This is a genomic window from Amycolatopsis kentuckyensis (assembly GCF_041679295.1).
Classification (GTDB): Bacteria; Actinomycetota; Actinomycetes; order Mycobacteriales; family Pseudonocardiaceae; genus Amycolatopsis; species Amycolatopsis kentuckyensis_A.
The window spans coordinates 56,768-168,256 of record NZ_JBGDMD010000013.1 but is presented as its reverse complement, the minus strand read 5'-3'; the positions used below and the strand labels follow the sequence as shown (position 1 = coordinate 168,256).

Annotated in this window: 111 protein-coding genes, 2 tRNA genes and 1 other RNA gene (1 of these 114 running past the window's edge); 76 read left to right on the top strand and 38 right to left on the bottom strand. The window is 71.0% G+C overall.

Going from position 1 to position 111,489, the window contains the following annotated elements; all coding sequences use genetic code 11:
- The 4 genes in view from ACERZO_RS42735 to ACERZO_RS42720 are tightly spaced (at most 3 nt apart) and all read left to right on the top strand, a layout consistent with a single transcriptional unit that may run on beyond the window.
- Positions 1-511, top strand: partial view of a WXG100 family type VII secretion target gene (locus tag ACERZO_RS42735; RefSeq protein ID WP_372671683.1) — the end only. 692 nt of this gene lie to the left of the window's left edge; 511 of the gene's 1,203 nt are visible here — the last part of the coding sequence; its start codon lies off the left edge, out of view; it ends in the stop codon at positions 509-511.
- Positions 511-1,086 carry a hypothetical protein gene (locus ACERZO_RS42730; protein WP_372671682.1) on the top strand — a complete coding sequence of 192 codons (576 nt, stop codon included), beginning with the start codon at positions 511-513 and terminating at the stop codon, positions 1,084-1,086. The genes ACERZO_RS42735 and ACERZO_RS42730 overlap by 1 nt, the downstream gene beginning before the upstream one ends.
- Positions 1,087-1,089: 3 nt before the next feature.
- Complete coding sequence (locus tag ACERZO_RS42725; protein WP_372671680.1) at positions 1,090-1,419, top strand: hypothetical protein; 330 nt, start codon at positions 1,090-1,092, stop codon at positions 1,417-1,419.
- Positions 1,416-1,730: a YbaB/EbfC family DNA-binding protein gene (locus ACERZO_RS42720; RefSeq protein WP_372671679.1), complete on the top strand. Its 315-nt coding sequence runs from the start codon at positions 1,416-1,418 to the stop codon at positions 1,728-1,730. The genes ACERZO_RS42725 and ACERZO_RS42720 overlap by 4 nt, the downstream gene beginning before the upstream one ends.
- Here the strand turns inward: ACERZO_RS42720 and ACERZO_RS42715 are convergent.
- The 6 genes from ACERZO_RS42715 to ACERZO_RS42690 all read right to left on the bottom strand — a co-directional run bounded on the left by ACERZO_RS42715 (position 1,727) and on the right by ACERZO_RS42690 (position 6,761).
- The gene (locus ACERZO_RS42715) at positions 1,727-2,131 is read right to left on the bottom strand and encodes a hypothetical protein (RefSeq protein WP_372671678.1); all 405 of its coding nucleotides are present in this window, start codon (positions 2,129-2,131) and stop codon (positions 1,727-1,729) included. The two genes, ACERZO_RS42720 and ACERZO_RS42715, sit on opposite strands and share 4 nt — an antisense overlap.
- On the bottom strand, positions 2,128-4,857 hold the full coding sequence (locus tag ACERZO_RS42710; RefSeq protein ID WP_372671676.1) for an FtsK/SpoIIIE domain-containing protein: 2,730 nt from the start codon (positions 4,855-4,857) through the stop codon (positions 2,128-2,130). Before ACERZO_RS42710 ends, ACERZO_RS42715 begins: the two co-directional genes overlap by 4 nt.
- A 33-nt stretch (positions 4,858-4,890) precedes the next feature.
- Positions 4,891-5,136 (bottom strand): hypothetical protein, encoded by a 246-nt coding sequence (locus tag ACERZO_RS42705; RefSeq protein WP_372671675.1) that lies wholly within the window; start codon positions 5,134-5,136, stop codon positions 4,891-4,893.
- Positions 5,137-5,140: 4 nt separating this feature from the next.
- Entirely contained in the window at positions 5,141-5,401 is a 261-nt protein-coding gene (locus ACERZO_RS42700; protein WP_086677306.1) for a hypothetical protein, read from the bottom strand.
- A 487-nt stretch (positions 5,402-5,888) separates the two neighbouring features.
- Positions 5,889-5,973 (bottom strand) — tRNA-Ser (locus ACERZO_RS42695).
- Between the two features lie 44 nt (positions 5,974-6,017).
- A complete protein-coding gene (locus ACERZO_RS42690) occupies positions 6,018-6,761 on the bottom strand; it encodes a PP2C family protein-serine/threonine phosphatase (RefSeq protein WP_372671674.1) in 744 nt (247 codons plus the stop codon).
- Positions 6,762-6,839: 78 nt separating this feature from the next.
- On the opposite strand from ACERZO_RS42690, the gene ACERZO_RS42685 reads away from it, so the two are divergent.
- Positions 6,840-8,525 carry an HsdM family class I SAM-dependent methyltransferase gene (locus tag ACERZO_RS42685; RefSeq protein ID WP_372671673.1) on the top strand — a complete coding sequence of 562 codons (1,686 nt, stop codon included), beginning with the start codon at positions 6,840-6,842 and terminating at the stop codon, positions 8,523-8,525.
- 8 nt (positions 8,526-8,533) lie between these two features.
- Positions 8,534-9,424, top strand: coding sequence for a serine/threonine-protein kinase (locus ACERZO_RS42680; protein WP_372671672.1), 891 nt, complete (start codon positions 8,534-8,536; stop codon positions 9,422-9,424).
- On the opposite strand, the gene ACERZO_RS42675 is transcribed toward ACERZO_RS42680, so the two are convergent.
- A complete protein-coding gene (locus ACERZO_RS42675) occupies positions 9,414-9,923 on the bottom strand; it encodes a hypothetical protein (RefSeq protein WP_372671671.1) in 510 nt (169 codons plus the stop codon). The two genes, ACERZO_RS42680 and ACERZO_RS42675, sit on opposite strands and share 11 nt — an antisense overlap.
- Before the next feature lie 208 nt (positions 9,924-10,131).
- Between ACERZO_RS42675 and ACERZO_RS42670 the strand changes: the two genes are divergently transcribed.
- On the top strand, positions 10,132-10,773 hold the full coding sequence (locus tag ACERZO_RS42670; protein ID WP_372671670.1) for a L,D-transpeptidase: 642 nt from the start codon (positions 10,132-10,134) through the stop codon (positions 10,771-10,773).
- Between the two features lie 111 nt (positions 10,774-10,884).
- Entirely contained in the window at positions 10,885-13,713 is a 2,829-nt protein-coding gene (locus ACERZO_RS42665; RefSeq protein ID WP_372671669.1) for a PQQ-dependent sugar dehydrogenase, read from the top strand.
- A 67-nt stretch (positions 13,714-13,780) separates the two neighbouring features.
- Here ACERZO_RS42665 and ACERZO_RS42660 read toward each other — a convergent pair whose 3' ends face one another.
- Both ACERZO_RS42660 and ACERZO_RS42655 read right to left on the bottom strand, forming a co-directional pair.
- Positions 13,781-15,298 (bottom strand): 3-hydroxyacyl-CoA dehydrogenase, encoded by a 1,518-nt coding sequence (locus tag ACERZO_RS42660; protein WP_372671668.1) that lies wholly within the window; start codon positions 15,296-15,298, stop codon positions 13,781-13,783.
- A gap of 38 nt (positions 15,299-15,336) precedes the next feature.
- Positions 15,337-16,008, bottom strand: coding sequence for a TetR/AcrR family transcriptional regulator (locus ACERZO_RS42655; protein WP_372671667.1), 672 nt, complete (start codon positions 16,006-16,008; stop codon positions 15,337-15,339).
- A 127-nt stretch (positions 16,009-16,135) separates the two neighbouring features.
- Between ACERZO_RS42655 and ACERZO_RS42650 the strand changes: the two genes are divergently transcribed.
- A complete protein-coding gene (locus tag ACERZO_RS42650) occupies positions 16,136-16,582 on the top strand; it encodes a nitroreductase family deazaflavin-dependent oxidoreductase (RefSeq protein ID WP_372671666.1) in 447 nt (148 codons plus the stop codon).
- Here the strand turns inward: ACERZO_RS42650 and ACERZO_RS42645 are convergent.
- The gene (locus ACERZO_RS42645) at positions 16,572-16,769 is read right to left on the bottom strand and encodes a hypothetical protein (RefSeq protein ID WP_372671665.1); all 198 of its coding nucleotides are present in this window, start codon (positions 16,767-16,769) and stop codon (positions 16,572-16,574) included. The two genes, ACERZO_RS42650 and ACERZO_RS42645, sit on opposite strands and share 11 nt — an antisense overlap.
- Positions 16,770-17,381: 612 nt before the next feature.
- On the opposite strand from ACERZO_RS42645, the gene ACERZO_RS42640 reads away from it, so the two are divergent.
- Together ACERZO_RS42640 and ACERZO_RS42635 are read left to right on the top strand one after the other, a co-directional pair.
- Entirely contained in the window at positions 17,382-18,542 is a 1,161-nt protein-coding gene (locus ACERZO_RS42640) for a sensor histidine kinase (RefSeq protein WP_372671664.1), read from the top strand.
- Entirely contained in the window at positions 18,539-19,195 is a 657-nt protein-coding gene (locus ACERZO_RS42635) for a response regulator (RefSeq protein WP_372671663.1), read from the top strand. Before ACERZO_RS42640 ends, ACERZO_RS42635 begins: the two co-directional genes overlap by 4 nt.
- Before the next feature lie 197 nt (positions 19,196-19,392).
- On the opposite strand, the gene ACERZO_RS42630 is transcribed toward ACERZO_RS42635, so the two are convergent.
- Positions 19,393-20,037 (bottom strand): hypothetical protein, encoded by a 645-nt coding sequence (locus ACERZO_RS42630; RefSeq protein WP_372671662.1) that lies wholly within the window; start codon positions 20,035-20,037, stop codon positions 19,393-19,395.
- 175 nt (positions 20,038-20,212) lie between these two features.
- Here ACERZO_RS42630 and ACERZO_RS42625 point away from each other — a divergent pair, with 175 nt between their 5' ends.
- Both ACERZO_RS42625 and ACERZO_RS42620 read left to right on the top strand, forming a co-directional pair.
- Positions 20,213-20,962 carry a response regulator transcription factor gene (locus tag ACERZO_RS42625; protein WP_303246986.1) on the top strand — a complete coding sequence of 250 codons (750 nt, stop codon included), beginning with the start codon at positions 20,213-20,215 and terminating at the stop codon, positions 20,960-20,962.
- Positions 20,940-22,451 carry a sensor histidine kinase gene (locus ACERZO_RS42620; RefSeq protein WP_372671661.1) on the top strand — a complete coding sequence of 504 codons (1,512 nt, stop codon included), beginning with the start codon at positions 20,940-20,942 and terminating at the stop codon, positions 22,449-22,451. Before ACERZO_RS42625 ends, ACERZO_RS42620 begins: the two co-directional genes overlap by 23 nt.
- Here the strand turns inward: ACERZO_RS42620 and ACERZO_RS42615 are convergent.
- Positions 22,420-23,043: an O-methyltransferase gene (locus tag ACERZO_RS42615; RefSeq protein WP_372671660.1), complete on the bottom strand. Its 624-nt coding sequence runs from the start codon at positions 23,041-23,043 to the stop codon at positions 22,420-22,422. The two genes, ACERZO_RS42620 and ACERZO_RS42615, sit on opposite strands and share 32 nt — an antisense overlap.
- Before the next feature lie 89 nt (positions 23,044-23,132).
- On the opposite strand from ACERZO_RS42615, the gene ACERZO_RS42610 reads away from it, so the two are divergent.
- The 9 genes from ACERZO_RS42610 to ffs all read left to right on the top strand — a co-directional run bounded on the left by ACERZO_RS42610 (position 23,133) and on the right by ffs (position 32,532).
- A complete protein-coding gene (locus tag ACERZO_RS42610) occupies positions 23,133-24,992 on the top strand; it encodes a glycosyltransferase family 39 protein (RefSeq protein ID WP_372671659.1) in 1,860 nt (619 codons plus the stop codon).
- Between the two features lie 593 nt (positions 24,993-25,585).
- Positions 25,586-26,554 carry an ABC transporter substrate-binding protein gene (locus ACERZO_RS42605; RefSeq protein ID WP_372671767.1) on the top strand — a complete coding sequence of 323 codons (969 nt, stop codon included), beginning with the start codon at positions 25,586-25,588 and terminating at the stop codon, positions 26,552-26,554.
- Positions 26,551-27,489, top strand: a complete 939-nt coding sequence (locus ACERZO_RS42600) for an ABC transporter permease (protein ID WP_372671658.1) — start codon at positions 26,551-26,553, stop codon at positions 27,487-27,489. The genes ACERZO_RS42605 and ACERZO_RS42600 overlap by 4 nt, the downstream gene beginning before the upstream one ends.
- Positions 27,486-28,274: an ABC transporter ATP-binding protein gene (locus ACERZO_RS42595; RefSeq protein WP_372671657.1), complete on the top strand. Its 789-nt coding sequence runs from the start codon at positions 27,486-27,488 to the stop codon at positions 28,272-28,274. Before ACERZO_RS42600 ends, ACERZO_RS42595 begins: the two co-directional genes overlap by 4 nt.
- 25 nt (positions 28,275-28,299) lie before the next feature.
- Entirely contained in the window at positions 28,300-31,038 is a 2,739-nt protein-coding gene (locus ACERZO_RS42590) for a sensor histidine kinase (protein ID WP_372671656.1), read from the top strand.
- Complete coding sequence (locus tag ACERZO_RS42585; protein ID WP_364378792.1) at positions 31,035-31,469, top strand: roadblock/LC7 domain-containing protein; 435 nt, start codon at positions 31,035-31,037, stop codon at positions 31,467-31,469. Before ACERZO_RS42590 ends, ACERZO_RS42585 begins: the two co-directional genes overlap by 4 nt.
- A complete protein-coding gene (locus tag ACERZO_RS42580) occupies positions 31,469-31,816 on the top strand; it encodes a DUF742 domain-containing protein (RefSeq protein WP_372671655.1) in 348 nt (115 codons plus the stop codon). Before ACERZO_RS42585 ends, ACERZO_RS42580 begins: the two co-directional genes overlap by 1 nt.
- On the top strand, positions 31,794-32,393 hold the full coding sequence (locus ACERZO_RS42575) for a GTP-binding protein (protein ID WP_372671654.1): 600 nt from the start codon (positions 31,794-31,796) through the stop codon (positions 32,391-32,393). Before ACERZO_RS42580 ends, ACERZO_RS42575 begins: the two co-directional genes overlap by 23 nt.
- 44 nt (positions 32,394-32,437) lie before the next feature.
- An RNA gene (gene ffs / locus ACERZO_RS42570) (signal recognition particle sRNA small type) lies at positions 32,438-32,532 on the top strand.
- 180 nt (positions 32,533-32,712) lie between these two features.
- Here ffs and ACERZO_RS42565 read toward each other — a convergent pair.
- Positions 32,713-33,588 carry a spermidine synthase gene (locus tag ACERZO_RS42565; protein ID WP_372671653.1) on the bottom strand — a complete coding sequence of 292 codons (876 nt, stop codon included), beginning with the start codon at positions 33,586-33,588 and terminating at the stop codon, positions 32,713-32,715.
- 55 nt (positions 33,589-33,643) lie between these two features.
- Between ACERZO_RS42565 and ACERZO_RS42560 the strand changes: the two genes are divergently transcribed.
- Positions 33,644-35,194 (top strand): ALF repeat-containing protein, encoded by a 1,551-nt coding sequence (locus tag ACERZO_RS42560; RefSeq protein ID WP_372671652.1) that lies wholly within the window; start codon positions 33,644-33,646, stop codon positions 35,192-35,194.
- 43 nt (positions 35,195-35,237) lie between these two features.
- A complete protein-coding gene (locus tag ACERZO_RS42555) occupies positions 35,238-37,508 on the top strand; it encodes a DNA polymerase III subunit gamma and tau (protein WP_372671651.1) in 2,271 nt (756 codons plus the stop codon).
- Here the strand turns inward: ACERZO_RS42555 and ACERZO_RS42550 are convergent.
- Positions 37,505-37,636, bottom strand: a complete 132-nt coding sequence (locus ACERZO_RS42550) for a hypothetical protein (RefSeq protein ID WP_372671650.1) — start codon at positions 37,634-37,636, stop codon at positions 37,505-37,507. The genes ACERZO_RS42555 and ACERZO_RS42550 overlap by 4 nt on opposite strands.
- A 41-nt stretch (positions 37,637-37,677) precedes the next feature.
- Entirely contained in the window at positions 37,678-38,541 is an 864-nt protein-coding gene (locus tag ACERZO_RS42545) for an N-acetylmuramoyl-L-alanine amidase (RefSeq protein ID WP_372671649.1), read from the bottom strand.
- A 78-nt stretch (positions 38,542-38,619) separates the two neighbouring features.
- Between ACERZO_RS42545 and ACERZO_RS42540 the strand changes: the two genes are divergently transcribed.
- From ACERZO_RS42540 to ACERZO_RS42530, 3 genes are read left to right on the top strand one after another with little or no spacing between them, the layout of a single operon-like run.
- Positions 38,620-38,979 carry a YbaB/EbfC family nucleoid-associated protein gene (locus ACERZO_RS42540; protein ID WP_372671648.1) on the top strand — a complete coding sequence of 120 codons (360 nt, stop codon included), beginning with the start codon at positions 38,620-38,622 and terminating at the stop codon, positions 38,977-38,979.
- 5 nt (positions 38,980-38,984) lie between these two features.
- On the top strand, positions 38,985-39,581 hold the full coding sequence (gene recR, locus ACERZO_RS42535) for a recombination mediator RecR (RefSeq protein ID WP_364014686.1): 597 nt from the start codon (positions 38,985-38,987) through the stop codon (positions 39,579-39,581).
- Positions 39,571-40,083 (top strand): hypothetical protein, encoded by a 513-nt coding sequence (locus tag ACERZO_RS42530; RefSeq protein ID WP_372671647.1) that lies wholly within the window; start codon positions 39,571-39,573, stop codon positions 40,081-40,083. The genes recR and ACERZO_RS42530 overlap by 11 nt, the downstream gene beginning before the upstream one ends.
- On the opposite strand, the gene ACERZO_RS42525 is transcribed toward ACERZO_RS42530, so the two are convergent.
- Together ACERZO_RS42525 and ACERZO_RS42520 are read right to left on the bottom strand one after the other, a co-directional pair.
- The gene (locus tag ACERZO_RS42525; protein WP_372671646.1) at positions 40,040-40,597 is read right to left on the bottom strand and encodes a glucosaminidase domain-containing protein; all 558 of its coding nucleotides are present in this window, start codon (positions 40,595-40,597) and stop codon (positions 40,040-40,042) included. The two genes, ACERZO_RS42530 and ACERZO_RS42525, sit on opposite strands and share 44 nt — an antisense overlap.
- Positions 40,598-40,653: 56 nt before the next feature.
- Entirely contained in the window at positions 40,654-41,751 is a 1,098-nt protein-coding gene (locus tag ACERZO_RS42520) for a UDP-N-acetylglucosamine 2-epimerase (RefSeq protein ID WP_372671645.1), read from the bottom strand.
- 84 nt (positions 41,752-41,835) lie between these two features.
- Here ACERZO_RS42520 and ACERZO_RS42515 point away from each other — a divergent pair, with 84 nt between their 5' ends.
- The 11 genes from ACERZO_RS42515 to ACERZO_RS42465 all read left to right on the top strand — a co-directional run bounded on the left by ACERZO_RS42515 (position 41,836) and on the right by ACERZO_RS42465 (position 54,100).
- The gene (locus ACERZO_RS42515) at positions 41,836-42,858 is read left to right on the top strand and encodes a glycosyltransferase family 2 protein (protein WP_372671644.1); all 1,023 of its coding nucleotides are present in this window, start codon (positions 41,836-41,838) and stop codon (positions 42,856-42,858) included.
- Between the two features lie 8 nt (positions 42,859-42,866).
- Complete coding sequence (locus ACERZO_RS42510; RefSeq protein WP_372671643.1) at positions 42,867-44,180, top strand: lipopolysaccharide biosynthesis protein; 1,314 nt, start codon at positions 42,867-42,869, stop codon at positions 44,178-44,180.
- A 61-nt stretch (positions 44,181-44,241) separates the two neighbouring features.
- Positions 44,242-46,221, top strand: coding sequence for a DUF6541 family protein (locus tag ACERZO_RS42505; RefSeq protein ID WP_372671642.1), 1,980 nt, complete (start codon positions 44,242-44,244; stop codon positions 46,219-46,221).
- A 59-nt stretch (positions 46,222-46,280) separates the two neighbouring features.
- Positions 46,281-46,982, top strand: a complete 702-nt coding sequence (locus tag ACERZO_RS42500; RefSeq protein WP_372671766.1) for a glycosyltransferase family 2 protein — start codon at positions 46,281-46,283, stop codon at positions 46,980-46,982.
- Positions 46,983-46,994: 12 nt separating this feature from the next.
- Positions 46,995-47,429, top strand: a complete 435-nt coding sequence (locus ACERZO_RS42495; RefSeq protein ID WP_372671641.1) for a DUF2304 domain-containing protein — start codon at positions 46,995-46,997, stop codon at positions 47,427-47,429.
- Between the two features lie 4 nt (positions 47,430-47,433).
- Positions 47,434-47,970 carry a uridine kinase family protein gene (locus ACERZO_RS42490; RefSeq protein WP_372671640.1) on the top strand — a complete coding sequence of 179 codons (537 nt, stop codon included), beginning with the start codon at positions 47,434-47,436 and terminating at the stop codon, positions 47,968-47,970.
- 329 nt (positions 47,971-48,299) lie between these two features.
- A complete protein-coding gene (locus ACERZO_RS42485) occupies positions 48,300-49,979 on the top strand; it encodes an ABC transporter substrate-binding protein (RefSeq protein ID WP_372671639.1) in 1,680 nt (559 codons plus the stop codon).
- Positions 49,980-50,061: 82 nt separating this feature from the next.
- Positions 50,062-51,063, top strand: a complete 1,002-nt coding sequence (locus ACERZO_RS42480; RefSeq protein ID WP_372671638.1) for an ABC transporter permease — start codon at positions 50,062-50,064, stop codon at positions 51,061-51,063.
- Positions 51,060-51,989 (top strand): ABC transporter permease, encoded by a 930-nt coding sequence (locus tag ACERZO_RS42475; RefSeq protein ID WP_372671637.1) that lies wholly within the window; start codon positions 51,060-51,062, stop codon positions 51,987-51,989. Before ACERZO_RS42480 ends, ACERZO_RS42475 begins: the two co-directional genes overlap by 4 nt.
- Positions 51,990-51,995: 6 nt before the next feature.
- On the top strand, positions 51,996-52,991 hold the full coding sequence (locus ACERZO_RS42470) for an ABC transporter ATP-binding protein (protein WP_372671636.1): 996 nt from the start codon (positions 51,996-51,998) through the stop codon (positions 52,989-52,991).
- Positions 52,988-54,100 carry an ABC transporter ATP-binding protein gene (locus ACERZO_RS42465; protein WP_372671635.1) on the top strand — a complete coding sequence of 371 codons (1,113 nt, stop codon included), beginning with the start codon at positions 52,988-52,990 and terminating at the stop codon, positions 54,098-54,100. The genes ACERZO_RS42470 and ACERZO_RS42465 overlap by 4 nt, the downstream gene beginning before the upstream one ends.
- 52 nt (positions 54,101-54,152) lie before the next feature.
- On the opposite strand, the gene ACERZO_RS42460 is transcribed toward ACERZO_RS42465, so the two are convergent.
- Positions 54,153-54,575 carry a YybH family protein gene (locus tag ACERZO_RS42460; RefSeq protein ID WP_372671634.1) on the bottom strand — a complete coding sequence of 141 codons (423 nt, stop codon included), beginning with the start codon at positions 54,573-54,575 and terminating at the stop codon, positions 54,153-54,155.
- A gap of 82 nt (positions 54,576-54,657) precedes the next feature.
- On the opposite strand from ACERZO_RS42460, the gene ACERZO_RS42455 reads away from it, so the two are divergent.
- The 3 genes from ACERZO_RS42455 (at position 54,658) to ACERZO_RS42445 (ending at position 58,280) form a co-directional block, all read left to right on the top strand.
- Positions 54,658-55,017 carry a YciI family protein gene (locus ACERZO_RS42455; protein WP_372671633.1) on the top strand — a complete coding sequence of 120 codons (360 nt, stop codon included), beginning with the start codon at positions 54,658-54,660 and terminating at the stop codon, positions 55,015-55,017.
- Positions 55,014-56,192 (top strand): RNA polymerase sigma factor, encoded by a 1,179-nt coding sequence (locus ACERZO_RS42450; protein ID WP_372671632.1) that lies wholly within the window; start codon positions 55,014-55,016, stop codon positions 56,190-56,192. The genes ACERZO_RS42455 and ACERZO_RS42450 overlap by 4 nt, the downstream gene beginning before the upstream one ends.
- Before the next feature lie 1,440 nt (positions 56,193-57,632).
- Positions 57,633-58,280 (top strand): DedA family protein, encoded by a 648-nt coding sequence (locus ACERZO_RS42445; RefSeq protein ID WP_372671631.1) that lies wholly within the window; start codon positions 57,633-57,635, stop codon positions 58,278-58,280.
- Here the strand turns inward: ACERZO_RS42445 and ACERZO_RS42440 are convergent.
- On the bottom strand, positions 58,277-59,176 hold the full coding sequence (locus tag ACERZO_RS42440) for an EamA family transporter (protein ID WP_372671630.1): 900 nt from the start codon (positions 59,174-59,176) through the stop codon (positions 58,277-58,279). The genes ACERZO_RS42445 and ACERZO_RS42440 overlap by 4 nt on opposite strands.
- Positions 59,177-59,381: 205 nt before the next feature.
- On the opposite strand from ACERZO_RS42440, the gene ACERZO_RS42435 reads away from it, so the two are divergent.
- Together ACERZO_RS42435 and ACERZO_RS42430 are read left to right on the top strand one after the other, a co-directional pair.
- On the top strand, positions 59,382-60,314 hold the full coding sequence (locus ACERZO_RS42435) for a DMT family transporter (protein ID WP_372671629.1): 933 nt from the start codon (positions 59,382-59,384) through the stop codon (positions 60,312-60,314).
- Positions 60,315-60,338: 24 nt separating this feature from the next.
- Complete coding sequence (locus ACERZO_RS42430; protein ID WP_372671628.1) at positions 60,339-61,244, top strand: LysR family transcriptional regulator; 906 nt, start codon at positions 60,339-60,341, stop codon at positions 61,242-61,244.
- Here ACERZO_RS42430 and ACERZO_RS42425 read toward each other — a convergent pair.
- Positions 61,234-61,836, bottom strand: a complete 603-nt coding sequence (locus ACERZO_RS42425) for a TetR/AcrR family transcriptional regulator (RefSeq protein WP_372671627.1) — start codon at positions 61,834-61,836, stop codon at positions 61,234-61,236. The two genes, ACERZO_RS42430 and ACERZO_RS42425, sit on opposite strands and share 11 nt — an antisense overlap.
- A 59-nt stretch (positions 61,837-61,895) precedes the next feature.
- Between ACERZO_RS42425 and ACERZO_RS42420 the strand changes: the two genes are divergently transcribed.
- The gene (locus ACERZO_RS42420) at positions 61,896-62,501 is read left to right on the top strand and encodes a peroxiredoxin-like family protein (RefSeq protein WP_372671626.1); all 606 of its coding nucleotides are present in this window, start codon (positions 61,896-61,898) and stop codon (positions 62,499-62,501) included.
- On the opposite strand, the gene ACERZO_RS42415 is transcribed toward ACERZO_RS42420, so the two are convergent.
- Together ACERZO_RS42415 and leuA are read right to left on the bottom strand one after the other, a co-directional pair.
- Positions 62,488-63,039, bottom strand: a complete 552-nt coding sequence (locus ACERZO_RS42415) for a DedA family protein (RefSeq protein ID WP_372671625.1) — start codon at positions 63,037-63,039, stop codon at positions 62,488-62,490. The two genes, ACERZO_RS42420 and ACERZO_RS42415, sit on opposite strands and share 14 nt — an antisense overlap.
- A gap of 80 nt (positions 63,040-63,119) precedes the next feature.
- A complete protein-coding gene (gene leuA / locus ACERZO_RS42410; protein ID WP_372671624.1) occupies positions 63,120-64,880 on the bottom strand; it encodes a 2-isopropylmalate synthase in 1,761 nt (586 codons plus the stop codon).
- Positions 64,881-65,098: 218 nt separating this feature from the next.
- Here leuA and ACERZO_RS42405 point away from each other — a divergent pair, with 218 nt between their 5' ends.
- Together ACERZO_RS42405 and ACERZO_RS42400 are read left to right on the top strand one after the other, a co-directional pair.
- Complete coding sequence (locus tag ACERZO_RS42405) at positions 65,099-65,488, top strand: hypothetical protein (RefSeq protein ID WP_372671623.1); 390 nt, start codon at positions 65,099-65,101, stop codon at positions 65,486-65,488.
- Positions 65,489-65,571: 83 nt separating this feature from the next.
- Positions 65,572-66,267, top strand: a complete 696-nt coding sequence (locus ACERZO_RS42400) for a ComEA family DNA-binding protein (protein ID WP_372671622.1) — start codon at positions 65,572-65,574, stop codon at positions 66,265-66,267.
- Here the strand turns inward: ACERZO_RS42400 and ACERZO_RS42395 are convergent.
- Complete coding sequence (locus tag ACERZO_RS42395) at positions 66,264-66,854, bottom strand: nitroreductase family protein (RefSeq protein WP_372671621.1); 591 nt, start codon at positions 66,852-66,854, stop codon at positions 66,264-66,266. The two genes, ACERZO_RS42400 and ACERZO_RS42395, sit on opposite strands and share 4 nt — an antisense overlap.
- A gap of 228 nt (positions 66,855-67,082) precedes the next feature.
- Between ACERZO_RS42395 and ACERZO_RS42390 the strand changes: the two genes are divergently transcribed.
- The 4 genes from ACERZO_RS42390 (at position 67,083) to ACERZO_RS42375 (ending at position 71,064) form a co-directional block, all read left to right on the top strand.
- Positions 67,083-68,348, top strand: a complete 1,266-nt coding sequence (locus tag ACERZO_RS42390) for an aspartate kinase (RefSeq protein WP_372671620.1) — start codon at positions 67,083-67,085, stop codon at positions 68,346-68,348.
- Positions 68,348-69,388 (top strand): aspartate-semialdehyde dehydrogenase, encoded by a 1,041-nt coding sequence (locus ACERZO_RS42385; protein ID WP_372671619.1) that lies wholly within the window; start codon positions 68,348-68,350, stop codon positions 69,386-69,388. Before ACERZO_RS42390 ends, ACERZO_RS42385 begins: the two co-directional genes overlap by 1 nt.
- Before the next feature lie 88 nt (positions 69,389-69,476).
- On the top strand, positions 69,477-70,667 hold the full coding sequence (locus ACERZO_RS42380; protein ID WP_372671618.1) for an RtcB family protein: 1,191 nt from the start codon (positions 69,477-69,479) through the stop codon (positions 70,665-70,667).
- A 16-nt stretch (positions 70,668-70,683) separates the two neighbouring features.
- Positions 70,684-71,064 (top strand): hypothetical protein, encoded by a 381-nt coding sequence (locus ACERZO_RS42375; RefSeq protein WP_372671617.1) that lies wholly within the window; start codon positions 70,684-70,686, stop codon positions 71,062-71,064.
- Here ACERZO_RS42375 and ACERZO_RS42370 read toward each other — a convergent pair.
- Positions 71,061-71,696, bottom strand: a complete 636-nt coding sequence (locus ACERZO_RS42370; RefSeq protein WP_372671616.1) for an NADPH-dependent F420 reductase — start codon at positions 71,694-71,696, stop codon at positions 71,061-71,063. The two genes, ACERZO_RS42375 and ACERZO_RS42370, sit on opposite strands and share 4 nt — an antisense overlap.
- 90 nt (positions 71,697-71,786) lie before the next feature.
- Between ACERZO_RS42370 and ACERZO_RS42365 the strand changes: the two genes are divergently transcribed.
- The gene (locus tag ACERZO_RS42365) at positions 71,787-72,113 is read left to right on the top strand and encodes a winged helix-turn-helix transcriptional regulator (RefSeq protein ID WP_372671615.1); all 327 of its coding nucleotides are present in this window, start codon (positions 71,787-71,789) and stop codon (positions 72,111-72,113) included.
- 4 nt (positions 72,114-72,117) lie between these two features.
- Here the strand turns inward: ACERZO_RS42365 and ACERZO_RS42360 are convergent, their stop codons facing one another.
- Complete coding sequence (locus tag ACERZO_RS42360) at positions 72,118-73,254, bottom strand: MFS transporter (RefSeq protein ID WP_372671765.1); 1,137 nt, start codon at positions 73,252-73,254, stop codon at positions 72,118-72,120.
- Between the two features lie 172 nt (positions 73,255-73,426).
- On the opposite strand from ACERZO_RS42360, the gene ACERZO_RS42355 reads away from it, so the two are divergent.
- The 3 genes from ACERZO_RS42355 to ACERZO_RS42345 all read left to right on the top strand — a co-directional run bounded on the left by ACERZO_RS42355 (position 73,427) and on the right by ACERZO_RS42345 (position 76,619).
- Positions 73,427-74,953 (top strand): DHA2 family efflux MFS transporter permease subunit, encoded by a 1,527-nt coding sequence (locus tag ACERZO_RS42355; protein WP_372671614.1) that lies wholly within the window; start codon positions 73,427-73,429, stop codon positions 74,951-74,953.
- Positions 74,934-75,533, top strand: coding sequence for an acyl-CoA-like ligand-binding transcription factor (locus tag ACERZO_RS42350; RefSeq protein WP_372671613.1), 600 nt, complete (start codon positions 74,934-74,936; stop codon positions 75,531-75,533). The genes ACERZO_RS42355 and ACERZO_RS42350 overlap by 20 nt, the downstream gene beginning before the upstream one ends.
- A gap of 546 nt (positions 75,534-76,079) precedes the next feature.
- Positions 76,080-76,619, top strand: a complete 540-nt coding sequence (locus ACERZO_RS42345; RefSeq protein WP_372671612.1) for a hypothetical protein — start codon at positions 76,080-76,082, stop codon at positions 76,617-76,619.
- A 121-nt stretch (positions 76,620-76,740) separates the two neighbouring features.
- On the opposite strand, the gene ACERZO_RS42340 is transcribed toward ACERZO_RS42345, so the two are convergent.
- Positions 76,741-77,790 carry an alpha/beta hydrolase gene (locus ACERZO_RS42340; RefSeq protein WP_372671611.1) on the bottom strand — a complete coding sequence of 350 codons (1,050 nt, stop codon included), beginning with the start codon at positions 77,788-77,790 and terminating at the stop codon, positions 76,741-76,743.
- 145 nt (positions 77,791-77,935) lie between these two features.
- Here ACERZO_RS42340 and ACERZO_RS42335 point away from each other — a divergent pair, with 145 nt between their 5' ends.
- From ACERZO_RS42335 to ACERZO_RS42320, 4 genes are all read left to right on the top strand, one after another.
- Complete coding sequence (locus ACERZO_RS42335) at positions 77,936-78,484, top strand: NADPH-dependent FMN reductase (RefSeq protein ID WP_372671764.1); 549 nt, start codon at positions 77,936-77,938, stop codon at positions 78,482-78,484.
- Between the two features lie 134 nt (positions 78,485-78,618).
- Positions 78,619-79,041 (top strand): organic hydroperoxide resistance protein, encoded by a 423-nt coding sequence (locus tag ACERZO_RS42330; protein ID WP_285457651.1) that lies wholly within the window; start codon positions 78,619-78,621, stop codon positions 79,039-79,041.
- Positions 79,042-79,080: 39 nt separating this feature from the next.
- Complete coding sequence (locus ACERZO_RS42325; RefSeq protein ID WP_091319033.1) at positions 79,081-79,557, top strand: Dps family protein; 477 nt, start codon at positions 79,081-79,083, stop codon at positions 79,555-79,557.
- Positions 79,558-79,629: 72 nt separating this feature from the next.
- Positions 79,630-81,018, top strand: a complete 1,389-nt coding sequence (locus tag ACERZO_RS42320) for a glutamate decarboxylase (RefSeq protein ID WP_372671610.1) — start codon at positions 79,630-79,632, stop codon at positions 81,016-81,018.
- Here the strand turns inward: ACERZO_RS42320 and ACERZO_RS42315 are convergent.
- Positions 81,015-82,076, bottom strand: a complete 1,062-nt coding sequence (locus ACERZO_RS42315) for an NADH:flavin oxidoreductase/NADH oxidase (RefSeq protein ID WP_372671609.1) — start codon at positions 82,074-82,076, stop codon at positions 81,015-81,017. The two genes, ACERZO_RS42320 and ACERZO_RS42315, sit on opposite strands and share 4 nt — an antisense overlap.
- 75 nt (positions 82,077-82,151) lie before the next feature.
- On the opposite strand from ACERZO_RS42315, the gene ACERZO_RS42310 reads away from it, so the two are divergent.
- Positions 82,152-82,778: a TIGR03085 family metal-binding protein gene (locus ACERZO_RS42310; RefSeq protein WP_372671608.1), complete on the top strand. Its 627-nt coding sequence runs from the start codon at positions 82,152-82,154 to the stop codon at positions 82,776-82,778.
- Positions 82,779-82,788: 10 nt separating this feature from the next.
- Positions 82,789-82,974, top strand: a complete 186-nt coding sequence (locus tag ACERZO_RS42305; protein WP_086859558.1) for a tautomerase family protein — start codon at positions 82,789-82,791, stop codon at positions 82,972-82,974.
- Between the two features lie 36 nt (positions 82,975-83,010).
- On the opposite strand, the gene ACERZO_RS42300 is transcribed toward ACERZO_RS42305, so the two are convergent.
- Positions 83,011-84,861 carry a prolyl oligopeptidase family serine peptidase gene (locus ACERZO_RS42300; protein WP_372671607.1) on the bottom strand — a complete coding sequence of 617 codons (1,851 nt, stop codon included), beginning with the start codon at positions 84,859-84,861 and terminating at the stop codon, positions 83,011-83,013.
- 39 nt (positions 84,862-84,900) lie between these two features.
- Between ACERZO_RS42300 and ACERZO_RS42295 the strand changes: the two genes are divergently transcribed.
- Complete coding sequence (locus tag ACERZO_RS42295) at positions 84,901-85,665, top strand: class I SAM-dependent methyltransferase (protein WP_372671606.1); 765 nt, start codon at positions 84,901-84,903, stop codon at positions 85,663-85,665.
- A gap of 52 nt (positions 85,666-85,717) precedes the next feature.
- On the opposite strand, the gene ACERZO_RS42290 is transcribed toward ACERZO_RS42295, so the two are convergent.
- Positions 85,718-85,791: transfer RNA gene (locus ACERZO_RS42290), tRNA-Pro, on the bottom strand.
- Between the two features lie 29 nt (positions 85,792-85,820).
- Complete coding sequence (locus ACERZO_RS42285; protein WP_372671605.1) at positions 85,821-86,801, bottom strand: metallophosphoesterase; 981 nt, start codon at positions 86,799-86,801, stop codon at positions 85,821-85,823.
- 117 nt (positions 86,802-86,918) lie between these two features.
- On the opposite strand from ACERZO_RS42285, the gene ACERZO_RS42280 reads away from it, so the two are divergent.
- The 5 genes from ACERZO_RS42280 to ACERZO_RS42260 all read left to right on the top strand — a co-directional run bounded on the left by ACERZO_RS42280 (position 86,919) and on the right by ACERZO_RS42260 (position 94,887).
- The gene (locus ACERZO_RS42280; protein WP_372671604.1) at positions 86,919-88,670 is read left to right on the top strand and encodes a serine/threonine-protein kinase; all 1,752 of its coding nucleotides are present in this window, start codon (positions 86,919-86,921) and stop codon (positions 88,668-88,670) included.
- A gap of 269 nt (positions 88,671-88,939) precedes the next feature.
- On the top strand, positions 88,940-92,896 hold the full coding sequence (locus ACERZO_RS42275) for a golvesin C-terminal-like domain-containing protein (RefSeq protein ID WP_372671603.1): 3,957 nt from the start codon (positions 88,940-88,942) through the stop codon (positions 92,894-92,896).
- Positions 92,897-92,921: 25 nt separating this feature from the next.
- Positions 92,922-93,326, top strand: coding sequence for a hypothetical protein (locus tag ACERZO_RS42270; protein ID WP_372671602.1), 405 nt, complete (start codon positions 92,922-92,924; stop codon positions 93,324-93,326).
- A gap of 657 nt (positions 93,327-93,983) precedes the next feature.
- Entirely contained in the window at positions 93,984-94,376 is a 393-nt protein-coding gene (locus ACERZO_RS42265) for a hypothetical protein (RefSeq protein ID WP_372671601.1), read from the top strand.
- A 28-nt stretch (positions 94,377-94,404) separates the two neighbouring features.
- Positions 94,405-94,887, top strand: coding sequence for a hypothetical protein (locus ACERZO_RS42260; RefSeq protein ID WP_372671600.1), 483 nt, complete (start codon positions 94,405-94,407; stop codon positions 94,885-94,887).
- Positions 94,888-94,938: 51 nt separating this feature from the next.
- On the opposite strand, the gene ACERZO_RS42255 is transcribed toward ACERZO_RS42260, so the two are convergent.
- Positions 94,939-97,125: a transglycosylase domain-containing protein gene (locus tag ACERZO_RS42255; RefSeq protein ID WP_372671599.1), complete on the bottom strand. Its 2,187-nt coding sequence runs from the start codon at positions 97,123-97,125 to the stop codon at positions 94,939-94,941.
- Positions 97,126-97,466: 341 nt separating this feature from the next.
- Here ACERZO_RS42255 and ACERZO_RS42250 point away from each other — a divergent pair, with 341 nt between their 5' ends.
- Complete coding sequence (locus ACERZO_RS42250; RefSeq protein ID WP_329054225.1) at positions 97,467-97,763, top strand: WhiB family transcriptional regulator; 297 nt, start codon at positions 97,467-97,469, stop codon at positions 97,761-97,763.
- A 159-nt stretch (positions 97,764-97,922) separates the two neighbouring features.
- Here ACERZO_RS42250 and ACERZO_RS42245 read toward each other — a convergent pair whose 3' ends face one another.
- Genes ACERZO_RS42245 through ACERZO_RS42235 form a run of 3 tightly spaced genes read right to left on the bottom strand, consistent with a single transcriptional unit; the run spans position 97,923 to position 100,306 of the window.
- A complete protein-coding gene (locus ACERZO_RS42245) occupies positions 97,923-99,032 on the bottom strand; it encodes an ArsA family ATPase (RefSeq protein ID WP_372671598.1) in 1,110 nt (369 codons plus the stop codon).
- On the bottom strand, positions 99,029-100,036 hold the full coding sequence (locus ACERZO_RS42240) for an ArsA-related P-loop ATPase (protein ID WP_372671597.1): 1,008 nt from the start codon (positions 100,034-100,036) through the stop codon (positions 99,029-99,031). The genes ACERZO_RS42245 and ACERZO_RS42240 overlap by 4 nt, the downstream gene beginning before the upstream one ends.
- A 21-nt stretch (positions 100,037-100,057) precedes the next feature.
- Positions 100,058-100,306 (bottom strand): hypothetical protein, encoded by a 249-nt coding sequence (locus tag ACERZO_RS42235; protein ID WP_364465573.1) that lies wholly within the window; start codon positions 100,304-100,306, stop codon positions 100,058-100,060.
- A gap of 105 nt (positions 100,307-100,411) precedes the next feature.
- On the opposite strand from ACERZO_RS42235, the gene ACERZO_RS42230 reads away from it, so the two are divergent.
- The 7 genes from ACERZO_RS42230 (at position 100,412) to ACERZO_RS42200 (ending at position 104,794) form a co-directional block, all read left to right on the top strand.
- The gene (locus ACERZO_RS42230) at positions 100,412-100,573 is read left to right on the top strand and encodes a DUF4177 domain-containing protein (protein ID WP_003068074.1); all 162 of its coding nucleotides are present in this window, start codon (positions 100,412-100,414) and stop codon (positions 100,571-100,573) included.
- A gap of 5 nt (positions 100,574-100,578) precedes the next feature.
- Positions 100,579-101,034 carry a RidA family protein gene (locus tag ACERZO_RS42225; RefSeq protein ID WP_091319010.1) on the top strand — a complete coding sequence of 152 codons (456 nt, stop codon included), beginning with the start codon at positions 100,579-100,581 and terminating at the stop codon, positions 101,032-101,034.
- Entirely contained in the window at positions 101,034-101,660 is a 627-nt protein-coding gene (locus ACERZO_RS42220) for a hypothetical protein (protein WP_086679262.1), read from the top strand. Before ACERZO_RS42225 ends, ACERZO_RS42220 begins: the two co-directional genes overlap by 1 nt.
- Before the next feature lie 36 nt (positions 101,661-101,696).
- Positions 101,697-102,848, top strand: coding sequence for a hypothetical protein (locus ACERZO_RS42215; RefSeq protein ID WP_372671596.1), 1,152 nt, complete (start codon positions 101,697-101,699; stop codon positions 102,846-102,848).
- 109 nt (positions 102,849-102,957) lie between these two features.
- Complete coding sequence (locus tag ACERZO_RS42210) at positions 102,958-103,776, top strand: NUDIX hydrolase (protein ID WP_372671595.1); 819 nt, start codon at positions 102,958-102,960, stop codon at positions 103,774-103,776.
- Positions 103,773-104,543 carry an MBL fold metallo-hydrolase gene (locus ACERZO_RS42205; RefSeq protein ID WP_372671594.1) on the top strand — a complete coding sequence of 257 codons (771 nt, stop codon included), beginning with the start codon at positions 103,773-103,775 and terminating at the stop codon, positions 104,541-104,543. The genes ACERZO_RS42210 and ACERZO_RS42205 overlap by 4 nt, the downstream gene beginning before the upstream one ends.
- Positions 104,540-104,794, top strand: coding sequence for a glutaredoxin domain-containing protein (locus ACERZO_RS42200; RefSeq protein WP_372671593.1), 255 nt, complete (start codon positions 104,540-104,542; stop codon positions 104,792-104,794). The genes ACERZO_RS42205 and ACERZO_RS42200 overlap by 4 nt, the downstream gene beginning before the upstream one ends.
- Here ACERZO_RS42200 and ACERZO_RS42195 read toward each other — a convergent pair.
- Positions 104,772-105,929 (bottom strand): carboxylesterase family protein, encoded by a 1,158-nt coding sequence (locus ACERZO_RS42195; RefSeq protein WP_372671592.1) that lies wholly within the window; start codon positions 105,927-105,929, stop codon positions 104,772-104,774. The genes ACERZO_RS42200 and ACERZO_RS42195 overlap by 23 nt on opposite strands.
- Positions 105,926-106,741 (bottom strand): VOC family protein, encoded by an 816-nt coding sequence (locus ACERZO_RS42190; protein ID WP_372671591.1) that lies wholly within the window; start codon positions 106,739-106,741, stop codon positions 105,926-105,928. The genes ACERZO_RS42195 and ACERZO_RS42190 overlap by 4 nt, the downstream gene beginning before the upstream one ends.
- Before the next feature lie 83 nt (positions 106,742-106,824).
- Between ACERZO_RS42190 and ACERZO_RS42185 the strand changes: the two genes are divergently transcribed.
- Positions 106,825-107,790: an Lrp/AsnC family transcriptional regulator gene (locus tag ACERZO_RS42185; protein WP_372671590.1), complete on the top strand. Its 966-nt coding sequence runs from the start codon at positions 106,825-106,827 to the stop codon at positions 107,788-107,790.
- Positions 107,791-107,821: 31 nt separating this feature from the next.
- Positions 107,822-108,757 carry a hypothetical protein gene (locus ACERZO_RS42180; RefSeq protein ID WP_372671589.1) on the top strand — a complete coding sequence of 312 codons (936 nt, stop codon included), beginning with the start codon at positions 107,822-107,824 and terminating at the stop codon, positions 108,755-108,757.
- Here the strand turns inward: ACERZO_RS42180 and ACERZO_RS42175 are convergent.
- The gene (locus ACERZO_RS42175; protein ID WP_372671588.1) at positions 108,747-109,805 is read right to left on the bottom strand and encodes a DNA polymerase III subunit beta; all 1,059 of its coding nucleotides are present in this window, start codon (positions 109,803-109,805) and stop codon (positions 108,747-108,749) included. The two genes, ACERZO_RS42180 and ACERZO_RS42175, sit on opposite strands and share 11 nt — an antisense overlap.
- A 64-nt stretch (positions 109,806-109,869) precedes the next feature.
- Positions 109,870-111,117: an MFS transporter gene (locus ACERZO_RS42170; protein WP_372671587.1), complete on the bottom strand. Its 1,248-nt coding sequence runs from the start codon at positions 111,115-111,117 to the stop codon at positions 109,870-109,872.
- Positions 111,118-111,489 lie beyond the last annotated feature (372 nt).

Sequence of the window (111,489 nt, the reverse complement as noted above, 5' to 3'; positions counted from 1 at the left end):
CTCGAAGCTCTCGGATGTGATGGGCGACATCGGCAACGGCCTGGGCATCTTGAGCGACTTCACACCGCCCCCGGCCGACAAGATCATGAGCGGGATCGCCACGGGACTGGGGCTCGGCGCGCTCACGGGCCACGCAGTGGCGAAGGCGGCCGGAGCGGACGTCTCGACCGAGACGCTGACCTTCGACGCCCTCGGTGCGGCGACGTCGCTGGCCGGCATCGCGGACGTCCTTCCGGACACCGCGATCAAGGTGGTGTCCTACAGCCTGCTCACCGAGCAGGGGATCGGTGAGGTCCTGGGGGGCAAGAACTTCGAAAGCCCCTGGGACGACTTCCAGAACTACTGGGTGCCGAAGGACGCGGGGCAGGCGGTGATGGCCGGGGGCACGCTCTTCGTCGGTCCCGCGGCGTGGGCGGGAGTGGCGGTCGTGAACGCCGCCGACGCCGGTGTGCAGGCCGACAACGCGCCGGCACGTCGGCGTGAGCGGGCGGAAGACGAGGTGTGGAACTGATGCCGCTGCAGATCGACCTGCCGCCCGGCTTCTCGGGCGTGCCCGTCGGCGCCGACGACCGGCTGAACCGCAGTCACGCCTGGATGGTGGCGGAGAACGTAGCTGCCGGGGCGGGGACGTCCATCGAAGAGTTCGGCAGCTACCTGATGGCGTTGGTGCCGACCATGCAGGCCAACGGCATCCGGGTGTTCGGCAAGTTCGCCGTCGGCACCCGGAAGGGCGAGGTCGCGACCTTGGCGCTGGGCGTCACGCAATGGCCCGGCACCGCCCCCGGCGACCGGAATGCCGTGGTGGCGGCGCTGGCCGAGCAGTACCGCGGCCGGCACAAGCTCGCGGTGGTCCAGCCGGTGCGGCTCCCGATCGGACCGGCGATCGTCGCCATCAGCGGGGGCGAGTTCCACCTTCCCGAGGGCGACGTGCGAGCGCAGATCAAAGCCGAGTACCAGATTCCCCTGCCGGACAACCGGTCCGTGGTGATCCTCTCGGTGGTCGCGGAGTCCGAAGACGCGTGGCCCGCGGTTGCCGAAGCGACGGCGAAGGTGGCCTGGAGCCTACGCAGCGGCGAAGGTGGGTGAGGCGTGGAACTGGTCGTCGCGGCTGGTACCGCTCCGTCTTCGTGGACGGACTGGCTGTCCTTCGGCTTCCTCAGCGGACTGGTCCTCCTGGGGATGACCTTGACCGCCGTTCGCATCGTCCGGTCGCGCCAGCCACGGGAGAAGCAGCTGGCGAGGGTGGCCGCGGAACTGGACGGCCGGCCCGCGGTCTACTTCCGCACGATGGAAATCGGGCTCTCGATCGAAGACCTCGCGTGGGTCGCGGGCAGTCGCGGGTACAGCCTGATCGTCAACCGGCCCGGCAGGCACTACAAGTTCGTCTACACACCGCATTACCCGGGGAGGGTGGCATGAGTGACAACGCGCAGCTCATCGAGGAAATGCGCTGGCAGCTCAAGCAAATCGAAGACCGCAGGGCCGAAAACCAGCGCCTCATCGCGGCGAGCGAGCACACCACGCGGATGGTCACCGTGCTCGCCGGGCCGGATGGGCGGGCCAGCGAGGTGCGGCTCGCGCCCGAAGCCATGCGGCTCGACGCCGACACGCTCGGCCGGACCATCACCGCCGCCATCCGGGAGGCCGCCTCCGGACGGCCTTCCTCCCCGCCGCGCAGGGCGGCGCCCACCGACGAAGACGAGCCCTACGACACCGTCTACGACGTCTAGACCGGCGGCTGGTCCCCCCGCTTCGGCGCTGCCCGCTTGGCGCGCCAGCCCAACGCGAGCACCGCCTGCACCAGCTCCTGGTAGCTCGGCTTGACCTCCTCGAGGTACCGGTCCAGGTACGCCGGACGCGCCGTCATGACCGGGCGGGGTTCGTCGCCCGGGTCGAGCCACAGCAGGCCCTGGATGTTGTGCAGCGCCATCTTCCACCAGCGCGTCGCGCGCGCGGCCGCTTGTGCCTCGCGTTCCGCCGCCGCTTCGATCGCGGTCCGAGCTGCCTCGATCTCCGCTTCCAACGCCTCCGCGCGCTGCAGTTCCCAGTCGCGCAGGTTCTCCGCCGAGCCGCGGGACAGGGCGATGATTTCCTTGTACCGCATGGCCGCGGTGGCACCGTCGTCGGTCACTGGACGTTCTCCGGGCGCTGGAACGGGATGATCACTTCGGGGGCGCCGTGGGTCGTGCGGTCGAAGAACAACGCGCGGCCCGGGCGCGGGGACCAGTGCACCACCTGGCCCGCCGCGAACGGCGCCAGCTCGTTGCCCTGGACGTCGAGCGCCGCCCACGTGCCGATGTCGTCGGTGCCGGCGAAACCCAGCGTGTCCTTCAGCCGCGCGATGCTGCGCCACCAGCCGATCGTGTGGATGCCGTGGCCCGGCCCCTGCTTCAGGATCACCCGCAGGTGGTCGAGACCGCTCTTCAGCTGGCCGACGGCCTTCGCCTCCAACGCCGGCAGCGCCGCGTCGACCCCGTACAGCAGCAAGATCTTCGCCCCGCCCGCCATCCCGCCGGTCATCGACTCCAGCACGCCGGTCAGGTCGTCCACCAGCGTCGCCGCGTGGCCGTCCGTGCGCAGGCGCTCGGTCAGCTCCAGCGCCGCCGGGGCGCACGCCTCGATCGGGCAGCTCAGCAGGAACTCGACCTCGCCGGTTTCGTACTGCCGGGACAGCGACCGCGCCGCCGAGTCCATGATGGACAGTGCCTCGGCCGTCGCCGATCCGAGCACCGCGACGTTGCGGCCCGGCGCCCGCGGCAGGTCCACTCCGCACGCCGTCTCGGTCACGTCGATCGACTGGCCCAGCAGCGCCCGCGGCTTCGAGTTCGTCTTGAGGTCGAGGTACGCCGGGAACTGTTCCAGGATCGGCGAATGCGCGCCGTCGAACAGGCGCGGCCGCGGGAAGTACCCCGCGTACGCCTCCCACAGCCGGTGCTGCAACCGGACGAACACGTTCTTGCTGCTCGCGTCCGGGATGTGCGCGAGCTGGTTGCCGTGCGCGACGCCGGAGTCGTGGTTGATCACGGCGTGCCACTTCGGCGCCGACACCGCCGCGTTGTTCGTCTCGGCCAGCACGCGCCGCGCCTTCGGCATCGCGATGCGCAGCGTGCACTGCTCGAACACCGCCGGCTTGCCCCAGAACGCCTCGATGCCGGCGACGTCCTGGCTGGCCAGCACCAGGTGGATGCCCTGCGACCGGCCGCGCCGCGCGATGTCCTCCAGCAGCTGGGTCGCCGCCGCCGTCACCTGGTCGCGGCCCGCGAAGAGGTACTGGAACTCATCGATCACCGCGACGATCCGCGGCCAGTGTCCACCCGGGTCGGCTTCGCGCAGGTCGGCGAGGTTGGTGACCTCGTGCTCCTTCGCGGCCGCGGACCGGCGCCGCAGCTCGTCGGCCAGGAACCGCAGCAGCGCCAGGCCGAACTCGCGGTCGGTGTTGACGTTGACGCCGACGAGCCGCGCGTGCGGCAGCCAGCTCGCGTCCTTGCGCCCCGGCGCCAGCCCGGCGAACGAGACGCCTTCCTTGAAGTCCAGCAGGTACAGCGCCAGCTCGTCCGGGGTGTACCGCGCCGCGAGACTGCCGAGCAGCGCGTACAGGAAGTTCGTCTTGCCCGAACCGGACGGTCCGCCGATCAGCGCGTGCGGGCTCGCGTCGCCGATGACGACCTCGACCGGCTCGCCCTCGTAGAACCCGACCGGCGCCCGCAGCTCCCGCGCGGAGCTCTCGTGCCCGATTTCGGCCGGCAGCAGGTCGTCGAACGACCGCGGGCCGCCCTGCTTGGCGATCAGCGCTTCGGCGATCTTGGCGACGGCGCGGATCACCTGCCCCGACGGCATCGCCGGGTCGAGGGCGACGGTCAGGTCGGTCCCGGTCATGCTGCTGATCGCGTGCCGGTCGTCGATCAGGCTCAGCGTCTCGACGGGCGCGCTCACCGCCGTCGGCACGTCGACCATGATCAGGCAGATCCCGGCGGCCAGCGCACCGCTCGCGACGCGCTTGAGGTCGCGGGCGCGTTCCGGTTCCAGGGTTTCGCCGTTGCCGTACAGCACGACGACGCGGTAGGGCTCGCTCCGCTGCCCGGTCTTCTGCCGCATCTCCCGCAGCGACGTGAATCCGGCGGACATGCAGCTGGCGTGGATGCGGCGGATGTGCCCGGCCAGCTCGTCGAGGAGGTCCTCGAGCCGGCCCGGGTCGTACAGCGAAAGCGCGCTCGTGCGGCTGAGCGGGTAGAGGTCGGGCAGGATCGCGGTCAGCTGCCCGATGTCCCAGAGGTGCACGCGCACCGCGCCGGCTTCGAACGTCGAAAGCACGCGGAGCAGCAGGTTCTGGACGATGCCGTCGATGACGGGCCGCGTCTTCGGCGCCGACGTGATCGCCAGGTGCGACTCGTCGAGGAGCGGGACGGCGACGTCGAACGTGCGGCTGGGGTCGTTGCCCGCGGCCGTCGCGGATCCGACGCGCCACAGGCCGGGCGAGGTGAGGCCGGCGTTGTGGCCGACGCGCCCGAGCCAGTCGCCCGGCGGCAGCCCGGCGGGGCCCGGCGCGTTCTGCGCGACCAGCTCGCGCAGCGTCGACGGACCTTGGCTCCAGTCGGTGTAGAAAGCGCTTCGCGCGCTGCCGAGCGCACCGAACACCTCGTGTGCGGCGGGGTGTTTGGCCCATTCGTTCTGCTGCTCGGTGGTCGCGTGGTTCATGCCGACGCGGACGATGTCCCGCTCCAGCTCCAGCTTCGCGAGGTCGGCCTCGGCGGCTTGGCGCGCACCGGCCGCCGCGCCCAGCACCAGTCCGATCTGGTGGCGTACCCGGTCGAGCGCGGTTTCGACGCGGTTGCGTTGTTCGGCTGCCCTGTTGGCCATCGGCGTCCCCAAAAACGGTGTCCCCTGCAAGGATTACAAACGCGACCGGTATCCGCTCACCAGATCTTCCGCGGAGGCCAGGCGGCCGAGGAGCTCGTCCAGCCCCTCGCCGGCCTGTGCGTACTGCGAAGGGAGCCAGGGATCGGCCTTGGCCTGGGCGTCCACGAGAGCCTGTCGGGCTTCTCCGAGCAGGCTGGTGGCGCGCTCGGAGTGGGCTCGCGCGTCGGCGAGCCCGGTGACGACAGCGGTGAGCAGCTGGTGGAGTTCGGCTAGCGTCATCCCGCTAGAGACGCGCCGAGTAGGAGTCGGCGGAGGAAATGCTCGCTTGGACGGTGCTCTGCAGACCGTTGATGCCCTGCAGGGCTTCCGCGAGCAGACCGTGGGCCTGGCTCACTTCGTGCTGGCTGCTGCCTTGGGTCGCCTGCGACAGCGACTGCTGCGCTTCTTCGAGAGACTGCGCTGCCTGTTGCAGGGCGGCGATGCTCGCGGACGCCTTTTCGTTGGCGAGTGCGATGCCAGCGCGGATCTCTTCGACTCCGGCCATCGGGCCTCATACTCCTCGGAATCGGGGTGGTTGAGAGGGGGACTTCTATTGAAACAGATCCAACGACTGAGCGTGATCATCTGATTGTGCGGAGTGATCGCGATTGCTAAATCGACAAGGCCCCGGACGTGGGAACGTCCGGGGCCAGGCCGATCACGGTGTGTGCTGGGGGTGGCCCGGCACCGCAACCGCGCGCGTAACGTCGTTGGCCGGCGCTGTCGCAGGTCAGAGCGGTTTTCGTGCCACTGCTGGCCTTTCTGGAAGCGTCGGGCTTGGTTCGGGGTGAGACTAGCGCGACCGGAGTAGCGGCCTGCGATCAGCCCCGCTCGTAACTCCGTGTGGGCGCAAGAAATTTGTCCGTCAGTCTGTCGAAGACATTTCACCTTCCGGCCGGTGGCTTGCTCCGACCGGCGGCACGGCACTAGGCGGTTCGCCCCGCAACGACGAAACGCCGGGCACGGGGCCCGGCGTTCCGACTGTTCAACGGCGGAGGATACAGGATTCGAACCTGCGAGGGCGTGAACCCAACACGCTTTCCAAGCGTGCGCCTTAGGCCGCTCGGCCAATCCTCCGCGGGAGACGATACCGGATGGCTCCGCTCTCCCGTGCAGGTGGGTCAGCTCGTGACGTCGGCCACCACGCAGGTGATGTTGTCCGGCCCGCCGCCTTCGTTGGCGAGGCGGATCAGCTCCGGGATCACGTCCGCCGGCTCGCGGTTCGAGTCGAGGACGTCGCGCAAGGTCGCTTCGGTGACCGGGCCGCTCAGGCCGTCCGAGCACAGCAGGTACCGGTCGCCCGGCTTCGCCTTGAACGTCCAGATGTCGGGCTCGCCGGAGCCGGTCGTCTGCAACGCTTTCATCAGCAGCGACCGCCGCGGGTGGGTCGCCGCGTCCTCGGCCGCGACCCGGCCGTCCTCGACCAGTGCCTGCACCAGCGTGTGGTCGCGGGTCAGCCGGCGCAGGTCGCCGCCCCGCAGCAGGTAGCCGCGGGAGTCGCCGATGTGGGCCGCCGCGAACTCGGCGCCGTCGAACATCAGCACCGTCAGCGTCGTGCCCATGCCTTCGGTCGTCGGCTCGTTCGAAGCGACCTCCGCCAGCCGGTCGTCGATCGACTTGACCACGCCGGCCAGCGTCGCCGCCAGGTCGACGCCCGTGAGGTCCATTCTCCGGAGGTCGACGTCGAGTTCGCGCAGCACGTCGACCGCGGTCGCGCTGGCGACTTCGCCGTGCGGCTGGCCGCCGATGCCGTCGGCGACGGCGAGCAGGCGGGAACTCGCGTACAGCGAGTCCTCGTTGACCTTGCGGCGCCTGCCGACGTCCGACCCCGCGGCGTACCGGAGGACGTACCGATCGTGTGTCATGCCACCCATGAAAGCATTGGTTGACTGAGTTCACAAGCAACTCGGCTGATTGGAGTACTCTCCGATAGAGTGCCCGCCATGGACGACGACGCCACGGTCAGCGCGGCCGACATCGCGCGGCTCGCCGGGGTCGGCCGGGCCGCGGTGAGCAACTGGCGCCGTCGCTACCCGGACTTCCCGGCGCCCGTCGGCGGCACGGCGTCCAGCCCGTTGTTCGGCCTGTCCGCCGTCGCCGGCTGGTTCCGCGCCCGCGGCAAGAAGTTCGAGCTGTCCGCCGGTGAACGCGCGTGGCAGCGCCTGCGCGCGCTGGGCGACGACCTCGACCTGGCCGAGCGCGTGAGCCGCGCCGGCGTCTTCTTCGCCTTCCAGGCCGGGCTCCTCGACACCTTCGACAGCCGGCTCGACGACCCCGAGCTGATCACCCTGCTCAGCGAGATGACGCACCGGGCGGGCCCGCTCGAGTCCTTCGAGCTGTTGTGCCACCGGTACTTCGAGGCGCATTCGCGGCGGCTCTCGGCGACGCCGGAGCCGGTCGCCGAGCTGATGGCCCGGCTCGCCGGTCCGGTGTCGACGATCCTCGACCCCGCCTGCGGCTTCGGCGCGCTCGCGCTGGCGAGCGGCGCGAAAACCGTGCTGGGGCAGGACAGTGACCCGCTGACGGCCTCGATCGCGACGTCGCGGCTGCGGTTGCGCGGCATCGAGGCGGAGGTCCACGCGGTCGACGCGCTGCGCGAAGACGCCTTCGCCGGCCGGACCGCCGAAGCCGTGCTGTGCGATCCGCCGTTCAACGAACGGGCCTGGGGGCACGACGAGCTCGTCGGCGACGCGCGCTGGGAGTACGGCCTGCCGCCGCGGGGCGAACCCGAGCTCGCCTGGGTGCAGCACTGCCTCGCGCACGTCGGACCCGGTGGCACGGTGGCGATCCTGATGCCGGGCGCGGCGGCCGGGCGACGCAGCGGCAAGCGCATCCGCGGCAACCTGCTGCGCGCGGGCGCGGTCCGCGCGGTCGTCACACTGGCGAACTCCGATCTTTGGCTGCTGCGACGGCCGATCCCCGGCGAGCGTCCGCCGTCCACCGTGCTGCTCGCCGAGGCGGGCGACGAGCTGTCCACAGTGGACGCGATGTGGCGGGAGTTCCGTGAGCGCCCAGAATCCGGCGTCCGGATCATCGACCTGCTCGATGACGATGTCGACCTCACGCCGGCCCGGCGCCGCGGTCGCGACGAGGACCTCGGCCGGACCTTCCGGATCGTGCAGGACCGGTTCGCCGAACTGGCCCCGCAGCTGCCACCGCTCGAGACGACCGACAGCGAGCCGGCGTTCACGACGATCGGGGAACTGGTCAAGGCCGGCGTCGTCGAGGTCAAGCACGCGGCCCGCACCGACGGCGAGCACCCGATCGCCGAGGACGGTGATGTCGTCGCGTCCGTGACCGGGATCGCGTACGTCCACAGTGGAGCTTCCGCGCCGGTCGGCGCCGGGCTCACCGTGTACCGCGTCGACCCGGACCGGCTGGACGCGGACTTCCTGGCCGGCTGCCTGCGCGCGGCCGACCTGCCCGCCGCGTCGGCTTCGACGCGGATCGACGGCAGGCGCGTGCGGATCCCGCGGGTGGCCATCGACGTCCAGCGCGAGTACGGCCTGGTCTTCCGCCGTCTGGCCGAGTTCGACACCGTCCTGCGCCAGACGGCGGAAACGGGGCGCGAGCTGGTCCGGCTAGGCTTCGCGGGACTTGTCGAAGGACGGCTCAGGCCGGGCCGTTAGGGGAACGGATGCTGATCGCCGACCGCTACGAGCTCGACGAGCTGCCGCTCGGCCGCGGCGGGATGGGCGCGGTGCACGGCGGGCACGACCGCCGGCTGGGCCGGCGCGTGGCGATCAAGCTGCTCAGGCTGCCGGGCCGCGACGAAGAGCTCGAAGCCCGCTTCGCCCGCGAAGCGCGGATCCTGGCGACGCTCGACCACCCCGGCGTGCCGACGCTCTACGACTACGGCACCCACGACGACCGGTTGTTCCAGGTCATGCAGTTCGTCGACGGCGTGACGGTGGCCGACCTGCTCGCCGAGCACGGGCCGTTGCCGGTGGCGTGGGCCGCGGCGATCGCGGCGCAGGCGTGCGCGGTGCTGGCCGCCGCCCACGCGCTCGCGGTGTGCCACCGGGACCTCAAGCCGTCCAACCTGATGCTCGGTCCGGACGGCGGCGTCAAGGTGATGGACTTCGGGCTCGCGGTGCTGCGCGAGGCGGACGCCGCGCAGTTCACGCGGGCCGGGCAGCTGCTGGGGACGCCGTCGTACATGGCGCCGGAGCAGATCCAGCGCGGCGGCGCCGAACCGCGCAGCGACCTCTACGCGCTGGGTTGCGTGCTGCACGAGATGCTCACCGGGCGGCGGCTCTTCGACGGGCCCACCGCCTACGCCGTGTTCGAGCGGCAGGTCAAGGAGCTGCCACCGCCGGTGCCGGGGGTGCCGAAGCCGCTCAACGCGCTGCTCGCCGAGATGCTGGCGAAGGACCCCGAAGCCCGGCCGCCGGGCGCGGCCGTGCTGTACGAGCGGCTGGGCGCGTTCGTCGGCGCGCTGCCGCCGCTGCCGGGGTTCCTCGTGCCGCCGTCGGTGCCCAGCCCGGGCCGGATGTACGCGCGGATGCTGGGGCGCGTCAGCGGCTGAGCGCCGCCGGTCGCCGGTCGGCGAGCGGCAGGCCACGCCGCTGGATGCGGTAGTAGGTGGTGGCGTTCTGCACGGCGATGCTGACGCCGAGGGTGAGCGCGATCGACGCGGAGGTCAGCGGCCCGGCGACGCCGAGTGCGGTGCCGAGCGCGACGAGCCCGACGCGCACGGCGATGGTCAGCACCCACAACCCGATGGTGACGGCCGAGCCCTTCTGGAAGGTGGTGCCGTTGCGCTCGGTGAGCGTGGTGGTGGTGCTGCGCAGGACCCCGAGCCCGGCGAGGACGACGAGATCGGCGGCCAGCAGGCCCAGTTCGGCGGCCGACGCGCCGGGCAGCGCTTTCGCGGCGACGTACGCGCCGACGGCGACCAGGACCAGCGGCATGACCGTCAGCGTGCGCCGGTCGAGCAGCGTGCCGCGGACCTGCTTGTAGACGACCCGGTAGCAGACGTAGGCGGCGATGGCCACGTAGAGCAGGACGTTCGCGGCGCTGGACATTGCGGGCTCCTTGGTTCTGTCGGTGCTCCCAGCTTCGCCGCGCCGGGCGCCGGTTTCGTCGGCGCGGGGATCGGGGCGGGGTTGATCCCGGGGTCAACCCACGGGTGGAGACTGACCGAATCGTGACCTTCCCGGACGAACCTCGACCGGGTGAACGCCGTCTTTACGGGTGTCCACAAGCGAGGATCGACACTGGGGGTTACGGATCGTGAAGAGGCTCTTGGCGGGAGCGGCCGCGCTGGCCACCGCGTTCGTGCTGGCCGCCTGCTCCGGGGGCGGGGCGGCGACGCCGAACGCGGGCGGCGGGGCCGTCGCCGCGGCCGGTACCGGGGGTGGGACGCCCACCACGTCGAGCACCACCGCGGCCCCCACCACCACGACGACCAGCGCCACCCCGACGCCGTCCACCACCAAGCCGGCGCCGACCACCACCACGACCAAGCCGAAGCCCAAGCCGAAGCCGGCGGCTCCGGCGAGTGACCCGGGCGTCCCGTGCGCCGCCGCGGCGGCCGCGTCCGGCACCGCCGCCTGCGTCGACATCTCCGCGCACAAGGCGTGGATCCTGCAGGGCGGCAAGGTCGTCTACGGGCCGGTGCCGATGCTGCCGGGCCGCAAGGGCTACGCGACGCCGACCGGCACGTTCCACGTGCTGTCGAAGGAGAAGGTGCACCTGTCGAAGGAGTTCGACAATGCGCCGATGCCGAACTCGGTGTTCTTCTACCCGGGCGACGCCTTCCACACGGGCAGCCTCTCGGTCTACTCGCACGGCTGCATCCACCTGTCGGCGAGCGCGTCCCTGAAGTTCTTCAACACTTTGCACGTCGGTGACGTCGTCCAGGTCGTCCCGTAACCGAGTTTGTCCGAATACGGACAGTAGGTCACGAACAGATAAAATCACTCGGCCGAGTGCAACTGGCCCCCCTCTTCAGGCGATAAGTGATCGCTTGGGAAGGGGGGCCAAATGGCCTTGGGAAAGCTCAGAGCACTACGCCACGCCTTCGTGGCGGCAGTACTGACCGGCGCGCTTCTGCCCGTCGTGTCCACTGGGGAAGCGGCAGCGGCGACCACGCTGCCGGCGGGGTTCGTCCTGCGGGACACCTCCACTGGGGTGGGGAACTACCAGCTCACCGACTTCGCGTACCTGCCGGACCAGTCCGTCCTCGCCACGGCGAAGAACGGCCGCGTCCAGTGGGTTCCGACGAGCGGGACACCGCGGACCATCGCGACGCTGCCGACTCGCGAGATCAGTGACATCGGCCTGGTCGGATTAGCCGTCGCGCCGGACTACGCGACGTCGCACACGATCTACACCACGCGTTCGCTGAACGTCGGCAGCGGCTTCGTCATGCGGCTGTCGAAGTTCACCGTGGGCCTGGACGCGGCCGGCGCGCCTGCGTCGCTGGCCGGCGAGCAGACGCTGTTCGAGGTGCCGGGCATCTCGGAAGTCCACGGCATCAACGGCGTCGTCCCCGCCGCCGACGGGACACTTTGGCTGTCCATCGGGGACAACGGCGACTTCACGAAGGTGGACCCGGGCGCGCTGCGCTCGCAGGACATCACCCAGCCGTACGGCAAGATCTTCCACCTGGCCGCCGACGGCAAGGGCGTGCCGGGCAACCCGTACTACGACGCGGCCAACCCGGCGTCGACCGCCAGCAAGGTCTTCGCGCGCGGGTTCCGCAACCCGTTCCGGATGACCGTCGACGCGAACTCCGGCCTGCCGGTCGTCGGTGACGTCGGCTGGAACACCTGGGAAGAGGTCGACGTCGTCCAGCGCGGGTCCAACCAGGGCTGGCCGTGCTGGGAAGGCAACCACGCGACCCCGGGCTACAGCACGCTCGCGGGCTGCGCCGGCGTGCCGAACCAGGCGCCGATCTTCGAGTACCAGCACGGTACCGGCGCCATGCAGGGCAACAGCGTCACCGGCGGGATCGTCTACAACGGATCCAGCTACCCGGCGTCCTACCGCGGCTCGTACTTCTTCGGCGACTACGTGACCAACAAGATCTGGACGTTGCGCTACGACGACCAGGGCAAGCTCACGCAGGCCCCGGAGAACCCGCCGGTCTTCACCGGCATCGGCGGCCCGGTCAAGTTCGCGGCGGCGCCGAACGGCGACATCGTCTTCGCCGACATCCTCAGCGGCAACCTGCGCCGGCTGAGCTACTCGGCGGGCAACACCGCGCCGGTCGCCAAGGCCACGACGACCACCGACCCGGACACCCGCACGGTGTCCTTCGACGGCTCCACGTCCGTCGACTACGACAACGACCTGCTGAAGTACGACTGGGACTTCGGTGACGGAACCACGGCGGCCGACGCCGGGCCCACCACCAGCCACCAGTACGCGGCCGGCACCGAGTCGTTCACCGCGAAGCTGACGGTCCGGGACCCGCTGGGGCTCACCGGCACGGCCGACATCAAGGTCGCGCCCGGCAACCACACCCCGCAGCTCACGCTGACCACGCCGGGCGACACCGCGACGTTCGCGGTCAACCAGCAGGTCGGCCTGAGCGCCACGGCGACCGACACCGAGGACGGCCCGCTCACGGTCACCTGGACCAGCGCGGTCCGGCACTGCCCGAGCGAGGCGACCTGCCACTCGCACCCCGGCGCCGGCGGCACCGGGGCGAGCTTCGCGCAGCCGTTCACCGAGCACCCGGACTCCCGGATGGAGTTCACCGCGGCGGTGACCGACAGCGCGGGCGTCACCACGTCCAAGACGTACACGGCGTGGCCGCGCCAGCACCGGATCACCCTGCTCAGCACGCAGCCCGCGGCGCTGAGCATCCCGGTCGAGGGCGGCGTCAGCACGGCGCTGGTGACCGAGGGCGCCAGCTTCGACGTCGAGGCCTCGCCGCTGGGCACCGACGGCGTCTCGAAGTTCACCGGCTGGCAGGGCGGCCCCACGGACACGACGTGGGTCGTCACGGTCGGCACGAGCGACCTGACGCTGACGGCGAACTACGCGACCCCGATCGACCAGCGCTACAACGCCGACCCGGCGTTGCAGGCGAAGCTCGGGGCGCCGACGGCGGCCGAGGTCACCGACGGCGCGGTCCACTACCGGGCGTACGCGAACGGCCGCCTGTACTGGAGCGCCGTGGGCGGTACGAAGTTCATCACCGGCCCGGTGCTGGACAAGTACGTCGCCATGGGCGGGCTCACCAAGCTCGGCCCGCCGACGACGGACACGGCGTCCACTTCGGACGGTGCGCAGTTCAACGATTTCAACAACGGCGGCAACGTCGGCTCGATCTACTACACGGCCGCGACGGGTGCGCACGCGATCTACGGTGAGATCCGGAAGAAGTGGGCGGCGCTCGGCTACGGCGCGCTGCTGGGCTACCCGACGAACGACGAAGACGGGACGCCCGACGGCATCGGCCGCTTCAACCACTTCATCAAGGGCACCAACGTCGGTTCGATCTACTACACGCCTTCGACGGGCGCGCGGGCGATCTACGGCGAGATCCGCAAGAAGTGGGCGGCGTACGGGTACGAGCGCGGCCTCGGCTACCCGACGAACGACGAGGACGGCACGCCGGACGGCGTCGGCCGGTTCAACCACTTCAGCCTCGGGCACTCGATCTACTTCACGAACGCCACCGGCGCGCACGTGATCAAGGGCGAGATCCGCAAGCGCTGGGCGGCGCTGGGCTGGGAGCGGTCGTACCTGCGCTACCCGACGACGGACGAGTACGTCACGGGCGGGGTGTACCGCAGCGACTTCCAGGGCGGTTACATCACGTACACGCCGCAGACGGGAGCGGTCGACCGTCCTTGGTGACGGGTTGCCCCTCTGCGTGAACGAAAGCGGGCCGTCTCCGGTTTTCCGGAGGCGGCCCGCTGTCCTTTCAGGACCGGAGATCGGCGGGTGCCGTCCCGGCCGACGTCAGCGGCAACCCGAGCGCGACCCGCTCGGTGAGCCACGGGCTCGGCCGGTACCGCGGGTCCCCGGTCGTCGCGGCCAGGCCGCGCAGGATGCGCAGCACGATGTCGCCGCCCACCAGGTCGCCCCACTCCAGCGGCCCGCGCGGGTAGCCGAGGCCCAGCCGGACCGCCGTGTCGATGTCCGACGGCGTCGCCAGGTGCTGGCCCGCGATGAAGCACGCCGTGTTGACGATCGAGGCCAGGAGGCGCTGGGCGATCGGGGCCGGGCCGTCGCGGACCACCGTGACCGGCCGGCCCGTCGCCGCCAGCGCGCCCCACGCCGCGCGGCCCGCCGCCGGGTCGAGTCCCGGGTGGACGGACATCGTCAGGCGCCTTTCGTAGCCGCCCAACGGGTCTACACCCGCGACGCGGTCCAGCGGGAGCCCCGCGCGGGTGCCTGCGTCCACTGTGGACTCGCCGTAGAGCGGCACGAGCAGGACGGCGTCCGGGTACGCGTCCGACACCACCTGCACGCCGGCCGCCGACAGCACGCGGGCGAGGTGCTCGTCCGCCGTGAACACCGGGCTCGACGGCTTCGGCGGCGCGGCCGGCTCGTCGGGGACCTGCTGCTTCCCGTCGGCGTAGGTGTAGAAGCCTTCGCCGCTCTTGCGGCCGAACAGCCCGGCGGCCACCCGCGGCCGGGTCAGCCACGACGGCCGCAGCCGCGGGTCGCCGTGGAAGCCGCTCCAGATGCTCTCGAGCACGGCGTGGGAGACGTCGAGGCCGGTCAGGTCCAGCAGCTCGAACGGCCCGATCTTGAGGCCGAGCGTTTCCCGCGCGACGCGGTCGACGTCGGCGGGCTCGGCCAGCGCCTCGGCGAGGATCTGCAGCGCTTCGGTGTTCAGGCCGCGGCCCGCGTGGTTGACCAGGAAACCCGGCGCGTCCTTGGCCAGCACCGGCTCGTGGCCCCAGCTCCGGACCAGCTCGAGCGCCTCGGCGGGCAGCCAGTCGTGCGTGCGCGTGCCCGGGACGACCTCGACCAGGCGCATCAGCGGCACCGGGTTGAAGAAGTGCAGGCCGATCAGGCGGCCGGGGTCGGCCAGCTCCGCGGCGATCTCGGTGACCGACAGCGAACTGGTGTTCGTCGCGAAGACCGTCTCCTGTGGACAGACGCGCTCGAGCTCGGCGAACAAGGCTCGCTTCGTCGCCAGGTCCTCCCGCACGGCCTCGATGACGAGGTCGACGCCGTCCGCGGGCGCGTCGGGCGCGTCCACCGGCACGAGCCGCGCGCGCACCGCCGCCGGGTCGTCGAGCTTGCCCTTCGAGGCCAGCTTGTCCACCATCGCGCCGACGTGGTCGATCGCCTCGGTGACGGCCTCGCGCCGGACGTCGGCCAGCTCGACGGTCACCCCCGCGGTCGCGGCCAGCTGGACGATCCCGCGGCCCATCACCCCGGTCCCGATCACCCGGATCCTGTCGACCTTCCCGGCCCACCCCGTCACGTCGTGCCGCCTTCCGCCGTTGGACTCCCGCCCCCAGCCTAGAGGCCGACGAACTCCGCCATCCGCTTCGCCGAATGGGCGAAGAACGCGTCGGCCGGGTCGACGCTGCCGACGTACTGGCCGAACAGGTCGAAGCTGATCGCGCCGAACAGCTGGGTCCACGCCATGAGCAGCCGGCTCACGGTTTCGGGGCCGGCGACGATCCCGAGGGCCTTGGTGAGCACCTCGGCCTGGGCGCGCAGCTCGGGCGGGACTTCGCCGTCGATGTTCCGCAGTTCGGTGTGCGTGAGGACCTTGACCAGGGCGAGCGCGACGCGGGCGGCCGGCACGACGGTGTCCTGCGGCGCCGCGTACCCGGGGATCGGCGAGCCGTAGATCAGCGCGTACTCGTGGGGGTGCGCGCGCGCCCAGTCGCGGGTTCCCTGCCAGATGGCCAGCCATCGGTCGCGGGGTTCGCCCTGGCCCGGGTCCGCCTTCTCGGCCGCTTCGCCGATCGCGTTGTAGGCGTCGACGATCAGGTCGGTCAGCAGCCGGTCGCGGCTGGGGAAGTACCGGTACAGCGCGGACGACACCATGCCCAGCTCCCGCGCCACCGCGCGCAGCGAAAGCCCGTGCGCGCCGACCTCGGCGAGCTGGCGGCGGGCTTCGTCCTTGATCTCCTGGGTGAGCTCGGCGCGGGCTCGTTCGCGCGCGGTGCGGGTCGCGGTCATGCGGATCAGTGTGCCATGACGAGAGCGGCGCACAAAACCGAGAGCACTGCTCTTGACAGCGGCGCTCTCATGGGTGTTCACTGCTCTTAACCGAGAGCACTGCTCTCCCAAACTTCCGGAGGACATCATGACCGCCGCCCGCTACATCGAGCCGAAGAAGGCCACCAACGCGTTCAACGAGGTCGTCGCGAAGCTGACCAGGATGGGCGTGAGCGTCTGGGGCAGCCGGGTGCTGACCGTCGTCGGGCGCAAGAGCGGGGAGCCGCGTTCGGTGCCGGTCAACCTGCTGACCGTCGACGGCGTCCGGTACCTCGTCGCTCCGCGCGGGGAGACGCAGTGGGTGCGCAACCTGCGCGTCGCCGGCGAAGGCACGCTTCGCGTCGGGAAGCGCGTCGAGGCGTTCACCTTCCGCGAGCTGGCCGACGACGAGAAGCCGGGGATCCTCCGCGCGTACCTCAAGCGCTGGAAGTTCGAGGTCGGCGTGTTCTTCGACGGCGTCGACGCCAAGGCGTCGGACGGGAAGCTGCGCGAGATCGCGCCCGGCTACCCGATCTTCGAGATCTTCACGAAGTAGGTTTGCGCCGCGTCAGGTTCGCCGCGACCAGGACCACGCCCACCAGGAACGCGACGAGCCCGATCAGGAACCACAGCTTCTGGCCGGTCATGAAGCTCCCGGTGACAACGCCGATGCCCTGCAGCACCCAGACGGCACCGACCAGCACGAGCACGACCCCGACCGCGAGGGTGATCCACCGCCTCATCACCCCAGCTTAGGCGCGCAGGAAGCCCAACACGAGTCCGAGCGGCGGCGGGCGGGCCGGCTTGGCCGGGTAGGTGTCGCGCGTGGGGGCCTGCTCGGTCGGGCGGCTGCCGCGGGTGGGCTCGGCCGGGCAGCCGCGGTCTGCGGGATCGGCTTGGCCCGGCAGTCGCCGCGCATGGACCGGCTTGGCAGGGCAACTGCCCGCTCGCGGACTCGGCTTGGCCGGGCGGTTGCCGCGGGTGGGGCTCGGCCGGGTAGCCGCGGTCCATGGGATCGGCTTGGCCCGGCAGCCGCCGCGCATGGACTGGCTTGGCAGGGCAACTGCCCGCTCGCGGACTCGGCTTGGCCGGGCGGTTGCCGCGGGTGGGGCTCGGCCGGGTAGCCGCGGTCCGCGGGATCGGCTTGGCCCGGCAGCCGCCACGCATGGACTGGCTGGGCCGGACAACCGCCCGCCCGCGGACCCGGCCCCGCCGGGCAACTGCCGCGGATGGGCCGGCTGGTCCTCGACCAGCCGGACCTCGCCGGCACCATCGGGCCGGCAGCCGGCCAGTTCTCCCCACGCAGATACCCAACTCCACTCCCTTCGGCCGCGGCTTCGGGCACAGTGGCAGCTGTGCACGACATCCGCGGCTCCCTGCGACGCCAGTCGCTGCTGGTCGCGCTCGTCTGCGTTGTCTGCGATGCCGCCCTCTTCGCCCTTCGCGGCCCGATCGGCGGGGGCGGTGCCGACTGGCGCTCCTGGGTCGTCCTGCTCGGTGGCATTGCCGTCAACGCCGCCCTCGCCGGGCCCGCCCGCTATTCCGGCTGGGTCGCCCTCGCGCACGCCGTTCTCTTCGCCGGCTCCCCTCTTCTCCTCTGCACCTGCACCGGCTACGTCGTCGGCAACAACGCCGGCATCCTCATCGCCGGCTACCGGGCCGGGGCCTGGCTGCGCCCGAAACCCGCCGTCCTCGCGCTTCTCGCCCTGCTCGCCGGGGTCGTCGCCGGGTGCATCGAAGGGGGCGGGCGTACCGCCGCCGACTGGCGGCTGACCGCCATCAGCGTCAGCGTCAGCGCCCTCCTGCCGTGGCTGGTCGGCCGGTACACGACGGCCCGTCGCGCCTACATCGCCGACCTCGAACGGGAAGCCGACGAACGCCGCCAGCACGAGGAAGAAGCCGTCCGGCGAGCCGTCCTCGAGGAGCGCACGACCATCGCGCGCGACCTCCACGACGTCATCTCCCACCACGTCAGCGCCATCGGCGTGCACGCCGGCGCCGCCCGGCTCGGCCTGCCCGACGGCGACGGCCCGGTCCGCAAGTCCCTCGGCGCGGTCGAGTCCGCGAGCCGCTCGGCGATGGCCGACCTGCGCCGGCTCCTCGACCTCCTGCACGCCCAGCCCAACGCCGAACAACCCGGCCTCGACAACCTCGACGAGCTGGTCGAGACCGTCCGCGCGGCCGGCCTGCCGACCCGGCTGACCCTGCGCGGCGAACCCCGAGAGCTGCCCGGCTCGCTTGACGTCGCCCTGTACCGGATCGCCCAGGAAGCCCTGACCAACGCGCTGCGCCACGGCGAAGGCCCGGTCGAGGTCGAGCTGAACCACGGCCGCACCGAGGTCGTGCTCACGGTGACCAACGGCCTGCGCGCCGGCCGCGCCCCGCAGAAGGAGCACGCCCACCGCGGCCTGGCCGGCATCCGCCAGCGCGTCACCCTGTTCGGCGGCCAGGTCTCCTACGGCGAATCCGCCGACCAGTGGCAGCTGCGCACGACCTTCCCGGTGGAGAGCACATGATCCGCGTCCTGCTGGCCGACGACCACGCGATGTTCCGCTCCGGGATGCGCGCGCTCCTCGACACCCAGCCCGACTTCACCTGCGTCGGCGAGGCGTCCGACGGCCGCGAAGCCGTCGCCGAAACCGCGCGCCTGCGCCCGGACGTCGCTGTCCTCGACGTCCGGATGCCCCGCCTCGACGGCCTCGCCGCGACCGAAGCCATTCTTGCCGCGCCGGGCAACGACACCCGCGTCCTCGTGCTCACGACCTACGACGCCGACGAATACGTCTACCGCGCGCTGCGCGCCGGGGCGAGCGGGTTCCTGCTGAAGAGCCTGGCGCCGGAGGAGCTGGTCGCGGCGATGCGGGTGGCCGCGCGCGGGGACGCGCTGATCGACCCGTCGGTGACGCGGCGGCTGGTCGCGAAGTTCGCCGCGGTGCTCGAGCCCGCGGCCGCCGAGCCGCCCGAGCTGGCCCGGCTGACCTCCCGCGAACGCGAAGTCCTGCTGCTCATCGCCAACGCCTGCAGCAACGCGGAGATCGCGCGGCAGCTGCACGTCGGCGAGGAGACGGTCAAGACGCACGTGTCGCGCGTGCTCAGCAAGCTCGGGCTCCCCGACCGCGTGCACGCCGTCGTCTACGCCTACCGCCACAAGCTCGTGCCGGACGGCTGAGGGCGGGAACGCCCCGGTGCGGCGGGAGGGGGACGCGGCACCGGGACGTTCCCTGGCGGTCGGGTGCTCGGAACGAGGTGGCCGGCAGAACCCGCCCGCCCGTCAGCTGATCGGCCGAGCCGGAACCCGCCGCGGCCGTTCAGCCCGTCAGTTGGCCGGCCGAGCCGGAGCCGGGCCGGCTCCGGCCGCTCAGCCCGTCAGTTCGTCGGCCGGGCCGAGTACTCCCCGCCGCGGCGCTGGCCCGGCTGGCGCTGTCCCTGCCCCGCCTCGAACCCCTGCCCCAGCGACGTCGCCGTGGCCGTGGTGCCCTCGACCTTCGCCACCACCGTCACGTTCGTGTCGCCCTGCTTCACGTCGCCCGTCTTCTGCGTTGACGAACCGATCGTGTACGTCTGCTTGTAGCCGTCCTTGCTCGTCAACGTCACCGATGTCGCGCTCAGCTCCGTCACGTCACCCGTCTGGAGCCGCTCGGTCGTGTAGCCGCCGCTGCCGTTCGACACCACGAAGTCGCCGTGCAGCGCCTCACGCAGCGCTGCCATCCCGCCGCCGAAGCCGCCGCCCGGGAAGCCCTGGCCCTGGCCGCCGCGGGGGAACTGGCCGCCGCCGAAACCGCCCGGGCCCTGCTGGGCCGAATTGTCCGCGCTGCTGGTTCCCGCCCAGATCGCCGCTCCGCCGCCGGCCGCGATCACCACGGCGATGCCCGCCGCGATCGCCGTCTTCTTGCCGGACCAGCCCTTCTTCGGTGCGGCCTGGGCCGGGTCGCCCCAGTTGGCCGGGGCCGGCTCACCCCAGGCCGGGGTGTTCGCGGCGCCTTCGGGCGGCGTGTTCGGCTCGGTCGTCATCGTGTCCTCCGGTGGTGCCCACACTGGTCCCGGCCAGGTTCTCCGCCGTGGCTGTGTTTGAGCTGTGCGGGGCGTCAGCGGGCGCTGTGGCTCCCTTACCCGGGCGAACGACCTTCACAGGAAACGCACAGCGGTGTCACAGTGAGCACTGAAGCACCGCCGAGAAGATGGCACTATGACCGCTATGAACGCCACGTCACCCGGCCCTGGCAAGGCCGACCTGCGCCGCGCCGACGGGAGCCCGGTGCGGGTCCTCGTCGTCGACGACGAGGCGACGCTGGCCGAGCTCGTGTCGATGGCCCTGCGGATGGAGGGCTGGGAGGTGCGCAGCGCGGGCGACGGCACGGAGGCCGTCCGGATCGCGCGCGACTTCCGGCCCGACGCCGTCGTCCTCGACGTCATGCTCCCCGACTTCAGCGGCCTCGAGGTGCTGCGGCGGATGCGGTCCGAGGTGCCGAACCTGCCCGTCCTCTTCCTGACGGCGAAGGACGCGGTCGAAGACCGCATCGCCGGGCTCACCGCGGGCGGCGACGACTACGTCACCAAGCCCTTCAGCCTCGAAGAAGTCGCCCTGCGCCTGCGCGCGCTGCTGCGCCGGGCCGGCGGGGTCACCGGCGCGAGCGGGTCGACGCTGGTCGTCGGCGACCTCACCCTGGACGAGGACAGCCGCGAGGTGCACCGCGGCGGCGACCTGGTGCCGTTGACCGCGACCGAGTTCGAGCTGCTGCGCTACCTCATGCGCAACCCCAAGCGCGTGCTGTCGAAGGCCCAGATCCTGGACCGCGTGTGGAGCTACGACTTCGGCGGCCAGGCCAACATCGTCGAGCTCTACATCTCCTACCTGCGCAAGAAGATCGACGCCGACCGCGAGCCGATGATCCACACCATGCGGGGCGCCGGGTATGTCCTCAAGCCCGCAGGCTGAACCCGAGCGCGCCCGCCGGCCGTGGTCGCTGCGACGACGGCTGATCGTCCAGCTCGCCGCGCTGCTCGCGCTCGTGTGCCTGGTCGTCGGCGTGGTCACGGAGTTCGCGCTGAGCGAGTTCCTCGTCGGCCAGCAGGACAAGCGGCTCGCCGCGGCGAGCGACCGCGCCGCGCACGGCGGGGAACGGCCACCGCCGTGGACGTACGGCGAAACGCCGCCACCGCCGGACGCGCTGCGCGTGCTCGGGCAGGGCGACGGCACGCTCGCCGTCGTGCAGTCCGGCTCGACCGCCTCCGCGGGGGTGCTCGATTCCAGCGTGGGCGCGCCGTCGAAGCGCAAGCCGCCGTTCAAGAGCGTTCCGAAGGAGCAGGTGCTGACCCTGCTCGCGCTGCCGTCCGACGGGAAGCAGCGCAGCGTCGACCTCGGCGGCACCCTCGGCGAATACCGCGTCGTCTCCACGATGTCGCCCAACGGCGAGAAGACGGTCATCGGCCTGCCGCTGAAGGACGTCAACGAGACGCTCTGGCGGCTGGGCTTCATCCTCGGCGGCGTCGCGCTCGCCGGGATCCTGGTCGCGGGCGCGGTCGGCGCGGCCACGATCCGGCGCACGATGAAACCGCTCGACCGGCTGGCCGCGACGGCGACGCGCGTCTCCGAACTGCCGCTTGACCGCGGCGAAGTCGCGTTGTCCGAACGGGTTCCCGAGGCGGACACCGACCCGGGCACCGAGGTCGGCAAGGTCGGCTCGGCGCTGAACCGGATGCTGCAGCACGTCGCGAACGCGCTGTCCGCGCGGCACGCGAGCGAGAACCGCGTCCGCCAGTTCGTCGCGGACGCGAGCCACGAGCTGCGCACGCCGCTGGCGGCGATCCGCGGGTACGCCGAGCTGACCCGGCGCAGCGGCGAGCAGGTGCCGCCGGACGTCGCGTTCGCGATGGGCCGCGTCGAGTCCGAGTCGCGCCGGATGACGACGCTGGTGGAGGACCTGCTGCTGCTCGCGCGCCTGGACTCCGGGCGACCGGTGGTGCACGAGTGGGTGGACCTGTGCCGGCTGGTGGCCGACGCGGTCGCGGACGCGCACGTCGCGGGCCCGGACCACAAGTGGCTGATGGACGTCCCGGGCGAGCCGATCGGCGTCCTCGGCGACGCGGGCCAGCTGCACCAGGTGGTGATCAACGTGCTGGCCAACGCGCGCACGCACACCCCCGCGGGCACGACGGTGACGACCACACTGTCCACATCGGACGGAGTGGTCCGGCTGCGCGTGGCCGACGACGGCCCGGGCATCCCGCCGGACGTGCTCCCGGACGTCTTCGAGCGCTTCGCCCGCGGGGACAACTCGCGCTCCCGCGCGGCGGGCAGCACGGGCCTCGGGCTGGCGATCGTGGCGGCGGTGGCCGGCGCGCACGGCGGCCGCGTCGGGGTGCAGAGCCGGCCGGGGCGGACGGAGTTCGAGATCACCTTCCCGGCGGCGCCGGCGCCCACGTGAGCCGGGCCACGACCGTGGCGGAATCCGGCGCCAGGCGCAGTTCGGTCGCCAGCAGGTCCGGGTGCCGGAGCCAGTGCAGGCGTGCTTCGTCGGCCTCGCCCTCGAACGTCGGCGGCCACGACGTCATCGGCGTGAAGTCGTCGACGACCAGGGTGCCCCGCGGCCGCAACCAGCGGTGCGGGTCCAGTGGTGGCTCCGCGCCTTTGCCCTGCCCGCCGCCGTCGAGGACGAGCAGGTCGAACGGCCCCGCGGCGGCCAGGTCGGTCCAGTCGCCGAGCAGGAGCCGCACGGCGGGCACGTCGGCGAACACTTCCGCCGCGGCCGCGTGCCGCCCGGGGTCCCGTTCGACGCTGACCAGCGTCGTCCCGGGACGCGCTCCGGCGGCGAGCCAGGCGAGGCCGACTCCGCAGCCCGTCCCGGTCTCGCCGATCGCGCCACCCGCGACGCCGCCCGCCAGCAGCTCCAGCAACCGGCCCTGGGCGGGGCGGCAGGACCACCCGAACCCGGTGCGCCCGGCGGCCGCCACGGCCCGGCGCACCACGTCGGGCAGGCCGTCCTCGGCCGCGTACTCCGCGGTGCCGTTCTCCGCCATGACCTCCACCACCCGATCGGGGCCGATGCACAGCCGGCGCACAGCTTCGGCACAAGTTCACCACATGCGGCGCCGACACGGTGAACGCCATGACGACCACGCTGTCGGCGCCCGAACACGCCCAGCCCGCTCCCGAAGCCGTCCGGAAACCGCGGTGGGTCAGGCCTTCCGTGGCCGCGCTGCTGCTCGGGACCGGCCTGCTCTACCTGTGGGACCTGGCCAAGACGGGCTGGGCCAACGACTTCTACGCCATGGCCGCCCAGGCCGGTACGTGGAGCTGGAAGGCGCTGTTCTTCGGTTCGCTCGACCCGGGCAACGTCGTCACCGTCGACAAACCGCCGTTCTCCCTCTGGATCATGGGGTTGTCCGGGCGGATCTTCGGCTTCTCGAGCTGGAGCCTGCTCGTGCCGAACGCGCTCGCCGGGGTCGCGTCGGTCGGGCTGCTCTACCTCGCCGTGCGGCGGCTTTCCGGGCCCGGTGCCGGGCTGCTCGCCGGGGCCGCGCTCGCGTTGACGCCGGTCGCCGCGCTCATGTTCCGTTACGACAACCCCGATGCCTTCCTCGTGCTGCTGCTCGTCGCCGGCGCCTACTGCGTCGTGCGTGCGCTCGAGCGCGGGAGCACGGCGTGGCTGGTGCTCGCCGGGGTCGCGATCGGGTTCGGCTTCCTCGACAAGATGCTGCAGGCCTTCCTCGTCCTGCCCGCGTTCGTGCTGGCCTACGCCGTCGCGGCGCCGACGTCGCTCGGGCGCCGGATCGGGCAGCTCTTCGCCGCGGCCGGGGCCGTGGTCGTCTCGGCGGGCTGGTGGATCGCGGCCGTCGCGCTGTGGCCGGTCGCCGATCGGCCGTACATCAGCGGTTCGACCGACAACACCGTGCTGGAACTGGCTTTCGGCTACAACGGCCTCGGCCGGATCTTCGGTGAAGGCCGAGGGGGCGGCACCTCCGCACCACCGTCTGGAGCCGGCGGTCGCGGCTTCGGGGGCTTCGGCGGCGAAACCGGCCTGACGCGGCTGTTCGGCGGCGAGTTCGGCGGGGAAGCGTCGTGGCTGCTGCCCGCCGCGGTCATCGGCCTGGTGGCCGGTCTGTGGTTCACGCGCCGCGCGCCCCGGACCGACCGGACGCGGGCGGCGCTGCTGCTGTGGGGCGGCTGGCTGGTCGTCACCGCGGTCGTCTTCAGCTACATGAGCGGCATCATCCACCCGTACTACACGGTCGCGCTGGCCCCGGGGATCGCCGGCACGCTGGGCATCTCCGCGCGGGAGCTCTGGCGCGGCCGGGCGAACTTCGCGGCCCGCGCGGTGCTGGCCGTCATGCTCGCGGTCACCGCGGTCTGGGGGTTCGTGCTGCTCGCGCGGACGCCGGAGTGGCAGCCGTGGATCCGCTACGCGCTGCTCGCGCTCGCCGCGGCCGCGGTCCTCGCGCTGCTCTTCGGCGCCGACCGCGTCCGGCGGCTGGGCCCGGCCGTGGCCGCGGTGGGCCTGTGCGGCGCGCTGCTCGGGACGGCGTCCTTCACCGTCGCCACGGCGGCGACCGCGCACTCCGGCGGGACGCCGTCGTCCGGCCCGTCCGTCGCGAGTGGACGCGGGTTCGGCCGCGGCTTCGGCGAGGGGCAGACCGACACCGCGGTGATCGACCTGCTGAAGAGCACGACGACGAAGTGGGCCGCGGCCCAGAGCGGGGCGATGCAGGCGGCCGGGCTCGCGCTCTCGAGCGACCGCCCGGTGCTCGCGATCGGCGGCTTCTCCGGCAGCGACCCGGCGCCGACGCTCGCGCAGTTCCAGGAGTACGTCGCCGCGGGCGACATCCACTACTACGTCGCCGGCGGGCGCGGTGGCTTCGGCGGCGGCCGCGGAACCTCGGGCGAGATCGAGTCGTGGGTCGAACAGAATTTCGCGCCGGTCACCGTCGGGGGGACGACGGTTTACGACCTGACAAAATCGGTCAATTGATCGAAATTAGGCCGATTGTTTCAAACGTGTTAACAGTCGGGGAACCATTCGCGGATCCGGAGCCGGTGCGCTATCGACGGAGGCGCACACCTGTTCGAACGCGGTCCCGGTGACCGGGGAATCGCGAACGATTGTTCGGCGCCGGTCGGTTGCCCTCGGTGATGATCACGGGGCGGCGTAACGACGAGGGACTACGGCCCGTGCAACTGCACGCGCCCGCGGCCGAGATCTTGGCCGGGCGGCCGACAGAAACATCGGTGTCCTTGATCTTCGAAGTTGTCGATGTTGCTGGTTGACACGGTTGACGGTCACTCGTTCGGCGGCATCCGCTGGGCATTGTGGTGATCTTGTGCTCCTCGCTAGGCTCTCCGCCGGGTGAGGGACAAGGGGTGGCTGATCCGGTGCGTTGAGAGGCCGGATCTCACTGGGTGTGGTGATCCCTGTCCGCGTTCTCTCGCTCATGACCCGATCAGGTGCGTCTGGAAGAGAGCAGCGATGACTGTGCGCTTTCGGCGCCGCAACACTCCACTCCCCCCGCCTTTTGGAGTTTCGCTGTGACTTCCCGCCCCCGTCTGCTGACGGTGCTCCTCACCTTGCTGACCCTCGCCGGCGTGACCGCCCTTTCCGGGTGCAGCGACAGCGACGCCTCCGGCACCGGCGGCAAGATCACCCTCGGGTTCAGCGCGTGGCCGGGCTGGTTCCCCTGGCAGGTGGCGCAGGAACAGGGCCTGTTCGCGAAGAACGGCGTGAACGTCGACCTGAAGTACTTCGACAACTACACCGACAGCATCAACGCGCTGTCCAGCGGGGCCATCGACGCGAACAGCCAGACCCTCAACGACACGCTCTCCTCGGCCTCCGGCGGCGCCAAGCTGTCGATCGTGCTGGTGAACGACAACTCCACCGGCAACGACAAGATCATCGCCCGTGAAGGCATCAACGCCGTCGCCGACCTGAAGGGCAAGAAGGTCGCGGTCGAGCAGGGCACGGTCGACCACTACCTGCTGCTGCTCGCGCTGCAGGAGGCGAAGCTGACCGAAAAGGACATCGAGCTGGTCAACCTGCCGACCGACGCCGCCGCGGCCGCGTTCGTCGCCGGCCAGGTCGACGCGGTGGGCGCGTTCGCGCCGTTCACCTCGAAGGCCCTCGAGCGCCCGGGCAGCCGCGCGATCTCGACGTCGGCGGAGTTCCCCGGCGCCATCCCGGACCACCTCGTCACGTCGCAGAAGCTGGTCAAGGAGCGCCCGAAGGACGTCCAGGCGCTGGTCAACACCTGGTTCGAGACGCTGACCTGGATCAAGAACAACAAGGACGCGGCCATCGGGATCATGGCCAAGCGCGGCGGGGTGTCCGACGCGGACTACAAGACCTACGACGCCGGCACCACGATCTTCACGCGCCAGCAGAACATCGACGCGTTCACCCCGGGCGTCACCGCGCAGCACCTCGACTTCCAGGCGAACAAGATCGTCGACTTCATCGTCAGCACCGGGCTCGCGCAGCAGCGGCCGTCGCTGGACGGCCTGTTCGACGACCAGTTCGTGAAGGCCGCGCCGCAGTGACCGGTCCGACCCAGCGGACCACCCCGGCGGACACGGCCGACGAACGCGCCGCCGAGGCGCTGGAGGCCGAGCAGCGGCTCGCCGAGGAGCAGGAGTCCGGCCGGGGCCGTCCGGCCTGGGCGCCGCTGCCGCGCCGGGCCGCGCCCAAGACCGCGTCGCCGCTCTTTTCCTTGCGCACGCCCATTTCCGCGGGGGCGCGCTGGACGCTGGCGGTGCTGTCCTTCGCGATCCCGTTCCTCGCCTGGGTCGTGCTGAGCGTCAGCGGGGCCGTCGACTCGACGTTCCTGCCGTCGCCGGCCGCGGTGGTCAAGGCCGGTGTCGACATGGCCGGCACCGGCGAGCTCTTCGACGACCTCTGGGCGACGACCCAGCGGGTGCTCGAGGGGTTCGGCCTCGCCGTGCTCGTCTCGGTGCCGCTCGGCATCCTGATGGGTACCTTCACGGCCGGGCAGGCGTTCTTCGAACCGCTGATCGGGTTGCTGCGCTACCTGCCGGCGAGCGCGTTCATCCCGCTGCTGATCATCTGGCTCGGCCTCGGCGAGCCGTCGAAGATCGCCATCCTCTTCATCGGGACGGTCTTCTTCAACACGCTGATGACCGCCGACGTCGTCCGCGGCGTGCCCGGCGCGCTCATCGACGTCTCCTACACGCTCGGCGCGCGCCGGGGCGAGGTGCTGCGCAAGGTCGTCGTGCCGCACTCGCTGCCGGGCATGATCGACGCGATCCGCGTCAACGCCGCCGCCGCGTGGAACTTCGTGGTCGTCGCCGAGCTGATCAACTCCTCGGCCGGCCTCGGCTACCGGATCGTCCGCGCGCAGCGGTTCCTGCAGACGGACAAGATCTTCGCCGTGCTCGTGGTCATCGGGATCGCCGGGCTGGTCATCGACGTCCTGCTGCGCCTGCTGCGCACGCGGGTCGGGAAGTGGGCGGCATGACGCTGGAACTGCGGAACGTCGCCAAGGACTACACCGTGCGCGGCAAGGTGACGCGCGCGCTCGACGGCGTCGACCTCGAGGTGCTGCGCGGCGAGTTCGTCTGCGTCGTCGGCGCGAGCGGCTCGGGCAAGTCGACGCTGCTTTCGCTGGTGGCCGGGCTCGGCAAGCCGACCGAGGGCGAGATCGTGCTCGACGGCGTCCCGGTGACCGGCCCCGGCCCGGACCGCGGGCTCGTCTTCCAGGCCGGTGCGCTCTACCCGTGGCGCAGTGTCGAGAAGAACGTCGCGTTCGGACTGGAGCTGCTGCCGGTCGACGCGGCCGAGCGCGCCAAGCGCGTGGACTGGTACCTCGCCGAAACCGGGCTCGACGCCGTGCGCAAGTCGCTGCCGAAGCAGCTTTCGGGCGGCCAGAAGCAGCGCGTCGCGATCGCGCGGGCCTTGGCGTGCGAACCGGACGTGCTGCTGCTGGACGAACCCTTCGGCGCCTTGGACGTCCAGACCAAAGAGGACATGCAGGTGCTCATCCGCCAGGTGTGGGCCGACACCGGCACCACGGTGCTGATGGTCACCCACGACGTCGAGGAAGCGGTGTTCCTGGGCGGCCGGGTGGTGGTGCTCGCCTCCGACCCCGGCCGGATCGCCGCCGACGTCGAGGTGACGCTGCCCGCCGAGCGGGACCTGGCGGTGAAGCGCGAACCGCGGTTCCTCGCGCTGCGCGCCCGGATCGAGGACCTCGTCCGGGAGCAGCACCGCGGGCACGTGAGCCGGGTGGCCGCGGTCGAGTGAGAACGGAAGACGGGAAGGTGGCGGGATGAGGCACGGCGGGGCGACCGCGGAACGGGCCGGCGGCGGGGGAATCCTGGCCCGGCTCGGCATTCGCGGCAAGCTGAACCTGCTGCTCCTGCCCCCGCTCGCCGCGGTGGTGCTGGTGTCGGTGCCGTTCGTGCTGACCCAGGCGAGCAGCGCGACGGCCTCGGCGCAGTCGGCGACGGTGGCGCGCCAGGCCCAGCAGCTCGGCGGGCTGATGTGGCAGCTGCAGCGCGAGCGGCTGCTGACGGCCGCGTTCGTGGCGACGCCGTCGGCGAGCCCCGACCGGATGCTCCAGCAGCAGAAAGCGGTCGACGCGACGATCGCCGACGTCCGCCGGTCGCTCGGCGCCGACGCCCCCGACGAGCTTTCCGCGGCGCTGACCCGGATCGGCTCGCTCGGCGAGCTGCGCGAGAACGCCGTCCGGCGCGGTGTCGCGCTCGACAGCGTGGCCCGCACCTACCACGCCGTGATCGACGCGGTGATCGACTCCCTGCGCCTGGTCCCGCAGCTCACCAGCGACGCCGAGGGCACCCGCGAGCTGACCGCGCTGGACGCGCTGCTGCGGGCGAACGAGGAAAGCTCGCTGCGGGCCATGGCCCTCATCGTGACCGCCGTGTCGCCGGACGCCGGTCAGTCCATCCTGGACGACGCGACCCAGCAGGTGCCGATCTTCATCGACCGGTTCGTCAAGCAGGGCGACGACGGTGACGACAGCGAGCGGGCCGCGCTGGTCGTCCGGGTCGAGCAGAGCGACGCCGGCCGGCGCGTCGACGAACTCGCCGCCCAGGTCGGCAACCCGCGGGACGCGGCGGGCACCACGCAGTACGTCGCCGACGTGCTCACCGCGGCGGAAACCCATGCCGGGCAACGGAAGCTCGTGCAGGAACGCGCCACCGGCGAGATCGCCGACGCGGCGACCGGGCGAGCTGACGCCGGCACCCGGCTGGCCTGGACGGTCGGTGTCGGTGCCGGGCTGCTGTTCCTGCTCGTCGCCTTCCTCGCCGTCGCCGTCTCCCGGTCGATCGCCCGGCCGCTGCGGCGGCTGACCACCGCGGCGACGTCGGTCGCCGACCTCGCCGGCACCGAGCTCGTCCGCGTGACCGACACCGAGGAAGCCGAGGAGCAGATCCCGCGGCTGGCCACCATCGACGTCGTCTCCGACGACGAGCTGGGCAAGCTGGCCGCGGCGTTCAACCGGGTCCAGACCACCGCGGCCGAGCTGGTCGAACGGCAGGCGCTCACCCGGCGCAACACCGGCCTGATGTTCGCGAACGTCGCCAAGCGCACGCAGAACCTCGTCGGCCGCCAGCTCGCGCTGATCGACGAGGTCGAGCGCAACGAGCAGGACACCCGGCTGCTGGCCAGCCTCTACCGGCTCGACCACCTCTCCACCCGCCTGCGCCGCAACGCCGACAACCTGCTCGTGGTGTCCGGCACCCGCGACGAAGCCCGGATCGCCGGCCCGATCGAGCTGTCCACGGCCCTGCGCTCCGCGCTCGCCGAGATCGAGGACTACCAGCGCGTCAAGCTCGGGGTCGTCGCGGAGATCCTGCTGTCCTCGGCCCTCGGCGCCGACCTGGTGCTGGTGTTCGCCGAGCTGCTGGAGAACGCGACGTCGTTCTCGCCGCCGGGGTCGGTGGTCGAGGTCGACACGATGCTCCTCGCCGACGGCTCGTGCCTGGTGAACATCGTCGACCACGGCATCGGCATGACCGCCGAGAAGATGGCCGAGGAGAACCAGCGGCTCGTCGAGCGCGAACGCCTCGAGCTGGCCCCGACCAGCGTGCTCGGCCTGTTCGTCGTCGGCCGCCTCGCGCGGCGCCACGACCTGGGCGTCGAACTGCTCGCGACGCCGACCACCGGCGGCGTGACCGCGCGGCTGACGATCCCGCCGTCGCTGTTCAGCCACCGCTCCGGGCTGCGGCCGCCGAAGGAGGCGCCGTCGATCCCGGCGCAGGCGCCCGCCCCGGTCCACGCGCGGCCCGCGGAGGCCGTCGCGGTGTCCACTTCGGACGGTCCGCGGCCGGTCGAGCCGTTGCCGGCGCCGGCGATCCCGGCGCTGCTCAGCGTCGCGCACGCCAACGGCTTCCGCTGGTTCAACCAGCTCGAACCGGTGTGGCCGGACACCGAACCCGCCGAGCCGCCCGCGGCCGAACCGGACGCCGAGACCCGCGGTGGCCTGCGCCGCCGCGTCCGGGGCGCGCAGCTGCCCAGCCCGGGGACGACCGCGCCGGTGGCCGGGGAGAAGCCGCGGCACGACCCGGACGCCACCCGGGCCGCCATGGACGGGTTCGAGAGCGCCTTCGCGAAGGCCGCCGAGGTCAGCGCGATGGAGCACGACCCGCCGTCCGCGCCGCCGACCGTCGTGACGGCGCCCGTGCCCGCACCGGGCGACGGCGCGTCGCTGCCGGTGCGCGTGCCCGGGGACTCGGCGATGCCCGCGTCGCACCACCTCGCGACCCCGCCGGCCGGCGTCCCGGCCGCCCCGCAGTCCCGGGACGGCCTGGTCCGCCGCGTCCCGGGTGCCCAGCTCGCCCCCGGACTGCGCCAGCAGCCCGCGGGCAGGCCGATCGCCCGCGCCGTCGTGAACCGCACCAGGCGGGACCCGGCGGCCGAGCGAGCGGCGTTCGACGCGTTCGCCGCCGGCCTCGCCAAGGCGGACGTGGTGACGGCAGACAGCCCGCCGCGAGGCGTGGTCGCCGGTCGTGTGACGGAACGAGCAGAAGAGAGCAGGAAATGAGCATCCCCGCAGCTGGCGTCAGTGTCGAAGCCCAGAACTTCAACTGGCTGGTGAGCCGCTTCGCGCAGCACACGGCGGGCGCGATCGCCGCCATCGCGGTTTCGGCCGACGGCTTGCTGATCGCCGTGTCGTCGGAGCTCGAGCGGTCCAACGCCGACCGCCTCGCCGCGATCTCCTCCGCCATGCTCGGCCTCGCCCACGGCGTCTCCGAAAGCCACCCGCTCGGCTCGCCGGACAAGGTGATCATCGAGCTGGAGCACGGGTACCTGCTGGTCTGCACCATCAGCATCGGCTGCTCGCTCGGCGTGCTCGCCAACAAGCAGGCGAGCCTCGGCACGATCGCCTACGAGATGGCGATGTTCGCCAACCGCGCCACCGAAGTCCTCACGCCGGGGCTCATCGAGGAGCTGAAGAACACCGTGGGGTCGTGATGACCGAAGAACCTTCGCTCCTGCGGCCCTACCTGATGACCTCGGGGCGGGCCCAGCCGGTCGACCAGAGCCTGGAGATCGAGGCGCAGGTCATGACGTCCCGCCTGGGGGCGGCGTCGCACCCGAAGCTCACCTTCGAACGGCAGGAGATCGTCTCCCTCTGCCGGAGCACCATGTCGGTCGCCGAGGTGGCGGCCATGCTCGGCCTCCACATCGGCGTCGCCCGCGTGCTGGTGGCCGACCTCGCCGAGCTGGGCTACGTCGTCGTCCGGCGGCCGGCGAACCACACGTCGCAAGACCTCGGCATGATCGAAAGGGTCATTCGTGGACTCGAAGCCATTCACTGAACCGGCGGCCCGCCCACCGGCCCCGGTCAAGATCGTCATCGCGGGCGGCTTCGGCGTCGGCAAGACGACGGCGGTCGGCGCCATTTCGGAGATCAAGCCGCTGACGACGGAGGCGGCGATCACGTCGGTGGCGGCTTCGGTGGACAGGACCGGCCACGTCCCGGCGAAGACCACCACGACGGTGGCCCTGGACTTCGGCTGCATCACGATCGACGACGAGGTGAAGCTGTACCTGTTCGGCACGCCCGGCCAGGACCGCTTCGGCTTCATGTGGCAGGACCTGGTCCACGGCGCCCTGGGGGCGCTGGTGATCGTGGACACCCGCCGCATGGACGACTGCTACCCGGCGGTCGACTACTTCGAGAACGCGGGCCTGCCGTTCGTGGTGGCGGTGAACATGTTCGACGGATCGCTCGGGCACAACCTGGAGGACGTCCGGTGGGCCCTGGCGGTCAGCGAGGACGTCCCGCTGATCACGTTCGACGCGCGGCAGAAGCTGTCGGTGCGGGACGCGCTGCTGGCGGTCCTGCACAACACGTTCAAGAAGGCCCGGGCCCAGGCGGGCGCGGGGGCCTGAGGGGCCCGCCGGGCCACCGAGGGTTCTCGGTGGCTACACTGATCCACGGACCCCGCGCGGCGTCCACCCTGTGAACCTCCCCAGGGCCGGAAGGCAGCAAGGATAAGCAGGCTCTGACGGGTGCGCGGGGTCCCCTTCTTTTCGGGCTCCGGCTCTCGGGGCTTCGCCCCTTCGCCGGACCCCTTCACTCCGTCCTTTCACCCGGGGGCCGAGCCCCCGGACCCCCACGGTGCCTCTCCTGCGGGTCTGCGGGTCTTCCGCGGCCTTCCTTGCGGGTTCGTGGGTCTGCCGTGGCCTTTCTCGCGGGTCTGCTGGTCCTTTAGAACAGGCCCAGTACGTCGTCCGGGGGTTGGGGGGACGGGGGCCGGTCCTCGTCTGTGAGCGGGACCGCCCTGCCTGCCAGCTTCCGCAGCTCCGCGCCCTCCACGCACCTCGTCGGGAACGCCGCCGAGGCCGTGCGGCGGGCGATCTCCGCCGTCGGCAGCGGGGCGGCCGAGGCCGCGAACACCAAGTTGCCGAAGCGGCGCCCCTTCAGCACCGCCGGGTCCGCCAGCAGCAGGACCTCCGGGAACACCTCGCGCAGCGTCGCCAGGAAGCGGCGCGCGAACGGCAGCCCCGAGCCGTCCGTGATGTTGGCCAGGTAGATCCCCGCCGGGCGCAGGATCGTCGCGATCGCGCTCGTCGCCTCCAGGGTCGCCAGGCCGCCCGCCAGCGTTGCCCGCTCGAACGCGTCCACCACCGCCAGGTCCGCCGTGTCCTCGCGGCGGGTCGCCAGGCCGGCCCGGCCGTCCGTGATCCGGACGCGCAGGCCCGGCACCCGCAGCCCGAGCTGGGCGCGGACCAGCTCCACCAGCTCGCCGTCCGCGTCGAACACCAGCTGCCGCGAACCCGGGCGCGTCGCCGCCACGTACCGCGGCAACGTGCACGCCGCTCCGCCGATGTGCAGCGCGTCCACCGGACCCGGCGGCAGCTGGTCCACGACGTCGCCGAAGCGCCGGACGTAGTCGAACTCCAGGTTGGCCGGGTCGTCGAGGTCGACGTACGACTGGGCGACGCCGTCCACCGACACCAGCCAGGCGTTGCCGCGGTCGGCGTCGCGGAGCAGCTCCGCCGTCCCGAACCGGACCGGGTACCGCCCGGGCACCGGACCGGGCTTCCGCGAACGACTCACGAAGCCGCAGCGTATCGGAAACATTCCGACCGGCCCGGCGATAAGGGAGCGGAACGATCATCGATCGAGGGGGTTTTCCTTGCGTGCGAACGCAGTAATCGTCGCCGCGGCGCTCGCCGCCGGTGTCTTCGCGACGCCGGCGGCCGCGGACGTCCTGCCCGACCGGGCCCAGGCCGTGGGGTACCTGGAAACCGGTGGCCCCGGCGTCGCCAGAGCCGCCGAGGCGGCGTTGCTCGGCAGCCCGGCCGACCTGCAGGCCTTCCTGGCGACCGGCCGCCAGCAGGCCAGGGACGACGACGACCGGGTGCTGGTCACCCAGGTCCTGTCGACCGGCGGCCCGGTCACCAAGCGCGCCGCCCAGCAGGCGCTCAGCGGCACCATCGAGGACGTCCGCGCGTTCCTGGCCACCGGGCTGGCCCAGGCCCGGATCGCCGACGACCGCATCGCCGTCGGCCAGGCCATGAGCATCGGCGGCCCGGTGGTCAACGAGCGCGCCCAGAAGGCGCTCGACGGCACGCCCGCCGACGTCCGGGCGTTCCTCGAGACCGGCCTGCAGCAGGCCCGCGACACCGACGACCGGATCACCACGGACCAGGCGCTCGCCGCCGGCGGTCCCGAGGTCCAGGCCGCCGCGCAGACCGCGCTCGACGGCACCCCGGCCGACGTCAGGTACTTCCTCGCCGTCTGGCGGCAGGTCGCCGCGAACGGGGACGCCGAGCTCGCCGCGGTCCAGGGCCAGCTCGACGGCGCCAAGGCGGGCGCGGCCGCGCACCACCCGCTCATCGTGCGGCTCGCCGGGGAACGGGCCCGGAAGATCGCGTCGGACGCGCGGCAGGCGAACACCGACCGGCTCGCCGCCCAGCAGTCCGCGGCCCAGCACGACGCCCAGGTCGCCGCGGGTGCGGCCGCCGACGCGGCGCAGCAGGCGCGTGACGCCGCCGCCCGCGCGGCGCAGGCGAAGTCCGACAACGACAAGCTGCTCACCGACGCGGCCGACCCGGCGCTGACCGTGTCGAACGGCCGTCGCGCGTCGGTCTACCTGCTGCGCAACGGCGGCGCCGCCGTCAAGAACGCCGCGCGAACCGCGCTGTCCGGTTCCGACGACGACGTCGTCACGTTCGTGCGTAGCGGGTTGGCCGCCGCGCAGGAGTCCGACGACCGAGCCGCCGTCGCGGCGATCGCGGCCGACACGACGGCTCGTCCGGGCCTGCGCCAGGCCGCTCGCGACGCGCTCGCCGGGCCGTACGCCGGGGTCGCCGCGCTGCTGCGCACCGGCGACTACCCGGGCCGCGACACCGACGACCGCGTCGAGGTCGCCCAGATCATGGCGGCCGGCGGCCCGGCGACGAAGTCGTGGGCGCAGAAGGCGCTCGACGGGACCGTCGCCGACGTCCGCGAGTTCCTGGCCCACGGGCAGTACACCGCGCACCTGATCGACCTGCGGGTCAAGGTGACGCAGACGCTGTCGAACGGCCCGGAGGTCAACGCGGTCGCGCAGGGCGTCCTGGACGGCCCGGACTCGTACCTGCAGCCGTACCTGGACGGCGAACTGGGCAAGGCGCGGGCGCGTGACGCCTTCACCGCGGCGCACGTCGCCAAGGTGAATGGCCTCCTGGCCCAGCTGCCCTGACCGCACGGCGAAGGTTGTCGGTGGTGCCCGGTACCCTCGCGACGTGGCTCTCGCGCTGTACCGCAAGTACCGTCCGGCAACCTTCGCCGAGGTCGTCGGGCAGGAGCATGTGACCGAACCCCTCCGCACGGCGCTGTCCGCCGGGCGGATCAACCACGCGTACCTGTTCTCGGGGCCGCGGGGCTGCGGCAAGACGTCCAGCGCGCGCATCATGGCGCGCTCGCTGAACTGCGCCAAGGGCCCGACGCCGGACCCGTGCGGCGAGTGCAACTCGTGCAAGGCGCTGGCGCCCGAGGGGCCGGGCAGCGTCGACGTCACGGAGCTGGACGCGGCGAGCCACGGTGGTGTCGACGACGCCCGCGAGCTGCGGGACAAGGCGTTCTACGCGCCGGCCGAGTCGCGGTACCGGGTGTTCATCATCGACGAGGCGCACATGGTCACCACGCAGGGCTTCAACGCCCTGCTGAAGATCGTGGAAGAGCCGCCCGAGCACGTCATCTTCATCTTCGCGACGACCGAGCCGGACAAGGTGCTGACCACCATCCGCTCGCGCACGCACCACTACCCGTTCCGGCTGATCCCGCCGAGCTCGATGCGCGCGCTGCTGGAGCGCAACATCGCCGCGGAGGGCGTCGAGGTCGAGCCGTCGGTGTACCCGCTGGTCATCCGCGCGGGCGGCGGTTCGGCGCGCGACACGCAGTCGGTGCTGGACCAGCTGCTGGCGGGCGCGGGCCCGGACGGCGTTTCGTACTCGCGCGCGGTCGCGCTGCTGGGCGTCACGGACGTCGCGCTGATCGACGACATGGTCGACGCGTTGTCGACGGAGGACGCCGCGACGGTGTTCTCGACGGTGGAGAAGCTCGCGGAAGCAGGCCACGACCCGCGCCGCTTCGCGACGGACCTGCTGGATCGCCTGCGGGACTTGGTGCTGCTGCGCGCGGTGCCGGACTCCGCGGGCGGGCTGGTGTCGGCGCCGGAGGAAGAGCTGACCCGGATGGTGGCGCAGGCGGAACGCATCGGCCTGGCGACGCTGTCCCGCTACGCGGACATCGTCCACAATGGACTTTTGGAGATGCGCGGCGCGACTTCGCCGCGGCTGGTGCTCGAGCTGTTGTGCGCGCGGATGCTGCTGCCGTCGGTGACGGAGGCGGAGAAGGCACTGCTGGCGCGCATCGAGCGGTTGGAGCGCAGGGCGACGCTGGCGGGTGGGGGTGGCGCGCCCGCGGAGGGTGGTGTGGAGCCTCCCGTGCGGGCGATGCAGGAGAGCAAGTTCTCGCGGCCTTCGCAGCGCGCGGGTTCGGCTGGGCCGGCGCCGGTGGCGGCTCCGGAACCCGCGCCCGTACCGGCTGCGGCGAGCGCCGGTGCTTCGGCTCCGGCCGCCGGCCCTGACACCGCGCCGGGGCAGCTCGCCGATGGCGGAGCTTCCCGCCCGTCCGCTCCCACGGCTCAGCCGCGCACGCCGGCCGGCGGCACGCCGGCGGCCGCAAGCGCCGGTGCCTCGGCTCCGGCGGCGGGGGCACCCGCTGCCGAGTCCGGCGATGGTGGTTGGGGTACTCCGCGTACCCCGGGCGGCGGCACTCCCGCCCCTGCGGCGGGGCAGCCCGCTCCCGCGGCCCAGTCCGGCGATGGCGGTTGGGGAACCCCGCGCACGCCAGGCGGCGGCACTCCGGCCCAGCCAGCGCCCCCAGCTCCGGCCGCGCCCGAACCCAGCACGCCGGCCGCTTCCGGTGCGCTCGATGCCGCCGGGATCCGGAACGTCTGGCCGCAGCTCATGACCGCCCTGCGCAAGTTCACCGGCGGGCGGAGCCTCGAGGCGATGCTGACCCAGGCCACCGTCGCGAGCGTCGAGGGCAACTCCCTCACCCTCACCCACAAGTCCGAACCCCTGGCCCGCCGCCTGTCCGACCAGGACAACGCCCGCAAGATCGCCGGCGCGCTGTCCGACGTCCTCGGGGGCGACTGGCAGGTCCGCTGCGTCCACGGCAACGCCCCGGCCGCGCCCGCCGCCCGTGCGCAGCAGGCCGCGCCCGCCCCGGAACGGTCGTTCACCCGGCAGTCCGCGGCCGCTCCCGCGCCGGCTGTCGAACGGCCCGCGCCCGCTCCGGCCCCCGTCGCGCCGGCGCGGCCGAAGGTGACCACCAGCGAGCCGGACATCCCGCTGCCCCCGGAACCCTCCGACGAGGACGACGAAGACCTCTACAACGAGGACGCCAGCCCCGCCCCGCCGCCGCCCCCACCGCCGCCGGACCAGGACCCCGATGAGGTCGCCCGCAAGCTGATCTCCGACCACCTCGGCGCCCGCCCGCTGGACTAGCCCGAGGGGCCGACGCCCGTCACCCGGTCCGCGGTGACCCGCACGATCACCGCGGTCGGCGAGCCCTGGTTGCCCCGCGGGTCGCGGCGGATGTTGTGCACCTCGGGCCGCGGCCCCTCCACGCCCATCACGAGCTCATTGACCTCATCGGCGACGCCGTCGTCGCGGCTCAGGAAGCCAGGTATGCCTCGATCGCCGCCGCGATCGCGGACGCGTACTGCTGGCGCCCCTCCGCGCTCGTCATCCGGGCCGCCTCCGCCGCGTTGCGCATGTTGCCGCACTCCACCAGGACCGCCGGGCGCGTCGACAAGTTCAGCCCGGCCAAGTCCGCGCGCGCCGACAGGCCGTTGCCGCCGATGTAGTTCGACGTGCTGAAGCCGCCCGTGCGCAGCGTGTCCCGGACCACCTGCGCCAGCCTCGTCGACGGCTCGCCCTGCGCCGCGTTCAACGGCGGTGACGAATACGCGACGTGGAAGCCGTTCGCGCCCGCCGCGGTCGAGCCGTCCGCGTGGATGGAGACGACGGCGTCCGCGTTCGCCTCGTTGCCGATCGCCGCCCGGCGGTCGACGCAGGGGCCGACGCCGGTGTCGTTCTGTCGCGTGTAGACAACGCGGATTCCCTTGGCGGCCAACGCCTTCCCGACGCGCTGCGCGACGTCCCAGGTGAACGCGTGCTCGGGGTAGCCGGCGTTGGTCGCGGTGCCGGTGGTGTTGCACGGCTTGGTCTGCCCGCGGCCGGCGGGCACCTGCCGGTTGATCTCGGCCGGGTGCGAGCCGTTCCCGCCGTTGTGCCCGGGGTCCAGCACGACGACCTTCCCGGCCGCGACCGGTGGCGGGACGGAAGACGGCGAAGCCGACGAAGACGGCGAAGGCAGCGGAGACGAAGAAGCCGCCGGACTGGAGGTCACGGTCGTCGGCGTGACCGTCCTGGTGGTCAAGGAGGCCGGCGCCGCCGGGACGTCGTCGGCGCAGCCGGTGAGCAGCAGGGCACCGGCCAGCAGGAAGGGGACAATCGCGCGTCGCACGGCGACCACGGTGCCACAGCCCGGCACCCCGCGTGGCGCGACTACCCTGGTGGCTGACACAGGCGTGCAGAGAGGACCGAGCGAATCATGGCGCAACCCGGCGGCGGCTTCGACATTTCCCAGCTCATGCAGCAGGCGCAGCAGATGCAGCAGAAGCTCGTCGAGGCCCAGGAAGAGCTCGCCAACACCGAGGTCACCGGCACGGCCGGCGGCGGGCTGGTCACCGCGACCGTCTCCGGTGACAGCCAGCTGAAGAGCCTCCAGATCGACCCGAAGGTCGTCGACCCGGACGACGTCGAGACGTTGTCCGACCTGATCGTCGCGGCGGTGCGCGACGCGTCGGCGAGCGCGCAGAAGCTCACCGAGCAGAAGCTCGGCCCGCTGGCCGGCGGGCTCGGCGGCGGTGGCGGCCTGCCGGACCTCGGCAGCCTCGGCTTCGGCGGCTGACGAACTTGTACGAAGGTGTCGTCCAGGACCTGATCGACGAGCTCGGGCGCCTGCCCGGGGTCGGGCCGAAGAGCGCCCAGCGGATCGCGTTCCACCTGCTGGCCACCGACCCGGCCGACATCGCCCGGCTGCAGGACGTGCTCGGCAAGGTCAAGGAGGGCGTGCAGTTCTGCGAGGTCTGCGGCAACGTCTCGGAGCAGCAGAAGTGCCGCATCTGCCGCGACGAGCGCCGCGACCTCACGGTCATCTGCGTGGTCGAGGAGCCGAAGGACGTCCTGGCGGTCGAGCGGACGCGCGAGTTCAAGGGCCGCTACCACGTCCTGGGCGGCGCGCTCGACCCGCTGTCGGGCATCGGGCCGGAGCAGCTGCGGATGCGCGAGCTGCTCAAGCGCATCGGCGAGGCGGACATCAAGGAGATCATCATCGCCACGGACCCCAACACGGAGGGCGAGGCGACGGCGACGTACTTGGTCCGCATGCTGAGGGACTTCCCGGGCCTGAGCGTGACGCGGTTGGCATCGGGCCTGCCGATGGGCGGCGACCTGGAGTTCGCGGACGAGCTGACCCTGGGCCGCGCCTTGTCGGGCCGCCGTGTCCTATAGCGGGCTCCCGGTCGAGCCGGTCCGGACGTTCCTGTCCGTCGAGCGGCGGCGGAGGGAATGGGAACTCGTCGACATCCGGGACTGCACCGAGCTGCCCGAGGTGCGGTACAGCGCCGATCTGACCGGCGTGATCGAGCTGACCGTCGGCCAGGTTCCCCTCCTGGGACCCACCTGGGAGTCGGACATCGAGCTGCTTTGGCTCTCGCTGGCCGATCTCGTGGCTCAGTACCGCGACCACGGGCACGCCCAGGGTGGCTTCCCCGACCAGCCCGCGGACATCACGCTCGAGCCGGTGCCGCCGGAGCTCATCCGGATCACCGTGGCCGGCGGGGAGTACCGCCAGACCGCGGTCACCGTTGAGGAGAAGCTGCTCTCCGCGCTCGCGGCGGGCGGTGTCGAGTTCTTCGAGAAGTTCGCCGACCTGACCGGCCGGAACTTCGACCGGGGCATCCGGAGGCTCACTGGTCGAAGCGGCGCAGGTCGTACAGGTCCATCAACCTGATCACCTTGTTCGCGTACTCCGGGTCGGTGGCGTACTTCCGCGCCACCGCCCGGACGAACGCGTCGGGGTCGTCCCGCACCGGCAACGCCGCCGCGTAGTTCGACGAAGTCGTCAACAGCCGTCCGTAATCGCGGAACGAGTCGGAAATCGACGCGTACGAGCGGAAAAACGCGTCCACCGGGTGGCACGGCGCCGGAATGCACTCCGTTGTCGGGTACGACGCGCACCGCAACGCGAGAGGCCCCGGGCTCGTCGGCGTCACGCACTTGAAGCCGAAGTAGTTCAGCTCGTTCACCGACAGCCGGCTGCGGCCCCAGTTCGACTCCAGGATCGACTGCGCCACCGTCACCGATGCCGGGATGTCGTACGCCTCGTGGATCGCGCGCGCGATCGGGCCCGCCGAGTCGACGTAAGCCGACTGGTACCCCGAGGAAAGCGCCGCGTCGTGCACCGACGCCTGGTCGATGGGCGGCGGGACCACCGCCAGCAGCGCCGCCAGTCCGATGTGGATCATGGCGACACTTTGCCCGGCTCACCCCCGGAAAAACGCGGGGTCACCCCAAAGAGACCTCAGCAGTAGCCGAGCTGGGCCAGCGTGTCCACGACGATCTCGGACGGGTGGTACTTGTCCATCCAGGACTCACCGCGCCGGTTCTGGTACGTGTCGAGGAAGTTCTGCAGCTTGTCGCCGCGCATCTCCGTCAGCACGACCGTCTCGCCGAGGTGCTGGGGCGTCTCCGTGCGCTCGCGGTGCACCGCGCACGGCAGGCCGAGGTAGTAGCACTCCGCCGAAAGACCACCCGAGTCGGTGACGACGTACTCGGCGCGCGCCACCAGCGGGAGGAACTTCAGGTAGCGCATCTTCGGCTGGACGATGAACTGGTCGTCGAAGATGTTCCCGATGCCCAGCGCGCGGATCTTCTCGCGCTCCGGCGCGCCCGCCATGTACAGGATCGGCATCTTGCGGCTCTGCTCGCGCAGGATCTCCAGCGCCTCGCGGTACTTGTCCGGGCGCGAGACCAGCTCGAAGCGGTGCAGCGTGGCCAGGCCGAACTTCTCCGGCAGGTTCGGCACGTCCAGCGGCCCGTTGATGGCCAGGCGCATCGCGTCGATCGCCGTGTTGGCCTCGGTGTCCACGACCACGCCGCGGGCGTGGCGGAGGTTGTTCACCTCGCGGATGCTCGGCGCGAAGTGGATGTCGACGATCTTCGCCGCGATCTTGCGGTTGAGCTCCTCGGGCAGCGGCGACAGGATGCTGCCCGACCGCGCGCCCGCCTCGACGTGGCCGACGCGGGACTTGAGGATCCGCTTCCCGATCAGCGAGCCGTACGGCGTCGTGAACGTGTCGCCGTGCACCAGCACCAGCGGGGGACGGCCGTCCTCGGTCAGCGCGGCGCGCAGCTCGTGGCGGCGGCTCCACGCGGTGCGCAGCACCTGCGCGGCCCAGCCCGGCACCTGCGCCGGCGACTCGAGGTTGTGGGCCTTCTCCTCCGGCACCAGCCAGACGTCGGGCGCCGGCATGTTCAGGTCCGCGAGGACGTCCGCGACCTCGTCGACGTGCTGCGCGGTGAACCAGATCTTCGGCCGCATCCCGCGCTCGCGGATCCCGTGGTAGACGGGCGCGATTTTGATCAGTTCCGCGGTGGTGCCGAGAATGAAGGAAATCACCAGAGGAGCCCATTTCAGGTCGGGTGCGGTGGCGTAAGGATACTGGCCGACCTCCCGCGGGGGCCGCCGGGTAGCCTCGGCCCGGTGAGTGCGAACCCGCTCCTCCCCTCGCTCAGCGTCGTGATCCCGGTCTACAACGAGCAGGACTGGATCGAACGCAGTGTCGGCGCGCTGCTCGCCTCGGCCGAGACGGCGAACTGGCCGATCGAGGTCGTCGTCGTCGACGACGGCAGCACGGACGCCACGCCGGCGCGGCTCGACGAGCTGCGCGAACGCCACGGCATCACCGTCGTCAGCCAGGCCAACTCAGGCCGCTTCGAAGCCCGGCGGGCGGGCATCGCCAAGGCCGGCGGCAACCAGATCCTGCTGCTCGACAGCCGGGTCGTGGTGGACGAGGGCGCGCTCACCTTCCTGCGCGACCAGCTCGTCGACCACCCCGAGCGCACGGTGTGGAACGGCCACGTCAACGTCGCCTCCGAAAACAACCCGTACGCCGGTTTCATGGCCGGGCTGGTGAAGATTCCCTGGCGCCGCTACTGCGCCGATCCGCGCCTGATGTCCTTCGGCATCGAGGAGTTCGACCTCTTCCCGAAGGGCACCGGATTCTTTTCCGCGCCGCGCGGCGTTCTCGAAGCGGCTTCGGACGCTTTCGTCTCGCTGTTCGACGACGTGCGCTTCGCCAGTGACGACACCGGTGTCCTGCGCTGGATCGCCGAGCGCCACCGCATCTTCCTCGCGCCGGAGCTCTCCGCGACCTACCACGGGCGAGACAGCTTCAAGAAGTTCGCCGCGCAGGCCTACTTCCGCGGGACGACCTTCGTGGACTCCTACCTCGGCTCGCCCGGTCCGGCCCGCAACGGCCTGTTCGCCGCGTTCGGCGTCGGCCTGCTCGGCCTCGGCGTCGCGGTCAAGCGCCCGAAGACGGCCGTGCTGCTCGCGGCCGCCGGTTCGGCCGCGGCCGGGGCCGCCGTGACGCGCTTCGGCGCGACGAACGCGGAGGCCAAGGCCGTCGCCAAGCTCGCCCCGGTGTTCGGGGCCGGCTTCGGCGCCGGTGCGGTCCGCGGCCTGGTCATGGCGCTGCGCGCCCGCCGGCGGCGGGGACGATGAGCTCACCGATGACTCGCGAGCCCCACGAGGCAGACGAGGCGGAAGGGCGCAGTCTGGCGAAGGAGACCGGGCGCTCGGCGGGGAAGATCGGCGTCTCGCTGCTCGTCGCGATTGCGCTCGGCTACGTGCTGACGCTGCTCGCCACCCGCTGGCTCGGCCCGGAGAACAGCAAGGTCTACCTCTCGTTCTGGGGCATCCTGATGGGCCTCGGCAGCGCGCTGTCGCCGCTGGAGCAGGAGCTGTCCCGCCAGTCCGCGGTGGCCGCGCTCGACGGCGGCAAGGCCGGCAAGCCCGCGTTGCGCGCCCTGACCGTCGGCGCCGTGACCGTCGCCGTCGTCGCCGGGCTGACGATGACCGTGCCGGTGCTGTCGGACCGGCTCTACGCCGGGAACACCGCGCTCGGCGTCATCGTGCTGTGCGGCGCCATCTCGTTCGCCTGCCAGTTCGCCGCCCGCGGCCTGCTGGTCGGGCAGCAGCGGATCAAGCCGTACTCCTGGCTGGTCGTGGCCGAGGCCGCGGTCCGCGTGCTCGTGCTGTTCGGCATCGCCGCCGCCGGGCTCACCGGCGTGACGTCGTACGCGATCGCGGCCGCGGCGGGCTCGTTCGCCTGGCTGCTGTTCGTCAAGCCGGTCGCCGGGCTGGTCGACCCGCACGCCGACGGCGACGGCTGGGGACCGGTGACCGGCCGGATCCTGGTCCTGCTGACCGGCGCCGCGCTGACCGCGAGCGTCATCACCGGCTACCCGGCGCTGGTGAGCCTGCTCGCGCCCGGCGGCTCCGAGCGCGACGTCGGCGTCCTCTTCGCGACGCTCACCGTGTCCCGGGTGCCGCTGCTGCTGCTCTCGCCGCTGCAGGCGCTCGCCGTACCGACGGTCGTCCGGCTTTCGGGCACCGAAGACGGGCAGCACCGGCTGCGGAAGCTCCTCGCGGCCGGCGCGCTCGGCACGATCGCCCTCGGCGTGGTCGGCGCGCTGGTCGGCTGGCTGATCGGGCCGTGGCTGGTCTCCCTGCTCTACGGCTCGGGCTTCGTCGCCCAGGGCTGGTGGGTGGCCTGGATGGTGTGGGGTGCGGTGCTGCTCACGGCGCTGCAGCTGATGACCGCCGTGCTGGTGGCCCGCAAGGAGGCGAACAAGGTGCTCGTCACCTGGGCGGTGGTCGCGGTCGCCACCGCCGCGACGCTGCTGCTCGTGCCGGGCGACCCGATCCTCAAGGCGGTCGCCGGGCTGGCCGGGGGCCCCACGCTGGGCCTGGTGGTCGTGTTGGTGTTCGTCCTGCGGCGGCCGGGCAACGTGCGGCCCGTCCCGGACGTCCCAGTAAGGTGACCCGGCCGGAATCGGGACTGGATCGGCGGGGAACGCCGGTGAGGTTGGACAGCGGAAAACCATGAACGTACTTCTGGTCGTGCTCGCCTTCTGGCTGCCGGGCCTCGTCTTCGGGGCCGCGATCCGGCTGCGGGGCTGGCTGCTCGCCGCCGCCGCGCCGATCCTCACGTTCGGCATCGTCAGCCTGGGTGTCCCGGTCCTCGGCGGCCTCGGCATCCGCTGGACCACGCTCGACGTCGCGCTCTGGACGCTCGTGCTGTCGGCCGTCGGCTTCGGGCTCGCTTTCCTGGTGCAGCGGTTCACCGCGCGCCGCCACCCGGACTGGGCCGAGCAGGACGCCGCCGCGGCCGCGCCCGCCCGCTCGCTGCGCGAGCACCTGCTGATCGGCGCCGGCGTCGGGGCCGGCAGCCTCGTCGGGATCGTCACGTTCCTGCGTGGCGCCCGCGGCCTCAACCAGGTCCAGCAGGGCTGGGACGCGCCCTTCCACGCCAACCTCGTCCGCTGGATCGCCGAGCACGGCGACGCCCGGCCCTCGACCGTCGGCACCATCGCGAACCTGCCGAACCAGACGAACTACTTCTACCCCGACACCTACCACGCGCTGCTCGCGCTGGTCTTCGACAAGGCCGGCCTGGCGATGATGCCGACGCTGAACATGGGCGCGCTCACCGTCATCCTGTGCGTGCCGATCGGTGTCGCGGCGATGTGCCACGTGTGGCGGATGCCCACGCTGGCCGTCGCCGCGGCCGCCGCGGTGTCGGCGTCGTTCACCAACTTCCCGTACGACTCGCTGTGGCGCGGCCCGCTCTGGCCGTACGTCGCCGGCGTCGCCCTGATCCCGGCGATGCTCGCGCTCGCGCGCCGGCTGCTGGAGCCGCGCGGGATCGCCGGCCCGGTCGCGATCGGCGTCGGCGTCGCGGGCCTGATCGGCCTGCACACCAGCGTCGCGTTCGTCGTCGTCGTGTACTTCCTGCTGATCCTGCTCGCGGTGCTCTTCAAGTTCGAGCGGATCGACTGGCGCCGGTCGGCGGCCTCGCTCGGGGCCACGGTCGCGCTCGCCGTTGTCTGCGGGCTGCCGCTGGCGCTGCCCTCGCTGTACAACGCGGGCGGTGTGACCAGCGCGTTCTGGGCGTCGGAGGCCACCGTCACCGGCGGCCTCGGGGAGACCCTCACCTTCTCGCCGATGGCCGCGTTCCCGCAGTGGTGGATCGGCGTGCCCGCCTTGATCGGCATCTTCCTGCTGGTGAAGCACCGGCGGATGCTGTGGATGGTCGCCGCCTACGTCGTGTTCGGCGGGCTGTTCGCGGCCACCGTGTCGCTCGAGACGCCGCTCATCCACACCCTCACCGGCATCTTCTACAACGACCACTGGCGGATCGGCGCGCTGGTCCCGCTGGCCGGCGCGGTCGCGTTCGGCGAGTTCACCGACACCGCCGCCCGCTGGATCGCCCGCAAGGCGGGTGGCCGGCTGCCGAACGTCTCGCCGGCGACGCTCACCGCGGTCGGCGTCGTGCTGCTCGTGGTCGTCATCGGCGGCCTGAGCCGCGGCGGCTACATCGGCCGCAACGCCGCCCGCCTGCAGATGAACTACAACGGCGGCCCGACGGTCAGCAACGACGAGCGCTCGGCGTTCGACTGGCTCGCCGGCCACGTCGCGCCGGGCGAGCGGGTGATGAACGGCAAGGCCGACGGCTCGGTCTGGATGTACGCGCTCGACGGCGTCCAGCCGGTCGAGTGGACGTTCTACGGCGCCGAGGGGAACACCCCGGCCGGCTACCTCGGCGTCTACCTCGACGACATCGACAAGTTCCCGCGCGTGCGGGAACTGCTGACCGACCTCAAGGTCCGGTACGTCTTCGTCGGCCAGGGCAAGGTCACCAAGGACACCTACAACGGGCCCGGCCTGAGCCACCTCGACACGACCCCGGGCTTCAAGGTCGTGTTCCGCAACCCCGGCGCGACCGTCTACGAGATCGAGGGCCAGCAGGGCGTCGTCGCAGCTGGTGCGGCTCCAGGGTCCGCGGCCGGTAACGGGCAGTGAAAGGCTAGAGTGATCGCGTGTCCAGCACCTCCGTGACCAGCCGCCGCGTGCTCATCGTGATGCCCGCGCTGAACGAGTCCGCGAGCGTCGCTTCGGTCATCGACCAGGTGAAACGCGCTCTGCCGAGCGGTGACCTGCTCGTCGTCGACGACGGTTCGGTCGACGAAACCGCCAAGCTCGCCCGCGCGGCCGGGGCCGAGGTGGCCCGCCTCGCGGTCAACCTGGGGGTCGGCGGCGCGATGCGCACCGGCTTCCGCTACGCCGCCGCCCGCGGGTACGACGTCGTCGTGCAGGTGGACGCGGACGGCCAGCACGACCCCGACGAGCTCGACGCGCTGCTGCGCGGCCTGGACGACGCCGACATCGTGATCGGCTCCCGGTTCGCGGGCAAGGGCTCCTACAAGGCGAGCGGGCCGCGCAAGTACGCGATGGTCGCGCTCTCGCTCGTGTTCTCGCGGCTGGCGAAGACCAAGCTCACCGACGTCACGTCGGGGTTCAAGGCGATGGGGCCGCGCGCGATCCGGCTGTTCGCCGGCTACTACCCGGCGGAGTACCTCGGCGACACCGTCGAGTCGCTGGTCATGGCCATCCGGGCCAAGCTGACCATCAAGGAAGTTCCGGTCGTCATGCGGGAGCGCGCGGGCGGCACGCCCAGCCACTCGCCCGTCAAGTCCGCCGTCTACCTGAGCCGGGCCGGGCTCGCGCTGCTGCTGGCGCTGGTGCGCCGCCGGCCCGCGGTCGACTCGTCCGACTCGGCGTAAGGGGAAGCAGAAATGCAGGGTTGGCGCATCCTCAGCATCGTCGTCGCCTGTGTCGTGCTGTTCGTCGTCCTCGAGATGATGCGGCGGCGGAAGCTGCGGGAGAAGTACGCGGGCGTGTGGCTCGTCGTCGCGGTCGGCGTGGTCGTCCTCGCGGTGCTGCCGCAGGCGGCCGAGTTCCTCGCCAAGCACACGGGCGTGCAGACGCCGTCGAACTTCGTCTTCCTCCTCGCCGGCGTCGTGCTGGCCCTGGTGTCGCTGCACCTCTCGACCGAGGTCGGGCACCTGGAGGAGGAGGTGCGCACGTCGGTCGAGGAGATCGCGCTGCTGCGCTGCGAGCTCGAGGACGCCAAGCGCGAGCTGGCGGGCCGGATCGGCGAGCTGGAGGCGCGCACGACCGCGCCGGACGACGTCAAAGGGCTCCCCGAGGTCGAGCGCGTCAGCAAGTGACCGCGTGATCGATGCCCTGCTCGCCGCGCCCGCGCGGCTCGGGGCGGTGCGGCTGCTGGCCATCGACGGCCCGTCGGGCGCGGGGAAGTCCACGCTGGCCGCCCAGGTCGTCGCCGACCTGCGTGCGCGCGGCTGCCGGACCGGGCTGGTGAGCACCGATGCCTTCGCGACCTGGGACGACCCCGTTTCCTGGTGGCCACGGCTGGTCGACGGCGTCCTGCGGCCCCTCGCGGCCGGCGTCGAAGGCGCTTACCGGCGGGTGGACTGGACAAGTGGGACGCCCCGGCCGGGTGAAGTCGTCCGGGTGCCCGTGCCGGACGTCCTGGTGCTGGAGGGCGTTTCGAGCGGCCGCACTTCGGTAAGACCCCTGCTTTCGCACCTCTGCTGGCTTTCCGGCGGCCCGGAGGCCGATCGGCTGGCCCGGGTCGTCGAACGCGACGGCACGGCCGCACAGGGCGAACTGGGCCGCTGGCAACGCTTCGAGCGCGGCTGGTTCGCCGTCGACGGCACGGCGGCGGCTGCCGGAACCCGACTTTCGTAGGGGTTCGTTCGGTCACGCTGCGTGCGCGCTTGCCTCCGGATCGATCAAGGTGGAACGGTTGCGCCACCACGACCGGGCTAACGTTGGTACCGCCATCTGAGTTAGTGATCCGGCACCGGGCGCAGTTGCGGGCCACAAACGGTCACATTTTGTCACGATTTACGGACACATTGCGGTCAAATCGGTGCCCACGTAGCGCGATCGTAACCTCACGTACTTAAGCCCAGGCCGACTTCCCGCTAGTGTCGCTGGGCACACCGACCGTCCGTCGAGTTCCTGACCGACCGGACGGTGACTTTGAAACCCGAACATCTCCCAAGGGGTGCCAGATGCAGCAATTGCGGCTGACCCGAACACGCCGCGTGGCCCTGATCGGGCTCGCCGGCGCGCTCGCGGTTTCGCTGTCCGCTTGTGCGGAATCCAAGCGTGAAGAGGGCGCGGGGGGTGGTTCCGGGGGCACGATGATCTTCGGTGCGGCCGGTAACCCGAAGTTGTTCGACCCGATCTTCAACGACGAGGGCGAGACCTTCCGGATCACGCGGCAGATCTTCGACACGCTGATCCAGAACAAGCCGGGCACCGCCGACCTCGAGCCCTCCCTCGCCGAGAAGTGGGAGCCGAGCAACGACGGCAAGACCTGGACCTTCTCCCTCAAGCAGGGTGTGAAGTTCTCCGACGGCACCCCGTTCGACGCGACCGCGGTCTGCTTCAACTTCGACCGCTGGTACAACATGAAGGGCGCCGCCGCCCAGAGCCAGATGATCTACTACGCCGACGTCTTCGGCGGGTTCGCCAAGAACGAGAGCGACGACTACAGCGACCCGGTCTACAAGAGCTGCGAGGCGAAGGACCCGGCGACCGCGGTCGTCAACCTGAACAAGGCCAAGGGCGCGTTCCCGGCCGCGTTCACGCTGCCGTCGTTCTCGATGCAGAGCCCGGCCGCGCTGAAGCAGTACAACGCGGACCAGGTCACCCAGAGTGGTGACTCGTTCACCTACAGCGAGTACGCGAACAAGCACCCGGTCGGCACCGGGCCGTTCAAGTTCGACAGCTGGGACCAGGGCAAGGGTGAGATCACCCTCGTCAAGAACGACACCAGCCCGACGCAGACGGCGAAGCTCGACAAGCTGATCTTCAAGGTCATCCCGGACGAGAACGCCCGCAAGCAGGCCCTCAAGGCCGGCGACATCCAGGGCTACGACTACCCGGCGCCCGCGGACTACAACCTGCTGCGCGGCGACGGCGAGCAGGTGCTCGTGCGGCCGCCGTTCAACGTGCTGTACCTGGGCATCAACCAGTCCGGCCCGGCCGGGGAGAAGCTGAAGGACGTCCGCGTCCGCCAGGCGCTGGCCTACGGCATCAACCGCGAGCAGTTCGTCAAGAGCAAGCTGCCCGAGGGCTCCGAGGTGGCCACCGAGTTCGTCCCGAAGACGATCTCCGGCTACACCGACGACGTCACCAAGTACCCGTACGACCAGCAGAAGGCCAAGGACCTGCTGCAGCAGGCCGGCGCGACGAACCTGACGCTGAAGTTCTACTACCCGACCGAGGTCACGCGTCCGTACATGCCGAACCCGGCGGACGTCTTCACGTCGATCTCCGAGGACCTGAAGGCCATCGGCATCAAGGTCGAGGCCGTCGCCAAGCCGTGGAACGGTGGCTACAAGGACGACGTCCAGAAGTTCGGCAAGCAGGACCTCCACCTGCTCGGCTGGACCGGTGACTACAACGACGCCGGGAACTTCGTCGGCACCTTCTTCGGCCGCAAGAAGCCGGAGTTCGGGTTCGACAACCCGCAGCTGTTCCAGGCGCTGGCCGCCGCGGACGCTTCGCCCGCCGGCGACGCGCACGCCAAGGCGTACCAGGAAGTCAACAAGCAGATCATGGACTACCTGCCCGCGATCCCGATCTCCTACGGCCCGCCCGCCATCGTGGTCGGCCCGAAGGTCAAGGGCCTGGTCGCCAGTCCGCTGACCGACGAGCGGTTCAACACCGTTACCGTCAACTGAGTTCTGCCTAAAGGGCATGGGGTGGGCGCTACCGCGCCCACCCCATGCCCGTACCTCCCGGGCTGGCCCCAAAGGACACCAAGTGCTCCGTTTTCTCGTGCGTCGGCTGCTACAAGCGATACCGACGCTGCTCATCCTGTCCATCCTGGTCTTCGCCTGGCTCCGCTCACTGCCCGGAGGGCCCGCGGCCGCCCTCCTCGGCGACAAGGCAACGCCGGAGAAGATCGCCAACCTCAACCACGTGCTGGGGCTCGACCAGCCGGTCATCATCCAGTACTTCAAGTTCCTCGGCCGCGCGGTCACCGGTGACTTCGGCGCCTCGCTGGTCTCGACCCAGCCGGTGATGTCGGAGATCGGCACGTTCCTGCCGGCCACCATCGAGCTGGGCATCTCCGCCATGATCGTCGCGGTGCTCATCGGCATCCCGGCGGGCTACCTCTCGGCGCGCTACCGCGGTGGCGCCGCCGACAACGTGATCATCGTGCTGACGCTGATCGGCGTCGCGGTGCCGGTGTTCTTCCTCGGCTACATGATGCAGGACCTGCTCGCCGGCCCGCTGGGCCTGCCGTCGCAGGGCCGGCAGACCGCCGGGCTGGACGCCACCGCCATCACGAACTTCGCCGTCCTCGACGGCATCATGACGAGCGAGTGGGACGCCGTCTGGGACGCGATCAAGCACCTGATCCTCCCGGCGTTCGCGCTCGCGACCATCCCGCTCGCGGTGATCACCCGGATCACCCGCGCGTCGGTGCTCGAAGTGCTCAACGAGGACTTCATCCGCACGGCCAACTCGAAGGGCCTCACGCAGCCGGTGGTCCGCCGCCGGCACGTGCTGCGCAACGGCCTGCTCCCGGTGGTCACCACGATCGGCCTGCAGACCGGCGCGCTGCTCGGCGGCGCCGTGCTGACCGAGCGCGTGTTCAACTTCCGCGGCCTCGGGTTCCTGCTGGCCGAAGGCATCGAACGGCGTGACTACCCCCGGCTCCAGGCGCTGCTGCTGTTCGGGGCGCTGGTGTACGTGCTGGTGAACATGCTGGTCGACGTCTCGTACGGGATCATCGACCCGAGGGTGCGTGTGCGATGAACACTCTGCTGAACAAGAAGAAAGAGCCGATCGACAAGCTCGCCGCGGCGAGCGGGCACAGCCTCGGCGGCGAAGCTCTGCGGCGGATGCTGCGCAGCCCGGTCGCCATCACCGGCGCCGCGATCACCGGCTTGTTCGTGCTGCTGGCGGTGTTCGCGCCGCTGATCGCGCCCAAGGACCCGTTCGAGCGGTACCTGCAGGACCAGGTCGCCCTCGGCCAGGGGATCATCCCCGGCGCCCAGCCGGGTTACCCGCTCGGCGTGGACGACTTCGGCCGCGACGAGCTGTCGCGGCTGATCGTCGGCGCGCAGAACACCCTCCTCGTCGGCGTGCTGGCGACGGTGATCGGCGTGCTCCTCGGCGTCGTGATCGGCGGCCTCGCCGGCGCGTTCGGCGGCTGGGTCGACACCGTCCTCATGCGACTGGTCGACGTCATGCTGTCGGTGCCGTCGCTGCTGCTGGCCATCTCGGTCGCGGCGCTGTTCGCCAAGCCCAGCCAGTGGACGGTGATCCTCGCCGTCTCGATGATCGGGGTACCGATCTTCGCGCGGCTGCTGCGCGGCTCGATGCTGGTGCAGCGCAGCAGCGACCACGTCCTCGCGGCGACGTCGCTGGGCGTGAAGCGCGGCGCGATCGTGTTCCGGCACATGCTGCCGAACTCGCTCGGCCCGGTCATCGTGCAGGCGACGCTGACCCTGGCGACCGCCATCCTCGAGGCCGCGGCGCTGTCGTTCCTCGGCCTGGGCGACCCGGACCCGAACCGGGCGGAGTGGGGCATCATGCTGAGCAAGGGTGCCCGGCAGTTCCTCGACGTCCGGCCCGAGCTGGCGTACTACCCCGCGATCGCGATCATCGTCGTCGCGCTCGGGTTCACGCTGCTCGGCGAGTCCCTCCGCGAAGCCCTCGACCCGAAGAACAGGCGGTGAAAACCGATGGCACTCCTTGAAGTCCGTGACCTCACGGTCCAGTTCGTCCGCCGTGGCGAGCAGCCTTTCACCGCGGTGGACAACGTCAGCTTCGACGTCGAACCGGGCCAGACGGTCGGCCTGGTCGGCGAGTCCGGCTGCGGCAAGTCCGTGACGTCGCTGGCGATCATGCGGTTGCTCGCCAAGCGCGGCAACAAGGTCAGCGGTTCGGTGCGCTTCGAAGGCACGGACCTGCTCAAGCTGTCCAACAAGGAAATGAGCGACCGCCGCGGCCGCGACCTCGGCATGGTGTTCCAGGACCCGCTGTCCTCGCTCAACCCGGTCATCCCGATCGGGCTGCAGATCACCGAGGTGCTGGAGCGCCACCGCGGGATGTCGCGCAAGGCGGCGTCCGTCGAAGCGGTGGACCTGCTGGACAAGGTCGGCATCCCCGACCCGTCGCGCCGGCTTTCCGAGTACCCGCACCAGCTTTCCGGCGGGATGCGGCAGCGCGCGCTGATCGCGATCGCGCTGGCGTGCCGGCCGCGGCTGCTCATCGCCGACGAGCCGACCACCGCGCTCGACGTCACCATCCAGGCGCAGATCCTGGCGCTGCTGCGGGAACTGGTGCAGGACACCGGCACCGCGCTGATCATGATCACGCACGACCTCGGCGTCGTCGCCGGGCTCTGCGACGAGGTCAACGTGCTCTACGGCGGCAAGATCGTCGAGCGCGCGCAGCGGCACCAGCTGTTCGCCGAGCCGCGCCACCCGTACACGCATGGCCTGCTCGCCTCGATCCCGCGCCTCGACGCGGGTCGCGGCGAGAAGCTGATCCCCATCCGGGGTTCGGTGGCCGACAACATCCCGTGGGACCACGGGTGCGCGTTCGCGCCGCGGTGCCCCAACGCGCTGCAGGTCTGCCGCGAGGTCCAGCCGCAGCTGGTACCCGACCGGAACGCGCTGCTGCGCTGCCACAACCCCGTGCGGCCCACGGTCGCGGCGGGAGGAGGAGCCCGATGACCCGTCCTGCTGGTGATGTGCTGCTCGAGGTCGACGACCTCAAGGTGCACTTCCCGATCAAGCGCGGCGTCGTGTTCGACCGGACGGTCGGGCACGTGTACGCGGTCGACGGCGTCGACCTGGCCATCCGCCGCGGCGAAACCTACGGCCTGGTGGGCGAATCCGGCTGCGGCAAGTCCACTTTGGGCCGGGCGATCCTGCGGCTGAACGAGCCGACGTCCGGGTCCGTGAAGTTCGACGGCACCGATGTCGCCCAGCTCAAGGGAGAGGAGCTGCGGAAGGCCCGGCGCCGGATGCAGATGATCTTCCAGGACCCGATGTCCAGTTTGGACCCGCGCCAGTCGGTGGAGTCCATCCTGCTCGAGGGCATGCACGCGCACGGCCTCGACAAGGACAAGGAAGCCACCCAGCGGCGGCTGCGGCAGCTGCTGGCCGCGGTCGGCCTGCCGGAGACGTCGCTGCGCAAGTACCCGCACGAGTTCTCGGGCGGGCAGCGCCAGCGCATCGGCATCGCGCGGGCGCTGGCGGTGGAGCCGGACCTGATCGTCGCCGACGAGCCGGTGTCCGCATTGGACGTTTCGGTGCAGGCCCAGGTCGTCAACCTGCTGGAGGACCTGCAGCAGCAGCTCGGCCTGACCTACGTGGTGATCGCGCACGACCTCGCGGTGGTGCGGCACATCTCCGACCGCATCGGCGTGATGTACCTGGGCGCGCTGGTCGAGGAGACCGACGCGGACTCGCTGTACCGGGACCCGCTGCACCCGTACACGCGGGCGCTGCTGTCGGCCATCCCGGTGCCGGACCCGCAGGTCGAGGACACCCGCGAGCAGATCCTGCTCGCCGGTGACCTGCCGTCGCCGGCGAACCCGCCGTCGGGCTGCCGCTTCCACACGCGCTGCCCGTGGCGGCAGGCGAGCCTGTGCGACACCGACCGTCCGCAGCTGCGCGAGATCGGCGGCGGGCACCGGGTGGCGTGCCACTACGCGGAGGACATCCGCGACGGGCGCATCCAGCCGCACGAGGTCGAGCCGGAACTGGTGGAGCTCACCGGGGCGCTGAACCCCGACCTGGGCCCGCCGGACGTCGGCACGGCCGCCGAGATCCTCTGAGTTCCCGTGTCGCGGGGGCCGGCCGGGGTTTTCGCCCCGGCCGGCCCCTTTTTCACGGCTTGAGGTCGAGCGCGGCGCTCATCGAGCCGTCCATGTAGAACGGCGTCGAGTCGTGGACGTGGGTGATCCGCCAGTCGCCGTCCTGCCTGCGGAAGCAGACGGTGGACCGGAACCACAGCTCGAACGGCTGCGGCAGGCCCTTCGGCGTCGTCGACAGCCGGGTGAGCGCGTGGCAGTACGCGATGTCCCCGCCGACGGTGACTTCGAGGTCGCGGGTCTCGTACTCGATCGGGCCGTCGAAGCCCGCGAACCACGCTTCGCGGGCTTCGACGTCTTCGCCGTGGTGCACCAGCGGCGGGGCGAGGGTGAACGCCACGGCGTCCGGTGTGTACTGCGCCGCAAGCGCCTTGGCGTCGCGCGTGGTCATCGCCGTTGCCCGGGCTGTCATCAGTTCGCGAATCCGCTGCTCGGTCATGCCATCCTCCTGGGGTGCGGTGGTCGTTCGGAGGAGACGTAGGCGCCGCCGGGCGGATTTCGACATTCTTGCGGAGGCGATCGTGAAATACGTGGTGCTGATCTACGGCAACCCCGCGTCGCGCCAGGCGTGGGAGGGGATGAGCGAGGAGCAGCGGGCCGCCGGGCTGGCGTACTACCAGCAGCTCAACGACGACCTGGACGAGTCCGGCGAGCGGATCGTCTCCGAGCGCCTGGCGTACCCGGAGCTGGCGACGAGGATCAGCGCCGGCACGACGACCGACGGGCCGTTCGCCGAGGCCAAGGAGTTCCTCGCGGGCTTCTACCTGCTCGACTGCGAGAGCCGGGAGCGCGCGGTGGAGATCGCTTCCCGGATCCCGGAGGCGGCGTTCGGGGTGGTCGAGGTGCGGCCGGTGATGGGGCTGCACGGGCCGGAGCTGTGAACCCGGAACTGCTGCGGACGCTGGCGCCCCAGGTCCTGGCGGCGCTGGTCCGGCGCTACGGCGACTTCGAGGCGTGCGAGGACGCGGTCCAGGAGGCGCTGCTGGCGGCATCGCAGCAGTGGCCGTCGTCGGGGATTCCGGATCACCCGAAGGGGTGGCTGATCACGACGGCGTCCAGGCGGCGCATCGAGCAGTGGCGCAGCGATTCGGCCCGGCAGCGTCGTGAGGAGGCGGTGGCCTTGGCTTCGCCGCCGGACCCTTCGCCGGTGGCGGTGGACGACACGCTGACGTTGCTGCTGTTGTGCTGCCACCCGTCGCTTTCGCGGCCTTCACAGGTGGCGTTGACGTTGCGGGCGGTGGGCGGGTTGACGACGGCGGAGATCGCCCGCGCGTTCCTGGTCCCGGAGGCGACGATCGGCCAGCGGATCAGCCGGGCGAAGCGAGCGCTGCGCGACGAGCGGTTCTCCGTCGATTCTCGAGAAGAGCGGCTGACGGCGGTGCTGCAGGTGCTGTACTTGATCTTCACGGAGGGGCACACGGCCAGTTCGGGCGGTGCGGTGAGCCGAGTCGAGCTGACGGCGGAGGCGATCCGCCTGGTCCGCGCGTTGCACGCGGAGCTCCCGGCCGACGGCGAGGTCACGGGGTTGCTGGCGTTGATGCTGCTGACGGAGGCCCGCCGCCCGGCGCGGGTGTCGGCTTCGGGGGCGTTGGTGCCGTTGGCTGTGCAGGACCGGACGCTGTGGAACGCGGGGTTGATCGCGGAGGGGACGGCTCTGATCACGAAGGCGCTGGTCTCGGCCCCGATCGGGCCATACCAGCTCCAGGCGGCGATCGCGGCGGTCCACGACGAGGCGGCTTCGGCGGAGGCTACGGACTGGGCGCAGATTTTGACGCTGTACGACTTGCTTCGGGTGGTGGCTCCGGGGCCGATGGTGACGTTGAACCGGGTCGTGGCGTTCGCCCAGGTCCATGGGGCTGAAGCGGGGTTGGCGGAGCTGGCGGGCGTGGAGTTGAAGGACCACTATCGGGTGGATGCCGTGCGGGGGCATTTGCTGGAGGAGGTGGGGGACTTCGCCGGGGCCCGGGAGGCGTATCTGGCGGCCGCTCGGCGGACGTTGAGTTTGCCTGAGCAGGGGTACTTGCAGGGGCGCGCGGCGAAGCTGAAGGCCGGTTGACTGGACTGGCCTTGCCTGCCGGTGCGGCTCGCACTCTCGCGGGGTTTCGGCGGAGTCCGCGCTGCCCAAGGCGGCTTCGGTCGCGTTCGCGAGGTTCGGCTGGGTCGGGGACCCGGGCCGGCCCTGGCTGATGTCTTGAATGAGTCATTCAGGTCTTCGGAGGTCCTGAATGACTCATTCAAGACGTTCGACCTCGGTCATCGGCGGCAGCGTGCTCGGTCGCTCGAGGTTGTAGGGGCGGGGTTGCCTGCGGGCGAGGGTTGCGATGCCGAAGTCTTGACCGGCGCCGCCGGGAATCCACTCCGCAGGGATCCGGCTCCGGTTCGGGGCCCGCCCCACGGGGATTCGTGTCCGCTGGACCTCGGCTTCGCCGTTGTTTGCTCCGCCGGTCCAGCTTCGCCAGGTCTTCGCCCTGCAGGGCCTCTGGCTCCGCGGGACCCGCCCGGCCAGGACCCCGCCCGGCCAGGACCCCGCCCGGCCAGGACCCCGCCCGGCCAGGACCCCGCCCGGCCCTGGCAGAGTCCCGGCAAAGTCGGATCGGTGTGGTCGGTCTGGCGGCCGGTGACGTCATGAACGAGTCGTTCATCTCGCCGGATGCGATGAACGAGTCATTGATGACCGTCGAAGCTCGGCATTCTGTCGAAGTGCCTCTTCGGTCCGGCGTTCCGTGGGCGGTGGGGTCGGGCGGAGCATCGCCACGCCCGACTGCCGGAGCCCTGGCGTCAGGTGACATGCATGAATGGGTCATTCATGGTGTTCGGGGCGGCCGAGCGGCGTCGAGTGGGGCGGGGCTGGGACAGCTGCCCTGCCATAGCCCTCCGGCACCCCGAAGCTGTCATTGTGACTACGGCCGGCAACACCGCGTCAAGGCGGGAAAGATGCCTTGACCCGGCGCTGCCGGCCGTGTTGTGGCTTCGGATCGGGGTGCGGGGGAGTCTGGGTTCTCGTCGGTGTCTGTTCTCGGGGGCCTCTCGCCTTTGGCGTCGGCTTTTTGTGGCGTGGCGAGACGGTGGGCAGTCAGTCGTTCAGGTGGCGATTGGCGGCCGGCATGAACGAGTCGTTCACCTCGCCGGATGCGATGAACGAGTCGTTGATGACCACCGAAGCTCGGCGTCCCGCCGAAGCGCCTCTTCGGCCCGGCGTTCCGCGGGCGGTGGTGCCGGGCGGAGCATCGCCCCACCCGACTTTGCCGGAGCCCTGCCCGGCCCTGGGGGCCGTGCCCAAGCCCAGCCTACCGACGCCCCCCGACCAAAACCCCCGCTCGCCCCCAACCATCCACAGGTTGTCCACATGGGGGTGAACCCTGTGGACAACTCCGAACCCACCGGGTGACCCCCGACTGAAGTAGTACCCCTGGCAATACCTGAGTAGGCCGCCCGCACCACCCTGCCCCCGGTACCCTGCGAAAAGCAGATTCCGCGACAGCAGGGGGTACGGGCAGTGCACATCGACCAATGGCTGGAGGCGATCCCGCCGCTTTCGGTGTACCTGATCGTCGGCGCGGTGATCATGATCGAAAGCCTCGGCATTCCGCTGCCCGGCGAGATCGTGCTGGTCAGCGCCGCACTGCTGGCCTCGCAGCACAGCAACCTGAGCCCGCTGTGGATCGGGATCCTCGCCAGCGCCGGCGCCATCATCGGGGACAGCATCGGCTATCTGATCGGAAAGACCGGCGGGCAACGGCTGTTCGCCTGGGCGGGCCGGAAATTCCCGAAGCATTTCGGCCCGACGCACATCGCCAACGCCGAACGGATCTTCAACAAACGCGGTGTCTGGGCCGTCTTCCTCGGCCGCTTCATCGCTTTCCTGCGCATCCTCGCCGGCCCGCTCGCCGGCTCGCTGCGGATGCACTACCCGAAGTTCCTGCTCGCGAACGCCGCCGGTGGCATCGTCTGGGCCGGGGGCACCACCGCCGCGGTCTACTACCTCGGCGTCGTCGCCGAAGAGTGGCTCGGGAACTTCTCCAAGTACGGCCTCGTCGCCGCCATCGTGATCGGCATCGTCGTCTTCTTCGTCATGAAGAAGCGGCTCGGCAAGAAGCACGAGGGCGAAGAAGTGACGCCGAAGCAGGAAGAGAACGCGGCCTAGACCGTCACCAGCTCCGGCGGCGCCGGCTTGCGCACCGGCCGGAGCGACCCCAGCAGCACCCCCGCGATCACGACGACGGCCGCGCCGACCTCCAGCCAGGTCGGCCGCTCGCCGAGGATCGCGAACGACGCCGTCAGCCCGACCACCGGCACCAGCAGCGAAAACGGCGACACCACGCCGGCCGGGTTGCGGCGCATCAGCGTCGTCCACAGGCCCGAGCCGACGACCGTCCCGATCAGCACCACGTAGGTCAGCCCGCCCAGCGCGGTCAGCCCGGTCGGCGTCCCGAGCGTCGTCAACGACCGCCACTGCGCGGCCGGGCCCTCCATGACCAGCGAAAGCGCGAACATCGGCAACGGCGGCACCACCGACATCCACAGCGTGAAGTGCAGCGGGTTGTCCGGCTCGGCCTTGCGCGTGCTCAGGTTGCCGAACGCCCAGCTCAGCGCGGCCAGCAACGTCAGCACCATCGGCAGCAGCGCCGCGTGCCCGGACTGCTGCCACGCGATCGCCGCCATCCCGGCGACGGCCAGCGCGATGCCGGCCAGCTGGTGCGGCGTGACACGTTCGCGCAGGAAGACCGCGCCGAGCAGCACCGTGAACGGCGCCGACGCCTGCAGCACCAGCGACGCGAGCCCGGTCGGCATCCCGGTGTCCATCGCGATGAACAGAAACGCGAACTGCCCGGTGCCGAAACCGAGGCCGTAGCCGAGCAAGTACCGCACCTTCACCTTCGGCCACGGCACGAACAGGATCGTCGGCACGGCGATGACGGCGAACCGCAGCGCGCCCGCGAACACCGGCGGGAACTGGCCAAGCGTGGCGTGGATGGCGAGGAAGTTGAGGCCCCAGAGGACGGCGACGAGCACGGCGAGCAGGCGGTCACGGGTGGGCATGCCTCCACTCTCGCAAGGCCGACAGTGAAGGACCAGCGAGATTATCTGCACGAACCTTGTAGCTCAGCTTCACAAAAACCACCCGTGACCTGGGCCGATCGGTGGACGTCACCTCTCGGGCCTTGCTCACCCCGCCCGGACGCTATTGCCCGGGATGTCCGGATCCGGTGACGATGGGCGTCCGCCGACGACTGGGGAGCTTCCGATGCTGCGAGGCGTACTGCCACTGACCGGGTTCGCGGCGCTGACGGCGGCGCTCGACGTCTTCGCCGGCAACCAGCTGGAACAGCTGCGCCCGGCGACCGTCGCCGCGGTGTCGTTCACCCTCGCCGCCGTGTTCTTCCTGGCGTTCGCGCTGGTGCGCGACGGCGTCGCCGTGACCTTCCGGCCGTTGCGCGACCTGCGCCGCGACGTCGTGATGATCAACGTGACGACGGCCGCGACCTGGCTTTCGATGCTCTTCGCGCTGCGCTACCTCGAACCGGCCGTGGTGAACGTCGTCGGCATCGCGCTCGGCCCGGTGCTGACACTCGCGTTCAACCCGTTGCTGCGCAAGGGAACCGCGATCCTGCGCGCGGAGGCCTGGGTCGCGGTCGGGATCGGCGTGCTGATCGGGCTGCTGGTCTGGGGTTCGTTCACCGGCCACAGTGGACTCGACCGGACGCCCGGCGAGACGCTCATCGGTGTGGTGCTCGTGCTCATCACCGGCGTCGGCTCGGTCACGAACGTCATCTACTCGAAGCGGCTGAGCGACGCCGAGCTGCCGCCGCGGCGGGTGCTCGCCGTGCGGTTCTTCCTCATCCTGGCGATGACCTGGGCGCTCGTCGCCGTCGACGACGCGCCGGCCGTCGGGGCGGCGTTCGGGCCGTCCGCGCTGATCGCCCTGTTCGGCGTCGCGCTGCCGCTCTACCTGCTGCAGGTCGGGATCCGGCGGACCGAGCCGATCACCGCGTCGATCCTGCTGACGCTGTCGCCGCTGTTCGCGTACGTGCTGCAGCTCGCCGACCACCGCCTGACGCCGTCGGTGCTCACCCTCGGCTGCGTGGCCGGGATCGTCGCGCTGGTCAGCGCCGGGACGGTCGCGCGGCTGCGCCACGACCGTGAAGCGAGGGCCACCGAAAGCATCGCCACTGTGTAGCCGCGCTTCAACTACGCTGGGGCCGTGGATCTGGGTCGCCTGCGCACGCTGCGCGAGTTCGCCGACCGCGGCAGCGTGACGGCGGCCGCGCGGGCGCTGCACTGCACGCCGTCGGCGGTTTCGCAGCAGCTGCGCGCGCTCCAGGGCGAGGTCGGCCTGCCGCTCACCGAGCCGGCCGGGCGCGGGCTGCGGCTGACCGACGCCGGCCGGGCGCTGGTCGCCCGCGCCGACGAGGTGCTGGCCGCGCTCGAACGCGCGGAGTCCGAACTGGACACCTACCGCAGCGCGCCGCGCGGGCGCGTGCGGATCGCGATCTTCCAGTCGGCCGGGCTGATGCTGCTGCCGGGCCTGCTGACCCGTGTCGCCGGGTACGACGGCCTGGAGGTCGACGTCCGCGACGTCGACATGACCCCGCCCGAGGTGCCCGGCCTGGTCGCGGACTACGACGTCGTCGTCGCGCACCGGGACGAGCACGCGCCGGAGTTCGACCAGGAACGCCTGGACGTCGTGCCGTTGCTGCGGGAGCCGCTCGACGTCGCGCTCCCGGCCGGGCACCGGCTGGCGGCCAGGCGGCGGGTGGACCTGGCGGAGCTGGCCGACGAACGCTGGATCGGCGTCGACCACGGCTTCCCGGTGGACGACGTGCTGCGCTCGCTGACCGTCCGCACCGGCGTCCGGCCGGTGGTGGTGCAGCGGATCAACGACTTCCGCATCACCGAGCGGCTCGTCGCGGCGGGCCACGGGATCGCGCTGGTCCCGCGCTACACGATCGACACCCGCCGCGGCAGCGGCCTGGTCAGCAGGCCGTTGGCGGGGATCCGCGCGGCCCGGCTGGTGGAGGCGGTCTGCCGCACCGGCGCGCTGCAGCGCCCGGCCGTGGCCCAGGTGATCGACGAGCTGCGCGCGGAGGTCGCCCAGCTCACCGCTTGAAGCCGCGCAGGTAGGCCAGCGCGATGCCCAACGCGTCCTCCAGTGCGGTGAGGTCGTGCCGGATGTGGGCCAGCAGCAGTCCACCGTGGACGGACGTCATCGCCGCCTGGGCCAGCCGCGCCGGGTCGGCGTCCGCGGTGAGTTCACCGTTGTCCCGCAACGTTTTCAGACCACGCTCCAAGTGGGACTCCCACGTCCGGTAAGCCTGGTCGACCAATGGCGCGAGCTGAGCGTTGTCGCCCACCTCGCCGGCGAGGTTGCCCAGCGGGCACGCGATCGGGCCGCCCGCCCGGCGGTGGACGTCCAGCAGCTGCTCGGTCCACGTTTCGAGGTCGGCCCACGAGGACAGCGTGAAGATCGCCGGCTGGTTGCCGAGGATCTGCTCGAGGTACCGGTCGATCACGGCCCCGACCAGCTGTTCCTTGTTCTTGAAGTAGTGGTACATCTGCGATTTCCCGGCCCCGCTCGCGGCGAGCACCTTGTCGACGCTCGTGCCCGCGACGCCGTCGACGTACATCAGCGCGGCCGCCGCGTCGACGATCGCGTCGCGGGTCCGCTTGCCGCGCGGGGTCGAAGCCGCTTGCGCCTCCATGTACTGGATAGTACAGTTCGGCCCACTGTACCGATCAGTACAACAAGCAAGGGGGATCCATGACGCTCAACAACGCCCTGGCCGGGGTGAACGACCACCTTCGCGGCGCCCTGCCGCCGGAGATCTTCGAGGTCCTCGAAGCGGACCGGCGACGTGCCGCCGGGACGAAGTTCGCCGAGGTCGGCGCCAAGATCGAAGACTTCACGCTGCCCGGGGCCGACGGCACGCCGGTGAGCCTGGGCGACCTCGTCGCCGACGGGCCGGCGGTGCTCGTGTTCTACCGCGGCCAGTGGTGCCCGTACTGCAACCTGACCCTGCGCACCTACCAGCAGGAACTCCTGCCCGAGCTGACGACGAGGAACGCGACCCTCGCCGCGATCAGCCCGCAGAAGCCGGACGGCCCGCTCCCGGACCTCGAGTTCCCGGTGCTGTCGGACGCCGGCAGCACCGTCGCCCGCGGACTCGGGCTGAGCTACCCGGTTTCCGCGCCCGTGCGCGAAGCGATGCAGACGCTCGGGACGGACCTCGAGCAGGTCAACGGCACCTGGGAGCTGGTCCACCCGGCGGTCGTCGTGGTGGACCAGGACCGGGTGCTGCGGTTCGTCGACGTCCACCCGGACTTCGTCACGCGCACCGAGCCGGCGGACATCCTCAAAGCGCTCTAGCGGATCGCTTGACGCCGTAGGTGATCACCGAACCCAGGACCAGGGCGACGCCCAGGGAGAGCAGCATGCTGATCCCGGGTTCGGTGATGATCCGGCCGCCCGCGTAGCCGAGGAAGGCCACATAGGACGTCCAGAGCGTGACGCCGACGGCCGAGGCGGTGAAGAACTCCGCCATCGGCCACCGCAGGGACCCGGCGAGCAGGGCGCCGATCGTCCCGCCTGAGGGCAGCCAGCGGGCCACCACCAGCACCGGCCGGGGGTGGCGCTGCAGCCGGCCGTCGAGCCAGCCGATGCCGGCGGCGATCTTCCGCCGCCGGCTCAGCCGGTTCAGCGCCGCCCGGCCACCGAACCGGCCGAGGGCGTAGAGCGCCTGGTCCGAGACCAGGCACCCGGCCGAAGCGACCGCGATCACGACCGCCAGCGACGTCCCGCCCTGCGCCGCCGCGACACCCATGCCGAGGAGCGTCACCTCGGTGGGCAGCAGCGGCACCAGCGAGACGACGAACAGCACCAGCAGTCCGGCCGTAGTCGCGTCCACACCTCCATTAACCGCCCGCCGGGCGCGGAAAACTCCTGATCACGGAGGACTCACAGGAACCCGACAGGCGGCCCACAGGTTCAGCGGTCGGCGCGGTTCACCGCCGAGACGACCGCGCGCAGCGACGCCGTCACGATCGACGGGTCGATGCCGATGCCCCAGAACACCCGGTCCGAGATCGCGCACTCGATGTACGACGCGGCGCGCGCGTCGTCGCCCGGGGAGAGCGTGTGCTCGGAGTAGTCCAGCAGGCGCAGGTCGAAGCCCACGGTCGACAGCGCGTCGAAGAACGCCGCGATCGGGCCGTTGCCGCGGCCGGTGACCTCGTGCTCGTCACCCTCCACGCGCACGGTCGCGGTGATGTCGTACTCGCCGTCGCCGTTGTCGCGGACGTGCTGGCGGACCAGCTCCAGCGGCGTCTTCAGCTCCAGGTACTCGGCCGAGAAGGCGTTGTACATCGTGGTCGGGTCGACCTCGCCGCCCTCGGAGTCGGTGTAGCGCTGGATGACCTTCGAGAACTCGATCTGCAGCCGCCGCGGCAGGTCGAGCTGGTGCTCGGCCTTCATGATGTAGGCGACGCCGCCCTTGCCGGACTGCGAGTTCACCCGGATCACGGCCTCGTACGTGCGGCCGACGTCCTTCGGGTCGATCGGCAGGTACGGGACCTCCCACGGGTACTCGTCGATCGGGACGCCCGCCTTGTCGGCGGCGTCCTTCAGCGCGTCGAGGCCCTTGTTGATCGCGTCCTGGTGGCTGCCCGAGAAGGCCGTGAACACCAGGTCGCCGCCCCACGGCGAGCGCTCGCCGACCGGCAGCTGGTTGCAGTACTCGACGGTCCGCTTGATCTCGTCCATGTCGGAGAAGTCGATCTGCGGGTCGATGCCCTGGCTGTAGAGGTTCATGCCCAGCGCGACCAGGTCGACGTTGCCGGTGCGCTCGCCGTTGCCGAACAGGCAGCCTTCGATGCGGTCGGCGCCGGCCTGGTAGCCCAGCTCGGCGGCGGCGATGCCGGTGCCGCGGTCGTTGTGGGGGTGCAGCGACAGGATCACCGAGTCGCGGCGCTCCAGGTTCCGGCTCATCCACTCGATCGAGTCGGCGTAGACGTTCGGCGTCGCCATCTCGACCGTCGCCGGCAGGTTCAGGATGACCGGCTTCTCCGGCGTCGGCTGCCAGATTTCGGTGACGGCGTTGCAGACCTCGAGCGCGTAGGACAGCTCGGTGCCGGTGTAGGACTCCGGCGAGTACTGGAAGCGGAAGTCGGTGTCCGGCTGCTTCGCGGCCAGCTCGACGACCATTTCCGCGGCCTGCGTCGCGATCTTCTTGATGCCTTCGCGCTCTTCGCGGAAGACGACGCGGCGCTGCAGGATCGAGGTCGAGTTGTAGATGTGCACGATCGCCCGCGGCGCGCCTTCGAGCGACTGGAAGGTCCGCTCGATCAGCTCGGGGCGGCACTGGGTCAGCACCTGGATGCTGACGTCGTCCGGGATCGCGCCCTCTTCGATGATCTCGCGGACGAAGTCGAAGTCGGTCTGGCTCGCGGCCGGGAAGCCGACCTCGATCTCCTTGTAGCCCATGCGTACGAGCAGGTCGAAGAACTTCCGCTTGCGCGCGGGCGACATGGGGTCGATCAGGGCCTGGTTGCCGTCCCGCAGGTCGACGGCGCACCACAGCGGCGCGCGCTCGATGCGCTTTTCGGGCCAGGTGCGGTCGGGCAGGTCGATGTTCTCGACCAGGTCGTACCAGGGGCGGTAGCGGTGCACCGGCATGGAGGTGCCGCGCTGGGTGTTCCAGGCGGGCTGCTCAGCGGGCGCGGGACGCGAAGGCTTGCGGATCTTGCTCATGGGATTGGGGGTGTCTCCAGCTCGACGGGTGCGACCGGCACCACGAAGCCCCGCGACGAGGAGCCGGTCCGATCAGGCCCCGTCGCGGCAGCGAAGCAGGAGAGCACGCGCCACGCCCCCACCATAACCACGGAACGCCGGAGGAGGGAAGCCGGGCGGCCCGTTCCGGGGGTTACCTGTGGGTAGCCATCGGTCGGTCGCCGTGCGAAACTGCGAGCATGGGTGAGCACGCAGAGTCGTCGTCTTCTTCGGCGTCGTCGTCGGAGGAGGAGACGAAGGTCTCCCGCCGGGCCCCGGTCGACTGGCGCGGCGCGAGCGGCCGGGCGGCCTCGGTGCTGGCGTCGATCGTCCGCTGGGTGGGGTTGGTCTTCGCCGCGCTGCTGGTGATCCACGTGATCTTCACGGTCGGCTCAGCGAACCCGGACAACGGCATCGTGTCGTTCGTGAAGTCCTGGGCGGATTCCCTGGCGCTGGGCTTCAGCGACTTGTTCACGCCGAGTGACGAGAAGCTGCGGGTCCTGGTGAACTACGGCATCGCGGCGATCTTCTGGCTTGTGGTGTCCGGGATCCTCGCGAAGATCATCCGCCGGGTGGGCGGCGGGTCCTGATTTCGCGGTGATCACGATCGGCGCGGGCTCGTAACGCACGGTTGTCGCGGGCCGACTTCAGCACACCGGAAGGGGTGCTGATCATGTCCGTTTCACAGCCTGTCGTGACGAAGCCGAACGCGGTCGTCCGCGTGGGCAGCCGCTGGTACTTCGTCGTCACCATCGCCACGGTCGGGCTGTTCGCCTGGGTCCCGTTCGTGCACGCCGCCGTCCGCCTCGGGCGCAAGTCGCTGTACATCCGCGCCGGGGTCTTCGGGGCGATCGCCGCGGTCATGTTCACGCTGCTGTCCCTCGCCCCGAAGGACGCGGCGGGCAACACGGTCGGCACCACGGGGAACTTGCTCACCTCGATCGCCGTGGTCATCGGACTCGTCGTGGTCGTGGTGGCCTGCGTCCAGCAGGTCAAGCTGCGCCGGCAGGTCCTCGGCCTGGCGCCGGTCGAGCAGGGTGACCCGGCTGTCGCCGCCGCGCTCGCCGCGCGGGAACGCCGGGCCGAAGCCCGCAAGCTCGTCGCCACCGACCCGCTCATCGCGCGCGACCTGCGGATCGGCCGTCCCGACCTGCCGCGGAACTACGACGACGGTGGCCTCGTCGACCTCAACAACGCGCCCGCGGCCGTCATCGCGTCGGTGTGCGGGCTGGACCACGAGACGGCCGCCGCCATCGTCGACATCAGGGCGGAAGTCGGTGGGTTCGCCGCTGTGGACGACGTCGGTACCGTCGTCCCCTACGCCGCTTTGGACCGCGTCCGGGACCGGGCGATCGTCCTGCCGAGCTAAAGCGCCGGCTCGCCCCACCGGTCGGTGAACGCGAACTCCGCCAGCGGCAGCCGCACGCGTTCGGCCTTCTCCCGCTCGATCCGCCAGTCCTCTTCCAGAGTCTCCGGGTCGCCGGGCGAGCCCACCGCGATCGCCACCTTCGGGACCGCCTCGTCGGGGAGCGAAAAGGCGGAACGGACCGCGTCCGGCGAAAACCCCGCCATCTGGTGCGCCACCAACCCCAGCTCCACGGCCTGCAGCACGAGGTTCTCCGACGCCAACCCGAGCCCGTACTCGGCGTAGGGCACGTCGCCCTTCGAATTCGTCGTCACCATCACGCCGATCAGCAGCAACCCCGCCCGGTGCGCCCACGCCCGGTTCCCCGAGTTCAGCGTCGCCAGGATCGCGTCGAACGACGGGGTGCCGCGCAGCCCCACCAGGTAGCGGGCCGGCTGGGTGTTGCCGAACGATGGCGCCCAGCGCGCCGCTTCCAAGAGGGCCCGGACCTGCTCCGAAGTGACCACGGCACCGGCGTCCAGAGCCCGCGGGCTCCACCGCTCGGCCATCAAGGAAGCGATCGGGACGCTCGTCACAGCTGGCTTTCGCACGATCTTGACCATACCCACGAGTGCTGTGCGTCACTCGGGAGGAAGGGCTCCGCGCATTTCCTTGGTGTTACGGAAGATTTACTTCCGGGCGGTCCACGCCGGGGGTTCGCCCCACGTCAAGAGGGTGGCGGGCCGTCCCGGCCCCGGTAGGCTCCACTGCAAATCATGGGACGCGGGGGCTCTCCGGTGCCCACCAGGGAGCCGCCCGGCCCGCGAGGAGGTTCGGGCGTGGCCCTCGTGGTCCAGAAGTACGGCGGATCGTCGCTGGAAAGTGCCGACCGGATCAAGCGCGTCGCGGAGCGGATCGTCGCCACGAAGAAGGCGGGCAACGACGTCGTCGTGGTCTGCTCGGCGATGGGTGACACCACCGACGAACTGCTCGACCTGGCGCAGCAGGTCAACCCGGCGCCGCCGGAGCGGGAGATGGACATGCTGCTCACCGCGGGTGAGCGCATCTCGAACTCCCTCGTCGCCATGGCCATCGCGGCCCAGGGCGCCGAGGCCTGGTCGTTCACCGGTTCGCAGGCCGGCGTCGTCACGACGTCGGTGCACGGCAACGCGCGCATCATCGACGTCACCCCGAGCCGCGTCACCGAGGCGCTCGAGCAGGGCTACATCGCGCTGGTGGCGGGCTTCCAGGGCGTCGCGCAGGACACCAAGGACATCACCACGCTCGGCCGCGGCGGCTCGGACACCACCGCCGTCGCGCTGGCCGCCGCGCTGAACGCCGACGTCTGCGAGATCTACTCCGATGTGGACGGTGTGTACTCCGCCGACCCGCGGATCGTGCCGGACGCGAAGAAGCTCGACGTCATCCCCTACGAGGAGATGCTCGAGCTCGCCGCGAGCGGGTCGAAGATCCTGCACCTGCGTTCGGTCGAGTACGCGCGCCGCTACGGCGTCCCGATCCGAGTCCGCTCTTCCTACAGTGACAAGCCGGGCACGACGGTGACCGGTTCTATCGAGGAGATCCCCGTGGAACAAGCCCTGATCACCGGTGTGGCGCACGACCGCTCCGAAGCCAAGATCACGGTCACCGGGGTGCCGGACCACGCCGGCGCCGCGGCCCGGATCTTCCGCGTGATCGCCGACGCCGAGATCGACATCGACATGGTGCTGCAGAACGTGTCCAGCACGGTGTCCGGCCGCACGGACATCACCTTCACGCTGTCGAAGGCCAACGGCGCCAAGGCGGTCAAGGAACTGGAGAAGGTCAAGGCGGAGATCGGCTTCGAGTCGGTGCTCTACGACGACCACGTCGGCAAGGTCTCGCTGGTCGGCGCCGGGATGCGCTCGCACCCGGGCGTCACGGCGACGTTCTGCGAGGCGCTGGCGCAGTCCGGCGTCAACATCGAAATCATCAACACGTCGGAAATCCGGATCTCGGTGCTGATCAGGGACGCGCAGCTGGACGACGCCGTGCGCGCGATCCACGCCGCATTCGAGCTCGGTGGCGACGAGGAAGCTGTGGTCTACGCGGGGAGTGGTCGCTGATGGCGGAAGGTCTGCGGGTCGGGGTGGTCGGCGCGACCGGCCAGGTCGGCGCGGTCATGCGCAAGCTGCTGGCGGAGCGGGAGTTCCCGGTCGCCGAGCTCCGGTACTTCGCGTCGGCGCGCTCGGCGGGTTCGACGCTGCCTTGGCGCGACACCGAAATCACGATCGAAGACGCGTCGACGGCCGATCCGTCCGGTTTGGACATCGCGCTGTTCTCCGCGGGCGGGTCGACGTCCAAGGCGCAGGCACCGCGGTTCGCCGCGGCGGGTGCGACGGTGATCGACAACTCCTCGGCGTTCCGGATGGACCCGGACGTGCCGCTGGTCGTCAGCGAGGTCAACCCGCAGGCGATCAAGGAGGCGCGCAAGGGGATCATCGCGAACCCCAACTGCACCACCATGGCCGCGATGCCGGTGCTGAAGCCGCTGCACGACGAGGCCGGCCTGGTCCGGCTGGTCGCGTCGACGTACCAGGCGGTGTCCGGCAGCGGGCTCGCCGGCGTCGACGAGCTGGCGGGCCAGGTGAAGGCGGCCGCCGAGCACGCTTCGCTGCTGACCCACGACGGCGCGGCGATCGACTTCCCGAAGCCGGAGAAGTACGTCCGCCCGATCGCGTTCAACGTCCTCCCGATGGCCGGGTCCATTGTGGACGACGGCGAGTTCGAGACGGACGAAGAGAAGAAGTTCCGCAACGAGAGCCGCAAGATCCTCAGCATCCCGGGCCTCGGCGTCTCGTGCACCTGCGTGCGCGTGCCGGTGTTCTCGGGCCACTCGATCTCGGTGAACGCCGAATTCGAGCGGGCGCTGACGGTCGAGCGCGCGACGGAGCTGCTGACGCACGCGCCGGGCGTCGAGCTGTCGGAGGTACCGACCCCGCTGCAGGCGGCGGGCAACGACCCGAGCTACGTCGGTCGCATCCGCGTCGACCAGGGCATCGAGGACGGCCGCGGGTTGGCGCTGTTCATCTCGAACGACAACCTCCGCAAGGGCGCGGCGCTCAACGCCGTGCAGATCGCGGAGCTGATCGCCGAGCAGCGCTAGTACACAGTGGACGAATAAACTCGCTTGGCCGTTTCGCGGTGCCCGGGGGATCCTGGGCACCGCGAAACCTTTTCCAGGGGAGGAAACCATGTACACCGCTGTCGACGGCGCGCGCGTCCCGATCCGGATGTGGGCCGATCCCGCGTCGGTCGAAGACCAGGCCATGCGGCAGCTGCAGAACGTCGCGAACCTGCCGTGGGTGCACGGGGTCGCCGTGATGCCCGACGTGCACTACGGCAAGGGCGCCACCGTCGGCAGCGTCATCGCCATGCGCGACGCCGTTTCGCCCGCCGCCGTCGGGGTCGACATCGGGTGCGGGATGAGCGCCGTGCGGACGTCGCTCACCGCCGCCGACCTGCCCGACGACCTCGGCAAGCTGCGTCGCCGGATCGAGAGCGCCGTGCCCGTGGGCTTCGGGCTGCACAAGACGCCCGTGAACCCCGCGAAGGTGCACGGCGTCGGCGGCTGGGACGCCTTCTGGAAGGGCTTCGGCCAGCTGCACGAAGGTGTCCAGGAGCTGCACGACCGGGCCGCGCGGCAGATCGGGAGCCTCGGCGGCGGGAACCACTTCATCGAGGTCTGCCTCGAGCAGGGTGGCGCCGACGAAGGCCGCGTCTGGCTGATGCTGCACTCGGGTTCGCGCAACATCGGCAAGGAGCTCGCCGAGCGGCACATGGCCGTCGCGCGGAAGCTGCCGCACAACGCCGACCTGCCGGACCGGGACCTCGCCGTGTTCGTCGCGGGCACGCCCGAGATGGCGGCGTACCGGCGCGACCTGTTCTGGGCGCAGGACTACGCGGCGCGCAACCGCGCCACGATGGTCGCGCTCGTGAAGCAGGCGCTGAAGGACGTCGTCCCGCAGACGACCTTCGACGACGCCATCTCGTGCCACCACAACTACGTCGCCGAGGAGACCTACGACGGCGTCGAGCTGCTCGTCACCCGGAAGGGCGCGATCCGCGCCGGATCGGGTGACCTCGGGATCATCCCGGGCAGCATGGGGACCGGTTCGTACATCGTCCGCGGCCTCGGGAACGAGTCCTCGTTCCAGTCGGCGTCGCACGGCGCCGGCCGCCGGATGTCGCGTAACAAGGCCAAGAAGCTGTTCACGGCCGAGGACCTCGCGGCGCAGACGGCGGGCGTCGAGTGCCGCAAGGACTCGGGGGTCGTCGACGAGATCCCGGCCGCGTACAAGGACATCGAAACGGTGATCCAGGCCCAGACGGACCTGGTCGAGGTCGTGGCGCACCTCAAGCAGGTGGTCTGCGTCAAGGGCTGAGCGGTACCTTGGCGCCATGACGAGGGGTGGAACGACGGCCGCGCTGCTGGCCGGGGCCGCACTGCTGCTGAGCGGGTGCGACCAGGTCAGCAACGCGGTCGACCAGGGGTCGAAGACGGTGGACAAGGTGGGCGTCTGCACCGAGGCGCTCGGGCTGGCGGACCTGAACCCGCTGGTCGACCCGGACAAGCTCAAGGCGCGGGCCGCGGACAAGGAGAGGCGGCTGCGCGAGCTCGCCTCGGACGTCCAGGACCAGGACGTCAAGAACGCGCTGCTCGGCATGGCCGGGTCGTACGTCGAGGTGCAGAAGGAGCGCATCGAGGACGCCGGCGTCGTGGCCCAGTGGGTTCAGCGCAACGTCAAGAAGCTCGACGCCCTCCGCGCGGCCTGCGGCTAAGCCCTCACGACGTCCGGGACGGCGAAGCGCGGGTTCGCGCCGGCCGCGACCACCCGCATCACGAAACCGGCGGCTTCCTCGGCCTGCCGGGCCGCGGTGAGCCCGCCCAGCACCGCGGTCCGCGCGCCGAGGTCACGGATCAGCTCGGCGGTCCGGCTCAGGGCGTCGGTGTCGTCGCCGCAGAGCGCGACGACCGGCGACGCGGCCGGATCGCCGGTGAACGGCCAGGACGCGCCGGCGAACAGGTGCAGTGCCTTGACCACGTGGGCGCCGGCCGCGACGCCCGCCACCAGTTCGGCAGCCGAGCCGGTCTCCGGGAGCAGTCGCCCGGTCGCGTAGTCCACGGCGTTGGTGCAGTCGACGACGGTCTTTCCCGACAGCAGCCCATCCGCTCCGCCGACGAGCCTCAGCGCCTCTTCCAGCCCGTCCCAGGCGATCGCCACCACGATGGCCTCGGCTCGGCCGGCGAGCTCGCGCGGATCGAGCGGCGTGGCGGCGGCACCGATCCGCTCCGCGGCGGCCTTCGCCCGATCGGGGCGACGGCCGGTGACGACGATCGAGTGCCCGGCGCTCGCCCACGCGCTGCCCAGTGCCACCGCGAGGTTCCCGGTCCCCAGCAGTCCGATCTTCACCTTGGTCTCCTTCGTCTCGTGAGGTCTTACGACGACGCTAAGAGCCCGCCTCCTACCCATCGGTAGGAGCGCGGGTGGAAGGTTGGACAGGTGAACGAACAAGGCTGCGAGACCTTCATCTCGGACTGCCACGTACGAGCCGCGGTCGAGCTCATCAGCCACACGTGGGACCCGGTCGTCGTTTCCGCCCTGCGCATGGGGCCGACCCGGCGCAGCGTTCTGCTGGATCGCATCGCCGGAGTCAGCGACAAGGTGCTGACCGAGTCCCTCCGGCGCCTGGCCTCGCGCGGGCTGGTCGCGCGAACGGGGCGCGACGCCGCCGTCTACGAACTCACCCCGTTGGGGGCGTCCTTCGCCACGGGTCCCTTGGCTCACCTCGCCGAGTGGGCCGCGGAGAACCAGGGCGAACTGTCCTGACCCGCTAGCTTTCGGCCAGCGCCGGGACCGGTTCCGCGGCCGGTTCCGGCGCGCGCCGGCGCAGCAGGCCGGCCGAGGCGATCACCAGGCCGCCGAGCCCGGCCGCGGCGAAGCCCCACGCCGGGTTCGAGTGGTCGATCGCGAAGCCGACCACCGGGCTGCCCAGCGCCAGGCCGAGCCGCGTCGACGCGTCCTGCAGCCCCATCGCCTCGCCGCGGACCTGCGGCGGGGCGATCCGGCTGACCGTCTCGGTGGTCGCCGCGAGCGTCGGCGCGCAGAGCAGGTTCGTCGGGATCAGCACCAGCATCAGCAGCCACCACGGGTGGTCGGCCAGCCCGACCGGCACCACCAGCAGCGCGAGCAGCAGCATCAGCAGGCCCTGCGGCAGCGACTTCTTCACCGCGCCGTGCACGATGCCGCCGATGATCGATGCCACGCACATCACCGCGATCACCAGCCCCGTCACGCCGATGTCGCCGTTCGCGCGCAGGGCCGCGAGCGTCGCCAGCTCGGTGCCGACGAGCACGAACAGCGTGCCGGCGGCGATCAGCAGCGTCGCCACGAGCCGGCCGGTCAGCCAGCTCCGCAGCGGCGGCCGGGTGGTGGACGCGCCGGGCTCGACCGACTCGCGGATCGGCGGGTCGATGAACCAGATCAGGAACGCCGTGCCGCCGAACAGCGCGCCGAGCGCGCTGAGCGTGAAGGTCGGCGAGAGCGTGGTGATCGCCGCGATGCCGATCGCCGGACCGATCATGAACGTCGCTTCGACGGAGATCGTGTCCAGCGAGTACGCGGCGCGGCGCTCCTCGACCGGGACGAGCGCGGCCAGGACCTGCCGCGCCAGCGAGCCCGCGGGCACCGAGAGCATCCCGGCCGGGACCGCGACGGCGGCGAGCACCTCGTAGGGCAGGTGCGGCGCGGCGAACCAGAACACCGTCGTGCCGATCCCGCAGACGGCGACGACCGGACGCAGGCCGTAGCGGTCGAAGCAGCGGCCCAGCAGCGGCGCGCCGAGGGCCATGCCGAGGGTGACGCCGGCGCCGACCAGCCCGGCGGCGCCGTAGCCGCGGCCCAGCCCGGTGACGACGTACAGCGTCATCATGACGCCGTTCATGGTCATCGGCAGCCGCGCCGCGAACATCAGCGCCATCGTCGACGGGACTCGGGGGACGGACAGGACCCGGCGGTACGGCTGGAACGGCACGTCTCGATGAGAACCCAAGGTGGTACGCGCGTGCAAGTTATTTCCGGGTGGACCCCGGAGATTTTGAGAGCTACTCTCATTTAGTAGTCACTATCAAATGGGGGTCGCTATGACTGAACTCCAACCCCGCAGGTGGTGGGCGCTCGGCGCGCTCGCGGTGAGCCTGCTGACCGTCGGGCTCGACCTGACGGTGCTGAACGTCGCCGTGCCGACGCTCGCCGTCGATCTCGGCGCCACGACCACCCAGCTGCAGTGGTTCGGCAACGCGTACACGCTCGCGCTGGCCGCCCTGCTGCTGCCGGCGGGCCTGCTGGGCGACCGGTTCGGCCCGAAGAAGCTGCTGCTCGGCGCGCTCGCGCAGTTCGGGCTGGCCTCGTTGGCCTGCGCCTACGCGAGCACGCCCGGCCAGCTGATCGCCGCCCGCGTGGTGCTCGGCGCGGGTGCCGCGTTCCTCATCCCGCTGTCGCTTTCGCTGCTCAACATCCTGTTCCCGCCGGAGGAGCGGGCGAAGGCGCTGACGACGTGGGTGCTGGCGACGTTCGCCGGCATCCCGCTCGGGCCGCTGCTCGGCGGCTGGCTGCTCGACCACTACGCGTGGGGCTCGGTGTTCCTGATCAACGTCCCGCTGACCGTGGTCGGCCTGGTCGCGGTGCTGGTCCTGGTGCCGCTCACGCCCGGCTCCGGGCGGGGCCGGATCGACTTCCCGGGCATCGCGCTCTCGGCGGCCGGGCTGGTCGCGCTGACCTACGGCTTCGTCCACGCGGGCGAGCACGGCTGGGCCGACCCGGTGACGTACGGCCTGATCGCCCTCGGGGCCGCGGTGCTCGCGGTGTTCGGCTGGACGCAGACGCGGACGGCCGCGCCGCTCACCGACCTGGCGCTGTTCCGCGAGCCGCGGTTCGTCTGGGGCGCGGTGCTCGCGACGATGGCGTCGTTCGCGCTGATGGGCCTGCTCTTCGTGCTGCCGCAGCTGTTCCAGGCGGTGCAGGGGGCCGACGCGCTGCAGACCGGCGTGCGGCTGCTGCCGCTGATCGGCGGGATGCTGGTGTCGGCGAAGATCGCCGAACGGCTGGTCGCCGCGGTGGGCGTGCGGGTGGTCGTCACGGCGGGGTTCGCCCTGCTCGCGGCCGGGCTGGCGTGGGGTTCGGCGACGTCGCCGTCGGACGGCTACGGCGTCACCGTCGCCTGGGAGAGCGTCATCGGCCTGGGGACGGGGTGCACGCTGCCGCCGCTGATGTCGATGGCGATGGGCGCGCTCACCGAGGGGCGGTCGGGGGCCGGGTCGGCGCTGATCCAGGTGCTGCGCCAGGTCGGCGGCACGATCGGGGTCGCGGTGCTGGGCACGGTGCTCAACGGCGTCTACCGCGACGGTGTTGCTGTCGCAGGCCTGCCGGCGCCGGTGGCGGACGCGGTGCGCGGCAGCGCGTCCGGCGCGGTGGCGGTCGCGGAGAAGCTGCACCTGCCGTCGCTGGCCGGCTCGGCGCGGGTGGCGTTCACCGACGGCATGGCGGCGACGCTGTGGGTGTGCGCCGGACTCGGCGTCGCCGGCGCGCTGCTCGCACTGCTGTTCCTGCCCGGGCGGACGGCCCCGGAGGTGCGGCCGCGAGAATCGGAGCATGACGTCGTCGCCAGGTGAGCCCTCGGGGCTGCGGGAACGCAAGAAGGCCAAGACGCGCGCCGCGATCCAGCGGCACGCGTTGCGGCTGTTCCACGAGCAGGGCTACAGCGCGACGACGGTCGACCAGATCGCGGCGGCGGCGGAGATCTCGCCCAGCACGTTCTTCCGCTACTTCCCGACGAAGGAAGAGACGGTGCTGTACGACCCGTTCGACCCGGTGCTGATCGCGGCGGCGCTGGCCCAGCCGGCCGAGCTGAGCCCGATCGGCGCGTTGCGCGCGACGGTGGACGTGATCCGCGAGCAGCTGTCCGGCGAAGCGTGGGAGCAGGAACGCCGGCGGCAGCTGCTGGTGTTCCGCGAGCCGGAGCTGCGCACGGCGGTGATGGACAAGTTCGCCGAGGGCATCGACCTGCTGGCGGGGCTGGCGGCCGAGCGAACGGGCCGCGCGGCCGACGACTTCGAGGTGCGCAACTGGGCGGGAGCGGTGGTCGGGGTGGTACTGGCGGCGTTCGTCGGCGCGGCGGCGGACCCGGAGATGGACACGCTGCTGGTGCTCGATCGCGCGGTGGCGCACTTGGAGGCGGGGTTGCCGCTGTAAGGGGACTGCGGCGGTGCTCAGGGGCGGCGCCTGCCTGCGGCTGGTCGGTGGGCTGGCCTGCTCGGCGATGGTGCAAGCAGATGGCGGCGCCCGGGAAGCCTGCCCGCTCGGCCCACCCACCGCTCCCCAACCGCGGTTTCCCGCCTTTCCCGGCGTCCGATTCCGGAATTGATTTCGCATTCCTGCCCCCACCTCGGGCAACACCGTGTGGGTGGCGGTGCGAGCGTGGGGGACGACCCGTCTGGAGCAGTCGCGACACGCGGTCCGACGGAGTGATGAAGCTAAATGATCACCGTTTACACCCGCGTGAGTGACCCGACTGCTCCACAGTGGACATCCGTTACCAGCAGTGACGGGAAGAATCGATCAGGATGATCTTCAGGGGGACGGGCAAGCTTTCGACGTTAATCAATTGCGGGCCAGTTCGCCTCTCGCGCATCCGGCACGTAAGGGTTAGAAAACGTCCCCAACCGGTGATCGGGTGGCTTATCTCCGATACGGGGGGTATCGATTTACCCCGTCAGGTCTCGACGCCAGGAGGTAGGAATGAAAGGCAAGTTCGGGCGAACCATCGCCCTGGTAGCCGCGAGCAGTCTGCTGGCGGTCGGAATGGCGGGGATCGCTTCGGCGAGCCCGGCGCGCCCGGACGGGGGCAAGGGTTCCTCCAGCACCCAGGCCCTCGCCGCACAGGTGCTGCAGATGCGCGACGACCTCACCAAGGTCGCCTACGCGGGCAACGTCGGCGCCACGCGTGCCGACCTCGGTCAGCTGAGCCCGGTGCTCGCGGACATCGCCGCCGGGAAGCGCTACACCGTCCAGACCGACACCGAGCAGCTCGCCGGCCTGGCCAAGGGCCGGGCGGACGAGTCCAGCAGGCTCCTGACCGACCCCACGGCCAAGGCCCGCCAGCTGCCGCCGCTGCCGGTGCCGATCCCGGCGCTGCCGGACCTGCCGGGCCCGCTGAAGATCGTCAGCGACCTGGTGAAAGCCCTGCTCGCCGCCGTCACCGGGATCCTCGGCGGGATTCTCGGCGGCCTGCCCGTGCCGCCGCTGCCGGTGCCGCCACTGCCGGTTCCCGGCTCGTAGCCACCGAAAACTCGTAGCCCCCGAAAACTCGTAGCCCCCGAAAACTCGTAGCCACCGAAAAACAGGGGGACCCGGAGCCCGGTCGCGGACATTCCTCCGCGCCGGGCTCCGGGTTCGTCCGTCAGGCGAAGGACAGACCCTGCCGCAGCGCGCCCGCCGTCTCGGCCAGCGCCTCGCGGAACCGGGTGCCCACCCCGGTGAAGTTGATGAACCCGTGGATCAGGTCCTCGTGCCGGCGCAACGCCACTTCGACACCCGCTTCGCGCAGCTTCGCCGCGTACGCCTCACCTTCGTCGCGAAGCGGGTCGAAGCCCGCCGTGACGACCAGGGCCGGCGGCAGGCCGCTCAGGTCGTCCGCGTGCAACGGCGACAACCGCGGGTCGGTCAGGTCCGTGCCCTCCGGCACGTAATGGCCCTCGAACCACTTCATGTGCACGTCCGTCAGGAACAGGTCCTCGGCGAACAGGTCCTGCGAGCGGTAGCGCCGCGCGAAGTCCGTCGCCGGGTAGATCAGCAGCTGGAACGCCGGCGCCGGGCCACCCCGCTTCACAGCCTGCTGCGCCGTGACCGCGGCGAGGTTGCCGCCCGCGCTGTCGCCGCCGACGGCGATCCGCGCCGGGTCCGCGCCGAGGTCGCTCGCCTTCGCCACCGCGTACTCGAACGCCGCGAGCGCGTCCTCCGTCGCCGAGGGGAACGGGAACTCCGGGGCCAGCCGGTACTCGATCGACAGCACCCGCACCCCGGCGTGCTTCGCCAGGAACCGGACGGCGTTGTCGTGGCTTGCGCGCGTCCCGATCACCCAGCCGCCGCCGTGGAAGAACACCAGCAGCGGCGACTTCTCGGGCAGTCCGACCGGCGTGTAGAGCGTCGCGGGCAAGTCCCCGTCCGGAGTCGGCACGGCGATCTCACGCACTGAAACCGGCTCGATCGGCTTGCCGCTGACCAGGTGCCGCCCGACGTCCAGCAGGGCGCGTGACTGCTCGACCGACCCCTGCACCAGTTCGGCGCCGGACAGCTTCTGTAGCCGGAGCAGCAGCTGGGCGTCGAGCGCGAGGTCCTGGCCGTCGATGCGCACCGGGCGCCCTGCGACCGCCCGCCGCACCGGCGTGGGCAGCCAGAACGCGAGCTGGGACGCCGCGGCCTGGGCGCGGACCGGGAGCGGGATCGCCATGGTTGCCTCCTGAGGGTCGCCCGGGACGTTACTCGCCAGTAGGTAACAGGTCCAGCTGTGACGCGCCCCTCGGTCCCAAACTCTGGATATCCACTTAAGTGGAGGGGTTAGCCTGAAAGGCGTGACTTCAGCCAGGACGCTCAACGTGCTCGGGATCGGCGGCTCTCTGCGGGAGGGCTCCCAGTCCGAACGCGCGCTGCGGATCGCGCTCGAGGGCGCGGCGGAAGTCGGCGTCCGGACCCGGATGCTCTCCGGGCCGGATCTGGTGCTGCCGTTCTACGACGCCGGCGAGCCGGACCGCGACGACCGCGCCGCCACCCTGATCGAAGCCGTGCGCCAGGCCGACGGGCTCATCGTCGTCTCGCCGGGCTACCACGGCGCGCTGTCCGGCCTGGTCAAGAACGCCCTGGACTACGTCGAGGACCTGCGCGACGACCAGCGTCCGTACCTCGACGGCCGCGCCGTCGGGCTGGCCGCCGTCGCCTACGGCTGGCAGGCCGCCGTCACCACGCTCGAGCAGCTGCGCACGATCACGCACGCGCTGCGCGGCTGGGCCACCCCGCTGGGGGGTTCGATCAACTCGGCCGAGACCAAGTTCGACGAAGGCGGCGGCGCGTCGGACGAGAAGAGTGTCCGCACGCTTCGCCTGATCGGGCGGCAGGTCGCCGAATTCGCGGTGACGCGCGCCGCATGACGTTTCGCCCGGTGGCCGCCGGGTAATCGATCCACGTGATGCCTGCCATGTGGGGGCACTGTTCCGCGGGTGCGGGATGTTGTGCTCAGTGAGACGCTCGCTGTGGAGCGTCCGGGACAGAAGGCAGGCTGAGCATGGGTCAGGCGATCTACACCGCGGTGGCGACGGCACGCGGCGACGGCCGCAACGGCGAGGTGACCTCGTCCGACGGCGTCATCGACGAGTCCCTGGCCATCCCCAAGGAGATGGGCGGCCCCGGCGGGGACAAGACCAACCCCGAGCAGCTCTTCGCCGCCGGCTACTCGGCCTGCTTCCACAGTGCCCTGCAGCTGGTCGCGCGGCAGGCCAAGGTCCCGCTGAACGGCTCGACCGTCACCGCGGAGGTCAGCGTGCTCAAGCAGGAGGTCGGGTTCGGCCTCGGCGTCGCGCTGAACGTCTCGCTGCCGGGTCTCGAGCAGGCCCAGGCCGACCAGCTGGTCGAGCAGGCCCACCAGGTGTGCCCCTACTCCAACGCGACCCGCGGCAACATCGAGGTCGCGCTTTCCGCCACCGTCTGACCACCCCTTTCGCACGAGTCCAGGAAAGGATCACCAGAGATGAGCAAGTCTCCGATCAAGAGCCCGCTTTCCGAGGCCGACAAGGAGATCACCGGTAACGCCCTGCAGGCGACGCTGGTCGACCTGGTCGACCTCTCCCTCATCGCGAAGCAGGCGCACTGGAACGTCGTCGGCGCGAACTTCCGCAGCGCGCACCTGCAGCTCGACGAGCTCGTGAACACCGCGCGCCAGTACGTCGACGAGGTCGCCGAGCGCGCCAACGCCATCGGCATCTCGCCGAACGGCAAGGCGAAGACCGTCGTCGAGAGCTCAGGCGTGCCCGAGTACCCCGACAACTGGCAGTCCGTGGAGTCCACGGTCGCCGCGATCGTCGACATCCTCGCCGCGCTCATCGAGCGGCTGCGCCAGCGCATCGACGAGACCGACAAGAGCGACCTCGTGACGCAGGACCTGCTGATCGAGATCACCCGCGCGCTCGAAGAGGCGCACTGGATGTGGCAGGCCCAGCAGGCTTGATTTTCCCGCCAAAGGGGTCGTTCCGGACGGAGCGGCCCCTTTCGCGTTGCCGGGCTCAGTACGTTCGGTGACATGGTCTTGCATCAGGGGAAAACCGACCGCCCGGACCGCGCCGGCGGCACGAACCCGCTGTACGCCGGGGTGAACCCGGCGCTGGCGGCGACGTTCGTCATGCCGCACGACAAGCTGCGCGACGACCCGCTGCCGCCGGACACCGCGCTGCAGCTGGTGCGCGACGAGCTGATGCTCGACGGCAACGCGCGGCTCAACCTCGCCACGTTCGTCACGACGTGGATGGAGCCGCAGGCGCGCGAGCTGATGGCCGAGTGCGTCGACAAGAACATGATCGACAAGGACGAGTACCCGCAGACGGCCGAGCTGGAGCGCCGCTGCGTGAACATCCTCGCCGACCTGTGGCACGCCCCCGACCCGACGGACATCATGGGCTGCTCGACGACGGGGTCGTCGGAGGCGTGCATGCTCGCGGGGATGGCGTTGAAGCGGCGCTGGTCCAAGCTCGGGCGCGCCGGGAAGCCGAACCTGGTGATGGGCGTGAACGTCCAGGTGTGCTGGGAGAAGTTCTGCGAGTACTGGGAAGTCGAGCCGCGGCTGGTGCCGATGGACGGCGACCGCTACCACCTGACGGCCGACGAAGCCGTCGCGCGCTGCGACGAGAACACGATCGGCGTGGTGGCGATCCTGGGTTCGACGTTCGACGGCAGCTACGAGCCGGTCGCGGAGATCGCCGCGGCGCTGGACGCCCTGGCGTCGCGGACGGGCTGGGACATCCCGGTGCACGTCGACGGCGCGTCGGGCGCGATGATCGCGCCGTTCCTCGACCCGGACCTGGAGTGGGACTTCCGGCTGCCGCGGGTGGCGTCGATCAACACGTCGGGCCACAAGTACGGGCTCGTGTACCCGGGTGTGGGCTGGGTGGTGTGGCGCGACCAGGCCGCGCTGCCGTCGGAGCTGGTGTTCAACGTCAACTACCTCGGCGGCGACATGCCGACGTTCGCGTTGAACTTCTCGCGCCCGGGCGCCGAGGTGGCGGCGCAGTACTACACGTTCGTCCGGCTCGGCCGGGAGGGCTTCCGCGCGGTGCAACAGGCTTCGCGCGACGTCGCCATGCACCTTTCGTCCGGGATCTCCGAGCTGGGCCCCTTCGAGTTGTTGACTCGCGGGGACCAGCTGCCGGTGTTCGCGGTCACGACCCGCGAGGACGCGGGGTTCGACGTCTTCGACGTGTCACGACGGCTGCGCGAACGGGGCTGGCTGGTGCCGGCGTACACGTTCCCGGAGCACCGGACCGATTTGGCGGTGCTGCGGATCGTCGTCCGCAACGGCTTCACGCACGACCTGGCGGACCTGCTGCTGGCGGACTTGAAGCGGGTGCTGCCGGAGCTGGCGAAGGAGGGCGGCCGCCCGAAGGACCCCGCGAAGGCGACCGCCTTCCACCACTAGTGCCAGGACTTGGCGCGGGCGTACTGGTCGGGCCACGGCACGTCCACGCCGAGCGCGTTCGCCGCGCGCAGCGGCCAATGCGGGTCCCGCAGCAGCGCGCGAGCCAGGAACACGACGTCCGCCTGGTCGTTTTCGATGATCTCCTCGGCCTGGTGCGGATCGGTGATCATGCCGACCGCGCCGGTCGGGAGGCCGGCTTCGGTGCGGATCCGCTCGGCGAACGGCACCTGGTAGCCGGGGCCGAGCGGGATGTCCGGGTTCGGGGTGTTGCCGCCGGTCGAGGTGTCGATCAGGTCGATCCCGCGCTCGGCCAGCAGCTTCGCCAGCCGGACGGAGTCGTCGATCGTCCAGCCGCCGTCGGTCCAGTCGGTGGCGCTCAGGCGGGCGAAGAGGGGCAGGTTCGTCGTCGCCCGGACGGCGTCGGCGATCTCCAGCGCGAGCCGGGTGCGGCCCTCGAAGTCGCCGCCGTAGCGGTCGGTGCGGGTGTTCGACAACGGGGACAGGAACTGGTGGACGAGGTAGCCGTGCGCGAAGTGCAGTTCGAGCACGTCGAACCCGGCGCCGACCGCGCGCCGGGCAGCTTCCGCAAACGCTTGCGGCAGGGCTGCCACTTCGTCCGTGGTCAGCTCGCGCGGGGTGGCGTACTGGCCGAACGCCGTCGCGGACGGGCCGACGCTCGGCCAGCCACCCTCCGCGGGCGGGACGCTGCCGGGGCCTTCCCACGGCCGGTGCGCCGAGCCCTTGCGGCCGGCGTGGCCGAGCTGCATGCCGATGGCCGTGCCCTGGCCGTGCACGAAGTCCACGATCCGGCGCCACGCGCCGGCCTGGGTGTCGTTCCAGATGCCGGTGTCCTGGGGACTGATCCGCCCTTCCGGGACGACGGCGGTGGCTTCGGTCATGACGAGCCCGGCGCCACCGGTGGCGAACTGGCCGAGGTGCACGAGGTGCCAGTCGCCGGGAACGCCGTCGGTGGCGGAGTACTGGCACATCGGCGACACCCACGCGCGGTTCGGCAGGGTCAGGCCGCGGACGGTGATCGGGCTGAAGAGTCGGCTCACGTCTTGGATCAACGACACGTGCCCGGCGTCTCTTCCCGTCGCCAGGAGCTTGTACCGACGGGTAACGTCGACCACATGGGTGTCGCTGCTGACGAACGCCAGGCCTTGAGCTCCCTCCTCGCCGAACTCGGGCCCGACGCGCCCACGTTGTGCGAAGGGTGGACCACGCGGGACCTCGCCGCGCACCTCGTCGTGCGCGAGCACCGGCCCGACGCCGCTCCCGGGATCATCGTGCCCGCGCTCGCCGGGTACACGCAGAAGGTCCAGGACCGCTACGCCGCCAAGCCCTGGGACACCCTCGTCGAGCAGGTCCGGAAGGGCCCGGCGAAGTTCTGGCCCACCGCCGTCGGCCCGCTCGACGAGCTGACCAACACCGCCGAGTTCCTCGTCCACCACGAGGACGTCCGGCGCGCGCAGCCCGGCTGGGAGCCCCGGCCCGCCGACGCCACCCGGGACGCCGCCGCCTGGAAGTCCGCGCGGCAGGCTGCCAAGCTCAACCTCCGGAAGGCGCCCGTCGGCGTCACCCTGCGGACGAAGGACGGCCGCGAAGCCGCCGTCAAGACCGGGCCCGACCCGGTCACCGTCGTCGGCGAGCCCGTCGACCTGTTGCTGTTTGTCTTCGGCCGCGACGCCGTCAACCTCGACTTCGAAGGTGACGCGGCCGCGGTCAGCCGTCTTCAGTCGGTGCAGCGCGGCCTCTAGGCTGCGCGTCATGCCGATGATCAGCGTTGCCATGTTCCCCGGCCGCACGCCCGCCCAGAAGAGCGCCCTGGTCCGGGAGCTGACCGACGCGTTCGTCCGCACCTGCGGCGGCAAGCCCGAGGGCGTCCAGGTGACGCTCGTCGAGATCGGCGCCGACCACTGGGCCACCGGCGGGGTCCTGCACTCCGAACGCTGACCCGCCGGGAGACCGTCCGGCCTCCCGGCGAGTGCGTCAGCGCAGGCCGAGCGCTCGCAGCGCGAAGTGGACCTCGATCGACGTCTGCTTGATCGTCTCCGCGATCACCAGCGAGCCGTGGCCCGCGTCGTAGCGGTAGAACTCGTGGTGCAGGTCGCGGCCGCCGAGGCGGTCGAGGTAGTTCTCGATCTGGCGGATCGGGCAGCGCGGGTCGTTGTCGCCGGCCAGCACGAGCACCGGCGCCGTCACCGCGTCGACGTACGTGATCGGCGAGCACTCCCGGTACACCGCCGGCACGTCCTCCGGCGAGCCGCCGAAGAGCGCGCGGTCGAACGAGCGCAGCTGCTCCATCTCGTCCTCGTACGCGGCGACGTAGTCCGCCACCGGCACCCCGGCGACGCCCGCCGCCCACCGCGTCGGCTGCGTGCCGAGCGCGAGCAGGGAGAGGTAGCCACCCCACGAAGCGCCGTTCACGACGCACTTCGCCGGGTCACTCAGTCCACTTTGGACGGCCCAGTCGTGCACCGAGGCGACGTCCTCCAGCTCGGTCAGTCCGGGCCGGCCTTCGATGGCGTCGCGCCAGGCCGAGCCGTAGCCGGTCGAGCCGCGGTAGTTGACCTCGACGACGGCGAACCCGGCGTCGAGCCAAGTCGCCCGGTAAGCGGAGAAACGGTCTTCGTCGGCCGCGTGCGGGCCGCCGTGCAGGGAGAACACCGTCGGCAGCGGGCCTTCCGGTGCGCCGGACGGCCGCGAGACCAGCGCGTGGATCCGGCCGCCGACGCCTTCGACGAACGCGTCGGTCACCGGCTCGGACCCCGGCGCGCGCTCGCCCGGCGGTTCGAGCAGCACCGAGTCGGCGCCGTCGGCGGTGCGCACCCGGACCGCGGCCGGCTCGGCGGCGCTGGACCACGAGTACTCGACCGTCCCGTCCGGACGGACGCCCGCCCCGCCGATGCGCCCGGCCGGGGTGTCCACAGAGGACAGTTCGGCCGAGTGGAGGTCGTAGCGGTACAACGAGCTGCGGCCTTCGTGGAAGTGGACGACGAGCAGGGCGCGCGCGTCCGGGTACCAGCCGGCGACGACTTCGCCGGGCAGGTCGAGCTCGATCTCCGTCTCGGTGTCCGCCCGGACGTCCCAGACGAGCAGCTCTTCGCGCCCCCGGCGTTCGTGCAGCACCAGCAGGCGCTGGTCGCCGGGCAGCGGCGAGAACTCGAGGGCGGTCAGGCCCTTGCCCTCGCCGTCCCACTTCTCCGCGACGGTCCCGAACCCGTCGGTGGCGAGCACCCGCAGGGCGGGGTGGCGCGAGTCGCCGTGCTCGGAGTGGGAGATCGCGATCAGGCTCTCGTCGCGGGACAGCGACGCGATGCCCGCGTCGTCCGCGTGGCTGTAGAAGCGGTGGGTCTCGCCGCCGATCCGGGCGAACAGCTCGCTGCCGTCGTCGGTCGAGACGCCGACCGCGACGAGGTTCGCGCCGATCTCGAGGCCGGCGGGGTAGCCGTCGTGGACGTCCGGCACGGCCTTCTCGGGCTCGCTGCCCTCGGTCGCGGCGAAGGGCTCGCGCACCCACGAGCCGAACTCGTCGCCGTCGGTGTCGTCGAACCACCAGATCCATTCGCCGTCCGGGGACGGCGTCGCGTGCAGGGTGCCGTTCGGCCGGTCGGTGACGCGGCGGTGCTCGCCGGTCGCGCGGTTCCAGGCGTAGACCTCCCAGACACCGCTGGAGTTGGAGACGTAGATGTTGGCGTCGGGGGCGTCGCGGGCCCAGTCGGGGGTGGAGATCCGCGGGGCGTGGAAGCGGGCGCGCCAGCGGTTCTCGGCTTCGGCGTCGTCGAACAGCCGGTCCGGGACCACCGCGGGCGGATATTGGTTCGCTGACTGCGTGCTCACCCCTCGATCCTGCCACCTTCTGGCCGTACTGTGTGCGGGGTGCTGGAGGGTTACGCGCCGGGCTACGGGCGAGACGCGGTTTCGATGATGTCCGCGCGCACGGCGGCGGAGCGCGCGACGTTCGCCCAGCCGCTGTTCGCCCCGGGGATGTGGGTGGTCGACCTCGGCTGCGGCCCGGGCTCGATCACGCTCGGCCTCGCCGCGGAGTCCCGGGTGACGGGCGTCGACCTCGACGCGGGGCAGATCGCGATGGCCCGCGACACCGCGCGCCGGGCCGGCCGGTCCACAGTGGACTTCCTGGTGGCGTCGGCGTACGACCTGCCGTTCGCCGACGGCAGTGTGGACGTGGCGTTTTCCCACGCGCTGTTCGAGCACCTGGCTCATCCGCTGGATGCTTTGGCGGAACTGCGCCGGGTGCTTCGCCCGGGCGGCAGGCTCGCTTTGTCTACATCGGACTGGAGCAAGGCCCGCCTCCGCCCCAAGACGGCGAACGTCGACGCGGCGCTGAGAGGGCACTACTTGCTGCGCCGCCAGGCGGGTGGCAATCCCTTCGCGGGCCGCGTGATCGCCGACCAGTGCGTCACGGCGGGGTTCACGGAGGTCGTGTCGAGAGCCCGCTACCGCTCGGACATGAGCTACCGCGACCTGGCGAAGTACGTGGAGTCGCGGCTGGAGGCGGCGCTCGCGGGCGAGGGCCGCGACCGCGACCAGCTGGCGAGCGCGGCCCGTTCGGCCTGGATGTGGACCCGCGGCGGCGACGGTGATTTCAGCCAATGCTGGGTCGAAGTGACGGCGACCCGCTGAAAGAGCTTCGAAACCAGAAGAGCCGGTGTCCGAAGACACCGGCTCTTACTCGTCGGGGTGGCGGGATTCGAACCCACGACCTCCTCGACCCGAACGAGGCACGCTACCAAGCTGCGCCACACCCCGAGGTACTGCTTAACGGGTCGTGGAGAAGTCTAGCGGACGGTGTCGCGGGCTTTTCGGGGGGCCGACTTACGCGACTTCGGCGACCCCGAACCGCGCGGGACCAGGGTCAACAAGCTGGTCTCGGGCGGGCACGCGAACCTGGCCGGCGCCCACGGCGACGTCCCCAGCCCGGCCGAAACGTGCAGCCACATGTGCGCGCCCCACCGCGAGGCACCACGCGCCCGGCTGCGATCCAGCTCACAGTTCGTTACCAGGGCGCCGTAGCCCGGGAGCCGGAGCTGGCCGCCGTGCGTGTGGCCCGCGAGGACCAGGTCGTAACCGTCCGTGGCGAACGTGTCGAGGACCCGCGGCTCCGGCGAGTGCGTCACGCCGATGCGGACCGCCGCGCCGCTGTCGGCCGGGCCCGCGATGTCGGGGTAGCGGTCGCGGCGCAGGTGGGGGTCGTCGACGCCGGCCGCGAACACCGCCTGGCCGCCGACGTCGATCGTGCGGCGGACGTGCGTCAGGTCGGTCCAGCCGTGCTCGACGAACGCCGCGCGCAGGTCGCGCCACGGCAGCTGGACCCCGTGGATGCGCTTCTTCTTGCCCTTCGGCATCAGGTACCGGGCCGGGTTCTTGGGCTTCGGCGCGTAGTAGTCGTTGCTGCCGAAGACGAACAGCCCGGGCCGGTCCAGCAGCGGGCCCAGCGCGCGCAGCACCGACGGGACCGCGGTCCGGTGCGACAGGTTGTCGCCGGTGTTGACGACGAGGTCGGGGTTCAGCTCGTCGAGCGCGGCGACCCAGCGCTGCTTGCTGCGGTGGCCCGGCAGCATGTGCAGGTCCGAGACGTGCAGGATCGTGAAGGGCCGGGACCCGGGCGCCAGCACCGGGAGCTCGGCGGTGCGCAGGGTCCAGTGGCGCCGTTCGATGCCGACGGCGTAACCGAGGGTCGCGACGCCGAGCGCCACCGTCCCCGCGGCGAGGCGCTTCGCGGTCGCCCCCGACGTGCTTGTGTTACTGAGCGTGCTCACGAAGTCCAGGATACGTGCTCAACGGTTGGGTGAACTCGCCGCCGTTCCGGGGAACCTGCCGCTTAGCATTTGCGTCGGCCCGGAGAAGGGTGACCAACCGGGGGGTTGGGGAGAACGATGGAGCAGTTCGGGCCGTACAAGATCGAAGGCCTGCTCGGCCGAGGGGGAATGGGCGAGGTCCACCGCGCCTACGACACGGCGCACGACCGCGTCGTCGCGTTGAAGCTGCTGTCCGGGCCGAACGCGGGTGACGAAGCCTTCCGGGCCCGGTTCCGCCGCGAGTCGCAGATCGTCGCGCGGCTGCGCGAACCGCACGTGATCCCGATCCACGCCTACGGCGAGATCGACGGCCGCCTGTACCTCGACATGCGGCTCGTCGAAGGCAAGGACCTCAAGGAACTCCTGGAAGACGGCCCGCTCGAGCCCGCGCGGGCCGCCGGGATCGTCGAGCAGGTCGCCGGCGCGCTCGACGCCGCCCACGAGGACGGCCTGGTGCACCGGGACGTCAAGCCGTCCAACGTGCTGGTGACGAGCGCGGACTTCGTGTACCTCGTGGACTTCGGCATCGCGCGGTCGATGACGGCCGAGGGGACGTCGATCACCGGCACGGGCAACGTGATCGGCACCCTCGACTACATGGCGCCCGAACGCTTCGGCGACGCGCCGATCACCGGGCTCGTCGACGTCTACGCGCTCGCGTGCGTGTTCTTCGAGTGCCTCACCGGGCGGCGCCCGTTCCCGGCGGAGGGCGCGGCCGCGCAGATGGGCGCGCACCTGAACGCGCCGCCGCCGGTGCTGTCGCAGGAGCGGCCCGGGCTGCCGCCGGCGCTGGACGCGGTGGTGGCGCGCGGGATGGCGAAGAACCCGGCCGACCGCTACCCGACGGCCCGGGCGTTCGCCGACGCCGTCCGGACGGCCCTCGCCGCGCCGGCGCCGCCGCTGCCGACGTGGCAGAAGACCTTGCCGGGCCCGGTGACCCCGCCGCCGACCCTGGCCGCCCCGCCGCCCACGTTGGCCGGGCCGCCGCCCACCTTCTCCGGGCCGATCCCGCAGCAGCAGGCGCCGAGGACCCCGCCGCGTCCGATGCCCGCCCAGACCGGGGCGTACGCGGGCCCGCGGAGCGCCCCGATCCCGGTCCAGCCGCAGCCGGCACCGCGGGCGAAGTCTCAGCGGAACCGGTGGATCGCGTTGTGCGCCGCGTTGGCGGGAGTCGTGGTGGTCGCGCTGGTTATCACGTACGTGGTGACCAAGGACCGGACGACCCAGACCGGCGGGCCGGGGCCGATCACGCCGGAGACCGTCACGAGCTCCCCGCCGTCGACGACGCCCGAGCCGACCGCACCGTCCACTTCGGAATCAAAACCGGCCCACGACGAGAAGCTCTACGCCGCGCTTCCCGCGGTGTACAAGCAATACACGTGCGAAGACGCGACCGTCCCGGCCGGAGCGGTGGCCGCCGTCGCGTGCGGGGACTCGAACGTCGGCGACGTCAAGGCGGGCAACGTGGTGTTCCCGCAGCCGACGGGAGCGAAGTTCCTGCGGTTCGCCGACGCGGCGGCGATGGACAAGTGGTTCCAGGACATCGTGAAGAGCCAGGGCCTCACCCGCAACGACGCCCAGGGCGCGTGCCGCCCGTTGAAGTTCCCGAAGATCTGGGGAACGTACTACCGGGCGGAGACGCGCGCACCGGTGCCGGGCGACTACCTGACGTGCTTCCTGGGCGACCCGCCCCAGCTGGCGTGGACGGACGCGAAGAAGCTGATGGGCGGGGTCCTGCTGTCCACGACGGTCACGAACAACGACCGGCTGGACCAGCTGTACTACTGGTGGAACATGGAGATCCTGTCCGACATGCCAGGGGGGAGTTGAGCAATTGCCTCGCGAGCCGATCGGAGCATCGCCGCTGGTCCGTACGCTGCTGTTCACCCTGGTGGTCTATTGAACGTTGATCAGCGAACTGGCTGAATACCACTGAGGAGGGGATCACGGACTACCGATGTTCTTCGGTAGCCATTTACGGCGTTCGAATCTGGCCTTTTGGGCGTGGTCTTCCGTGTCCATTCTCGCGGCTGATAATCCAAACGGACGCCATTCGGTCGCGCTCCCTCCTGGTTGGTCAACTCGGCATAGGGGGATCGGTGAAACTCAGTCGCCCACGTTCGCTACGACTCAGATGGACGGCCGCGGTCGCGGTCGCGCTCTCGGTCACCGGTGCCGCCGCCGGGCCGGTCTCGGCCGCGCCGAACACGCCGGGCCCGGACGTCGACACCAAGGTCGCGGCCCCTCCGAAGGTCGCCGCTCGCAGCGTCGCACCCGTCGAGCGGGCCGGCACGCTCGCCGCCGGCTGGGAACGTTCCACCGACCGGGCCTGGACGACCAGCGGTGACGCTGACGGCTTCCACCTCCTGGTCGCCGACGAAGCCAAGGCGTACGAGTGGCGGACGGTCGCCACACTCGCCGAGCCGGGCTTCGACACCGACATGTGGATCGGCAACATCTGCGTGACCGGGTCGGCCCACCGCGCGGTCGTCGCCTACGCGCCGCGCACGTTCACCAACAAGACCGAACTCTTCGACCGCGGCGCCTTCACCGCCGTGGTCGACCTCGACACCGGCTCGGTCCGGAAGCTGCCGATCCGGACCAGCCTCGCCTATTTCAACCCGTCGTGCGGGGTCGGCGATACGGCCGTTCTCACCCAGGCCGGCGACGAAGACCTGGGGAAGACGAGGCTGCTGCGCTTGGACGCGGCCTCCGGCAAGATCGCCGCGCCGGTCGACGTCGCCGGACAGCTGACTTCGGCGGTGCCCACCGCGCACGGCCTGATCGGCGCGACCGCTGACGCTCTCGTCCGCGTCACCGACCAGGGTGTTCTGCAACGGGTCGCGCCGGCTTCCGGCGTGCCCTACGCGCTGGCGGCCGACGCCGACGGCGGTGTCGTCTACCTCGACCACGACGGGACGGAGAACGCCAAGGCGCGGCGAGCCGTGATCAGCGGTGACGGTTCGGTGCGCACGCAGACGCTCGCCACCGGACGGCGGACCGCGCTGGGCGTGACCTCGGGTCGCGGCGGTCGCGTCTACGTGACCGGCGAGAAGAAGGCGACCGGGGCGACGCTGCCCGCCGCCGTCTCGCTGCTCGACGTCACCAAGGACGCGACCGTATCCACCGAAGGCAGGCTGGCGGTGACCGACGTCGCCCGGCCGGAGGTGCCTGATCCCCGGGTGGCGCCGGCCGACCCCGAGGCCGCCCAGGCCGTGAACATCACCGCCACCGTGCTGGCGAACCACAAGCAGATCACCCTCGCGGCCGAAACGGACGCCGCGCCCGCGGCCGGCCGGGAGAGCAGCCCCGGTGCCGGGGTGCCGGCTCGGGTGACCACCAACGGCAGCCCCACCGATCCGTCCGATCTGGACGATCGTTACTGCAGCGTGCCCCGCAACGACCCGCGGAACCAGGCGATGCAGCCGAAACCCCGGCAGGTCGAATGGGCCGTCGACCAGGCTCTGCACGGCACCCTGACCGTCCAGCGACCGGCGAACTGGAAAAACCTCGGTATGCCGGCCTACACGCCTCAGGGCCTGTTCCCGAAGGTCGATCTGGCCGGTGGTGGGTTCGTGCCCGCGCAGGTCATGCTGGGCATCACGGCGCAGGAGTCGAACATGTGGCAGGCCGCGCGGTCCTCGGTGCCGGGGACCACGGGCAATCCTCTGATCGGCAACTACTACGGGATCAACTACTACAACGGCACCGAGACCGACGACTGGACGATCGACTGGGAGAAGGCCGACTGCGGGTACGGCGTCACCCAGGTGACCGACCACATGCGACTGGCCGGCCGGGAGAAGGGGTCGGCCGACACCGCATGGCCGTACCAGACGCAGCGTGCCGTGGCGCTGGACTTCGCCGCCAACATCGCGGCGGGCGCCCAGATCCTGTCGAACAAATGGAATGAGGTCCGCGCCGCGAACCTGATCGTCAACAACGGGGACGTCTCCCACCTCGAGAACTGGTTCTTCGCCATTTGGGCCTACAACTCCGGCTTCCACCCCGCGTCGGGTTCGGCGCCGTGGGGCCTCGGCTGGGGCAACAACCCCGCGAACCCGCGCTTCCCCGCCAGCAGGCAGCCGTTTCTCGAAACCACCTACGCCGACGCGGCACACCCGCAGGACTGGCCGTACCCGGAGAAGGTGCTGGGCTGGGCCGGGCACCCGCCCAACCTGATCGAAACACCGGGCACGATGATCGCCGGGTTCCGACCCTCGTGGTGGCTCAACGACAACCTGCGGGCCTCGGTCAAGCCGCCGGTGAACCAGTTCTGCGACGCCAGCAACGACTGTCACCCGGGTGAGAAGAACCTGCCGGACTACGCCGGCACCGGCCCGGACGACCCGAACAACGTCGTCGGCGAGCCGGCCGGCCCGTGTGCGCACAAGACGGGCACGAAGTTCGACCTGAAGTGCTGGTACCACCAGTCCAACTCGTGGAAGGCGGACTGCAACTCGTCGTGCGGTTTCGAGGTGCTGCGGTTCGATCCCGGCTACGCCTACCAGGAAGACGCCGACAGCTACCCGCCGAACTGCGGCACGGCCGGCCTGCCGTCGAACGCGCTGATCATCGACGACGCCAACGGTGCACCCCCGGTGCGGAACAACTGCGCCCAGACCTGGACCAACGCGGGCACCTTCCAGCTCAGCTATTCCGACGACGGCACCGGGCACTACCCGGGGAAGGTCGACACCCACCAGTTCGGCGGCGGATTCGGCGGCCACTTCTACTTCAGCCACACTCGTAGGTCCGACGTCGAGGGCGGCAGGGTGAAGGCGACCGGAACCTGGTCACTGACGAACCCGCTGAACGCCTGGGCCAGACTGATGGTCCACCTGCCGGACGTCGGCGCGCAGACGCAGCAGGCGCGCTACGACATCAACCTCGGCGACGGGCAGAGCCGGCACCGGTACGTCAACCAGCAGATCCAGCGCAACGGCTGGGTGTCGATCGGGGTGTACCCGTTCGCCGGGCGGCCGAGCGTCACGATGAGCTCGCAGACCGAGGACGGTACCGGCGACCTGGACGTTGCCTGGGACGCGATCGCGTTCCAGCCGTTGCCCGGCAAGCCGGCGAACATCGTCGCGGCGCTGGGTGACTCCTACTCGTCCGGGGAAGGCGCCGGCAACTACGCGAAGGAGAGCGACGCCAACCACGGCAACGCGGAGTGGAACGCCTGCCGCCGCAGCGTCAACGCCTGGCCACGCAAGATGGTCATCCCCGGCTCGGGCGGCGCGCTGGGCACGCTCGCCGACCAGTGGAACACGAACAACGAACTCGGGTTCGTCGCTTGTTCCGGGGCTTGGACGTGGAACGTCTCCGGGAGGTGGAACGGAACGGGGACGGTGCCGACATCCTGGCAACAGCCCGAGAAGTACGAGACGGGTGAGGGGCAGTTCCACGAGATCAACCAGGTCAAGTCTGGTGTTCTCACACCGGAGACAACCCTGGTGACCTTGTCCATCGGCGGCAACGACGAAGGCGCGTTCACGAGCGCCCTCACGGACTGCGCCGGCCTCGGCGACTGCTCCGGTGACAGCGATTACCTGCCGAAGTACAAGACGATCTTCGATCGGACGAAGACGCGGATCGCCGACACCATCCGTGCCATCCACACCGAAGCTCCGAACGCGCGCATCGTGCTGGTGGCATACCCGGAACCGCTCAGCCGTACGGTCAAGTGTGCCGGTTCTCTGTACTTCGACCTGACCGAGGCTCACGCGATCGCGGAGTTGACCGGCTACGTCCGGGACAAGGAAGCCGAGGTCGTCAACCAGTTGCGAGGGGAGGGCATCGCGATCGACACGGCCGATCCGATCAACGATTTCGCCGGGCACAGTGGGTGCGACAACCCCGAGTGGATCAACAAGATCGTCGTGGGCCCCAACGGGGAAGGCGACTTCCACGTCGGCGACAAACCCTCGCAGGCCTGCATCGCGGCCGCCGGAGCCTGTCTGAGCCGCGAGATGTTCCACCCCAATTCAGACGGTACGACGGGCTATGCTCACCTGATGGAGAAGCGGTTTGCCGAGATCCACTACCCGGGCTGATCCGGTGACCACGCCTCGACGGCCGATGAAACCGCTGCTGGTCGCCGCTCTGTGGCTGGGTTTCGCGGTCGTCGTGGGCGGGGTGGTCGGATTCCTGTACCTCTTCGCCGGAGTTTCGGATCGTTCGGAGCAGAGCGTGCAGGACCATCTCCCGGTGGTGTCCGGGGACGGTTCCGAGCCCGCGAAGATCGCGGGGCGGCTCGGCGGGCTGACCGAAGCCGAACGAGCCACCGACGACCCGATTCGCCGTGCGGTGCTGGCCGCCGGTGCGACGGCGTTGCGGATCGGGCGGGCCGGAGCCGGGATCACCGTGACTGTCCAACTGAATCCGCAGGAGCCGAGCCACGTCTGCTATGCCTTCGAATTGCCGACGGCCGGCGCCGCGAGTTCTGTCCCCTACAGTCGTTTGCCTGGTTGCCCAAAGTTCTGAATTGTTCGCGCTCGGCCGGTGTCGACAAGCAGAACCGAAGGAGGGCCCGCGTCTCGCGTGGGCCCTCCTCGCGCCATGGGGTGAGGAGGGCTGCGAGGCGTGTCGCCCACGGTGGTCACCGCACGGTCGGGTGCCCGGCCGCGAGCGCGGAGATCAGGGTGACGGCCTCTGACAGTGGCAGCCATCTCGGCGACCGGGACACAGGTCTGCGAACCTTGCGCATGAATGTGAGCCTTTCCGAGCCGGGTGAGGTCGAAAGTCGTCACGGAAATGAAAAGCGAAGACGGCGCCAGGGTCAGGTGAATGCCGGTTGAAAACGCGTCGCGAGGGCGCGAGTGGGCACGGCCAAAGGCAGTCTTCGAACATATGGTTGGCTCGCGGTTGGGCGCGATTGAAAGTTGCTCACCCCCTCCCCAGGGTTGGTGGCCGCGGACGCCATGACGACGTTGTCGCAGCTCGTGACACTAGCAGTCGATCTGCGTCCCGAGCAGCGGCCTTACGGGTGATCAGCTGGCTGGCTGTGCGTGATCTTCGTGAGGGTTCGACTTCACTCGGATGGTCGATTGAGGGGAAAGGGGTGAGCACCTCAAGCTCTTCATGTTCGGCGATCGGGATTCATCGCCGCATTCCATTTCATTTCCCACGAGGGGGTTTACTGTGAGTTTGCTCAAGCGACTATCGGCCGTGGCGGCAATTATTACCGCTTTTTCCGGATTCGGCGGGGTGGCCATGGCCTCGACCGACTCGGCGGAAAGTGTCGAGGCCTGCCCCGGTGGGATCTACGGCACCTGGTGTGCGCTGACGGTCGCCGCGGTGAACGTGCGGGCGCAGCCGACTTCCCAGTCGCAGTACATCGTCACGCTTCCCTACCAGAGTTGGTTCTCGCTGGACTGCTGGACGACCGGGGAGTCGATTCACGGCGACAACGTCTGGTACCGCGGCACGTACACCGATTACGCGACCAGCGTGCCGGTCGCCATCGACGGGTGGGTGACCGGCTATTACCTGGCAACCGGCCACGACCCGGCTGCGCCGATCGGTCACTGCTGATCCGGACCGTCGATATCAGGAGGTTGCAGTGCGAAAAAAGGCAATGCAGGCCGTGCTCTCCCTGGCTGTGGTCGTGGCGGGACTGGTGCTGCCGGTGGACGCGGCATCCGCGAGCACCAGCGACTGCACCGGAGGCAGGAACGGCTTCGTCGACATCCCTGACAACCAGGACGGCTACTCGGCTGCCTGGAACTCGACCATCACCATCGGGAACGCCGAGGAGCACCTCGACCTCGAGTTCGCGCCCATCGGCGGTAAGACGCGGGGCTTCGCGATCTTGTGGGCGGACGGGACGAACGGCGGCCCGCCGCCCTACGTTGCCTTCGACTCCGTCTGGATGGACTGGACGCAGGACGGCGGCCGGACCTGGATCCAGTGCGGGCCGTTCGGCAATCCCAAGGGCCGGGCGAGCATCACGTCGGCGGCGATGGTGACGAACCCCAGTACGGCCTGGCGGTTCCGTGCCGGCGCCATGGCGCACGGCACGATGTACCTCACCGGCTGGTACTGACCCGAAAGCAGAAGGGCCCCGCGGCGACAGCCGCGGGGCCCTTCTCGGCGGTCAGCGGCCGGGGCCGCCCATGTACTGCGGGTCCGGCTGCGGCAGCGGTGCCTCCGGTTGCCCGGCGAGGATGTTGGACACGGCTCCGAACCACGTCCTGGCCGGGGCGTGCCCACCGAAGATGTTGCCGTCGCGGCCACCGGGGCACAGGCTGACCCGGCCGGGTCCGGCGTCGCAGATACCACCTTGCCCGCCGCCGAACTTGAACGTCATGGCCGCACCGGCGATCTGCGGAGTTCCGCCGACGAAAGCCGCCGAGACGTTCGACTGGGTGGTTCCGGTTTTGCCGATCAGCGGACGCGTCCAGTGCGCCGCGTTGGCCGCCTGGAAAGAAGTCCCACCGCCGGGCTGGTCGTCCTTGCTCATCCCGACCGCGAGCGTGTTCGCGAGACCTTCCGGTACCGCCTGCTCGCACGGCGCTTCCTTGACCGGCACGGGCTTCCCGTTGCGATCGGTCACCGCCCCGATCGGAGTCGGCGGGCACCAGACGCCGCCGGACAGGATGGTTGCGGCCACGTTGCCCATTTCCAGGCCGCTGACCGGGCTCACCCCGAGGGTGAACGAGCCCAGGCCGGGGCTGTTGCCCTGGGGGCCGTAGAACTTGGCCTGCGGATCCCGCAGCTCGGCCTTGGCCGCGTTCGGATCGGGCGTCCGGCCCGCCGCGCTGGTGGCCATCGTGTCGCGCAGCCCCAGGCGGTGCGCCATGTCGATCGCCGGGCCGGTGCTGCCGATCCGGTCTTCGAGTTCGACGAACGCGGTGTTCGGCGATGTCGCCAAGGCCGTCTGGATGTTCGCGCCACTGGCGAGCCTGCTGTAGTCGCCGGCGTTGCCGACGCAGTACCAGAAGGTTCTCGGTTTGCCGGTCGGGCCGCCGCAACCGCCTGGCCCCGTCGTGAAGACGTGCGAGGTGTACCTGTCCGGGATGTTGATGGGCGAGTAGATCCCGACGATCCCCTTTTCCATCGCCGCGGCGGTGGTGAAGATCTTGAACGTCGATCCGGCGCCGCCGGTGTTGTAGACGCCCGCGGGCAGGGTGTAAGTCGTCTGGCCGGCGTCCTGATTGCCCCCGTAGTCGCGGTTCGCCGCCAGTGCCACGACCTCGTGCCGGTCCTTGCCCGGGCGGATCAACGAGAGCGTGTTCGCGATGTATGGCTGGGTTTTGTCCACCTGCGCCTCGGCCGAGACCTTCGCTTCGTGGTTCGCCTTTTCGTCCAGCGTGCTCTTGATCGTGTAGCCGCCGGTGTAGAGCTGGTCCTTCGTCATCCCGCCGGCCTTGAGCAGGTAGTCCTCGACATACTGGCAGAAGAACCCGGACTCCGGCCCGGCGCCGATGCAGTTGGCCGCGGGCTTCGCCGGGAAGTCCGGCACGACGCCCAGTGGCTCGCCCTTGAAGCGGTCGGCGTCGGCCTTGGCCAGCTTCTTGTTCTCCACCATCCGGTCGAGCACCAGGTTGCGGCGCGCGGTCGCCTTGTCCGCGTGCTTCCACGGGTCGTTGTTGATCGGGTTGTTCACCAGGCCGGCCAGCAGTGCGGCCTGCGGCACGGTCAGCTTCTCCGGCGTGGTGTTGAAGTACGCGTGCGCGGCGGCGCCGATGCCGTAGATCTGCCGGGAGAACTCGACGATGTTCAGGTAGCCGGCGAGGATCTGCTGCTTGGTCAGCTTCGTCTCGAGCTGGATCGCGATCCGCGCTTCCTTCAGCTTGCGGGCGATCGACTGCTCCTGAGCCTTCTTCTGGCCGACCTCGTCGTTCCGGTAGACGACGTTGATGAGGTAGTTCTTCACGTACTGCTGGGTCAGCGTCGAGGCGCCCTGCGTGTCGGCGCCCGTGCTGTTGCTGACGGCCGCGCGCAGCGTGCCCTGCCAGTCGACGCCGTGGTGGTCGTAGAACCGCTTGTCCTCGACCGAGACCAGTGCCCACTTCATGGCTTCGTTGATCTGGTTCTCGTTGATCGGGAGCCGGTACTGGTCGTACAGGGTCGCGATCGGCTTGCCGGTGCTGTCGGTGACCGTCGTCACCAGGGGCGGCGGGATGTCGGCGAGGTCGGAGGAGGTCTTCTCCACCGTCTCGCTGGCCTGGTTGGACATGACCCCGGCGGCCCCCACGACGGGGAAGAGCATGCCGGCGACGAGCACCCCCGCGAGCAGACAGAGGCCGATGAGCTTGAACAAACCATCCGCTTTTCGCACGAGGGCCAGGCTACCCGGGACGGGTGGGGTGCCGGTGACGCCGTGTCTCCGAGGGTGTGAATTCAGTGACAAAACCGACCCCCTTCGGTGACATCTGGTAACGGAAGGCATCCTGGGTCTCGACGGGGGGAACCGAGGGCCCCTACAGTCCGTCAACGTCTCACGAAGACAAGCCGACGGATGGATCAACGCGGGTGGGAGCTCGCTTGGTCCGAACGGCGGCACCGGCACCGGGGAGGTGCCCGGAACCGACGTGAGCAGAGGGAGACACGCTCGCGGGGGCAAGGAGCGCAGTGCCTTTCCCCGCTGGTGCGTCATCACCAGGGTAGGGAGCTGGGGGTATGGAAACCAACCAGTCGAGCTGGCGAATCAACGCGTCCTGCCGGGACGCCGACCCGGACGGCCTGTTCGTCCGGGGCGCGGAGCAGAACCGGGCCAAGGCGGTCTGCATGGGCTGCCCGGTCCGGACGGAATGCCTCGCCGAAGCACTCGACGGCCGGATCAACTTCGGCGTGTGGGGAGGCATGACCGAGCGGGAGCGGCGGGCGTTGCTGCGCCGCCGCCCCGACGTGGTGAGCTGGGCGGACCTGCTCGAAGCGGCCAAGAGGGACGCGGAGGAGCGGGTCGAAGTCGGCTGAAGCCGTCGTGGGTGGCGCGGCCCTGCCGCCACGTCACCCACGGCGCTTCTCTCACCGGGCCGGGTCACCTCGGGAGCCGGTTCCGGCTGTCTTGAATGACTCATTCATGTCACCAGACGACATGAATGAGTCATTCAAGTCATCTGGCGCCGTGAAGCGTCAACCGGCGAGCTTCACGCCGATGTCGCGCAAACCCCCGAGGTCGTGCACGTCACCGGCGAGCGCGGGAACCCGGGCCAGCGCCACCTCGGGGTGCGCCCGGGTGAACCGCGCCAGCAACCGCTCCTCGCGCGCCGCCAAGCTGACCCGGTCCGCGTGCAGCCGCAGCACTGCCTCGGCCAACGGGGCGTTCTGCAGCGTCTCGGCCGCGGCCAGCGCCTCCGCGCCCGAGAGCGACGCCAGCACCGGGTGCGTCCGGTTCGCGATCAGCCCCGCCAGCGGCATCGACTCCGACGACAGCCGCTCGACGAAGTAGGACGCCTCGCGCAGCGCGTCCGGCTCCGGTGCCGCCACCACCAGGAACGACGTCCCGGACGAGCGCAGCAGCTCCGCCGTCTTGCGGGCGCGCTCGCGGAAGCCGCCGAACATGCTGTCGAACGCCTGCATGAACGCCGACGCGTCGGTCAGCAGCTGGCCGCCGATGATCGTCGACACGGCCTTCGCGAACATCGAGAACCCCGCGTTGACGACCTTGCGCAGGCCCCAGCCGCCGGCCTTCGCCGGGCCCGTCAGGAGGCGGATCATCCGGCCGTCCAAAGCGGACGACAGCCGGGTCGGCGCGTCCAGGAAGTCCAGCGCGGACCGGCTCGGCGGGGTGTCGACGATGATCAGGTCCCAGTCGCCGGTCGCCGCCAGCTGACCCAGCTTCTCCATCGCCATGTACTCCTGCGTGCCGGAGAACGACGTGGAAATGGTCTGGTAGAAGGGGTTCTTCAGCAGCTGCTCGGCGCGTTCCGGGCCGGCGTGCACGCGCACCATGTCGTCGAACGTGCGGCGCATGTCGAGCATCATCGCCCACAGCTCGCCCTTGGGCTCGAACCCCTCGACCTGCACCTGCTTCGGGTGGTTGCCGAGTTCGCGCAGGCCCAGCGCCTGCGCGAGCCGCCGGGCGGGGTCGATGGTCAGGACCACCGTCTGCCGTCCGCGCTCGGCCGCGCGCAGGGCCAGCGCCGCGGCCGTCGTCGTCTTGCCGACGCCGCCGGAGCCGCAGCAGACGATCACGCGGCTCTCCGGGTCGTCGAGCAGCGCGTCGATGTCGATGGTGGTCACAACCGCACCCCCTGGTCGGTCAGGGCCTCGGCCAGGTCGTAGAGGGCCGCCACGTCGACGCCGTCGGTCAGGTCCGGCAGCTCCAGCGTCGGCAGGTCGGCCTCGGCGAGCTGCTCGCGCGCCCGCTGCTCGGCGGCGACCCGCACGGCGTGCTCGACGGTCTCGTCGACCAGCGCGTCCAGGGTTTCCTGCGGCAGCTTCAGCCCGGCCGTCGCGAGCCCGTCGCGGACGCGGGAGGCGTCGACGCGCCCGTCCGCGGCGGCGGTCACCGACCGCGCGGGCAGCCGCGGCGGTCTGACGCGGTTGACGAGCACCGCGCCCGGGCGCAGGTCGGCGCCGTCCAGCTCGGCGACGGCTTCGACGGTCTCGCGGACCGGCATCTCCTCCAGCAGCGTGGCCAGGTGGATCACCGTCTCGCCGGAGTGCAGCAGCCGCACGACCCCCTCGGCCTGGCCGCGGATGGGGCCGGTCTTCGCGAGGTCGGTGAGGGCCTTGGTGACGTCGAGGAACTTGACGACCCGGCCGGTGGGCGGCGAGTCGACGACGACGGCGTCGTAGGTGTGCCGCCCGTCGGACTCGGTGCGGCCGACGCACTCCTTGATCTTCCCGGTGAGCAGGACGTCCCGCAGGCCCGGCGCGAGCGTGGTCGCGAACTCGATCGCGCCCATCCGCCGCAGCGTCCGGCCGGCGAAGCCCAGGTTGTAGAACATCTCGAAGTACTCGAGCAGCGCGGCTTCGACGTCGATGTGCAGCGCGCGCAGCTCGCCTCCGCCGGGGACGGCGGCGATGCGCTGCTCGGCGTAGGGCAGCGGCTCGGTGTCGAAGAGCTGGGCGATGCCCTGGCGGCCTTCGACCTCGATGAGCAGCACGCGGCGGCCTTCGCGGGCGAGCGCGAGGCCGAGCGCGGCGGCCAGCGTCGTCTTGCCGGTCCCGCCCTTGCCGGTGACGAAGTGCAGCCGGGCGCGGGCAAGCTCGTCGGTCCAGCCGGCATGGGGAATGGTCACTTCTTCACCCTAAATCAGCTCTCAGCTGGCCAGCAGCATGACGCTGACCGCAGCCGCGACCGCCGCGACCAGCACCCAGGCGACGAGCCCGGGCAGCACGGTGAGGGTGAGCACACCCACGACGAGCAGCAGCGTGAAGGTGATCACGCCGCCGAGCGCGACCTGGCCCGAGCTCTGCGTCCGGTCGCGCACCTTCGCCATCACGACGAGCACCAGGGGCAGCCCGGCCGCCGCGAGCAGCGCCGTCGCGATCACGCGCCACGTTTCCACGTGCCCACGCTAGCGACGTGAGATGGACCACACCTCGGCGCGTCGCGGGCCGTTTTCCGGCGGGGGCACCCGGCGGTCTTGCCCGCTTGGCTACGCTCCCGTTTCATGAGCGCCACCAAGTGGGAGTACGCGACCGTCCCCCTCCTGATCCACGCGACGAAGCAGATCCTCGACCAGTGGGGCGAGGACGGCTGGGAGCTGGTCACCGTGCTGCCGAACCCGAGCGGCGAGCAGCACGTCGCGTACCTCAAGCGTCCGAAGGGCTGACCCGCGTGAGCTGGAGCGAACGGCTGAAGGAGCTCGGCATCGAGCTGCCCGGCGTGGCCGCCCCGCTGGCCGCCTACGTGCCCGCCGTGCAGAGCGGCAAGCACGTCTACACCTCCGGCCAGCTGCCCTTCGTCGACGGCGTCCTCGCCGCGACCGGCAAGGTCGGCGCGGAGATCAGCCCCGAAGAGGCGAAGGGCCACGCCCGCACGTCGGCGCTCAACGCCCTCGCGGCCGTGCACGCACTGGTCGGCATTGACAACGTCACGCGGATCGTCAAGGTTGTCGGCTTCGTGGCTTCCGCGGAGGGCTTCACCGGCCAGCCGGCGGTCGTCAACGGCGCGTCCGAGCTGCTCGGCGAGGTCTTCGGCGACGCGGGCATCCACGCCCGCTCGGCCGTCGGCGTCGCGGAGCTGCCCATCGGGTCGCCGGTGGAGGTCGAACTGATCGTGGAGGTGCAGTGATGGACCCGGACATCGAGCAGTCCACCCACGAGCTGCTGCTCCGGCTGGCCGGGCGGCTGCCCGACCAGCTGCTGTGGCGGTTCCGCGACTGGCTCGGCGAGGGCGCCATGGGCACCCTCGCCCGGACCCTGCCGAGGTCTTTGCTTAAGCACAGGATTGACCTCGACCAAACGGAGTACCGCCTGCTCGTGGCGGGTCTCATCCCGCACGGCGCCGACTGGCACCAGGTCAGTTCGACGCTGGGGGTAGACGACGTTGCCGAGAACCGGTACACATTCACGGCGAGTGCGCCCGAATGGGTTAACTCGGTCGACTCCGTGTCCGTGTTGATCCACGCAACGTTGCGAGGACGCCCGGACGTGGGGGAAGTGCGGCAGAGCTGGCGACACGTCGGTGTGGTCGGGCAGGGCACGGCCAAGCGCGTCCTGCTGATCACCGCGCTCAACGGTCTGCCGAGGTTGACCGGCGAACTGCAGCGGGTGCTGCGCGTTCTGGGCGACGAAGAGCCCAGCGTCGAGGTCATCCCGCCGCGCTTCGACCTGCCGGAGTACCACCGGGCCGCGCTGGCCGATTCGGAACTGGTCTGCGTGGGCGCCGCTGCGGGGAACCGGCTAGTAGCCGCATAACGCTCGCCCGCCAGCGAGCTGGGAGGGAGCAAGGCAATGGTGGAGGTCCACGACGGCCCGCCCATGGACGGGTTTTCGGTGCCCCTGCGCCTGCACAACCTGTTGCTGGCCCTGGCGGGCCGGATCGACGACAGCGCGCTCACCGAAGCGCGTGAGCTGATCGCCCGGGCCCACATCGACGAGGCGGTCGAGCTGACCACCGGCACGCTCATCGCGGGCCGGATCCCGGTCAGCTCCGCCGAGCAGCGCGAGCTCGCGCTCGTCCTCGAGATGAGCCGGTCGGACGCGACGCTGGCGAACGACCTGCTGGTCGACGAGGCCGAGCCGGTCAACACGCACCGGTTCAGCGGCGAGAACTCCCCGGAGTTCGGCATCGCCGAGGCGCTCGACCGGACGCTGCAGGTGCTGCCGGACGTCCGGTCGGTGCACGCGGTGTGGCGCAACACGCCGGCCGGCAGCGTGCCGGGCGCGCTGCCGCAGCGCGTGGTGCTCGTCGAGCTGGGACCGGAGGGCAACCCGCCCGCCGTCGCGTTCCGCGTCGACACGGCGCTGCGCCGGGCCGGGATCCACTCCGTCGTCGAGGTCAGCGGTCCGGGCGTCGCGCACTCCGAGTACCACCAGGCCGCTTCGGCGGCCGCGTCGCCGGCGTGGGTGACCGGGAGCACGACGTCGTCCACCTCGGTGTACCGGCCCGAACCGGCCAAGCCGCCGGTGACGGTCAAGGCCGAGCCGGTCGCGGAGTCGTCGGGCAGCAGGCACAGCATCCGGTCGAGCACGGCCACGACGACCCCGCCGGAGCCGGTGGCCCCGGTGGTGCCGATCGTGTCGCCGCCGCCCGCCCCGGAGCCGCCCCGCCAGTCGCGGGCGGACCGGTCGTCCGACCGGTCCGAGACGCGGGCGGAGCGCACCGCCGACCTGACGCCGGCCGAGGTCGCGCAGCTGCGGCAGGCGCTGGCCGAGGACCCGGAGAAGGGCCGCGAGATCGCCGCGGGCAAGCCGTCGATGCACGAGGTCGTCGAGCTGCCCGCGCTGGACCTGGACGACCCGAGCCTGAGCGAGCGCGACCGGGCACTGCTGCGTGAGCTGCACGCCGAGCTGGCCGAGCGAGAGCGGGCCGAGGCGGCGAAGATGCGGCTCAACGGCGCTTCCCGCTCCGGCGGCGACCAGCGCGGCTGGACCGCTCCCTGAGTTCGATTTCGGCGAAGGCGGCACTTTCCCGGGAAAGTGCTGCCTTTCCGCTGTCTGGGATGCCACAACCGCGTGACGGAACGCGGGGGGCCGGAGGTATGTTCCGGTGGTGGAGCAGCCAACGGAGTTTGTCTTCGACCTCCCCGTCGGTGCCGGGGTAGCCACCCGCGCCAACGCCGACGGGCCGCCCGTCGTCCCGAAGGACGCGGCCACCGTGATCCTGGTCCGGGACGGCGCCGACGGCGTCGAGATCTTCCTGCAGCACCGGGTCAAGGGCATGCCGTTCGCGGGCGGCATGACCGTCTTCCCCGGCGGCGGGGTCGACAAGCGCGACGCCGACGCGTCCGTGGCGTGGGCCGGCCCGGAGCCGTCGTGGTGGGCCTCGCGGTTCGGCTGCGACGACGCGCTCGCGCGCGCCCTGACCTGCGCGGCCGTGCGCGAGACGTTCGAGGAGTCCGGCGTGCTGCTCGCGGGCAGCGCGGACGCCGTGCTCACCGACGTCACGCCGTACGCGGCCGCCCGCCAGGCCCTCGAGACGCGCGAGGTGTCGCTGGCCGGCTTCCTCGCCGACGCGGGCCTGACGCTGCGGGCCGACCTGCTGCGCCCGTGGGCGCACTGGATCACGCCCGAGCAGGAGCCGCGCCGGTACGACACCCGCTTCTACGTCGCGAAGCTGCCGGACGGGCAGCAGGCCGACGGCGCGACGTCGGAGGCGTCGAGCTCCGGCTGGCAGCGCCCGGAGGACGCGATCACCGACGCGCGCGAAGGCCGCCGGATGCTGATGCCGCCGACCTGGCTGACGCTCAGCGAGCTGGCGAAGTTCTCGACCGCCGACGACATCCTGAACGAGCAGCGCGAGATCGTCCGCATCGCGCCGACGCTCGTCCGCGAGAACGACCACGTCCGCGTCGTGCTGGAGAAGCGATGACTGCCCCCGCGTACGGCGTGCTGCGCCAGGTCTCCGAGACGGCGTCGGTGCTGCTGGAGAACAACCCGTCGTCGATGACGCTCGAAGGCACCAACAGCTGGGTGCTGCGGGCGACGCCGGACTCGCCGGCCGTTGTCGTCGACCCCGGCTACCGCGATCTCGAGCACCTCGAACTGCTGGCCGGTGTCGGCGACGTCGAGTTGGTGCTGCTCACCCACTTCCACCCCGACCACGCCGAGGGCGCGCCGTGGTTCGCCGAGCGCGTCGGCGCGCCGGTGCGGGCGTTCGACCCGTCGCTCTGCATCGGCGCTTCGTCCTTTGTGGACGGCGACGTGATCACGGCGGGCGGTGTCTCCCTCCGGGTCCTGCACACGCCGGGGCACACCGCCGACTCGGTGTCGCTGGTGCTCGACGGTCAGGTCCTGACCGGCGACACCATCCTCGGCCGCGGCACGACCGTGCTGCACGACCTCGGCGACTACCTGCGCTCGCTGCGGAAGCTGATCGAGCTGCCGGCGGGCACGCTGGGGCTGCCGGGGCACGGTCCAGAGCTCCCCGATCTGCCCGCGACCGCGCGCGAGTACCTTGCCCACCGGGAACAGCGGCTGGACCAGGTGCGTTCGGCTCTGAAGGAGCTGGGTGCGGACGCCACCCCGCGCCAGGTCGTCGAGGTCGTGTACGCCGACGTCGACCGGGCGCTGTGGGCGCCGGCCGAACTGAGCGTGCAGGCGCAGCTGGACTACTTGCGGTCGGAGGAACAGGGATGAGCAACGTCGAGGTCGAGTTCTACTGGCGCCCGGGGTGCGGCTTCTGCGCCGCGCTGGATCGGCCGATGTCGAAGAGCGGCTTCACCGTCCGCAAGATCAACATCTGGGAGGACCCGGCCGCCGCCGCGCGCGTGCGCGAGGTCGCGAACGGCAACGAGACGGTGCCGACCGTGATCGTCGGGTCGACCGCGCTGGTCAACCCGTCCTTCGCCGAGGTCGAAGCCGCGGTCAAGGCAGCTTCGGCGGGCTGAGCGTGTCGGGCCGTTCTCCGTGGAGGAAGGCGGCCCACACTTCGCGCAGCCCGGTCGCGTTCTCCAGGCCCTCCGGGGCGCCTTCGAGCATCGGCGCGTCCCAGACGTCGTGGGTGCCGAAGAGGAACGGGATGTCGATGCAGTGGCAGGCCCCGAACCGGTTGCCCGGGGCCTGCCAGTCGAAGCGGTAGGTGAAGGCGTTGAGTTTCTTCGCCAGCCGGTCGCTGGTGAAGAAGCCGTTCGCTTCGTCGATCACTTCTCGGGGCGCGTCGGGGACGAAGGCGCGCAGTTCTTCGCGCGTCCAGCTGATCAGCGCCGGGCCCTCGGGCGCGGCTTCGATGAGGTCCTCCGCCACGAGGTCGTCGTCGGCGACCAGCTGGAACGGCGGTTCGATCGAGCCGGGCTTGCCGGGTACGGAGAGCTGCGCGGCGAGCAGCTGGTCGATCGGGGCCGTGCGGATGTCGTCTTTCACGGCTTCGGTGAACCGTTCGGCGGACACCGCGGCTTCGTCCGGTGTGGACGGTCGCATTCCCAGCGGCGCACTCTGCAGCGCGATCCGCTTGATGTCGGCGCGCGGCGACGACCACAGGGCGAGCGTCGACTGCGCGCCGGCCGATTGCCCGCTGAGCGTGACCTCGGCCGGGTTCCCGCCGAACGCGGCGATGTTGTCCCGGACCCATTCGAGCGCGGCGAGCTGGTCGGCGATCCCGAGGTTCGGCGGAATCCCGTCGGCGTGCAGGAATCCGAGCACGCCGAGGCGGTAGTTGAGCGTCACGACGACGACGTCCGCCTCGCGGGCCAGGCGCGTGCCGGTGTACCAGACCTGACCGCCCGAGCCGCTGGAGAACCCACCGCCGTGGAGCCACACGAGCACCGGCCGGCTCCCGCGGGTCGACGGCGTGAAGACGTTGAGGCTCAGGCAGTCCTCGCTCTGCGGAAGCGGCATCGGGCCGAGGGCGTGCTCGAGGCGTGACGGCGGTTGCGGCGCCGCCGGGCCGGGCTCCAGCGCGTCGCGGACGCCGGTCCACGGCTTCGGTTTGGCCGGTGATTCAAAGCGTTTCGCAGTGGCGTAAGGGATTCCTTTGAATTCTTGCGCGGTGCCGCGGATCCGGCCGGCGGTGGTTTCGACGATCATCGTGCCTCCGGTTCGAAGTAGACGGCGGCTCCGAGGGCGTCCTTGGCGCCGACGAAGAATCCGTTGTGGTGGGTCGTGGTCGGGACGTGCTGCTCGATCAGTGTCCGCGCTTTCGCCAGATCCGCGACCACGACACCGTGCGCGGCGAAGTAGGGCAGTTCTTTCGGGGTTTCGCCCGGTAGGAGGTCGTTCACGCCGACGATGTCGACGAGGTCCCGGCCGTCGGTGATGAGGTCGTAGCGCTGCCGGTAGGCGGCGATTTCGTCGTCGGGGACGACGAGGACGATCCCGGCGACGGCTTTGGCGCCGTTGGGGTGGTCGAGGTAGCGCGGCTGGTGGACGTACTCGGGAGTGAGGTGCTCGGCGGTGTGGAGGATGCCTTCGGGAGTGCGGTCGCGTCTGATGTGGACACTGCGGAAGCGGGCGGTGCGAGTGCCTTCCGGCAGTTCGACGTCCCGGTGCAGGTTGAGCACTCCCGACGTCGAGAGGCCGGTTTCTTGCAGTCTTCTGGAGGCCTCGTCGGAGTCGTCGACGCCGAAGGAGCAGCCGTGCAGGCCGTCGCCGCGGGCGTCGAGGATCGGCAGGACGCGCCACGGGTCGCCGGCGGCTTCGTCGACGATGCCGATGAGTTCGAGGAAGGAGCCGCCGAAGTAGGCGCAGCGGTTGGCGGTGCAGCTCGGGAGGGGTTCGCTCGTGCCGGTCGGAGCCGCGAAGTGCCGTGACGGCGGGCTGAGCGTGAAGCCGAGCTGCTCGTAGCGTTGCCAGGTGCGTTCGTAGTCCCTGGTCAGGAAGACCGTGTGGTCGATGTGCATTACTCCAGGATTCGGGCTCACGGTCTTTTGTTCCCTCCGCGCTCCTGTTGTGCGCGGAATCCGACACCGAATAGGCTGATTTGGTGGAATCCGGCTTGCTCGACGACCTGGACCGCAGCCTGGCGCACGCGTTGCAGCTGGACGGGCGGGCGTCGTTCAGCACGATCGCGTCGGTGCTGGGGGTGTCGGACCAGACGGTGGCGCGCCGCTACCGGAAGCTGCGCTCGGCCGGCGTGCTGCGGGTGGTGGGCGTCCCGGAGGCGGCGCCGCTGGGGCAGGTGCACTGGCTGGTCCGGTTGCGCTGCGTCCCGGACGCGGCCGGGGCGATCGCCGCGGCCTTGGCCCGGCGGTCGGACACCCAGTGGGTGAGCCTGATGTCGGGCGGCACGGAGATCGTGTGTTTCATCCGGGCGCCGCTGCGCGAGGAGACGGACGGGCTGCTGCTGGGGCAGTTGCCGCGGACCCCGCGAGTGGTGTCGATGACGGCGTACCGGCTGTTGCGGCGCTTCGCCGGCGGGCCGGCGGGCTGGCCGGGCCGGGCCGGCGCGTTGTCTTCCGCTCAGGTCGTCGCTTTGCGGCCGGCTCTGAGGCCGGTTCCGTATGTCCCGGAGCCGGGCGACGTGGGCTTGCTGACGGCACTGGCCCACGACGGCCGTGCCGACATGTCGACATTGTCGGCAGCGTCGGGCCGTTCGGAGTCGACGGTCCGTCGTCGGTTGTCGGCGTTGCGGGGGTCGGGAGCGTTGTACTTCGACGTGGAGGTGGACGCGGCCCTGCTGGGCTACCCGCTGACGGCGACGTTGTGGTTGACGGTGGCCCCATCGGCGCTGGAGCCGACGGGGCGCGCGCTGGCGAAGCACCCCCAGGTGGCCTTCGCGGCGGCGACCACGGGCCCGGCGAACATGGTGGCAAACGTGGGCTGCCGCGACGACGCGGCGTTGTACGCGTATTTGGCGGATGACTTGGGTGGGTTGGCGGGGGTCCAGCGGGTGGAGACGGCCCCGATGATCCGGACGTTGAAGCGCTTCGGCACCCTGCAGCCGGTGTAGCAGGAGAAGCGGCGCGCGCGACTCACAGCCTGTGAACGACGAGCGCGCGATCGACTTCGTACTCAACGGCGAGCAGCACCGGCTGACCCGCGCCGACGTGCTGAGCGCGGCGGCGCGGGGTGGTCCAGAGCCGATCCGCACGCATTGGGTCGTCATCGGAGACCAGCGGTGGCCGCCGAGGCAACTCTTCGAGCGCGCTCTGGGGGTGTCGCGGAACGAGTTCATCTCGCACACGGCGATCCGGCACCTCCGCCGGCTCGGCTTTCCCACCAGTCCGCTGCCCCAGGAGCCCACTGGTCAGGAGTTTTCAGACGCCGGGTCCGACTTGGCGAAGCCGGGGAGAGCCTTTGCTTCCCTCGTCGAGTTTCTGACAGCCGAAGACCTCACCGCTCGCATCGGCCGCATGGAGCAGCAGCTCGACGGAGCCGATCTCGGCAAGGTCGATGACTGGGACGGCGGCATGACTGATGAGCTGCTTGAGGCCGCGTTGTTGGTTCGTCAGCACGCCGGCCGCATCAACGACCTCATCCACGCAGCGGTGATCGTCCGCGCATTGCCGAAGATCCTCGAACCCGGCGAGCGGATCGTTCGCCGTCCCTCCCTAGCTGCTGGGAACGACCCGAGCCGGAAGTTCGACCTCGAAACAGACCGTCGGGTGGCCGAGTTCAAAGCGGGGCAGTGGAAGGGCAAAGACGCGATGCGCAAGCGCGGGCTCGTAGCCGACCTGGTGGGCCTCGTCCTGCATCGGGGGAAGCTCAATGCGGAGCTCTATGTCCTCGGCCAATTGCCGATCGACTACTTGCGGAACAGTAACTCGACCATGGCGTGGACGCTCGGCCGTTCGTCACCCCACCTCCGGGACGCCTATGAACAGCGCTTCGGGAGCGCCAATCTGACCGTCAGCCAGTTCACCCACGGACCGGCCGCGGATGTCGCCCTCAAGGACCTGACCGAGATCATCGGCTGAGCATGGGCATGAGGTAGTACGTCAGCTCCACCTCCCCGGGCTCCGCCGACCGCAGGACGCACGCCCGCATCCCCGGCTGGATCGACAACTCCACCCGCTCGCCCGCGAACGCCTGCAGCGCGTCCAACAGGTACCGAGCCTGGAACGACGGCGACGTCCGACCTCCGCTGACCTCGGCCTTCAGCGTCTCCTCCGCTTCGCCCGTGTCCTGGCGCGCACTCGCCAGGCGGACCTGCGCGTCGCCGACCTCCAACGTCAGTACTCGGCGGTCCTCCGCGTACACCCCTACCCGGCGGACCGCCGCCGCCAACGCGTCCGCCGAAAGCGTCACCCTCGTGTCGACCGCGGAGGACGGGATCGCGTCCTCCGACAGGAACCCCGCGTCGAGGACCGCCGTTCCCACCAAGCCGCCCGGCCAGCTCAGCCCGAACCGGCCCGGGCCCGCGTGCAGGCCGACCACGCCCTTCGCCTGGCGGGCCGCCTCGGTCAGCAGCGTTGCCGGGACCAGGACGTCCAATGCGCCCGGGGAGCGCAGTGGCAGCCGGGCCACCGCCATCCGGTAGCGGTCCGACGCCGTCAACGTCAGCCGGTCGCTCGCCTGCAACCGGACTCCCGTGAACAGCGGGAGCGGGTCGTCCTTCGATGCCGTTCCCGCGACGATCCGCAGCGCCGACGCGAACGCCGTTCCGTCCACTTCGGACACTCGGGGCGGCTCGGCAACCGGTGGGCCGGCCTCGGTGGACAACACCGGCAACGCGAACCGGGCGTTGTCGACCCTCAGGGCCAGCCGGCTGCCTTCGACGACCAAGCGCACGAGGCCGTCGAGCGTGCGAAGCGTCTCGGCCAGCGGGGCCGCCGGGACGGTGACCGAGCCGTCCGTGTGAGCGGTCGCCGGGCAGTCGAACCGGACGGCCAGATCCGGGTCGCTGCCCGCGACCGTCAGCCCGGCCGCGTCCGCCCGCAGCCGCAGCCCGGCGCGGGCGGGCAGCAGCCGCGAAGCAGCGGAAACGGCCGCCGAGAGGCGGTGGGCAGGCGCGGTGACGTCCATGCCGCAAAGCTAGCGGCGACCACCGACAAAAACGCCGCCAGCCGCCGCTGACCTGCGGTAATGCCTAGCTGACGCCGACCAGCTGCCGAGCCTCGGCGGCCGAAGCGGGCTCCCGGACGGTCCCCCGCAGCAGCCAAACCAGCAGTGCGAGCACCAACCCGGCCACGCTCGCCGTCAAGAACGCCGCCGACGGACCGGCGTGCTCCACGACGTACCCGCTGACCGACTGCCCGGCAGCCAGCCCGAGCGTCACCGCCGTCAGCACCCAGCCGAACGCCTCCGCCGCCGTCCCGGACGGCGCGACCAGCTCGATCGCCGACGAGTGCGCCGTCGACTGGGGCGTGATCAACGCGCCCGCCAGCAGCATCATCAGCGCCAGCCCCCACAGCGACGACGGCCACGCGAGCAGCGCCACCAACGCCCCGAAGCCACCGAGCAGCGCCGGCAGCCGCAGGCCCATCCGGCGCGGCCACGGACGCAGGCTGTACGCCACACCGAACGCCACCGAGCTCAGCGACCACGCCGAGAGCAGCAGCCCACCGAATGACGGAGCGCCGGCTTCGGTCGCCGATGCCGGGACCGCCACCTCGACGAACCCGATCACCATGCCGAACCCGAGCGCGGCCAGCGCGAGCGTCCGCATGCCCGGGCTGGCCAGCGCGCCCAGCAGCGAGCCGGACGAACCCGCGGACGGACCCCACGCGCGGACCGCCGGGCTCAGCGCGAACAGCACCGCGCCGGTGAACTGCACCGCGACGCCCAGCACCAGGCCGGTGCCCGCCCACGGGGCCAGCACCAGCAGCCCGGCGACACCGGGGCCGAGGATGAAGAACACCTCCATGCTGATCGCCTCGTACGAGAACGCCGCGTTGCGCGCGCCACCCGGGGGCAGCAGCCGCGTCCACAGGGCGCGGGACGCCGAGCCGACCATCGGCTCCGACAGGCCGGTCGCCGCGGCGAACGCCACCAGCACCGTCGTCGGGGCGTGCGACTCGATGGCCGTGACCAGGGCGGTCATGGACAGCGCGAGGAGCGCCGAGACGATGAGCAGCGGCCGCGTCGGCCCGAACCGGTCGATCAGCCTGCCCTGGATCACCGCGCCCACCGAGACGCCTACGAGCGAACCGGCCGAGACGAGCCCGGCGGCGGCGAAGGACCCGGTCTCGCGCTGGACGTAGAGCAGGGCCGAGATGCCGATCATGGCGATCGGCAGGCGCGCGAGCACGGACGCGACGGCGGGCCACCGGGCGGCGCGGGTCGTCAGCGCGCCGCGGTAGTCGGCCAGAGACGTACGACCTTCGGAGTGGGACACGCGTACCAGTATGCCGCAGAGTGGTACGTGAGTACCAGTTATTTACGGGTCGCGTGCGTCACCGGGTCTCGATCGGGTAACAGTCACGATATTCTCCGTGAACTCGTGCAACGAAACGGCCGGGACGGCGTCCTTGAGAGTGAATGGCCTTGAATTCGTGGGTATGGGCCGTGATGGTTGAACAACAGCACAGAACCCAGCTCCCTCCGGCACTTGGGTCGGGGCCTGATCCCGGAGGGCGGGGAGCGCGGATCGTCGGGGGATGGTCCGCGCGACAAACGAAGAGCCGGTGCGCCACGTCGGGGGTGGCGCCCGGCTCTTTGTTTACATCAAGACACGTCGAAGGCCCCTCGGCAAGCCGAGGGGCCTTCG

Bases quoted from the DNA above. Each gene is read 5' to 3' on its own strand.
- ACERZO_RS42730 (WP_372671682.1), top strand. From the start codon at position 511: ATGCCGCTGCAGATCGACCTGCCGCCCGGCTTCTCGGGCGTGCCCGTC.
- ACERZO_RS42720 (WP_372671679.1), top strand. From the start codon at position 1,416: ATGAGTGACAACGCGCAGCTCATCGAGGAAATGCGCTGGCAGCTCAAG.
- ACERZO_RS42710 (WP_372671676.1), bottom strand. From the start codon at position 4,857: ATGGCCAACAGGGCAGCCGAACAACGCAACCGCGTCGAAACCGCGCTC.
- ACERZO_RS42705 (WP_372671675.1), bottom strand. From the start codon at position 5,136: ATGACGCTAGCCGAACTCCACCAGCTGCTCACCGCTGTCGTCACCGGG.
- ACERZO_RS42700 (WP_086677306.1), bottom strand. From the start codon at position 5,401: ATGGCCGGAGTCGAAGAGATCCGCGCTGGCATCGCACTCGCCAACGAA.
- ACERZO_RS42690 (WP_372671674.1), bottom strand. From the start codon at position 6,761: ATGACACACGATCGGTACGTCCTCCGGTACGCCGCGGGGTCGGACGTC.
- ACERZO_RS42685 (WP_372671673.1), top strand. From the start codon at position 6,840: ATGGACGACGACGCCACGGTCAGCGCGGCCGACATCGCGCGGCTCGCC.
- ACERZO_RS42680 (WP_372671672.1), top strand. From the start codon at position 8,534: ATGCTGATCGCCGACCGCTACGAGCTCGACGAGCTGCCGCTCGGCCGC.
- ACERZO_RS42675 (WP_372671671.1), bottom strand. From the start codon at position 9,923: ATGTCCAGCGCCGCGAACGTCCTGCTCTACGTGGCCATCGCCGCCTAC.
- ACERZO_RS42665 (WP_372671669.1), top strand. From the start codon at position 10,885: ATGGCCTTGGGAAAGCTCAGAGCACTACGCCACGCCTTCGTGGCGGCA.
- ACERZO_RS42655 (WP_372671667.1), bottom strand. From the start codon at position 16,008: ATGACCGCGACCCGCACCGCGCGCGAACGAGCCCGCGCCGAGCTCACC.
- ACERZO_RS42650 (WP_372671666.1), top strand. From the start codon at position 16,136: ATGACCGCCGCCCGCTACATCGAGCCGAAGAAGGCCACCAACGCGTTC.
- ACERZO_RS42645 (WP_372671665.1), bottom strand. From the start codon at position 16,769: ATGAGGCGGTGGATCACCCTCGCGGTCGGGGTCGTGCTCGTGCTGGTC.
- ACERZO_RS42635 (WP_372671663.1), top strand. From the start codon at position 18,539: ATGATCCGCGTCCTGCTGGCCGACGACCACGCGATGTTCCGCTCCGGG.
- ACERZO_RS42630 (WP_372671662.1), bottom strand. From the start codon at position 20,037: ATGACGACCGAGCCGAACACGCCGCCCGAAGGCGCCGCGAACACCCCG.
- ACERZO_RS42625 (WP_303246986.1), top strand. From the start codon at position 20,213: ATGACCGCTATGAACGCCACGTCACCCGGCCCTGGCAAGGCCGACCTG.
- ACERZO_RS42620 (WP_372671661.1), top strand. From the start codon at position 20,940: ATGTCCTCAAGCCCGCAGGCTGAACCCGAGCGCGCCCGCCGGCCGTGG.
- ACERZO_RS42615 (WP_372671660.1), bottom strand. From the start codon at position 23,043: ATGGCGGAGAACGGCACCGCGGAGTACGCGGCCGAGGACGGCCTGCCC.
- ACERZO_RS42610 (WP_372671659.1), top strand. From the start codon at position 23,133: ATGACGACCACGCTGTCGGCGCCCGAACACGCCCAGCCCGCTCCCGAA.
- ACERZO_RS42595 (WP_372671657.1), top strand. From the start codon at position 27,486: ATGACGCTGGAACTGCGGAACGTCGCCAAGGACTACACCGTGCGCGGC.
- ACERZO_RS42590 (WP_372671656.1), top strand. From the start codon at position 28,300: ATGAGGCACGGCGGGGCGACCGCGGAACGGGCCGGCGGCGGGGGAATC.
- ACERZO_RS42585 (WP_364378792.1), top strand. From the start codon at position 31,035: ATGAGCATCCCCGCAGCTGGCGTCAGTGTCGAAGCCCAGAACTTCAAC.
- ACERZO_RS42580 (WP_372671655.1), top strand. From the start codon at position 31,469: ATGACCGAAGAACCTTCGCTCCTGCGGCCCTACCTGATGACCTCGGGG.
- ACERZO_RS42565 (WP_372671653.1), bottom strand. From the start codon at position 33,588: ATGTTTCCGATACGCTGCGGCTTCGTGAGTCGTTCGCGGAAGCCCGGT.
- ACERZO_RS42550 (WP_372671650.1), bottom strand. From the start codon at position 37,636: ATGGGCGTGGAGGGGCCGCGGCCCGAGGTGCACAACATCCGCCGCGAC.
- ACERZO_RS42540 (WP_372671648.1), top strand. From the start codon at position 38,620: ATGGCGCAACCCGGCGGCGGCTTCGACATTTCCCAGCTCATGCAGCAG.
- ACERZO_RS42525 (WP_372671646.1), bottom strand. From the start codon at position 40,597: ATGATCCACATCGGACTGGCGGCGCTGCTGGCGGTGGTCCCGCCGCCC.
- ACERZO_RS42510 (WP_372671643.1), top strand. From the start codon at position 42,867: ATGACTCGCGAGCCCCACGAGGCAGACGAGGCGGAAGGGCGCAGTCTG.
- ACERZO_RS42505 (WP_372671642.1), top strand. From the start codon at position 44,242: ATGAACGTACTTCTGGTCGTGCTCGCCTTCTGGCTGCCGGGCCTCGTC.
- ACERZO_RS42500 (WP_372671766.1), top strand. From the start codon at position 46,281: ATGCCCGCGCTGAACGAGTCCGCGAGCGTCGCTTCGGTCATCGACCAG.
- ACERZO_RS42495 (WP_372671641.1), top strand. From the start codon at position 46,995: ATGCAGGGTTGGCGCATCCTCAGCATCGTCGTCGCCTGTGTCGTGCTG.
- ACERZO_RS42485 (WP_372671639.1), top strand. From the start codon at position 48,300: ATGCAGCAATTGCGGCTGACCCGAACACGCCGCGTGGCCCTGATCGGG.
- ACERZO_RS42475 (WP_372671637.1), top strand. From the start codon at position 51,060: ATGAACACTCTGCTGAACAAGAAGAAAGAGCCGATCGACAAGCTCGCC.
- ACERZO_RS42470 (WP_372671636.1), top strand. From the start codon at position 51,996: ATGGCACTCCTTGAAGTCCGTGACCTCACGGTCCAGTTCGTCCGCCGT.
- ACERZO_RS42465 (WP_372671635.1), top strand. From the start codon at position 52,988: ATGACCCGTCCTGCTGGTGATGTGCTGCTCGAGGTCGACGACCTCAAG.
- ACERZO_RS42460 (WP_372671634.1), bottom strand. From the start codon at position 54,575: ATGACCGAGCAGCGGATTCGCGAACTGATGACAGCCCGGGCAACGGCG.
- ACERZO_RS42440 (WP_372671630.1), bottom strand. From the start codon at position 59,176: ATGCCCACCCGTGACCGCCTGCTCGCCGTGCTCGTCGCCGTCCTCTGG.
- ACERZO_RS42435 (WP_372671629.1), top strand. From the start codon at position 59,382: ATGCTGCGAGGCGTACTGCCACTGACCGGGTTCGCGGCGCTGACGGCG.
- ACERZO_RS42425 (WP_372671627.1), bottom strand. From the start codon at position 61,836: ATGGAGGCGCAAGCGGCTTCGACCCCGCGCGGCAAGCGGACCCGCGAC.
- ACERZO_RS42420 (WP_372671626.1), top strand. From the start codon at position 61,896: ATGACGCTCAACAACGCCCTGGCCGGGGTGAACGACCACCTTCGCGGC.
- leuA (WP_372671624.1), bottom strand. From the start codon at position 64,880: ATGAGCAAGATCCGCAAGCCTTCGCGTCCCGCGCCCGCTGAGCAGCCC.
- ACERZO_RS42405 (WP_372671623.1), top strand. From the start codon at position 65,099: ATGGGTGAGCACGCAGAGTCGTCGTCTTCTTCGGCGTCGTCGTCGGAG.
- ACERZO_RS42400 (WP_372671622.1), top strand. From the start codon at position 65,572: ATGTCCGTTTCACAGCCTGTCGTGACGAAGCCGAACGCGGTCGTCCGC.
- ACERZO_RS42385 (WP_372671619.1), top strand. From the start codon at position 68,348: ATGGCGGAAGGTCTGCGGGTCGGGGTGGTCGGCGCGACCGGCCAGGTC.
- ACERZO_RS42380 (WP_372671618.1), top strand. From the start codon at position 69,477: ATGTACACCGCTGTCGACGGCGCGCGCGTCCCGATCCGGATGTGGGCC.
- ACERZO_RS42375 (WP_372671617.1), top strand. From the start codon at position 70,684: ATGACGAGGGGTGGAACGACGGCCGCGCTGCTGGCCGGGGCCGCACTG.
- ACERZO_RS42360 (WP_372671765.1), bottom strand. From the start codon at position 73,254: ATGTTCGCGGCGCGGCTGCCGATGACCATGAACGGCGTCATGATGACG.
- ACERZO_RS42355 (WP_372671614.1), top strand. From the start codon at position 73,427: ATGACTGAACTCCAACCCCGCAGGTGGTGGGCGCTCGGCGCGCTCGCG.
- ACERZO_RS42350 (WP_372671613.1), top strand. From the start codon at position 74,934: ATGACGTCGTCGCCAGGTGAGCCCTCGGGGCTGCGGGAACGCAAGAAG.
- ACERZO_RS42345 (WP_372671612.1), top strand. From the start codon at position 76,080: ATGAAAGGCAAGTTCGGGCGAACCATCGCCCTGGTAGCCGCGAGCAGT.
- ACERZO_RS42340 (WP_372671611.1), bottom strand. From the start codon at position 77,790: ATGGCGATCCCGCTCCCGGTCCGCGCCCAGGCCGCGGCGTCCCAGCTC.
- ACERZO_RS42330 (WP_285457651.1), top strand. From the start codon at position 78,619: ATGGGTCAGGCGATCTACACCGCGGTGGCGACGGCACGCGGCGACGGC.
- ACERZO_RS42325 (WP_091319033.1), top strand. From the start codon at position 79,081: ATGAGCAAGTCTCCGATCAAGAGCCCGCTTTCCGAGGCCGACAAGGAG.
- ACERZO_RS42320 (WP_372671610.1), top strand. From the start codon at position 79,630: ATGGTCTTGCATCAGGGGAAAACCGACCGCCCGGACCGCGCCGGCGGC.
- ACERZO_RS42310 (WP_372671608.1), top strand. From the start codon at position 82,152: ATGGGTGTCGCTGCTGACGAACGCCAGGCCTTGAGCTCCCTCCTCGCC.
- ACERZO_RS42305 (WP_086859558.1), top strand. From the start codon at position 82,789: ATGCCGATGATCAGCGTTGCCATGTTCCCCGGCCGCACGCCCGCCCAG.
- ACERZO_RS42280 (WP_372671604.1), top strand. From the start codon at position 86,919: ATGGAGCAGTTCGGGCCGTACAAGATCGAAGGCCTGCTCGGCCGAGGG.
- ACERZO_RS42270 (WP_372671602.1), top strand. From the start codon at position 92,922: ATGAAACCGCTGCTGGTCGCCGCTCTGTGGCTGGGTTTCGCGGTCGTC.
- ACERZO_RS42250 (WP_329054225.1), top strand. From the start codon at position 97,467: ATGGAAACCAACCAGTCGAGCTGGCGAATCAACGCGTCCTGCCGGGAC.
- ACERZO_RS42230 (WP_003068074.1), top strand. From the start codon at position 100,412: ATGAGCGCCACCAAGTGGGAGTACGCGACCGTCCCCCTCCTGATCCAC.
- ACERZO_RS42220 (WP_086679262.1), top strand. From the start codon at position 101,034: ATGGACCCGGACATCGAGCAGTCCACCCACGAGCTGCTGCTCCGGCTG.
- ACERZO_RS42215 (WP_372671596.1), top strand. From the start codon at position 101,697: ATGGTGGAGGTCCACGACGGCCCGCCCATGGACGGGTTTTCGGTGCCC.
- ACERZO_RS42205 (WP_372671594.1), top strand. From the start codon at position 103,773: ATGACTGCCCCCGCGTACGGCGTGCTGCGCCAGGTCTCCGAGACGGCG.
- ACERZO_RS42200 (WP_372671593.1), top strand. From the start codon at position 104,540: ATGAGCAACGTCGAGGTCGAGTTCTACTGGCGCCCGGGGTGCGGCTTC.
- ACERZO_RS42195 (WP_372671592.1), bottom strand. From the start codon at position 105,929: ATGATCGTCGAAACCACCGCCGGCCGGATCCGCGGCACCGCGCAAGAA.
- ACERZO_RS42190 (WP_372671591.1), bottom strand. From the start codon at position 106,741: ATGCACATCGACCACACGGTCTTCCTGACCAGGGACTACGAACGCACC.
- ACERZO_RS42175 (WP_372671588.1), bottom strand. From the start codon at position 109,805: ATGGACGTCACCGCGCCTGCCCACCGCCTCTCGGCGGCCGTTTCCGCT.